83 protein-coding genes and 2 riboswitches (1 of these 85 cut by a window edge) are annotated in these 100,138 nt (G+C 68.8%); of the genes, 43 read left to right on the top strand and 40 right to left on the bottom strand.

Features of this window, described 5'->3' with window-relative positions:
- The coding region (locus tag H0523_RS05360) for a hydantoinase/carbamoylase family amidase (protein ID WP_180180032.1) at nt 1-780 on the bottom strand (780 nt) is incomplete at its 3' end.
- A gap of 5 nt (nt 781-785) precedes the next feature.
- Nucleotides 786-2,141: a hydantoin-5-propionate amidohydrolase gene (ertD, locus tag H0523_RS05355; protein ID WP_054429069.1), complete on the bottom strand. Its 1,356-nt coding sequence runs from the start codon at nt 2,139-2,141 to the stop codon at nt 786-788.
- 101 nt (nt 2,142-2,242) lie between these two features.
- On the opposite strand from ertD, the gene H0523_RS05350 reads away from it, so the two are divergent.
- From H0523_RS05350 to H0523_RS05290, 13 genes are all read left to right on the top strand, one after another.
- Nucleotides 2,243-3,139 carry a LysR family transcriptional regulator gene (locus H0523_RS05350; RefSeq protein WP_054429067.1) on the top strand — a complete coding sequence of 299 codons (897 nt, stop codon included), beginning with the start codon at nt 2,243-2,245 and terminating at the stop codon, nt 3,137-3,139.
- A 216-nt stretch (nt 3,140-3,355) separates the two neighbouring features.
- Nucleotides 3,356-4,447, top strand: coding sequence for a thiohydantoin desulfurase (ertC, locus tag H0523_RS05345; RefSeq protein WP_020926238.1), 1,092 nt, complete (start codon nt 3,356-3,358; stop codon nt 4,445-4,447).
- Between the two features lie 10 nt (nt 4,448-4,457).
- The gene (ertB, locus tag H0523_RS05340; RefSeq protein ID WP_054429065.1) at nt 4,458-6,113 is read left to right on the top strand and encodes a thiourocanate hydratase; all 1,656 of its coding nucleotides are present in this window, start codon (nt 4,458-4,460) and stop codon (nt 6,111-6,113) included.
- A 50-nt stretch (nt 6,114-6,163) separates the two neighbouring features.
- Nucleotides 6,164-7,504 (top strand): MFS transporter, encoded by a 1,341-nt coding sequence (locus tag H0523_RS05335; RefSeq protein WP_082404319.1) that lies wholly within the window; start codon nt 6,164-6,166, stop codon nt 7,502-7,504.
- Nucleotides 7,497-8,645: an MBL fold metallo-hydrolase gene (locus tag H0523_RS05330; protein WP_231689715.1), complete on the top strand. Its 1,149-nt coding sequence runs from the start codon at nt 7,497-7,499 to the stop codon at nt 8,643-8,645. The genes H0523_RS05335 and H0523_RS05330 overlap by 8 nt, the downstream gene beginning before the upstream one ends.
- A 71-nt stretch (nt 8,646-8,716) precedes the next feature.
- Nucleotides 8,717-10,390, top strand: coding sequence for an HAL/PAL/TAL family ammonia-lyase (locus H0523_RS05325; RefSeq protein WP_180180034.1), 1,674 nt, complete (start codon nt 8,717-8,719; stop codon nt 10,388-10,390).
- Between the two features lie 219 nt (nt 10,391-10,609).
- The gene (locus H0523_RS05320) at nt 10,610-11,308 is read left to right on the top strand and encodes a glutathione S-transferase N-terminal domain-containing protein (RefSeq protein WP_054429060.1); all 699 of its coding nucleotides are present in this window, start codon (nt 10,610-10,612) and stop codon (nt 11,306-11,308) included.
- Nucleotides 11,309-11,561: 253 nt separating this feature from the next.
- Nucleotides 11,562-12,914 (top strand): c-type cytochrome, encoded by a 1,353-nt coding sequence (locus H0523_RS05315; protein ID WP_054429059.1) that lies wholly within the window; start codon nt 11,562-11,564, stop codon nt 12,912-12,914.
- Complete coding sequence (locus tag H0523_RS05310) at nt 12,907-13,806, top strand: c-type cytochrome (protein ID WP_054429058.1); 900 nt, start codon at nt 12,907-12,909, stop codon at nt 13,804-13,806. Before H0523_RS05315 ends, H0523_RS05310 begins: the two co-directional genes overlap by 8 nt.
- 72 nt (nt 13,807-13,878) lie before the next feature.
- Nucleotides 13,879-14,856 carry a LysR family transcriptional regulator gene (locus H0523_RS05305; protein WP_054429056.1) on the top strand — a complete coding sequence of 326 codons (978 nt, stop codon included), beginning with the start codon at nt 13,879-13,881 and terminating at the stop codon, nt 14,854-14,856.
- A gap of 55 nt (nt 14,857-14,911) precedes the next feature.
- Nucleotides 14,912-16,327 carry an FAD-dependent tricarballylate dehydrogenase TcuA gene (gene tcuA, locus H0523_RS05300; RefSeq protein ID WP_054429052.1) on the top strand — a complete coding sequence of 472 codons (1,416 nt, stop codon included), beginning with the start codon at nt 14,912-14,914 and terminating at the stop codon, nt 16,325-16,327.
- Nucleotides 16,314-17,519 (top strand): tricarballylate utilization 4Fe-4S protein TcuB, encoded by a 1,206-nt coding sequence (gene tcuB / locus H0523_RS05295; protein ID WP_054429050.1) that lies wholly within the window; start codon nt 16,314-16,316, stop codon nt 17,517-17,519. Before tcuA ends, tcuB begins: the two co-directional genes overlap by 14 nt.
- Before the next feature lie 85 nt (nt 17,520-17,604).
- The gene (locus H0523_RS05290) at nt 17,605-18,582 is read left to right on the top strand and encodes a Bug family tripartite tricarboxylate transporter substrate binding protein (protein WP_054429049.1); all 978 of its coding nucleotides are present in this window, start codon (nt 17,605-17,607) and stop codon (nt 18,580-18,582) included.
- 60 nt (nt 18,583-18,642) lie between these two features.
- Here the strand turns inward: H0523_RS05290 and H0523_RS05285 are convergent, their stop codons facing one another.
- The 8 genes from H0523_RS05285 to H0523_RS05250 form a co-directional block, all read right to left on the bottom strand.
- The gene (locus H0523_RS05285) at nt 18,643-19,119 is read right to left on the bottom strand and encodes a hypothetical protein (protein WP_054429046.1); all 477 of its coding nucleotides are present in this window, start codon (nt 19,117-19,119) and stop codon (nt 18,643-18,645) included.
- A 54-nt stretch (nt 19,120-19,173) separates the two neighbouring features.
- A complete protein-coding gene (locus tag H0523_RS05280; protein WP_054429045.1) occupies nt 19,174-19,896 on the bottom strand; it encodes a hypothetical protein in 723 nt (240 codons plus the stop codon).
- 102 nt (nt 19,897-19,998) lie between these two features.
- Nucleotides 19,999-21,408, bottom strand: coding sequence for an aminotransferase-like domain-containing protein (locus H0523_RS05275; protein WP_054429043.1), 1,410 nt, complete (start codon nt 21,406-21,408; stop codon nt 19,999-20,001).
- A gap of 25 nt (nt 21,409-21,433) precedes the next feature.
- Nucleotides 21,434-21,574 carry a DUF2474 family protein gene (locus H0523_RS05270; RefSeq protein WP_082404317.1) on the bottom strand — a complete coding sequence of 47 codons (141 nt, stop codon included), beginning with the start codon at nt 21,572-21,574 and terminating at the stop codon, nt 21,434-21,436.
- Nucleotides 21,574-22,581 carry a cytochrome d ubiquinol oxidase subunit II gene (gene cydB, locus H0523_RS05265; RefSeq protein WP_054429041.1) on the bottom strand — a complete coding sequence of 336 codons (1,008 nt, stop codon included), beginning with the start codon at nt 22,579-22,581 and terminating at the stop codon, nt 21,574-21,576. Before cydB ends, H0523_RS05270 begins: the two co-directional genes overlap by 1 nt.
- Before the next feature lie 4 nt (nt 22,582-22,585).
- Complete coding sequence (locus H0523_RS05260; RefSeq protein ID WP_054429039.1) at nt 22,586-24,022, bottom strand: cytochrome ubiquinol oxidase subunit I; 1,437 nt, start codon at nt 24,020-24,022, stop codon at nt 22,586-22,588.
- A 305-nt stretch (nt 24,023-24,327) separates the two neighbouring features.
- Nucleotides 24,328-24,546, bottom strand: coding sequence for a tautomerase family protein (locus tag H0523_RS05255; protein WP_054429037.1), 219 nt, complete (start codon nt 24,544-24,546; stop codon nt 24,328-24,330).
- A 58-nt stretch (nt 24,547-24,604) separates the two neighbouring features.
- A complete protein-coding gene (locus tag H0523_RS05250; protein WP_054429034.1) occupies nt 24,605-25,342 on the bottom strand; it encodes an SDR family NAD(P)-dependent oxidoreductase in 738 nt (245 codons plus the stop codon).
- 113 nt (nt 25,343-25,455) lie between these two features.
- On the opposite strand from H0523_RS05250, the gene H0523_RS05245 reads away from it, so the two are divergent.
- A complete protein-coding gene (locus H0523_RS05245) occupies nt 25,456-26,367 on the top strand; it encodes a LysR family transcriptional regulator (RefSeq protein ID WP_054429032.1) in 912 nt (303 codons plus the stop codon).
- On the opposite strand, the gene H0523_RS05240 is transcribed toward H0523_RS05245, so the two are convergent.
- Nucleotides 26,282-27,220: an EamA family transporter gene (locus H0523_RS05240; RefSeq protein ID WP_054429031.1), complete on the bottom strand. Its 939-nt coding sequence runs from the start codon at nt 27,218-27,220 to the stop codon at nt 26,282-26,284. The two genes, H0523_RS05245 and H0523_RS05240, sit on opposite strands and share 86 nt — an antisense overlap.
- Before the next feature lie 146 nt (nt 27,221-27,366).
- Here H0523_RS05240 and H0523_RS05235 point away from each other — a divergent pair, with 146 nt between their 5' ends.
- Nucleotides 27,367-28,263 carry a LysR family transcriptional regulator gene (locus H0523_RS05235; RefSeq protein ID WP_054429030.1) on the top strand — a complete coding sequence of 299 codons (897 nt, stop codon included), beginning with the start codon at nt 27,367-27,369 and terminating at the stop codon, nt 28,261-28,263.
- Nucleotides 28,264-28,327: 64 nt separating this feature from the next.
- On the opposite strand, the gene phbB is transcribed toward H0523_RS05235, so the two are convergent.
- From phbB to H0523_RS05200, 7 genes are read right to left on the bottom strand one after another with little or no spacing between them, the layout of a single operon-like run.
- A complete protein-coding gene (gene phbB, locus H0523_RS05230; RefSeq protein ID WP_054429029.1) occupies nt 28,328-29,074 on the bottom strand; it encodes an acetoacetyl-CoA reductase in 747 nt (248 codons plus the stop codon).
- A complete protein-coding gene (locus H0523_RS05225) occupies nt 29,064-29,537 on the bottom strand; it encodes a hypothetical protein (protein ID WP_054429028.1) in 474 nt (157 codons plus the stop codon). The genes phbB and H0523_RS05225 overlap by 11 nt, the downstream gene beginning before the upstream one ends.
- A 44-nt stretch (nt 29,538-29,581) precedes the next feature.
- The gene (locus H0523_RS05220) at nt 29,582-30,709 is read right to left on the bottom strand and encodes an ABC transporter permease (RefSeq protein ID WP_054429027.1); all 1,128 of its coding nucleotides are present in this window, start codon (nt 30,707-30,709) and stop codon (nt 29,582-29,584) included.
- Between the two features lie 3 nt (nt 30,710-30,712).
- Nucleotides 30,713-33,472 (bottom strand): ribosome-associated ATPase/putative transporter RbbA, encoded by a 2,760-nt coding sequence (gene rbbA, locus H0523_RS05215; protein WP_054429026.1) that lies wholly within the window; start codon nt 33,470-33,472, stop codon nt 30,713-30,715.
- The gene (locus H0523_RS05210) at nt 33,472-34,539 is read right to left on the bottom strand and encodes an HlyD family secretion protein (RefSeq protein ID WP_054460401.1); all 1,068 of its coding nucleotides are present in this window, start codon (nt 34,537-34,539) and stop codon (nt 33,472-33,474) included. Before H0523_RS05210 ends, rbbA begins: the two co-directional genes overlap by 1 nt.
- 16 nt (nt 34,540-34,555) lie before the next feature.
- Nucleotides 34,556-36,025 (bottom strand): efflux transporter outer membrane subunit, encoded by a 1,470-nt coding sequence (locus tag H0523_RS05205; RefSeq protein WP_180180031.1) that lies wholly within the window; start codon nt 36,023-36,025, stop codon nt 34,556-34,558.
- 3 nt (nt 36,026-36,028) lie between these two features.
- Nucleotides 36,029-37,549 carry a PHA/PHB synthase family protein gene (locus tag H0523_RS05200; protein WP_054429023.1) on the bottom strand — a complete coding sequence of 507 codons (1,521 nt, stop codon included), beginning with the start codon at nt 37,547-37,549 and terminating at the stop codon, nt 36,029-36,031.
- A gap of 229 nt (nt 37,550-37,778) precedes the next feature.
- Here H0523_RS05200 and H0523_RS05195 point away from each other — a divergent pair, with 229 nt between their 5' ends.
- Together H0523_RS05195 and H0523_RS05190 are read left to right on the top strand one after the other, a co-directional pair.
- Nucleotides 37,779-38,381, top strand: a complete 603-nt coding sequence (locus H0523_RS05195) for a TetR/AcrR family transcriptional regulator (protein WP_054429022.1) — start codon at nt 37,779-37,781, stop codon at nt 38,379-38,381.
- 89 nt (nt 38,382-38,470) lie between these two features.
- Nucleotides 38,471-40,063 carry an EAL domain-containing protein gene (locus tag H0523_RS05190; RefSeq protein WP_306670187.1) on the top strand — a complete coding sequence of 531 codons (1,593 nt, stop codon included), beginning with the start codon at nt 38,471-38,473 and terminating at the stop codon, nt 40,061-40,063.
- Nucleotides 40,064-40,069: 6 nt separating this feature from the next.
- Here the strand turns inward: H0523_RS05190 and H0523_RS05185 are convergent, their stop codons facing one another.
- Nucleotides 40,070-40,303, bottom strand: coding sequence for a hypothetical protein (locus H0523_RS05185; RefSeq protein WP_054429020.1), 234 nt, complete (start codon nt 40,301-40,303; stop codon nt 40,070-40,072).
- Between the two features lie 95 nt (nt 40,304-40,398).
- Here H0523_RS05185 and H0523_RS05180 point away from each other — a divergent pair, with 95 nt between their 5' ends.
- The 3 genes from H0523_RS05180 (at nt 40,399) to H0523_RS05170 (ending at nt 41,760) form a co-directional block, all read left to right on the top strand.
- A complete protein-coding gene (locus H0523_RS05180; protein ID WP_054429019.1) occupies nt 40,399-41,058 on the top strand; it encodes a hypothetical protein in 660 nt (219 codons plus the stop codon).
- Nucleotides 41,058-41,291, top strand: coding sequence for a helix-turn-helix domain-containing protein (locus H0523_RS05175; RefSeq protein ID WP_054429018.1), 234 nt, complete (start codon nt 41,058-41,060; stop codon nt 41,289-41,291). The genes H0523_RS05180 and H0523_RS05175 overlap by 1 nt, the downstream gene beginning before the upstream one ends.
- A gap of 88 nt (nt 41,292-41,379) precedes the next feature.
- Nucleotides 41,380-41,760, top strand: coding sequence for a DUF4156 domain-containing protein (locus H0523_RS05170; RefSeq protein WP_054429017.1), 381 nt, complete (start codon nt 41,380-41,382; stop codon nt 41,758-41,760).
- 58 nt (nt 41,761-41,818) lie between these two features.
- Here H0523_RS05170 and kch read toward each other — a convergent pair whose 3' ends face one another.
- Together kch and H0523_RS05160 are read right to left on the bottom strand one after the other, a co-directional pair.
- A complete protein-coding gene (gene kch / locus H0523_RS05165) occupies nt 41,819-43,018 on the bottom strand; it encodes a voltage-gated potassium channel protein (RefSeq protein ID WP_369816804.1) in 1,200 nt (399 codons plus the stop codon).
- 441 nt (nt 43,019-43,459) lie between these two features.
- Nucleotides 43,460-44,275, bottom strand: a complete 816-nt coding sequence (locus H0523_RS05160; RefSeq protein WP_054429016.1) for a response regulator transcription factor — start codon at nt 44,273-44,275, stop codon at nt 43,460-43,462.
- Between the two features lie 676 nt (nt 44,276-44,951).
- On the opposite strand from H0523_RS05160, the gene H0523_RS05155 reads away from it, so the two are divergent.
- On the top strand, nt 44,952-45,347 hold the full coding sequence (locus tag H0523_RS05155) for a helix-turn-helix domain-containing protein (RefSeq protein WP_082380346.1): 396 nt from the start codon (nt 44,952-44,954) through the stop codon (nt 45,345-45,347).
- Here H0523_RS05155 and H0523_RS05150 read toward each other — a convergent pair.
- The gene (locus H0523_RS05150) at nt 45,328-46,494 is read right to left on the bottom strand and encodes an acyltransferase family protein (protein ID WP_338076710.1); all 1,167 of its coding nucleotides are present in this window, start codon (nt 46,492-46,494) and stop codon (nt 45,328-45,330) included. The genes H0523_RS05155 and H0523_RS05150 overlap by 20 nt on opposite strands.
- Nucleotides 46,495-46,754: 260 nt before the next feature.
- On the opposite strand from H0523_RS05150, the gene H0523_RS05145 reads away from it, so the two are divergent.
- The 3 genes from H0523_RS05145 (at nt 46,755) to H0523_RS05135 (ending at nt 49,004) form a co-directional block, all read left to right on the top strand.
- Nucleotides 46,755-47,285: an META domain-containing protein gene (locus H0523_RS05145; RefSeq protein ID WP_054429013.1), complete on the top strand. Its 531-nt coding sequence runs from the start codon at nt 46,755-46,757 to the stop codon at nt 47,283-47,285.
- A gap of 90 nt (nt 47,286-47,375) precedes the next feature.
- The gene (locus H0523_RS05140) at nt 47,376-48,170 is read left to right on the top strand and encodes an META and DUF4377 domain-containing protein (protein ID WP_054429012.1); all 795 of its coding nucleotides are present in this window, start codon (nt 47,376-47,378) and stop codon (nt 48,168-48,170) included.
- Nucleotides 48,171-48,266: 96 nt separating this feature from the next.
- A complete protein-coding gene (locus H0523_RS05135) occupies nt 48,267-49,004 on the top strand; it encodes a sulfurtransferase (protein ID WP_054429011.1) in 738 nt (245 codons plus the stop codon).
- Nucleotides 49,005-49,108: 104 nt separating this feature from the next.
- Here the strand turns inward: H0523_RS05135 and metG are convergent, their stop codons facing one another.
- Together metG and H0523_RS05125 are read right to left on the bottom strand one after the other, a co-directional pair.
- The gene (metG, locus tag H0523_RS05130; protein WP_054429010.1) at nt 49,109-51,175 is read right to left on the bottom strand and encodes a methionine--tRNA ligase; all 2,067 of its coding nucleotides are present in this window, start codon (nt 51,173-51,175) and stop codon (nt 49,109-49,111) included.
- 209 nt (nt 51,176-51,384) lie between these two features.
- Nucleotides 51,385-51,660, bottom strand: a complete 276-nt coding sequence (locus H0523_RS05125) for a hypothetical protein (RefSeq protein ID WP_006226181.1) — start codon at nt 51,658-51,660, stop codon at nt 51,385-51,387.
- A gap of 101 nt (nt 51,661-51,761) precedes the next feature.
- Between H0523_RS05125 and apbC the strand changes: the two genes are divergently transcribed.
- The 4 genes from apbC to dcd all read left to right on the top strand — a co-directional run bounded on the left by apbC (nt 51,762) and on the right by dcd (nt 59,139).
- Nucleotides 51,762-52,850 carry an iron-sulfur cluster carrier protein ApbC gene (gene apbC, locus H0523_RS05120; RefSeq protein WP_054429009.1) on the top strand — a complete coding sequence of 363 codons (1,089 nt, stop codon included), beginning with the start codon at nt 51,762-51,764 and terminating at the stop codon, nt 52,848-52,850.
- Between the two features lie 3 nt (nt 52,851-52,853).
- Nucleotides 52,854-54,746 carry an autotransporter assembly complex protein TamA gene (locus H0523_RS05115; protein ID WP_054429008.1) on the top strand — a complete coding sequence of 631 codons (1,893 nt, stop codon included), beginning with the start codon at nt 52,854-52,856 and terminating at the stop codon, nt 54,744-54,746.
- The gene (locus H0523_RS05110; protein ID WP_054429007.1) at nt 54,743-58,483 is read left to right on the top strand and encodes a translocation/assembly module TamB domain-containing protein; all 3,741 of its coding nucleotides are present in this window, start codon (nt 54,743-54,745) and stop codon (nt 58,481-58,483) included. Before H0523_RS05115 ends, H0523_RS05110 begins: the two co-directional genes overlap by 4 nt.
- A 92-nt stretch (nt 58,484-58,575) precedes the next feature.
- Nucleotides 58,576-59,139, top strand: coding sequence for a dCTP deaminase (dcd, locus tag H0523_RS05105; RefSeq protein ID WP_006385856.1), 564 nt, complete (start codon nt 58,576-58,578; stop codon nt 59,137-59,139).
- 51 nt (nt 59,140-59,190) lie between these two features.
- Here the strand turns inward: dcd and H0523_RS05100 are convergent, their stop codons facing one another.
- A complete protein-coding gene (locus H0523_RS05100; RefSeq protein ID WP_054429006.1) occupies nt 59,191-60,039 on the bottom strand; it encodes a VOC family protein in 849 nt (282 codons plus the stop codon).
- Between the two features lie 172 nt (nt 60,040-60,211).
- Here H0523_RS05100 and H0523_RS05095 point away from each other — a divergent pair, with 172 nt between their 5' ends.
- Entirely contained in the window at nt 60,212-61,450 is a 1,239-nt protein-coding gene (locus H0523_RS05095; protein ID WP_054429005.1) for a GGDEF domain-containing protein, read from the top strand.
- Nucleotides 61,451-61,490: 40 nt separating this feature from the next.
- On the opposite strand, the gene H0523_RS05090 is transcribed toward H0523_RS05095, so the two are convergent.
- On the bottom strand, nt 61,491-62,018 hold the full coding sequence (locus tag H0523_RS05090) for a GNAT family N-acetyltransferase (protein ID WP_353739093.1): 528 nt from the start codon (nt 62,016-62,018) through the stop codon (nt 61,491-61,493).
- 116 nt (nt 62,019-62,134) lie between these two features.
- Between H0523_RS05090 and H0523_RS05085 the strand changes: the two genes are divergently transcribed.
- The 8 genes from H0523_RS05085 (at nt 62,135) to gcvP (ending at nt 72,969) form a co-directional block, all read left to right on the top strand.
- Nucleotides 62,135-62,587 carry a hypothetical protein gene (locus H0523_RS05085; protein WP_054429003.1) on the top strand — a complete coding sequence of 151 codons (453 nt, stop codon included), beginning with the start codon at nt 62,135-62,137 and terminating at the stop codon, nt 62,585-62,587.
- A gap of 244 nt (nt 62,588-62,831) precedes the next feature.
- Nucleotides 62,832-65,093, top strand: coding sequence for an arginine/lysine/ornithine decarboxylase (locus tag H0523_RS05080; protein WP_054429002.1), 2,262 nt, complete (start codon nt 62,832-62,834; stop codon nt 65,091-65,093).
- Between the two features lie 17 nt (nt 65,094-65,110).
- Nucleotides 65,111-66,313: a BaiN/RdsA family NAD(P)/FAD-dependent oxidoreductase gene (locus H0523_RS05075; RefSeq protein ID WP_054429001.1), complete on the top strand. Its 1,203-nt coding sequence runs from the start codon at nt 65,111-65,113 to the stop codon at nt 66,311-66,313.
- A 154-nt stretch (nt 66,314-66,467) separates the two neighbouring features.
- On the top strand, nt 66,468-67,082 hold the full coding sequence (locus tag H0523_RS05070; protein ID WP_054429000.1) for a superoxide dismutase: 615 nt from the start codon (nt 66,468-66,470) through the stop codon (nt 67,080-67,082).
- Between the two features lie 28 nt (nt 67,083-67,110).
- Nucleotides 67,111-68,004: a ZIP family metal transporter gene (locus H0523_RS05065; protein ID WP_054428999.1), complete on the top strand. Its 894-nt coding sequence runs from the start codon at nt 67,111-67,113 to the stop codon at nt 68,002-68,004.
- A 93-nt stretch (nt 68,005-68,097) separates the two neighbouring features.
- A riboswitch (glycine riboswitch) is annotated at nt 68,098-68,190 on the top strand.
- Nucleotides 68,191-68,223: 33 nt separating this feature from the next.
- Nucleotides 68,224-68,346: riboswitch (glycine riboswitch) on the top strand.
- 83 nt (nt 68,347-68,429) lie between these two features.
- Nucleotides 68,430-69,530, top strand: a complete 1,101-nt coding sequence (gene gcvT, locus H0523_RS05060; RefSeq protein ID WP_054428998.1) for a glycine cleavage system aminomethyltransferase GcvT — start codon at nt 68,430-68,432, stop codon at nt 69,528-69,530.
- A gap of 96 nt (nt 69,531-69,626) precedes the next feature.
- Nucleotides 69,627-70,004 (top strand): glycine cleavage system protein GcvH, encoded by a 378-nt coding sequence (gene gcvH, locus H0523_RS05055; protein ID WP_006385867.1) that lies wholly within the window; start codon nt 69,627-69,629, stop codon nt 70,002-70,004.
- 91 nt (nt 70,005-70,095) lie between these two features.
- A complete protein-coding gene (gene gcvP, locus H0523_RS05050) occupies nt 70,096-72,969 on the top strand; it encodes an aminomethyl-transferring glycine dehydrogenase (RefSeq protein ID WP_054428997.1) in 2,874 nt (957 codons plus the stop codon).
- Between the two features lie 106 nt (nt 72,970-73,075).
- Here the strand turns inward: gcvP and H0523_RS05045 are convergent, their stop codons facing one another.
- From H0523_RS05045 to aptA, 10 genes are all read right to left on the bottom strand, one after another.
- A complete protein-coding gene (locus H0523_RS05045) occupies nt 73,076-75,046 on the bottom strand; it encodes a DUF945 family protein (protein WP_054428996.1) in 1,971 nt (656 codons plus the stop codon).
- A gap of 210 nt (nt 75,047-75,256) precedes the next feature.
- Nucleotides 75,257-76,732 carry a M81 family metallopeptidase gene (locus H0523_RS05040; RefSeq protein ID WP_054428995.1) on the bottom strand — a complete coding sequence of 492 codons (1,476 nt, stop codon included), beginning with the start codon at nt 76,730-76,732 and terminating at the stop codon, nt 75,257-75,259.
- A gap of 52 nt (nt 76,733-76,784) precedes the next feature.
- Nucleotides 76,785-78,194 (bottom strand): amidase, encoded by a 1,410-nt coding sequence (locus H0523_RS05035; RefSeq protein ID WP_054428994.1) that lies wholly within the window; start codon nt 78,192-78,194, stop codon nt 76,785-76,787.
- Between the two features lie 37 nt (nt 78,195-78,231).
- Nucleotides 78,232-79,917 carry an ABC transporter ATP-binding protein gene (locus tag H0523_RS05030; protein WP_054429262.1) on the bottom strand — a complete coding sequence of 562 codons (1,686 nt, stop codon included), beginning with the start codon at nt 79,915-79,917 and terminating at the stop codon, nt 78,232-78,234.
- Between the two features lie 5 nt (nt 79,918-79,922).
- Nucleotides 79,923-80,828: an ABC transporter permease gene (locus H0523_RS05025; protein WP_054428993.1), complete on the bottom strand. Its 906-nt coding sequence runs from the start codon at nt 80,826-80,828 to the stop codon at nt 79,923-79,925.
- A 9-nt stretch (nt 80,829-80,837) separates the two neighbouring features.
- Nucleotides 80,838-81,779 carry an ABC transporter permease gene (locus H0523_RS05020; RefSeq protein WP_006391414.1) on the bottom strand — a complete coding sequence of 314 codons (942 nt, stop codon included), beginning with the start codon at nt 81,777-81,779 and terminating at the stop codon, nt 80,838-80,840.
- 26 nt (nt 81,780-81,805) lie between these two features.
- A complete protein-coding gene (locus H0523_RS05015) occupies nt 81,806-83,371 on the bottom strand; it encodes an ABC transporter substrate-binding protein (protein ID WP_054428992.1) in 1,566 nt (521 codons plus the stop codon).
- An 83-nt stretch (nt 83,372-83,454) separates the two neighbouring features.
- Nucleotides 83,455-84,960: a M81 family metallopeptidase gene (locus H0523_RS05010; protein WP_054428991.1), complete on the bottom strand. Its 1,506-nt coding sequence runs from the start codon at nt 84,958-84,960 to the stop codon at nt 83,455-83,457.
- Between the two features lie 78 nt (nt 84,961-85,038).
- On the bottom strand, nt 85,039-86,535 hold the full coding sequence (locus H0523_RS05005; RefSeq protein WP_054428990.1) for a CoA-acylating methylmalonate-semialdehyde dehydrogenase: 1,497 nt from the start codon (nt 86,533-86,535) through the stop codon (nt 85,039-85,041).
- A 96-nt stretch (nt 86,536-86,631) separates the two neighbouring features.
- Nucleotides 86,632-87,957, bottom strand: a complete 1,326-nt coding sequence (aptA, locus tag H0523_RS05000) for an omega-aminotransferase AptA (RefSeq protein WP_054428989.1) — start codon at nt 87,955-87,957, stop codon at nt 86,632-86,634.
- Between the two features lie 172 nt (nt 87,958-88,129).
- Here aptA and H0523_RS04995 point away from each other — a divergent pair, with 172 nt between their 5' ends.
- Nucleotides 88,130-89,548: an aminotransferase-like domain-containing protein gene (locus H0523_RS04995; RefSeq protein ID WP_054428988.1), complete on the top strand. Its 1,419-nt coding sequence runs from the start codon at nt 88,130-88,132 to the stop codon at nt 89,546-89,548.
- A 72-nt stretch (nt 89,549-89,620) separates the two neighbouring features.
- On the opposite strand, the gene H0523_RS04990 is transcribed toward H0523_RS04995, so the two are convergent.
- From H0523_RS04990 to H0523_RS04975, 4 genes are all read right to left on the bottom strand, one after another.
- Entirely contained in the window at nt 89,621-90,106 is a 486-nt protein-coding gene (locus tag H0523_RS04990) for a dihydrofolate reductase (RefSeq protein ID WP_054428987.1), read from the bottom strand.
- 80 nt (nt 90,107-90,186) lie between these two features.
- Complete coding sequence (locus H0523_RS04985; protein WP_054428986.1) at nt 90,187-92,250, bottom strand: putative bifunctional diguanylate cyclase/phosphodiesterase; 2,064 nt, start codon at nt 92,248-92,250, stop codon at nt 90,187-90,189.
- 398 nt (nt 92,251-92,648) lie between these two features.
- Nucleotides 92,649-93,620, bottom strand: a complete 972-nt coding sequence (locus H0523_RS04980) for a thymidylate synthase (protein WP_054428985.1) — start codon at nt 93,618-93,620, stop codon at nt 92,649-92,651.
- A 47-nt stretch (nt 93,621-93,667) separates the two neighbouring features.
- Entirely contained in the window at nt 93,668-94,111 is a 444-nt protein-coding gene (locus H0523_RS04975) for an OsmC family protein (protein WP_006391405.1), read from the bottom strand.
- Nucleotides 94,112-94,225: 114 nt separating this feature from the next.
- Here H0523_RS04975 and coq7 point away from each other — a divergent pair, with 114 nt between their 5' ends.
- The 5 genes from coq7 to murJ form a co-directional block, all read left to right on the top strand.
- The gene (gene coq7 / locus H0523_RS04970; protein ID WP_054428984.1) at nt 94,226-94,903 is read left to right on the top strand and encodes a 2-polyprenyl-3-methyl-6-methoxy-1,4-benzoquinone monooxygenase; all 678 of its coding nucleotides are present in this window, start codon (nt 94,226-94,228) and stop codon (nt 94,901-94,903) included.
- Between the two features lie 847 nt (nt 94,904-95,750).
- The gene (locus tag H0523_RS04965; RefSeq protein WP_006391403.1) at nt 95,751-96,854 is read left to right on the top strand and encodes an MraY family glycosyltransferase; all 1,104 of its coding nucleotides are present in this window, start codon (nt 95,751-95,753) and stop codon (nt 96,852-96,854) included.
- Between the two features lie 96 nt (nt 96,855-96,950).
- Nucleotides 96,951-98,228, top strand: a complete 1,278-nt coding sequence (tviB, locus tag H0523_RS04960) for a Vi polysaccharide biosynthesis UDP-N-acetylglucosamine C-6 dehydrogenase TviB (RefSeq protein ID WP_082380456.1) — start codon at nt 96,951-96,953, stop codon at nt 98,226-98,228.
- 12 nt (nt 98,229-98,240) lie between these two features.
- A complete protein-coding gene (locus tag H0523_RS04955) occupies nt 98,241-99,266 on the top strand; it encodes an SDR family oxidoreductase (RefSeq protein ID WP_054428983.1) in 1,026 nt (341 codons plus the stop codon).
- 1 nt (nt 99,267) lies between these two features.
- Nucleotides 99,268-100,138, top strand: the 5' portion of a protein-coding gene (gene murJ / locus H0523_RS04950) for a murein biosynthesis integral membrane protein MurJ (RefSeq protein ID WP_054428982.1). 479 nt of this gene lie beyond the right edge of the window; only the first 871 of its 1,350 coding nucleotides appear in the window; the start codon lies at nt 99,268-99,270; the stop codon falls past the right edge of the window.

The following is a 100,138-nucleotide window of genomic DNA, read 5'->3' as shown; positions in this document are numbered from 1 at the left end:
GGCGGCGCTGGCCTGGCGGCTGGCGGCGTCGATGATGCGGGCCGCGCCCACCAGGGCGTCGCGGCGGATGTCCATGGGCGTGGTGCCGGCGTGGTCGGGCTGGCCTTCGACCGTGATCAGCACGCGGCGGATGCCGACGATGTTGGTGACCACGCCGATGGGCAGCTGGCGGCTTTCCAGCACCGGGCCTTGCTCGATGTGCAGCTCGACGAAGGCGGCGGTGCCGTCGGGGCCACGCAAGGGCCGGGCCAGCGCGACCGGATCGCCGCCGATGCGGGCGATGCCCTGCGCCAGCGTCTCGCCGTCGGCGTTGCGGGCGGCCAGCATGTCGGCGCTGAGCTGGCCGCTCAAAGCGCGGCTGCCGACGCAGGAGATGCCGTAGTCGCTGGGTTCTTCGGACAGGAAGTCGATGACCTCGAAGGGATGCTCCAATTCGATGCCATGTTCCCGCATCGTGTGGGCGACCTCGATGCCGGCCAGCACGCCGATGATGCCGTCGAAGCGGCCGCCGCTCATGACGGTGTCGCAGTGCGAGCCGGTGGCGATGGGCTTGAGCTGCGCGTTGCGGCCGGCGCGGGTGCCGATCAGGTTGCCGCCGGCGTCCAGGCGCGTGGCCAGGCCCGCGGCCTCGAATTCACCGCGCAGCCAGTCGCGCGCTTCGAGGAACAGCGGCGAAAAGGCGCGGCGGGTCCAGGGCTGGTCGGGCAGGGTGTAGCGCGACAGGGTCTCGACGCGCGACCACAGGCGTTCGGCGTTCAACGGAGGAAAGGACATGGCCATGCCGTTCATGCCTTGCGCGGACGCAGGAAGCGGCCGTCGCCCTTGTTGTTGACGATGCGGCGGCCATCATAGACCTGCTGGCCGCGGCACCAGGTGCCGGCCACGCGCACCGTGAACTCGCGGCCCTCGAACGAACTCCATTGCACCGCCGACAGGCTGGTGGACGGGTCGTAGGCGTAGCGCTCCGGCGTCAGGATGACGATGTCGGCATCCTTGCCGACTTCCAGCGTGCCCTTGCGGTCGTCCAGCAGGAAGTGGCGCGCGGGGTTGTCGCACAGCTGGCGCACCACCATCGACGGCGAGATGCCGTGTTCCTCGCAACCGGTCCAGAAGGCCGGCAGCAGCGTTTCCAGGCCCGGGCCGCCGGACGAGTTCTTGAAGACGTTGGGGTTTTGCTTGCGCTCCAGGCCCCAGCTGACGTGATCCGACGACACGAAGGTGCATTCGTCGTTGGCGATGTGGGTCCACAGCAGCTCGACCTCGGCCTTGGGGCGGATCGGCGGATAGTGCTTGGTCTTGGCGCCGAAGCGGCGGGTGTGTTCCTCGTGGTTCAGCATCAGGTATTGCACGCAGGTCTCGATGCTGGCGCGGTGGCCGTTGCGGCGGAACATGTTGCAGATCTCGAAGCCGCGCGAGGTCGATACGTGCACCGCGTGGGCGCGGGCGCCGGTCTCGGCGCCGATCTCGTAGATCAGCGCGGTGGCCAGGTTCTCGATCAGCGGCGTGTGGGCGCGCATGAAGGCGTCCCAGCCGGTGTCGTCGGCCTCGATCAGGCGCGCGATGTTCTTGCGCGTCATCTCCTGCATCTGGTTGTGCACGCCGCACACCAGGCCGGACGGCGCGATCAGGCGGAAGGCCTCGTACAGGTCGTCTTCCTCGATGCGCGGGAAGCGGCCGGGCGTGGCTTCGAAGGTGGAGAACTTGAAGGCACAGACGCCGCCCTCGATCAGGCCGGCGGCGGCGGCCAGGCCGTGTTCCTTGTTCAGGGTGCCGAACAGCCCCACGTCGACGTGGCAGTCGCGCTCGACCTCGGCGATCTTGGCGTCCAGGTGCGGGCGCGAGGCGACCGGCTCGGGATCGTCGTAGGGCATGTCGACCATGACCGTGACGCCGCCGGCGGCGGCGGCGCGCGAGGCCCAGCCCAGGCCTTCCTGGTTGGCCTGGCTGCCGGAGTGCACCTGGCCGTCGACCACGCCGGGGATGATCCACTGCCCGCTGGCGTCGACGCTGTCACGCGCCGCGGGGGCCGCGCCGGTGCCGCGCGCGGCGATCTTGCCGCCCTGCACGGCCAGCCAGCCGTTTTCCACGATGCCGTGCGGATCGACGATATTGCCGCGCACCACCCAATCGAAATCGCTCATGACCACTTCCATCCAATGAAGAACTGAAGGGCAGTGTAGTAAGCACGATTCAAAACGTCTTATGCTTATATGTGCATGGGAATTAACATCAGGTTAAGCATATGAAATTGAATCTGCGCCAGATCGAGGTCTTCCGCGCCATCATGTTGAGCGGCTCGATCAGCGGCGCCTCCAAGCTGCTGTTCGTGTCGCAACCCGCCGTCAGCCGGCTGATCGCCTACACCGAGCAGCGCCTGGGCCTGATGCTGTTCGAGCGCATCAAGGGGCGGCTCTACCCCACGCCGGAAGCGCGGCGGCTGTTCGTCGAAGTGACCGCGCTCTACCAGAACGTGCAGCGCGTCAACGAGGTGGCCGACAACCTGGCGGAGAACCGCGAGGGCCAGTTGCGCCTGTCCTGTAGCCCGAGCCTGGGCCAGTCGCTGCTGCCGCGCGCCATCGCCCGCTTTCGTCAACTACACCCGGAAATCCGCATCGTGCTGCAGACGCTGATCCCGGCGGTGATGGAGCAGTCGCTGCTGACCCAGCAGGTCGAACTGGGCGTGGCCTACATGCCGGTGAACCATCCCAGCCTGGCGACCCGGCCGCTGTACGAGAACCGCATCGTGGCGGTGCTGCCCGCCGGCCATCCGCTGGCCGGACGCCGCCAGGTCACCGCCGCCGAGCTGGCGCGCGAGCCGCTGATCGGCTACAGCGCCGACATTCCCTTCGGCATGCTGGTGCACAAGCTGTTCGGCGCCGAGGACGCGCAGCCCGAGCCGCGCATCGAGGTGCAGCAGGCGCACGTGGCCTGCGCCCTGGTGCAGGCCGGCGCCGGCGTGGCGCTGGTGGACGAGATCACCGTGGCCGGCCCGATCTGGTCGGACGTGGTGACGGTGCCGATCGCCGATACGGTCAACGCGCCGGTCAATGTGTTCCACCTGCAATTGCAGCCGCTGTCGCGCCTGGCGCAGGCCTTCATCGACGTGCTGGTGACGCTGGACCAGCCCGCCGGCGCCTGATCTTTTCCCCCCGCCGGCGCCTGGGGATATCCCTAGGTCCGTTCTGCCCCCGGATTGCCCCTCTCTCGGGGCGCACCCCGCTATTAACCCAATGTTATGAACAAGGCATAAAAGGTAATACGACATTAACGGGATTGGTTCCTATGATGCCCTCGTCTATCCAGCGCGCATGCCGTTGGAGCCGCTAAACGCAATCGGGAAAGGAAGGGCGCAGCAATGGGAAGAATCTTGACGATGCAGGATGTCGAGGCCGCGGTCAGGGGCGGTTCGGTGTTTGCCTGTGGCGGGGGCGGCTGGGCCGAGCATGGCCGCGAACTGGGATCGCTGGCCGTGACCATCGGCCGGCCCGAACTGGTGTCGATGGACGAAGTGCCCGATGACGCCTGGATCGCCACCGCCGCCGCCATCGGCGCGCCCGGCGGCCTGACCGACTGGCAGATGCTGGGCATCGACTACGTCAAGGCGGCCGAGCGCCTGCAGGATGCGCTGGGCGAGCGCCTGTATGGCCTCATCATCGGCCAGAACGGCATGTCCAGCACGCTCAACGGCTGGCTGCCGTCGGCGGTGCTGGGCACCAAGGTGGTGGACGCGGTGGGCGACATCCGCGCCCATCCCACCGGCGACATGGGCTCGCTGGGCCTGGCCGGCAGCCCCGAGCCGATGATCCAGTGCGCCGTGGGCGGCAACCGCGCCAACAACGCCTATATGGAACTGACCGTGCACGGCGCCACCGGCAAGGTATCGCCGGTGCTGCGCAAGGCCGCCGACATGGCCGGCGGCTTCATCGCCAGCTGCCGCAATCCGATCCGCGCCTCGTACGTGCGGCGCCACGCCGCGCTGGGCGGCATCAGCCGCGCGCTGGCGCTGGGCGAAGCCATCCTGGCGGCGCAGCCCAAGGGCGGCAGCGCCGTGATCGACGCCATCTGCAAGGCCACGCAGGGCGAGATCATCGGTTCCGGCAAAGTGGTGCGCAACACGCTCAAGTACACCGAGGAAGCCTTCGACATCGGCACGGTCGAGATCGGCGAGGGCGCGGGCAAGCGCGTCATCCACGTCATGAACGAGCACATGGCCGTGACCGACGCGCAGGGCGAGCGCATCGCCTGCTATCCGGACGTCATCACCACGCTGGACGCCGACGGCAATCCGGTCAGCGCCGGCAAGTTGCGCGAGGGCCTGCAGGTGTCCATCCTGCACGTGTCCAAGCAGCACATCCCGCTGTCCTCCAGCGTCACCGACGCCTCGGTCTATCCGATCGTCGAGAAGGCGCTGGGCATGGACTTCACCGGCTACGCGCTGGGTCGCTGAGGGGGCGCTGATGAAACGTGAATTCAAGGTGCCGGGCGGCACCACGCTGCGTTGCAAGGGCTGGCGCCAGGAAGCGCTGCTGCGCCTCCTGGAGAACGTGCTGGCGGTGGGCGAGGACCCCGCCAACCTGGTGGTCTACGCGGCGCTGGGCCGCGCCGCGCGCGACTGGCCGTCGCACGACGCCATCGTGCGCGCGCTGATGACGCTGGAAGAGGACCAGACCCTGATCGTGCAGTCCGGCAAGCCCATCGGCGTGCTGCGCACCCATCCGCAGGCGCCGATCGTGATCATGGCCAACTGCAACATGGTGGGGCAGTGGGCGCATGCCGAGAATTTCTACCGCATGCAGGACGACAACCTGATCTGCTGGGGCGGCCTGACCGCCGGCGACTGGCAGTACATCGGCTCGCAGGGCGTGATCCAGGGCACTTACGAGATCTTCTCGCGCATCGCCGAGCGCCATTTCGACAACGACCTGCGCGGCCGCTTCATCCTGACCGCGGGCATGGGCGGCATGGGCGGCGCCCAGCCGCTGGCGGGCCGCATGGCCAACGCCGCCATCCTGACGGTCGAGATCGATTCGGAACGCATCGAGAAACGCATCAAGGCCGGCTTCCTGGAATGCCGCGCCGACACGCTGGACGAGGCGCTGGCGCTGATCCGCGACGCGCAGGCGGCGCGCCGCCCGCTGTCGGTGGGCCTGCTCGGCAACGCCGCCGACGTGTATCCCGAGATCCTGGCGCGCGGCATCGTGCCCGACATCGTCACCGACCAGACCTCGGCGCATGACCTGGTCTACGGCTACGTGCCCGCCGGCCACACGCTGGAGCAGGTCGCGCGCATGCGCCGCGAGGACATGGCAGGCCTGATGGACGCCAGCCGCCGCTCGATCGTGCGCCACGTCACCGCGATGCTGGGTTTTAAGGACCGCGGCGCGGTGGTGTTCGACAACGGCAACCTGATCCGCACCCATGCGAAGCAAGGCGGCGTCGAGCGCGCCTTCGAGATCCCCGTCTTCACCGAGGCCTTCCTGCGCCCGTTGTTCGCGCGCGCCATCGGCCCGTTCCGCTGGATCGCGCTGTCCAACGATCCCGAGGACATCCGCAAGATCGACGACTTCCTGCTGCGGCGCTTCCCCGACAACCTGATCGTGTCCAACTGGATCCGGCTGGCGCGCGAGTCGGTGCCGTTCGAGGGCCTGCCCGCGCGCATCGCCTGGCTCGGCCACGGCGAGCGCACGGAACTGGCGCTGGAAGTGAACCGCATGGTGCGCGAGGGCATTCTGGCCGCGCCGGTGGCGTTCACCCGCGACCACCTGGACGCCGGCGCCATGGCGCATCCGAACATCATGACCGAGAACATGCGCGACGGCTCCGACGCCATCGCCGACTGGCCGCTGCTGAACGCGATGATCAACTGTTCGTCCAGCGCCGACCTGGTGGCGATCCATTCGGGCGGCGGCGGCTACAGCGGCTACATGACCAGCGCCGGCGTGACGGTGGTGGCGGACGGCACCGACGCGGCGGCGCAGCGCCTGTCGCTGTCGCTGACCAACGACACCGCCAGCGGCGTACTGCGCTATGCCGACGCCGGCTACGAAGAAGCGCTGGACGAAGTCGGAAAGAAGGGTATCGACCGCATCGACACGATGGCGGCGCGGGTTTGAACGGCAGGACATAACAGCCCCGGACACGGGGCGAATCAACGGGAACGTCAATGAAAAACATCGCAATCAACCCGGGCGCGGGGATGGTGGGGGGCAATGCCGCCCACGCAGGCGCCGATGAGCACAAGGGCGCCAAGAAGGCGGTCATCGCCGCTTCGATCGGCAACGCCCTGGAGTGGTACGACTTTTCGGTCTACGCGCTGTTCGCGGTGTATATCGGGCAGAACTTCTTCCACAACGAAGATCCGACGGTGCAGCTGATGGCCTCGTTCCTGGCCTTCGGGCTGGGCTTCGTGGTGCGGCCGCTGGGCGCGCTGATGCTGGGCGCGTATGGCGACCGCGCCGGCCGCAAGGCGGCGCTGACGCTGACCATCATGCTGATGGCGCTGGGCACGCTGCTCATCGCCATCGCGCCGCCGTACGCCGCCATCGGCGTGGGCGCGCCGCTGCTGATCGTGTGCGGCCGCATGCTGCAGGGCTTCTCGGCCGGCGGCGAAGTGGGCGGCGCCACCGCCTTCCTGGTCGAGCACGCGCCGGCCGGCAAGCGCGGCCAGTACGCCTCGTGGCTGCAGGCCAGCATGGGCATCTCCAACCTGCTGGGCGCGCTGGTCGCCACGCTGGTGACCACGCTGCTGACCGAAGACCAGGTGGGCGAATGGGGCTGGCGCATTCCGTTCATCGTCGGCCTGTCGATCGCGCCGGTGGGGCTGTGGATGCGCCGCGCGCTCGACGAGACGCCGCATTTCCGCGAGGAACAGCAGCGCCAGGCCGCCAGCGGCAAGCCCGCCAAGGCGCCGCTCTTGAGCGTGCTGCGCGACTATCCGCGCGAGCTGTTCACCGGTCTGTGCATGTCGGTGCTGTGGGCCATCGGGCCGTACGCGCTGATCATCTTCATGCCGATCTATGTGCAGAAGAGCATGGGCTTCACCAGCTCGCAGGCCTTCCTGGGCGCCTTGGTGGGCAACCTGTTCCTGATCGGCGGCTGCTTCTTCTCGGGCACGCTGTCCGACCGCTACGGCCGCCGCACCGTGCTGCGCGCGTCGGCGCTGCTGCTGCTGATCGCGGTGTATCCGCTGATGATGTGGCTGCAGGCCAACCACACGCAGTTCGCGCTGATCGTGGTGCAGTCGTCGTTCTGCCTGCTGGTGGCGCTGTACGTCGGCACCGCGCCGTCGGCGCTGTCGGAAGTGTTCCCGACGGCGGTGCGCTCGTCCGGCATGTCCCTGGCCTACAACACCGCGGTGACGGTGCTGGGCGGCTTCGCGCCGGCCATCCTGACCTGGATCACCTACACCACCGGCGTGGCCTTCGCGCCGGCGCTGTATGTGATGGGCGCCTGCGTGGTGGCCCTGGTGGCCTTGACCGTGCTGCCGCAGAAGAACCATGTCTGAGGCCGGCAAGCGGTTCGTGAACGTGGCGCATGCAGGCTTGCCGGCGCGCCGTTCGGCCGTCGGCGGCCTGCGCCGCTGGCTGGGTCGCGCCGCCGCGGCGCTGGGCGTGGCGGCGATGCTGGCCGCGCCAGCCGCGCAAGCGGGGCAGGGCGCCGAACTGGTGCTGCTGGGCGTGGCCGGCGGGCCGACCTGGTACGGCAACGACGCGCCCCACGGCATCTCGTCGGCGCTGGTGGTGGACGGCAAGGCCTACCTCGTCGACCTGGGCTCGGGCGCCTACCGGCAACTGCGCCGCGCCGGCATCAAGCCCGGCGCCGAGCAGGCCGTGTTCCTGACGCACCTGCACACCGACCACATCATCGACCTGGCCAGCCTGCTGATGTACGACCCCAGCGCGCGCCGCCGCGCCAAGGCGTCGTTGCAGATCTACGGGCCGGGACGCCGCGGCGCGCTGCCGCCGCTGGCGCCTGGCCTGGCGGGCGATCCGGTTATCCATGCCGAGAACCCGGGCGCGGGCACCGTGGACCTGGTGGACTCGGTGGTCGCCGGCATGGCCGCCGACCTCAACATCCGCGTGCGCAGCGAGGGCGTGCCGGACGTGCGCGGCTTTTTCCAGGCGCATGACATCGCCGTGCCGGCCGGTGTGGTGAAAGACCCGAACGCCAACCCGGCGCCGCCGATGGAACCCTTCGAGGTCTGGCGCGACGAGCGCGTGACGGTCAGCGCGATCCTGGTGCCGCACGGGCTGGTGTACCCCAACTTCGCCTACCGCTTCGACACCGCGTCGGGCTCGGTGGTGTTCTCGGGCGACACCGCGCTCAGCCCCAACCTGGTCAAGCTGGCGCGCGGCGCCGACATCCTGGTGCACGAGGCCATCGATCCCGCCTGGGTCGACCACATCGTCGGCCCCAAGCCCTGGGACGCGCGCCAGCAGGCGCTGGCGCGGCAACTGCTGGAGGCGCACACCACGCCGCAGCAGGCCGGCGAGGCGGCGACGCAGGCAGGCGTCCGCAAGCTGGTGCTGTCGCACCTGGTGCCGGGCGATGCGCCGGCCGACCATTGGCTGCATGCCCGCGAGACCTTCAAGGGTCCGGTGGTGCTGGGCCAGGATTTGATGCGTATTCCCTTGAAGCAACCATAAGCACCGCCGGAGGCAAGATGAAGTCTTTGCGTGTTGATACCCACCGACGCGCGGCGCGCGCGTGCGGCCGGATGGCGCTGCTGGCGACACTGTTGCTGGGCGCGGCCGCGCAGGCGGCCGGCGATTGCAGCGTCACGCTGGACGGCAAATCGCTGACGGCGGCGCAGGTGCTGGCGGTGGCGCGGCAGGATTGCGCCGTCGCCATCGCGCCGGCCGCGGCGCGGCGGGCGGCGCGCGCCTACGACTTGCTGCTGGCCTATGCGCGCCTGGACAAGCCGGTGTACGGCCTGAACCGTGGCGTGGGCCTGAACAAGGACCAGACCATCTTTCAGGGCGGCGAGATCTCGCCCGAGGTGCGGCGCCTGTCCGAACAGTTCAACCGCAACCTGCTGCATTCGCACAGCGCGGCCTACGGCGCCGAGGCGCCGCGCGACGTGACCCGCGCCGCCATGCTGATCCGCCTGAACACGGCGCTGTTTGGCGGCGCCGGCATGCAGCCGGCGGTGCTGGAGCAGTACGCCGCGTTTCTCAACCGCGACGTGACGCCGGTGATGCTGGGCGAAGGCTCGGTCGGCCAGGCCGACATCACCATCCTGCCGCAGATCGGCCTGGTGATGATGGGCGAGGGCGAGGCCTGGCACGGCGGCCATCGCATGAGCGCCGGGCAGGCCCTGCGCGAGGCCGGCCTGGTGGCGGTGCGTCCGTTCGGCAAGGACGCGCTGTCGATGGTCAGCTCGAACGCCTATGGCGCCGCGCTGGCGGTGCTGGCCGCGCACGATGCGCGCGCGCTGCTGGCACAGGCCGACGCGGTGGCGGCGCTGTCGCTCGAAGGCCTGGACGGCAACCTGGCGCCCTTGCTGGCGCCCGCGCAATCGCAACGGCCTTACGCCGGCCAGCGCCAGACCGCCGAGCGCATGCTGGGCCTGCTGCGCGGCAGCGCGTTGTGGAAGCGCGATCCGCAGCGGCCCTTGCAGGACCCGCTGAGTTTTCGCACGGTGAGCCAGGTGCACGGCGCGGCGCGCGACCTGCTGGCGCTGCTGGACCGGCAGCTGCAGGTGCAGATCAACAGTTCCGACGACAACCCGACGGTGGTGCTGGACGCCGCGCCGGCGGCCGGCGCGCCCGACTATGAAATCCAGTACTACGTGACCGAGGGTCCGGTGCGTGGCGCCGTCATGCCCAGCGCCGGGTTCGATCCCAGCGCCTGGGTGCTGCCGCTGCAAGGCGCCGGCGTGGCGCTGTCGCAGGTGGCGCAACTGTCGGCGCAACGCACCTTGCGTCTGACGGACCCGGCCTTCACGCGGTTGCCGCGCTTTCTCAGTCCGGGCAATGGCGCCATCGGCTACGGCCCGATCCAGAAGACGGTGTCGTCGCTGGCGGCGGACGTGCGCGCCCTGGCCGGGCCGGTCGTGACCGACGTGCAGCCGCAGGCCGGCAATATCGAGGACGTCGGCACCAATGCGCCGCTGACCGGGTTGCGCGTGACCGGCCAGATCGCGGCCCTGACCCGGCTGCTGGCGGTGGAACTGATGCACGGCGCCCAGGCGGTCGACCTGCGCTATCCGCAAGGCCCGGCGGCGGCGCTGGGGCAGGGCACCGCCAGCCTGTGGCGGGATTTCCGCCAGCAGGTGCCGGCCATGACCGAGGACCGCCGCAACGACGCCGACGTCATCACCGCCACCGCCTTCCTGCGGCAGGCGCGGGCGGACCTGCCGGCCTGGGCCCGGGCCGACGCGGCGCGCTGAGCGGCGGGCCGCCGCCGCCGGCCGGAATCCCCTGCCGACGGCGCGGTTTTCCCTGGAACAGACCGTTGCAGCGCGAGTGCCCGCGGCGCGGCCACAAGGCGCTTGCCGGTGGGTGATTTGCGCTACATTTGCCCGACGCGCCGCGGGGCGCCGGCCAGAGGCCGCACCCGCCACGATCGCCACCCCTCATCGCCACCGGATCTCCAGGAGCTCCCCCGCATGTCTTCCCTCGACTCGTTCGCCATCACCCGGAAATGGCCCGCCCAGCATCCCGACCGCATCCAGCTGTATTCGCTGCCCACGCCCAATGGCGTCAAGGTGTCGATCCTGCTGGAAGAGCTGGGCCTGCCGTATGAGCCGCACCGGGTCAGTTTCGATACGCAGGACCAGTTCTCGCCGGAATTCCTGTCGCTCAGCCCGAACAACAAGATCCCCGCCATCCTCGATCCCAATGGGCCGGACGGCAAGCCGCTGGCGCTGTTCGAGTCCGGCGCCATCCTGATCTACCTGGCCAGCAAGACCGGCCAGTTCATCCCCGCCGACACCGCCGGGCGCTACGAGACCCTGCAATGGGTGATGTTCCAGATGGGCGGCATCGGCCCGATGTTCGGCCAGTTGGGCTTTTTCCATAAGTTCGCCGGCAAGGACTACGAGGACAAGCGTCCGCGCGACCGCTACGTGGCCGAATCCAAGCGCCTGCTGGGCGTGCTGGACAAGCGCCTGGAAGGCCGCGACTGGGTCATGGGCGACCAGTACACCATCGCCGACATCGCCATCCTGCCGTGGGTGCGCAATCTGGTCGGTTTCTACGGCGCCGGCGAGCTGGTCGAGTTCTCGCAATTCAAGAACGTCGCGCGCGTGCTGGAGGCCTTCGTGGCGCGTCCGGCGGTGGCCAAGGGTCTGACGATTCCGGCCTGACGGGCGGTGTGCGCCGGGGACGGCCGGGGCCTGACGCCCCGCCGGTCCCGGCAAAATTGGCCCAACACCGGACTATTCTCGTGTTAACGAGTCTCCAAGATTCGGCCTGTTTGCGCCGGGTCAAACAACCCCGATACTTTCATGCTTTTCGGTAATATGTTTATTACTTAAAAGCGTAAGCTGCCTCCATAAGCTGGACGACGCAGTACGAACACCCGACGTGCGCGCTGCCCGGCACGCAACGGAGGGTCAAATGAAGCATTTCGGGATCAAGGCGGTGGCGCTGGTGGCGCTGCTGGGGATAGGCGGCGGCATCGGCGGCGCCCATCTGCTGACCGCCAGCCGCAAGACGGACACCACGGCCAGCGTCGATCCGCAGGACCGCCGGCTGGCCGAAGCCGGCGCCTATATCGCGCGCACCGCCGACTGTGTCGCCTGTCATAGCGTGCCGGGCGACAAGCCCTTCGCGGGCGGCCTGGCGATGCAGACGCCGGTCGGCACCATCTATTCGTCCAATATCACGCCCGACAAGGCCAGCGGCATCGGCGCCTACAGCTACGCCGATTTCAAGAACGCGGTGCAGTACGGCATCCGCAAGGACGGCGCGGCGCTCTATCCGGCCATGCCGTATCCGTCGTACGCCATCATGCCCGACCGCGACATCCAGGCGCTCTACGCCTACTTCATGGCCGACGTCGCGCCGGTCGCCAAGCCCAGCGCCGATTCGACTATCCCGTGGCCCCTGAACATGCGCTGGCCCATGGCCTGGTGGCAGCTGCTGTTCGCCGGCAAGCGCGACTTCGCCGCGCCGGCGGGCGCCGACGAGCAGGTCAAGCGCGGCGCCTACCTGGTGGAAGGCCCGGGCCACTGCGGCGCCTGCCACACGCCGCGCGGCCTGGCCTACCAGGAAAAGGCGCTGTCGATGGCCGACGGCGACGCCTTCCTGTCGGGCGCCGTGATCGACGGCTGGCGCGCCAAGAGCCTGCGTGGCGAGGCCCGCGGCCTGGCCTCCTGGAGCGCGGCCGATATCGCGCTGTTCCTGAAGACCGGCCGTACCGACCGGGTGGCGGTGTTCGGCGCCATGGCCGACGTGGTCGAGCACAGCACGCGTTATTTCACCGATGACGACCTGGCCAGCATCGCGGCCTACCTGAAGCAGCTGCCGCCGGTGCCGGGCAAGGTGCCGGTATTCCCCGCCAAGGCGGACAACACCACCGCGTCGCTGCTGGCCGGCCGCTACGACTCGCGCGGCGCGGTGATCTACATGGAGCATTGCGTCATCTGCCACCGGGCCGACGGCCAGGGCATGGCGCGCATTTTCCCGGCGCTGGCGGGCAACTCCGCGATCTTCGCGCAGAACCCGCAGTCGATCATCCAGATCACCCTGGAAGGCGGCAAGATGCCCGCCAACGACCATGACGCCATGGCCTTCGCGATGCCGCGCTTCAACCACCTGAGCGACCAGGACATCACCGACGTCATCAACTTCATCCGCACGGCCTGGACCAACCAGGCGCCGCCGATCGCCAGCGACGAGGTCGCTCACATCCGCGGCTTCCTGGCCAGCAAGAAGCCGAACATCGTGTCGGGAGGCAAGCATGAATAAGCTGTACAAGATCGCCGCCGCGGTGGCGCTGATGGCGGGCGGCGGCCTGGCCGCGCTGGCGGCTCCGCCCGCGCCGGCGGGCGAGCCCAAGACCTTCGCCGTGCTCGACAAGGACGGCAAGCGGCTGGCCGACTACACCATTCCGTCCGACACCCTGATCGACAAGGAGCCCAACGCCGAGCAGATCCGCTACGGCCAGCGCCTGCTCAACGAAACCCGCCGGCTGCTGCCGAACAACACCGGCGCCAGCCTCAACTGCAGCAGCTGCCACGTGCAGCAGGGCAAGAAGCCGTTGGGCGCGCCGTACATCAATTCGGTCAATTCGTTCCCGCAGTTCAACCCGCGCGCGGGCCGCGAAGTGACGCTGGCGGATCGCATCAACGGCTGTTTCCAACGCTCGATGAACGGCAAGCCGCTGGACAAGGCCTCGCCCGAAATGGCGGCGATGCTGGCCTACATGAAGTGGCTGGCGCAGGATGTGCCGCATGGCGCCCAGGTGCAGATCAAGAACGCCTGGCCCATCGACACCAAGCTGGTGCCTGACTCGGCGCGCGGCAAGACCCTGTACGCGGCGCAGTGCGCGGCCTGCCACGGCGCCAACGGCGAGGGCAAGCGCGACGGCGCCGGCAACATCGTGTTCCCGCCGCTGTGGGGCGACGAATCGTTCAACATCGGCGCCGGGCTGGCCCGCACCTACAAGGCGGCGGCCTTCATCCGCAACAGCATGCCGATGGGGGTCAACACCCATGGCAACTGGGGCGAGGGCGCGGTGCTGTCCGACCAGGACGCGGTCGACGTGGCCGAGTACTTCACCCACATGCCGCGGCCGGACTTCCCGCCCAAGGAGAAGGACTGGCCGGACGGCAAGAAGCCGAAGGACGCGCGCTACTGACGCGTGGCGGGGCGAGCGGCCGGCTTGCCCCGCGTCCTACAATCGGCGGGTCATCCTTAGTCCGGGCCCGCCATGGAACTGCGCCAGCTTCGTTATTTCGTCCGCGTCGTCGAAGCCGGCAGCATCGGCCGCGCGGCGATGTCGCTGGGCATGGTGACCTCCGCGCTCAGCCAGCAGATCAGCCGGCTCGAAGGCGAGCTGGCCACGCGGCTGCTGCAACGCAGCGCCAGCGGCGTGGTGCCGACCGACGCGGGGCTGGCGTTCTTCCGCCAGGCCCAGCTCGCGCTGCGCCATGCCGACGACGCCGTCCACGCCGCGCAGCAGGCGCGCCTGGCCGGCCATGTCAGCGTCGGCCTGTCGTCTACCACCGCGTCCATCCTGGGGGCGCCGTTCGTGCAGGCCATGAACCAGCGCTATCCGGATATCCGCCTGCATCTGGTCGAGGCGCTGTCGGGCCACCTGGCCGACATGCTCAACGGCCGCCAGCTCGACCTGGCCGTCGTGTTCCACGCCGAGGCGGCGCGCCGCTGGAGCGTGATGCCGCTGCTGGACGAGCCGCTGTACCTGTGCGCCGGGCGCGGCATGGCCGGCCTGCCCGCCGGCCCCACCACCCGCCTGGAGGCCATCGCCGGCCTGCCGCTGGTGCTGCCCAGCGGCCGCCACGGGCTGCGCGCCCTGGTCAGCCAGGCGTTCCAGCAACGCGGCCTGACGCCGCGCGTGGTGGCCGAGGTCGATGGCCTGGCGCTGCTGATGGACGTGGTGCAACTGGGCTATGCCGCCACCATCCAGCCCAGTTCGGCCACCGCGCGCATCGCGCCGGGGCAGCTGGCCATGGCGCGGATCGACGACGCCGACCTGTTCCGGCCCAACCTGCTGGCCAGCCTGTCGGATGACGAGCTGTCGCCCGCCGCGCTGGCCGCGCGCCTGGTGCTGGCGGACGTGTCGCGCACCCTGGCGCGCGACGGCAGGTGGGCGGTGACGACGTTGCACGCGGCCGGATCGGAGGCCGCACCCTTCACGAATCATGAAGACCCGTTGACGCCGCGCTGATATCGCGGCGCGCGGCGCCGGCCTACAGTCCGTTCCTTGATCCGGGAACGAAGACATGGTCGATGTATTGGTGGTGGGCGGGGGCAATGCGGCGCTGTGCGCGGCCCTGATGGCGCGCGAGGCCGGCGCCAGCGTGTTGCTGCTGGAGGCCGCGCCGCGCGAATGGCGCGGCGGCAATTCGCAGCACACGCGCAACCTGCGCTGCATGCACGACGCGCCGCAGGACGTGCTGGTGGACGCCTATCCGGAAGAGGAATACTGGCAGGACCTGCTCAAGGTCACCGGCGGCCAGACCGACGAAAAGCTGGCGCGGCTGGTGATCCGCGCGTCCGCCACCTGTCGCGACTGGATGCGGCGCCACGGCGTCCATTTCCAGCCGCCGCTGTCGGGCGCGCTGCACGTGGCCCGCACCAACGCCTTCTTCATGGGCGGCGGCAAGGCGCTGGTGAACGCCTATTACCGCAGCGCCGAGGCCCTGGGCGTGCGCATCCGCTACGGCGCGCCGGTGGACGCGCTGGAACTGGAGAACGGCCGCTTCAAGGCCGCCCGCATCGGCGCCGAGCGCATCGAGGCGCGCGCCTGTGTGCTGGCGGCCGGCGGTTTCGAGTCCAACCGCGACTGGCTGCGTGAGGCGTGGGGCCAGAACGAGCGCGGCGAATGGCCGGCCGACAACTTCCTCATCCGCGGCACCCGCTACAACCAGGGCGTGCTGCTCAAGTTCATGCTGGACGCGGGCGCCGACCGCATCGGCGATCCGTCGCAGTCGCACTGCGTGGCGATCGACGCGCGCGCGCCGCTGTACGACGGCGGCATCTGCACCCGCATCGACTGCGTCTCGCTGGGCGTGGTGGTCAACCGCGACGCGCAACGCTTCTACGACGAGGGCGAGGATTTCTGGCCCAAGCGCTACGCCATCTGGGGCCGCCTGACCGCCATGCAGCCGGGGCAGATCGCCTATTCCATCATCGACGCCAAGGCCGTCGGCCGCTTCATGCCACCGGTGTTTCCGGGCGTCACCGCCGATTCCGTGCCGGAACTGGGGCGGCGGCTGGGGCTGGACCCCGTGGCGTTCGCGCGCACCCTCCGCGAATACAACCAGGCCTGTAGAACCGGCACCTTCGACCACACGACGCTGGACGACTGCCGCACCGAGGGCCTGGCGCCCGCCAAGACGCACTGGGCCCGGCCCATCGACACCGCGCCGTTCTACGGCTACGCGCTGCGGCCCGGCATCACGTTCACCTATCTGGGCCTGAAGGTGGATGAGACCGCCGCGGTCCGTTTCAACGGCGTGCCCAGCGACAACCTGTTCGTGGCGGGCGAGATGATGGCAGGCAACGTGCTGGGCAAGGGCTACACGGCGGGGGTGGGCATGTCCATCGGCACCGCCTTCGGCCGCATCGCTGGCACCCGCGCCGCGGCCGCCGCGCGCCAATCGCATCACGCAGGAGCATCGCATGCGGCAGCTTGAGACCCTGGCCCGCGAGGCCCAATCGTTCGCGCAGCCGGCCCCGGCGATGATCGAACAGCCGGTGCGCTGGCATGGCCGTGGCGCCGCCGTGCTCAGCCCGGACGAAACCGAGGTGGCGCGCGTCATGCAGATCTGCAACGCCTGTCGCTACTGCGAAGGCTTCTGCGCCGTGTTTCCGGCCATGACGCGGCGGCTGGAGTTCGGCAAGGCCGACCTGAACTACCTGGCCAACCTGTGCCACAACTGCGGCGCCTGTCTGCACGCCTGCCAGTACGCGCCGCCGCACGAGTTCGCGGTGAACGTGCCGCAAGCCATGGCCAAGGTGCGATTGCAGACCTATACCGAATACGCGTTTCCGGCCGCGCTGGGCAAGCTGTACCAGCGCAACGGGCTGACGCTGTCGCTGGCCACGGCGGCGGGGCTGGCGTTGTTCCTGGCGTTGACGGTGATGCTGACGGGCGGCCTGTTCCACGCGCCGCTGGCGGGCAATTTCTACGCGGTGTTTCCGCACAACACGCTGGCGCTGATGTTCGGCGCGGTGTTCGGCTGCGCCATGCTGGCGCTGGGCATCGGCGCGGCGCGCTTCTGGCGCGATGTCAGCCCCGGCGCGGCCAGCGGCGCGGCGGTGGCCGAGGCCGCGCACGATGCGCTGCGCCTGCGCTACCTGGATGGCGGCCACGGCCAGGGTTGCAACAACGCCGATGACGCCTTCACGCCGTGGCGCAGGCGCTTTCACCACTTCACGTTCTACGGCTTCATGCTGTGCTTCGCCGCCACCTGCGTGGCCACGCTGTATCACTACCTGCTGGGGCAGCAGGCGCCGTATCCGTTCTGGAGCGCGCCGGTGCTGCTGGGCACGGCGGGCGGCATCGGCCTGTTGATCGGGCCGGCGGGCCTGCTGTGGCTGAACCTGAAACGCCATCCGCTGCAGGGCGACGCGGCGCAGAAGCCGATGGACCGGGGCTTCATCGCTTTGCTGTTCCTGACCAGCGCCACCGGCCTGGCGCTGCTGGCCGGCCGCGATACCGGCGCCATGGCGCTGCTGCTGGCGGTGCACCTGGGCGTGGTGATGGCGCTGTTCCTGACCCTGCCCTACGGCAAGTTCGCCCATGGCATCTATCGCTCGGCCGCGCTGTTGAAGTGGGCGATCGAAAAGCGGCAGCCCGACAAGTTGCGGTTGGGCGCCGATTGAGCCGCGCGGCGGCCACCGCCCGGCCGGCCCGTGCATGACGGCGTCCTCGAAGGCGCCGCGATTCCAATATCCTCAGGAGACTCGCATGTTCCCTTATCGCCTTGCCCATGCGGCATTCGCCGCCGCCTGTCTGCTGCCGGCCCTGCCGGCCGCGCACGCGCAGACCTATCCCGCCAAGCCCATCACGCTGGTCGTGCCGCATTCGGCCGGCGGCACCTCCGACATCCTGGCCCGCACGGTGGCGGCCGAGGCGGCGAAGACGCTGGGGCAGACCATCGTGATCGACAACAAGGGCGGCGCCAACGGCACCATCGCCGCCAAGCAGGTGGCATCGGCCGCGCCCGATGGCTATACGCTGCTGCTGGCGACCGCCAGCACGCATGGCATCAACCCGTCGCTGTACTCGCGCATTTCGTATGACGCCGTCAGGGACTTCACGCCGGTCACGCTGCTGGCCACCGTGCCCAACGTGCTGGTGGTCGGCCCTAACGTGAAGGCCGCCACCGTGTCCGAGCTGATCGCTTACGTCAAGGCGCGGGGCGATCGCAGCAACATGGGATCGGCCGGGGCCGGCACGCCGGGCCACCTGGCCGGCGAGATGTTCAAGCGCGCCGCCGGCCTGCAGTTCACGCATGTGCCGTACAAGGGCGGCAGCCCGGCCATCACCGATTTGATCGGCGGCCAGATCGACTTCATGTTCACGACGATTCCGGGCGTGCTGCCGCACGTGAAGGCAGGCACGCTGCGCGCGCTGGCGGTGACCTCGCCGCAGCGCTCGCCGGCGTTGCCCGAGATCCCGACCATGGCGGAATCAGGCCTGGCGGGCTTCCAGGCGCTGTCGTGGCATGGCGTGGTGGCGCCGGCGGGCACGCCGGACGCGGTGGTGGCGCGGTTGAATGAGGCCCTGGGCGGCGCGCTGGCGGCGCCGGCGGTCAGGCAGCGCCTGATGGAAGAGGGCGCGCAGGCGTCGAACTTGCATACCGCCGCGTTCACCGCGTTCATCGGCCAGGAGATCGCGGCGTGGGCGCAGGCGGTCAAGGACTCCGGCGCGACCGCCAATTGAGGCGCGAGGCGGACAAGCCCCCGTGGGCCTTTGTCCGCTAGAAGCGCGTCGGCTGGCCGTTCAGCGCGCCTGGTAGGCGTCGCACAAGGCCAGGTATTCGTCGCCGCTGATCTCCAGCGCCATCGCCTGGATCAGCACGCGCTTGCGGTCCGGCAGCGAGGTCTTCAACTGGATCTGGCGGGCGGTGGGGATGCCGACGTAGGTCTGGTTGACGTAGGTGTTCTCGTTGATCGCCTGCCACGGGATGACGGTGCCGTCCTTCACCCGCAAGCCTTCGCGGGTGAAGGTGAACACCGGCTGGGCCGGGCCGAAGGCGCGCATCAGGCAGCGGATCACCAGCCATACGCCGATGGCGGCGATGGCCGCGAAGAACGCCATGCCGCCGAGATTGCCGCGGGCGCGGGCGGCCAGGGCGCCGAACGCCACCGCGCCCACCGTCCAGATGACGGCGCCGGCGATGAGGCGGTTGCGCGAGTAGTACACCGGACGGTCGGCCAGCGTTTGGGCTTGGTGCGAGGCGGAGCTGTAGATTTCCATGTCGAGGCTGCGGAGGTGGGATGAGAGGCCGCCACGAAGGGCGGGAGTCGGGAGTCAGGCGGCGGGAAGGTAGCGCTGCAGACAGGCCAGCATCACGGGCTCGTTGTCGATGCGGGAGCGGTCGATCTTGTGGGTCTTGCCCTGCGCGACGATGATCAGCGTTTCGTCGGTCTCCATGCCCTCGCTGTCGGACTGCGTGCGGATCGTGTCGATCGCCGTCCACGGAATCTGCTGGCCCTTGTGCACCAGCCCGGCCGCGTTCATGCCGAGGGCGCCGAAGGCGACGGTGGCGCCGGCATCGATGCGGCGCCGGGCGTCGGCTTCGAGATCGCCGCCGACGCGCGCGTCCAGAAGCTCCAGCAGTTCGTCGGCGCCTTCCCAGATAGCCAGGCGCAAGCGCACGCGTTCGCCGTTGGCCAGCGTGAGCAGCAGATGATCGCGATTGTGTCGATGACGCAGCGATGCGATGTCGCTGAACGCCACCGTGCGTGCGCCCAGGTGCAGCGCGCGGTCATCCAGCGTCAGGGCGGCGGGCGCGCGCCACCAGGCGACCAGGTCCGAACCGCGCCACAGCAGGTAGCCCACGGTGGGCAGCGTCAGGAAGAAGACCAGCCACATGGCGCGATAGCGCAGCATCTCGACCAGCAGGCCGCGCGGCAGCAGCCAGATGTCAATGATGGCCAGCAGCTGCGCGCTGAACAGGTACAGCAGCGCGGCCGCGCCGAGGTAGCAACCCAGCGCATGGCGCGGTAGAACACGGGGAAAGGAAGCCGTCATGAGCAACGCGCCGCGACGCGGCACCGTCCTGATGTTGAAGGCTTCGCACTCTAAGGGATGGGCGCCGGGGCGGGGTTTCCATCTGTATCAATATGGCGGATTTCATGTCGCCATGAGCTTGCCGAGCGTCGCCATGCCTTGCTCCATCTCCGCGTTCCAGGGGTGGCCGCAATTCAATCGCAGGAAGTTGCCGAACGCGCCGGACGATGAAAACAGCGGCCCTGGCGCGATGCTGATGCCGTGGTCCAGCGCCGCGCGATGCAGGCGCAAGGTGTCGATGTGCGCGGGCAGTTCGACCCAGGTGAAGTAGCCGCCCAGCGGCCGCGTGGCGCGCGTGCCCTTGGGAAAGTAGCGCGCCACCGCCTGCAGCATCTCGCCTTGCTGCAAGGCCAGCGTCTGGCGGAACTGGCGCAGGTGGCGGTCGTAGCCGCCCTGGGCCAGGTAGGCGGCAATCGCCGCCTGTGTCGGCGCGGCGGTGGCCAGGCTGGTGGTGAGCTTGTTGCGCATGATGGCGCGGGTGTAGCGCCCGGCCGCGACCCAGCCGACGCGGTAGCCCGGCGCCAGCGTCTTCGAGAACGACGAGCAGTGCATCACCATGCCGTCGGCATCGAAGGCCTTGGCCGGCCGCGGCCGGTTGGCGCCGAAATACAGTTCGCCGTAGACGTCGTCCTCGATCAGCGCCACGCCGTGGCGCGTCAGCAGCCTGACCAGCGCTTCCTTCTTGGCCTCGGGCATGAGGCTGCCGAGCGGATTCTGGAAGGTCGTCATCAGCCAGCAGGCGCGCGGCTGGTGTTGCACGATGGCCTGTTCCAGCGCCCGCAGGTCGATGCCTTCGCGCGGATGCGTGGCCACCTCGATGGCGTGCAGCTGGTTGCGTTCGAGCGACTGCAGCGCGGCATAGAACGTGGGCGATTCCACGATCACCGCGTCGCCGGGCCGCGTGACCGCGCTCAGGCACAGGTTGAGCGCGTCGAGCGCGCCGTTGGTGATGATGATGTCGTCCACCGGCACCGTCAGGCCGTCGGCCAGGTAGCGCAGGGCGATGGCACGGCGCAGGGCCGGGTCGCCGGGGCTGAGATCGTCGATGGAGCCCCACGGGTCCAGCTGCTGCACCGTGGTCGCCATGTAGCGCGCCAGCCGGCCATAGGGCAGCAGCGACGGGCTGGGAAAGGCCGAGCCGAACGGCAGCATGTCGCGCCGCAAGGTGGCGTTGAGCACCTGCAGCACGTTGTCGCTGACATCGACGGGATGGCGGCCCGCGGCGGCGCTGGACAGGTCGTCGGGCTCGGGCAGCGTGGCCTGCGAGGCGCGCAGCACGTAGTAGCCCGAGCGGTCGCGCGCGCGGATCAGGCCGCGCGCTTCCAGCAGGTAGTAGGCCTTGAACACCGTCGACGGACTGACGCCGCGGCTGGCGCTGGTCTGGCGCACCGAGGGCAGCCGGTCGCCCGCCTGCAGCAGGCCGGACAGGATCGAGGCGGTGATTTCTTCGGTCAACCGTTCATAGCGCTTCATAAGGGGATCCGGGGAAGACGGCGGTTCAGGTCGACATGCCGATGGCGCGCATCACCAGCCGCAGCGCGCCCGCGGCCAGGCCCAGCGACGCCACGCCGCCGGCCCAGATCAACAGCAGCCACAGCAGCCGGCCGCGCCAGGAGGGCAGGGAGGTCGGCGCGGCCATCAGTGAAACGCCTCGCCGGTGCGCACCTTGCCGCGGAACACGTAGTAGGACCAGGCGGTGTACATCAGGATAATCGGAATGATGGCGAGCGCGCCGACCAGGGCGAAGCCCAGGCTCTGCGGCGGCGCGGCCGCGGTCCAGATCGACACGTCCGGCGGAATCACGGCGGGCCAGATGCTGATGCCCAGGCCGCTGTAGCCCAGGAACACCAGGCACAGCGCCAGCACGAACGGCCCCGCGGCCGGCGCGCCGCGCACGCGGCGCATCAGGTCGATGCCGGCGGCCGCCACCAGCAGCGGCACCGGCAGGAACCAGAACATGTTGGGCAGGCTGAACCAGCGCTGCGCGATATGCGGCTGCGCCAGCGGCGTCCACAGGCTGAGCGCGGCGATCACCGCCAGCAGCGCCAGCGTCAGCGGCCGCGCCAGCGCGCACATGTGGCGATGCAGGCGGCCCTCGGTCTTCATGATGAGCCAGGTGCAGCCCAGCAGCGCGTACGCCACCACCAGGCCCGCGCCGGTGAACAGCGAGAACGGGCTGATCCAGTCCCACGGCCCGCCCTGGTAGACGCGGTCGACCACCGGGATGCCTTCGATGTAGGCGCCCAGCGTCACGCCCTGGAAGAAGGTGGCGCAGAGCGAGCCCAGCACGAAGGCGCGGTCCCACAGCGCGCGGTGGCGCGGGTCGGCCTTGAAGCGGAACTCGAACGCCACGCCGCGGAAGATCAGCCCCAGCAGCATGAACACCAGCGGCAGGTGCAGCGCGCTCAGGATCACCGAGTACGCCAGCGGAAACGCGGCCAGCAGCCCCGCGCCGCCCAGCACCAGCCAGGTCTCGTTGCCGTCCCACACGGGGGCGACGGTGTTGACCATGGCGTCGCGCTCCTCGGCGTCGGCGATCAGCGGAAAGAGGATGCCGATGCCCAGGTCGAAGCCGTCCATCACCACGTACATCATCACGCCGAACAGGATGATGACGGCCCATATCAATGCAAGGTCGATGCCCATGGCGTCAGGCTCCTTTGAATCCAGGTTGCGCGGACGTGGCGTCCGCCGAGGTGGACGCGGCCGACAGCGGCCGCGACGGCTGGCGCGGTTCGCCCGGGCCGCCGGACAGCGGCGCGTGGCCGGGCGCCGGCGTCGGCCCCATGCGGATCAGGCGCAGCATGTACGACACGCCGGCGCCGAACACGAACAGGTACACCGCCACGAACAGCGCCAGCGTCAGCGTCAGTTCGCCCAGGCCGTGGCGGGTGGCGGCGTCGGCCGTGCGCATCACGCCATAGACGACCCAGGGCTGGCGGCCGATCTCGGTCACGTACCAGCCGGCCAGGATGGCCACCAGCCCGGACGGCCCCATCCACAGCGCGAAGCGCTGCAGCGCGCGCGACTGGTACAGCCGGCCGCGCCAGCGCGCCCACAGCGCCCAGGCCGCCAGCAGGATCATCAGCATGCCCAGCCCCGCCATCACGCGGAACGACCAGAACACCACGGTGGCGTTGGGCCGGTCCTCGCGCGGATACGACTTCAGGCCGGGGAACTGGCCGTCCCAGCTGTGCGTGAGGATCAGGCTGCCCAGGCGCGGCACGTTGAGCGCGTAGCGGGTCTCTTCGCGTTCCATGTCGGGAATGCCGAACAGCGTCAGCGGCACGCCCGCGCCCGGTTCGTTGTCCCAATGGCCCTCGATCGCGGCGATCTTGGCGGGCTGGTGCTTGAGCGTGTTCAGGCCGTGGAAGTCGCCCACCACCGCCTGCAGCGGCGCCGAGATCGCCAGCATGGCCATCGCCATCGCGAACATCTTTTTCACCGCCGGGCTGCGGTCGCCGCGCAGCAGGTGCCAGGCGCCGGACGCGCCCACCATCAGCGCGGTGGCCAGGAATGCGGCGATGCCCATGTGCGCCAGGCGATAGGGGAACGAGGGGTTGAAGATCACCGCCAGCCAGTCGGTCGGCACCACGCGGCCGTCCAGGATCTCGTAGCCCGCGGGGGTCTGCATCCAGCTGTTGGACGCCAGGATCCAGGTGGCCGACACCAGCGTGCCCAGCGCCACCATGATGGTCGAGAAGAAGTGCAGGCCCGGGCCCACGCGCGACCAGCCGAACAGCATCACGCCGAGAAAGCCGGCCTCCAGGAAAAACGCGGTCAGCACTTCGTAGGCCAGCAGGGGCCCGGTGACGCTGCCGGCGAAATCGGAAAAGAAGCTCCAATTGGTGCCGAACTGGTACGCCATCACCAGTCCGGACACCACGCCCATGCCGAAGTTGACGGCGAAGATCTTGGTCCAGAAGTGGTAGAGGTCGCGGTAGACGGTGTTGCGGGTGCGCAGCCAGCAGCCTTCGAGCACGGCCAGGTAGCTGGCCAGGCCGATGGTGATGGCCGGAAAGATGATGTGGAAGGAAATGGTGAATCCGAACTGTATTCGGGCAAGCAGTAACGCGTCGCTATCCATGGCGGGTGATTCCTGACTTCAAGGCCCGCGCGATCCTGCCGCCAACGGGCGGCGTGCGCGGACAGGCCGATGCCTGTAGCGCCAAGATAGGCCGGCGGCGCTGTGCAGTACAGATTCAGACGACGCTGAAAAAAGCGGATCAGTTTGGGGCGTGGGTGGATCCGGGACCGCATCGCCACAGGGGAAACCGCGTCAACGGCATGAAAGGGCCAGATCATGGCGTTACAAAAAAAGCGGCGCAGCAATGAAGCTGCGCCGCTTGATCCGGCCGGCTGGAGAGTGCACCCGGCGCCAGGTCGGACCGTTCAAGTCGATGGCGCGGCGCGTTGCCGTTGGCGCAGCGCCGTGACGGTTTCGCCACCGACGCCCCAACTGTCTGTGTCGACTTCCTCGATGACCACGAACGTGGCTTGCGGGTCCTTGCCGAGCACGCGCACCACCAGGTCGGTGGCGCCCTTGATCAGCTCGGCTTTCTGCTCGCGCGTGGCGCCTTCGCGGGTGATCTGGATGTTGATGTAAGGCATGCGGATTCCTCGATGCGGGATAGGCCGGCGCGCGCGCCGGCGGGGCGGGTCAACGGGCTTACCAGCGGCCGGCCGCGGCGCCACCGTCGACGGGGACGATGGCGCCGGACGTGAACGACGAGTCGGTCAGGTACAGCACCGCATCGACCACGTCGCTGGTGTGTCCGCGGCGGCCGGACGGCGACAGGCGGTCCAGGAAATCCGTGTCGCCGCCGTCATGCATGGGCGTTTCGATGATACCCGGGGCGACGGCGTTGACGCGGATATTGTGCGGCGCCAGTTCCAGCGCCAGCGCCTGCGTCGCCTGGTTCAGGCCGCCCTTGACCAGCACCGGCAGCAGCGCCGGCACCTGCTGCTGCGGCTGCAGCGCGATGCTGGCGGTGATGTTGACGATGTGCCCGCCGCCGTGGGCGGCCATGTGGGCGGCGGCTTGCTGCGACGGGTAGAAGAAGCCCTTGAGATTGGTGCCGAACAGCGCGTCGGCGTCGTCGGGGGTGTATTCACCCAGCGGCTTGGCGATGAAGATGCCGGCATTGTTGACGAGCACGTCGACCTTGCCAAAGGCCTGCGTGGCGCGGTCGAACAGGGCGCGCGCGGTGTCGGGGTGGCCGATGTCGCCGGCCACGCCCAGGAAACGCGGCGGATTGCCCAGCTGGCGGGCGGCCTGCGCCAGGCGCTCGGCGCTGCGGGCATTGCCCACGACGTTGTCGCCGCGCTCCAGATAGGCGCGGGCGATGGCCAGGCCGATGCCGCTGGAGGCGCCGGTCACGATGATGGTCTTGGGTTGCTTGGACATGTGTGGACTCCGAGATAAGAGGGGGTAGCGCCACTCTACTTATGACTCGAAACGTGATAAACACACCAAATATCAAATCAATGAATACACCGTGTAATGAATAGGGGCCTGCCATGCAACGCCGTTTCGAAGACCTGATGCTGGGCAGTGTCGAACTGTTCTGCCTGGCGGCCGAACTGCAGAGTTTCACCGCCGCCGCCAATGCCGCCGGGGTGACGCCGGCCGCGGTCAGCCGGTCGGTGTCGCGGCTCGAAGAACGGCTGGGCGTGCGCTTGTTCGTGCGCACCACGCGGCAGATCCGCCTGACCGCGGCGGGCCAGCGCTACATGGAGCAATGCCGTTCGGCCCTGGCCCTGCTGAACGAAGCAGAGCGCGAAGTGACCGGCCAGCAGGCCGAGCCGGCCGGCAAGCTGCGCATCAGCCTGCCCACGCCTTACGCGCATCATCGCGTGCTGCCGCTGCTGGGCGAGTTCCGCCAGCGCTACCCGCTGGTGCAGGTCGATGTCCACATCAGCAACCGCAACATTGACTTTGCCGAGGAAGGCTACGACCTGGCGATCCGGGGACGCCTGCCGCCCGATTCCAATTTGGTGGCGCGCAAGCTCGAGGACGCGGAGATGGTGCTGGTCGCCGCGCCCGGCTATTTGCGGCGGGCGGGCACGCCGCGCACCCTGGACGATCTGCGGGAGCACGACTGCATCCAGTTCGAACTGCCCAGCACCGGTCGCAACATTCCCTGGATCTTCATGCGCGATGGCCGACAGATCGAGGTGCCGACGGCAGGCGGCACCAGCTGTTCGGGCGACGTGCTGGGCGGGGTCAGCCTGGCGCGCCATGGCGCCGGATTGTTCCAGGCCTATCGCTTCTCGGTACGGGAAGACCTGCGGCGCGGCGATCTGGTTGAAGTCATGCAGGCATTCGGCGGCGCTTCGCGCGCGTTCACCCTGCTTTATCCCCATGTGCGCCACGTGTCGCTGCGGGTGCGGACGTTTGTGGATTTCCTGCTGGAGCGCCTGCGCCAGTGAGCGTCGCGCGGCGCTGCGCCCGCTGGCTCAACCACACGCTGCCCACCACGATCGCCATGCCGGCCATCTGCGCCGCGCTCAGGCGCTGGTCGAGCAGGGCCCAGCCCAGCAGCACCGCCGAGACCGGACTCAGGAAGCCCAGCGACGACACCACGGCGGGCTCCAGGCGCGCGATGCCGCGGAACCAGATCACGTAGGTCAGCGCCGCGCCGATCAGCCCCAGGTAGGCGATGCCCAGCACGTTGAGCGCGGTCACCGGCGGCAGCGCGGGTTCGGCCAGGAGCGCCACCGGCAGCAGCAGCACGCCGCCCGCCGTCAGCTGCCACGAAGTGAAGGTCAGCGCCGACACCGGCGGCTGCCAGCGGCGGCTCAGCACGGTGCCCAGCGCCATCGACGCGGCGCTGGCCAGCCCGGCGGCCACGCCCACCGGATCCAGCGCCGCCTTGGGGCCGAGCACCAGCAGCGCCACGCCGCCGATGCCGGCCAGCGCCGCCAGCACCGCCAGTCCGCGCACCGGCGTGCCCAGCAAGGCGCGCGCCAGCAGGATCACGACCAGCGGCTGGATCGCGCCCAGGGTCGCGGCCACGCCGCCCGGCAGGCGGTAGGCGGCCACGAACAGCAGCGCCCAGAACACGGAGAAGTTCAGCGCGCCCAGGATCGCGGTGCGCAGCCACCAGATGCCGTGCGGCAGCTGGCGCACGGCCAGCAACAGCAGCAGGCCGGCGGGCAGCGCCCGCAGCATCGCCACCGTCAGCGGATAGCCCTGCGGCAGCATCAGGGTAGTGACGACATAGGTGCTGCCCCAGATGGCGGGGGCGGCGGCGGTCAGGAGCAGGTCGGCGCTGCGGGACATGGCGGGATTCCTTCAGGCCGGCTGGCGCCAGGGAGGGCGGGCCGGCGGCTTCGATACCGACAGGCTAATTGAATCGCCATCGAACGATAATATCGATTCCGGTCGCGACATCATTCACTGGCAGTAAATAAAAAAAGGGCCGTCCCATGGATCATCTCACCGCGCTCAAGGTCTTTCGCCAGGTGGTCGAGCAGGGCGGGTTCGCCGCGGCCTCGCGCCAGTTGCGCCTGTCGCCCGCGGCCGTCAGCAAGAACATCGCCGAGCTCGAGGCGCACGTCGCGGCGCGGCTGCTGAACCGCACCACGCGCCGCATGAGCCTGACCGAGGCGGGGCGGCAGTACTACGAGCAGGTGGCCCGCATCCTCGACGATCTGCGCGACGCCGAGCAGGCGCTGGGTCCGCTGCAGCAGGAGCCCGGCGGCACGTTGCGGGTCAGCGCGCCGATGTCGCTGAGTCTGACGCTGCTGTCGGCCGCCATGCCCCGGTTCCTGGCGCGTTACCCGCGCCTGTCGCTCGACCTGCATCTGGAGGACCGCCGCATCGACCTGGTCAAGGAAGGCTTCGACGTGGCCATCCGCGGCAGCGACCGGCTGGAGGATTCGAGCCTGGTGGCGCGCAAGCTGATGGCGCTGGAACACGTGCTGTGCGGCGCGCCGGCGTACTTCGACCAGCATGGCGAGCCGGCGCAGCCCGCCGACCTGCGGCGCCTGGAGTGCGTGCGCTTCACGCTGTCGGGGCATGCGGACGAATGGACCTTCCGGCGCGGCGCGCAGGTCGAGCGCATCCCGGCGCGCGGCCGCTACAAGGTCAGTTCCAGCCTGGCGGTGTGCGATGCCTTGCGGGCCGGATTCGGCGTCAGTCTGGTGCCGCGGGTGTATGTGCGCGACGACCTGGAGCGCGGCACGTTGCGCGCCGTGCTGCCGGACTGGACGCCGGTGGAGACGGACGTGTACGCGGTGTACCCGTCGCGGCGTCACATGGTGGCCAAGGTGCGCGCGCTGGTGGACTTCCTGGTCGAGGAACTGGCGCCGCCGCCGGCGTGAGGCCGGCGGGGCGACAGGCCGGGCGACGGGCGGCATCGCGCCGCCGCCCGTCGCCCGGCGCGCGTCAATACATGTGCTGGCCGCCGTTCATGGCGACATTGCTGCCGGTCATGAACGCCGCCGCGTCGCTGCAGATGAACGCCACCAGCGCGGCGATCTCGTCGGGCTCGCCCAGCCGGCCCAGCGGAATCTGCGGCAGGATCTTCTCCTTGAGCACGTCCTCGGGCACGGCCTTGACCATGCGCGTGGCCAGGTAGCCGGGCGACACGGTGTTGACCGTGACGTTCTTCCTGGCCAGCTCCAGCGCCAGCGCCTTGGTGAAACCGTGGATGCCGGCTTTCGACGCGGCATAGTTGGTCTGCCCGAAGGCGCCCTTGGAGCCGTTCACCGACGAGATGTTGACGATGCGTCCCCAGCCGCGGTCGGCCATCGGCCCGCACAGGGGCTGCGTCATGTTGAACATCGAGTCCAGGTTGCTGCGCAGGACGTCGTTCCAGTTCTCGTAGCTCATCTTGCGCAGGCTGGCGTCGCGCGTGATGCCGGCGTTGTTGATCAGGATGTCGATCTCGCGGCCGTCGTCGGCCAGGCGCCGCGCCAGCGCCTGGCAGGCGTCGTAGTCGGCCACGTCGACCTTGACCATGTCGTAGCGGCGGCCGGCGGCCGCCTCTTCGTCGAGCCATTCGCGCGTGGCCGCTTCGCTGGAATGGCAGGTGACGATGACGTCGTGGCCGGCGTCGTGCAGGGCCCGGGCGATGGCGCGGCCCAGGCAGCCCGCGCCGCCTGTGATGAGCGCGGTGCGTTTAGTCGCCATGGCGGGCTCCGAACTGGCTGGCTTCGCGCATGGCCGAGCAGGCCGAGGTCATCTGGTCGCAATACGACGACCACATGCGTGTCAGCGGCGAGTCGGTCAGGCCGCCGCTGGCCGCGGCCGAGGCGTTGCGCAGCCAGCCGCTCACGGCTTCGCTGACGCCGGCGGCCAGCGCCGCCTGGTCTTCCAGCGCGGCGTGGGTGATGGCCTGGCTGGCCTCGAGCTGGCACTGCCATTGCTTGCGCGTGACCTCGCCCAGCGCGGGGGCGATGTTCTGCCAGTTGCCGTCGAGCTTGAGCGGCGCCAGGGTCGACAGGTACTGGCCGGTGCCGTCGCTGGCCAGGCGCTGGCCCAGCTGCAGCCAGCGCTGCTGGCTTTCGCGCGCCAGCTCGCCCAGTCGTTGGCAATAGGCGGCGTTGGCGCCGGCGAGGTCCTGGGGCGTGGGGGCGGTTGTCTTCTTCATCATGCGTCCTTTTAAGAGAGTGGTAAGGGGCAACGAATGCACAGGCCTCACGCCATCTGGCTGAGGGTCTTGCGGAATCGGGTCAACGAGAAGGCGAACAGGACGCTGCCGATCAGCGCCAGCGCCAGGAAGGGCTGCCACACGACGCTCAAGCCCGCGCCGCGGAAAAGAATGGCCTGGCCGAGTTCCACGAAATGGGTGGTGGGGGCGGCCAGCATGATGTTCTGCACGAAATCCGGCATGCTTTCGCGCGGCGTGGTGCCGCCCGACAGCATCTGCAGCGGCAGCAGCACCAGCACCAGCAGCATGCCGAATTGCGGCATGCTGCGTGCGAGGGTGGCCATGAAGATGCCCATGGAGGTGGTCGCGAACAAGTGCAGCGCCACCCCGGCCAGGAACAGCGCCACCGATCCCTCGACCGGCACCTGCAGCAGGCCACGCACGACGAATGTCAACGATAGCGCAGCCGACACCAGGACGACCAGCCCCATGGACCAGACTTTCGCCAGCATGATCTCGGTCGGTGTAACAGGCATGACCAGCAGGTGCTCGATGGTGCCGTGCTCGCGCTCGCGGATCAGGGCCGCGCCGGTCAGGATGATCGACAGCATCGTGACGTTGTTGATGATCTCCATCAGGCTGCCGAACCAGGCCTGCGTCAGATTGGGGTTGAAGCGCATGCGCACGGCCAGGTCCACCGGCAGCTCGGTCGGCTTGCGGTAGCGCTTGACGAATTCATTGATCTCGTCGGTGATGATCTGCTGGATGTAGCTGCTGCCGGTGAACGCCTGGCTCATGCGGGTGGCGTCCACGTTCAGCTGGATCTCGGCCGGCTTGCCGGCCAGCACGTCGCGCTGGAAGTTGGGCGGGATGTTGACGGCGAAGGTGTAGCGTCCGGCGTCCATGCCGGCGTCGGCCTCGGCCGAGGTGATCATTTCTGGCCGGGTGAAGTGCGGCGGGTAGAAGGCCGAGGTGATGCGCGCCGACAGCGGCGAGGCGTCCTCGTCCACCACCGCGATCGCGGCGTTGTGCAGCGACTCGGGCACGGCGGTGGCGGCCGTGTAGATCATCAGCGTGAACGACACGAAGATCAGGACCAGCATCATCGGGTCGCGCGCCAGGCTCCACAGTTCCTTCACGCCCAGCCGGAAGATATTGGCGGTATGTCGCGGCATGGTTCAGGTCTCCTGTTTCTTCAAGAGCAGCACCGAGGCGCCCAGGATCACGGGGATCGCGACGAGCAGGGGCCAGAACGAGCCCTGCAGGTTGGAGAAATCCAGCGCCTTGCTGAACACGCCGCGGCTAATCGTGAGCATGTGGGTGGCGGGGTAGACCTGGCCGATCAGCTTGCCGGCGCCTTCCAGCGACGACACCGGGTTGAGCAGGCCGGCGAACTGCACCGCCGGCACCAGGGTGCCGATCATGGTGAAGAACAGCGCCGCGATCTGGCTGCGCGTGAAGGTCGAGGCCAGCAGGCCGATGGCGGTGGCGACCACGTTGTAGATCAACGCGGCCGCCAGCAGCGTGAGGAAGCTGCCGGTGATCGGCACGCCGAACAGCGTCACCGCCAGCAGCGTCATCAGCAGGAAGTTGAGCATCGCCAGCGCCACGTAGGGCGCCTGCTTGCCCAGCAGGAATTCCAGCCGCGTCACCGGCGTGACGTACAGATTGATGATCGAGCCAAGCTCCTTCTCGCGCACCACCGCCAGCGCCGTCAGCATCGCCGGCATCATCAGCAACAGCAGCGGGATCACGGCCGGCACCATGGCCGGCAGGCTGCGCACGTCCGGGTTGTAGCGAAAGCGCGTCTCGATGCCGACCTGCTGCGTGGCGCCGGCCCCCAGCCGTTCGCGCGCCTGCTGCTGCAGCCAGCCCTGGTGCATGCCGAGCACGTAGCCGCGGATGGTCTCGGCGCGCTGCGGCATGGCGCCGTCGATCCAGACGCCGACCTGCGCGTTGCGGCCGCGCTCGGCGTCGCGCGCGAAGCCTTGCGGAATCTCGATCGCCAGCGACAGTTCACCGCTGCGCATGCGCGCGTCCATGTCCTGGTAACTGCTGATCGGCGGCTGTTCGATGAAATAGCGCGAGCCCGCCAGGTTCAGGCTGTAGTTCTGGCTCAGCGTGGTCTGGTCGCGGTCCATCACCGCGTAGCGCAGGTCTTCCACGTCCAGGCTGATGCCAAAGCCCATCACGAACATCAGCAGCAGCGAGCCGGCCAGCGCCAGCGTGGCGCGCACCGGGTCGCGGCGCAGTTCCAGCGCCTCGCGCCACATGTAGCTGAAGGTGCGCTGCAGGCTGACGCCGCGGGTCTCGTGCGCCGGTGGCTCCGGGGCGGCGGCCGGCGCGGGCGCTTCCGCCTCTGTCTGGGCCTGGCCCGGCTGGGTGCCGGCCCCGGCGTCGATCAGATAGGCGATGAAGGCCTCTTCCAGCGTCCTGGCGCCGCGCATCCGCGTGATCTCGTCGGGCGCGGCGCTGACCAGCACCTTGCCCGCGTGCATCAGCGACATGCGGTCGCAGCGCTGCGCCTCGTTCATGAAGTGGGTCGAGATGAAGATGGTGACCTGGTCGCGCCGCGCCAGCGCGATCAGCAGGCGCCAGAAATTGTCGCGCGCCACCGGGTCCACGCCCGAGGTCGGTTCGTCCAGGATCAGCAGCTCGGGCTTGTGCACCATCGCGACCGCCAGCGACAGGCGCTGGCGCACGCCCATCGGCAGTTTCTCGGGCAGTTCGTCCAGCACGTCGCCCAGGTCGAAGCGCGCCGCCATCTCGTCGACCCGGCCGGGAATCTCGGCCTCGGGAACGTGGAACAGCCGCGCATGCAGCACCAGGTTCTGCCGCACCGTCAGTTCGCCATACAGCGAGAACGCCTGCGACATGTAGCCGACGCGGCGGCGCGTGTCGATGTTGCGCGGGTCGACCTCGGCGCCGAACAGCCAGGCCTTGCCCTCGCTGGCCGGCAGCAGGCCGGTCAGCATCTTCATGGTGGTGGACTTGCCGCAGCCGTTCGAGCCCAGGAAACCGAAGATCTCGCCCTTGCGGATGCGGAAGTTGACGTGATCGACCGCGACGAAGTCGCCGAAGCGCATGGTCAGGTCGCGCGCCTCGATGGCGATGACGGCGTCGTCGTCCAGCGTCAGCGGCGGGATCTCGACGGGCTTGTGGCCGCGCCGCTTTTCCTCGGGCAGCAGCGCGATGAAGGCGGCTTCCAGCGTGTCGGTGTCGGTGCGCTGGCGCAACGCATCCGGCGTGCCGGTGGCCAGCACGCGGCCCGCGTCCATCGCGATCAGCCAGTCGAAGCGCTGGGCCTCGTCCATGTACGCGGTGGCGACGATCACGCTCATGCCGGGGCGGTCGCGGCGGATGTCGTTGATCAGGTCCCAGAACTGCGCCCGCGCCAGCGGGTCGACGCCGGTGGTGGGCTCGTCCAGGATCAGCAGGTCGGGGTCATGGATCAGCGCGCAGCACAGGCCCAGCTTCTGCTTCATGCCGCCGGACAGCTTGCCGGCCGGCCGCGACAGGAACGACGCCATGCCGGTGCTTTGCGTCAGGCTGTCGATGCGGCGGCGGCGCTCGGCCTCGCCGTGGCCGAACAGGCGGCCGAAGAATTGCAGGTTCTCTTCCACCGACAGGGTCGGGTAGAGGTTCTTGCCCAGGCCCTGCGGCATGTAGGCGATGCGCGGGCAGACCGCGTCGCGGTGCGCCTTGCTGGCCATGTCGCCGTCCAGCACCTCGACCGTGCCGGCCTGCACCGCGCGCGACCCGGCGGCCAGCGCCAGCAGGCTCGACTTGCCCACGCCGTCGGGGCCGATCAGGCCCACCATGCGGCCGGCGGGGATGTCCAGGGAGATGTCGTCCAGCGCCAGCGTCTTGCCATAGCGCAGCGTCACCCCCGACAGCTTGACCACCGGGGCGGGGGAGGCTGTCGTGGTCGCGGTCATCACGGCACCTTGACTTCAAGGTTGGCGGGCCATTGCGCGTCGCCGTCCAGCTTCAGCCAGGCCACGCCGGGCAGGCCGGTCTTGACCTGTTGCAGGTGCTGCCGCAGTAGTTCGGGATCGATCTGCGCCTTGACGCGGAACATCAGCTTCTGGCGCTCGGTGGCGGTTTCGACGGTCTTGGGCGTGAACTGCGCGGTGCTGGCCACGAACGACACCTTGGCCGGGATCACGTATTGCGGCGCGGCGTCCAGCACGATGCGCACGTCCTGTCCCAGCGCCACGCGGCCGGCGGCCTGCTCGGGCAGGAAGAAGGTCATGTAGACGTCGGCCAGGTCGACCATGTTCAGCACCTTGCCGCCCGCGCCCAGCACTTCGCCGGCCTGCGCCACGCGGTATTGCACGCGGCCGTCGCGCGGCGCGCGCAGTTCGCTGTCGGTGATGTCGGCCTCGATGCGGGCGATGGTGGCCAGCGCGGCGTTGACCGCGGACTGGGCGCCCACCTGGGCCGCCTTGGCCGCGTCGATGGCCGCCTGCGCCGCCTTGACCTGGGCGCGCGCGGCGTTGACGGCGGCCTGCGCGCTGCGCATGCGGGCGCGGTCGTCATCCAGTTCCTGGATCGACGAGGCGCCTTCCCTGGACAGCGTCTCGGAGCGCGCCAGGCGCCGGCGCGCGGCGTCCAGCTCGCTTTCGCGCTGCGCCACCACGGCCTCGGCGGCCAGCTTGTCGCTCTCGCGCTGCGCGATCTGGGCGCTGGCGCTGGCGGCGTTGTTGATGGCCTGCTGGTGCTGGGCGCGCGCTTCCTCGCGCTGCGCCTGCAGCGTGTCGATCTGCATGCGGGCCAGCGGCTGGCCGGCGGCGACGAAGTCGCCCTCGGCCACCAGCACGTCCTGCACGCGGCCGGCCAGCTTGGTGGCGACGTCGACCTCGGTGGCCTCGATGCGGCCATTGCCGCTGACGAAGCCGGCGCCGGGGCCGGTGTCGGACAGCATGCGCCAGCCGTAGTAGCCGGCGACGGCCAGGGCCAGGATCGCGAGGACGGGAATCAGTTTTCGGGTAGGCAGCTTCATGGTGCGGGTCCTGTGTTTATCGGCTCGGGGCGGCGGGGGCGGCAGCCTGGGGGGCGGGGGGCGCCTGCGTGCCGCCGCCCAGCGCGGCGTACAGGCCGACCCGGGCCGACAGCAGCGCGCGGCGCGTCTGCACCAGCGTTTGCTGGGCCGCCAGCAGGTCGCGTTGGGCGTCCAGCACTTCCAGGTAGGGCGAGGCGCCATGGTCGTAGCGCAGCTTGGCCAGGCGCGCGCGCTCGGCCTGCGCGGCGACGGTGGCGCGCAGCACCTGCACCTGTTCGGCCAGCCAGCGGCGCGCCGACAGCGCGTCGGCGACATCCTTGAACGCGCTCTGGATGGCGCGTTCGTAGCCGGCCACGGCCTGGTCGCGGCGCACTTCGGCCAGGTCCAGGTTGGCGCCGCGGCGGCCGGCGTCGAAGATCGGCAGGTCGATGCTGGGCGCGAAATTCCAGGCGCGGCTGCCGCTGCCGAACAGGCCGTCCAGTTCGGCGCTGGCGGTGCCGAAGGCGCCGGTCAGCGTGATGCGCGGGAAGAAGGCGGCGCGGGCCGCGCCGATGTTGGCATTGGCCGCGCGCAGCTGGTGTTCGGCCGCGACGATGTCGGGGCGGTTCGCCAGCAGGTCCGAGGGCAGGCCGGCGGGCAGGTCGCGCATCACGCTGTCGTCATCCAGGCCGGCTTGCGGCAGCGGCAGCGCCAGCGGCTTGCCGGTCAGCAGCTCCAGCGCGTGGGCCTGGGTGGCGCGTTCGCGCTCCAGATCGGCGCCGAGCGCCCGGGCCTGCTGCCACAGGGTCTCGACCTGGGTCAGGTCCAGCTTCGAGATCGAACCGACTTCGTAGCGGCGGCGGAAGATGCGCAGCGATTCCTCGCGCGAGGCGATGGTCTCGCGCGTCAGCGCCAGGCGTTCGTCCAGTTCGCGCAGCGACAGGTAGCCGTCGGCCACCTGCGCCACCAGGCTCAGCGTGGCGGCCTCGGCGGCGGCGTCGGACGCCAGGTAGTTTTCCAGCGCGGCGTCCTTCAGGCTGCGCACGCGGCCCCAGAAATCGAGTTCCCAGGTCGCCATGCCCAGGCCTACCTGGTATTGGCTGGCCACTTGCGGCTGGCCGGTCAGGTTCAGGTCGCCGGGGGGGCGGCCGCGGGTGCCGTCGGCCTGCGCGCCAAGGGTGGGGAACTGGTCGGCGCGCTGGATGCCGTAGAGCGCGCGCGCTTCCTCGACCCGCAAGAGCGCCGTGCGCAGGTCGCGGTTGTACGCCAGCGCGTCGGTGATGAGACCCTGCAGCGCCGGGTCGGCGAAGTAGTCGCGCCAACCGATGCGGGCCGCGTCGCGCGTGGCGGTGTCGGCGCCGGCCTGCTCCGGGTAGGCGGCGGCCACCGGCAGGTCGGGACGCGCATAGGGCGGGGCCATGGACACGCAACCCTGCGCCAGCAGCACGGCCAGGACGGCCGGCGCCAATCGGGCGGCGCGCCAGGGCGGAAGGGGACGGCGGGTCATGACTCATTTCTCCATTACGTAGACGCCGGGCGCTTCGCCCAGCGGGGGATAGCCCTTGCGCGCGGCGCCCAGTGCGGGCGGCCTGGCGGGCGGGCCGGACAGCGCATCGAGCCAGGCGCGCCAATGCGGCCACCAGGAGCCCGCGTGCGCGGTCGCCGCCGCCAGCCAGTCGTCGGGCGCGAGCGCCGCGTCGCCGGCCGGCCGCAGCAGGCTGCGGAAACGCCGGCGCGGATGGCCGGGTTCACTGACGATGCCGGCGTTGTGGCCGCCGCTGGTCAGCACGAAGGTCAGCGGCGCGGGCGACAGGTCGTGCAGCTTGTAGACCGAACGCCATGGCGCCACGTGGTCGGTCTCGGTGCCGACGCAGAACGTCGGCAGGGTCAGGTCGCGCAGCTGCACCGCGCGGCCCTCCACCGGGTAGCGGCCCGCGGCCAGGTCGTTGTCCAGGAACAGGCGGCGCAGGTATTCGCTATGCATGCGCGCCGGCATGCGGGTGGCGTCGGCGTTCCAGGCCTGCAGGTCGGTCATGGGGCGGCGCTGGCCCAGCAGGTATTCCGAAGTCATGCGCGACCACACCAGCTGCTGCGAGCGCAGCAGCTGGAACGCGCCGCTCATCTGCTGCGCCGGGAAGTAGCCCAGCGCCGCCATCTGCGCTTCCAGCAGCGCGACCTGGAACGGGTCGATGAACAGCCCCAGTTCGCCGGGTTCGCTGAAATCGGTCTGCGCCGCCAGCAGCGTCAGGCTGGCCAGGCGCCGGTCGCCGTCGCGCGCCATGGCGCTGGCGGCCATCGCCAGCAGCGTGCCGCCCAGGCAGTAGCCCATCGCATGCACGGCCGCGCCGGGGACGATCGCCTCGATCGCCGCCAGCGGCTCGCGCACGCCCAGGCGCAGATAGTCGTCCATGCCCAGGTCGCGCTCGGCCGCCGTGGGGTTCTTCCAGGACACGCAGAACACCGTGTAGCCCTGGCCGACCAGATAGGCGATCAGCGAATTGTGGGGCGACAGGTCCAAGATGTAGTACTTCATGATCCAGGCCGGCACGATGAAGATCGGCTCGGGCCGGGTCCGGGCGGTCGTGGGGCGGTACTGGATCAGCTCGGCCAGCGGGTTGCGCAGCACCACCTGGCCGGGCGTCGTCGCCACTTCGCGGCCGGGGCGGAAATGTTCGGCGCCGGCCGGCGGCAGGCCGCCCAGCTGGCGCAGGCCGTCTTCCCAGGCATGGCGCGCGCCGCGCAGCAGGTTGGCGCCGCCTTCGCGGACGGTCTGGCGCAGCACCAGCGGATTGGCGCAGGGAATATTGTCGGGGGCCAGCGGCTCCAGCCACTGGCGCGCCGCGAAGGCCGCCAGCGCGCGTTGATGGTCATCGGCCAGGGGCAGAGCGCGGGCAAACGCGTCCCAGCCGCGCTGGGCCTGCAGAAAGCCCTGCGACCACAGCGCATAGGGCCACTGCCGCCAGGCGTCGTCATCGAACCGGCCTGCGTGCGCCGCAACCTGCTGGGGGACTGGCGGGGGCTTGTTCGGCATGATGGCTCCGAGGCGCACGGGCGGCGGGAGTGCCGCGGGTGGGGGGCGGATCGTCGCGCAACCGGGCTTGTGGCTCGGCGTCGGACAGATCCGACCTCGTAACCATTGTGCCGCCGCCGTCCTGCGCAATCCTTGATCAAAATCAAGTTAGCGACTGACTGGTCGGTTTTTAATGGATGCGTTGGCCGGTGGCGACACCGCGCGCCAATTCGCACAGGGAGCAGTGGTGATGAGCACGCAACGTCAGCGTCTCCCCCCAACCGTGCGCGTCGGGCAGATCCTCGACGCCGCGCTACAGGAATTCTCGGCCGCCGGCTATGCCGGCGCCCGGATGGACGACATCGCCGCCCGCGCCGGCCTGTCCAAGGGCGGCCTGTACGCGCATTTCGCCAGCAAGGAAGAGGTGTTCGAGGCGCTGCTGGCGCGCTACCTGAGTCCGCCCCGGCTGGACGCCCGCGCCCTGGTCGAGGGCTCGGCCACGCCCCGGCACCTGGCCGAACGCCTCGTCAACCACCTGCACGCCAGCCTGGCCAATCCGGCCATGATCACCGCCATGCGCCTGCTGCTGGCCGAAAGCGGCCGCGTGCCGCACCTGGCGCGGCGCTGGCGCCAGGACACCGCCGACGCCCACCAGGCCGATATCGCCCACCTGCTGCAACTGGCGCGCGAGCGCGGCCTGTGCGGCGACGGCGCCGCGCTGCGCCATCCGTGGCTGCTGCTGTCGCCGGTGGTCCACGCCATCTTCATGGCGATCCTGCTGGGGCCGGACGAGCGCCTGAACCTGCCGGAACGGCGCGAGGCCCACGTGGCGTTGATCTGTGGGTTGCTGTAGTGGCGGTCCGGGTGACCGGCCGGATGCGCGGCGCCGCGCCGCCCTGTATCCTTGCGTAACTCCCCAACGACTGAAGCTGCGAGGACCATGTGCCTACCTCCGGAATGACGGTTCGCGTGCCGTCCTGGCGCTATTTCCCCGTGGCCCTGGCCCTGGTGTTGCCCGTGCTCGCCTGCGTCGCCTGGACCTGGCTGCACGCGCAGCGCAGCGAACGCGCCGACGCGGCCACGGCGGCCCAGATCGTGCGGGTCCAGACCGAGCAGATACTGGCGCGCGCGCTGGACATCCTGCCGCGGGTCACCGACCTGGCGGCCAGATCCTGCGAGGAGGCGCGTCCCGACTTGTACCGCTGGGGCACGCTCAATCCCTATTTCCGTTCCCTGCTGCTGGTCGAGCGCACGCACATCTACTGTTCGTCCGCGCTGGGCGAGGTGGACTACGACTCCGGCGTGTTCCATCGCTGGCCCGTCGGCACGCCGCCGACGCAATGGTTCACCAGCGTGGCCGGCACGCCGCTGGCGCCGGACCGGCCGGCCCTGTTGCTGGGCATGGCCGGCGGCGACGGCCGCGGCGGCGTGGTGGTGGTGGACGGCCGCTATGTGCAGGACGTGCTCAACGCGGTCTCGTCGCTGGGCGCTTATCAAGTGGAGGTCAGGCTGGGCAATGGCGCGCCGATCCACAACGATGGCTGGTCGGCGGCGGGGCTCGAGCAGATGGCCGGATCGACGCATTCGGTCGCCGGGCGCGGCGATCTCGCCATCCGCGTGATGGCGCCGCCCGAGGCGGTGGTGCGCGCCTGGCAGCAATTGCTGGTGGGATATCTGCCGGTGGCCCTGCTGTGCGGCGCGTTGCTGGCGTTCGGCGCCTATCGCCTGCAGGTGAGCCGGCAATCGTTCAAGGAACAACTGCGCCGCGCGATGGCGGCCGACGAATTCCACGTCGAATACCAGCCGGTGTACGGCAACCGCACCGGCCGCTGCGAAGGCGTCGAGGCGTTGATGCGCTGGACCCGGCCGGGCGTGGGCCCGGTGCGGCCGGACATCTTCATCGCGGCGGCCGAGGCCGACAACATGATCGTGCCGCTGACGCAGCACCTGCTCAAGCTGATCCAGCGCGACATGCAGGGCTGGGCCACGCCGCCGGATTTCCACATCGCCGTGAACGTGGCACCGGAACACCTGTCCTGCCCCGCGCTGGTGGAGGACGTGCAGGCCTTCCGGAGCGCCATCCGGCCGTCGCTGATGGTGCTGGAGATCACCGAGCGCAGCCTGATCTCGGACAGCGGCCAGGCCCGCAGGAACATCGACACGCTGCGCGAACAGGGCGTGTTCGTGGCCATCGACGATTTCGGCACGGGGCATTGTTCGCTGTCGTACCTGCAGAAATTCCCGGTCGACTATCTCAAGATCGACAAGGGGTTCGTGCAGGCCATCGAGCCCGGCGGCGAGGAAACGCCCGTGCTCGACGTGATCATCACGCTGTCGCACCGGCTGGGCCTGGCCGTGGTGGCCGAGGGCGTCGAGATGCCGGAGCAGTTCACCTACCTGACGGCGCGCGGCGTGGCCTTCATCCAGGGCTACCTGTTCGCGCGGCCGATGCGTTCGGCCGACTTTGTCCGCTGGTATGCCGAGAACGCGGCGCGGCCGCCGGTGGCGGATGCGGGCGCGCCGGAACCCGCGTGACGCGCGCTAGCTCCAGCAGATGCGGGGCGCCTCGCGCGGCGACGGGAACGACAGGCGCGGCAGGTTCAACAGCGAAAAGCGATGGCTCAGCGACCAGACGGCGGCGACGCGCGGCGACTGCGCGTCGTCGTCGCCGCGGCAGGCCGACGCCGGCGCACAGTCGCCGCAGGCATCCGGCAGGGCCAGCGAGACAAGCAGCAGCGCGACGAGTAGCGAGGCGAGCGCGAGGGCAAGCCGCATGATTTACCTCTTAGGATAAAAAATTATTGTTTTACGATAATTTGTTGCTACACTACAGCAACTTTATGACCCTCGCAACGTGTTCTGGAGACCCCGTGGCTGCAGCGCTGACACCCCCTACCGCCCGGCAGAAGGCCCCCGCCAGGCAGGCCCGCAACCGGCTTGAACGCATTCGCGGCCTGTCCCGCTGGATGCGCGGCCTGCTCATCGCCGCGGCGGTGCTGCTGGTCGCCGCGATGATCGGCATGTGGTTCTTCACGTCCGAGGCGGTGCTGGCTCGCGGCATCTATTCGTTCCTGGGCGTGACGCCGTCGCCCACGCCGACCGATGGCGAGGCCCTGCGCATCAGCCTGTCGCCGACGTTGAACGCGCCGCGCCTGCAATTGGGCTTCGGCTACCGCGTGCTGGGCTTCGCGCTGTTCGGCGTGCTCGCCGGCCTGGCGCTGCGGGGCATCGCGCATGCCTACGCCATGTTCACCGACTTCGGTCGCGGCGACGTGCTCACCGTCGCCACCGCGCGCCGCCTGCGCGGCATCGCCGCGCTGGTCACGGCCTTCAGCGTGGCGGTGCCGGTGTTGAAGACCGTGCTGGTGCTGGCCCTGACGCTGGCCAACGGGCCGGGCGGGCGGCACATGCTGATCGACATCGACGTCAGCGACATCCTGCTGGCCCTGCTGGGCGGCCTGCTGTTCTCGCTGGCCTGGGCCATGGAAGAGGCGGCCCATGTCGCCGAAGAGAACCGGGGATTCATCTGATGGCCATCGTCGTAAGGCTGGATGTGATGCTGGCGCAGCGCAAGATGAAGGCGCGCCAGCTGGCCCAGGAGATCGGCATCACCGAGCCGAACCTGTCGTTGCTCAAGTCGGGCAAGGTCAAGGGCATGCGCTTCGACACGCTGGAACGCATCTGCGAAGTGCTGCAATGCCAGCCTGGCGACCTGCTCGAGTACCAGCCCGGCGCGCCGCCGGACGACGCCGGCGCCGACTGACCGGACCCTCCCGATTTTTCACCGCCCTGCGCGCGGGGGCCACCCGCGCGCAGGATTCCCCACGTCCCTTTGATGGATGCCTGTCGTCATGCCTGTCCTGTTTGCGATTGCCCGCGCCGCGCCGCGCGTCGTTTCCCTGCTGGCCTGCGCCGTGCCATTGGCCGCCTGCGCGCCCACCGCGCTGGCGCCCGGCGCCGCCGCCAACGTGCGCATCACCCATAACGAGCCCGGCAAGGACTGTGCGTTCCTGGGCGATGTCACCGGCAGCCAGGGCAACTTCCTGGCGGGAGCGATCACCTCCAACGCCGACCTGGAGACGGGCGCGCGCAACGACCTGAAGAACCGCGCCGCGGCGCTGGGGGGGAATGTGGTCTACCTGCTGACGCAGCGCGCCGGGCAGACGGGCGGCAAGGACCACCAGGAACAGACCAACGTCACGCTGTCGGGCAACGTCTATCGTTGCGGCTAGCGCGTAGGGGAAGGGACTGGCGCGGCCAGCAACCGCGCCATCGCCGCGGCGGGCGGCCTCAGCCGGCCTTGGTCTGCGGCGTGGCCTTGGCGAAGAACAGCTCGGTGATCGACTGGCTGTCCAGCGGCTCGCCGTTGATGGCGCGGGTCAGCAGTTCGGCGCCGAGCAATTGCACCGAGAACACCAGGTCCGGCTGCACCCGGCGGATCTTCTCCAGGTGCTTGCTGGTGTTGACCAGCGCCACCGTCTTGGCGCCGTCGTCGCCGGTGGCCTCCTTGGCGGCCAGCACGATGAAGGCGTTCTCGGCGTCGTCCTCGCGCAGCGCCAGCACGTAGCGCGCGCGGGCCACGCCCGCGCTGCGCAGCACCTCGACGCTGGACGGATCGCCCTCGATCAGGTCGGTGGCGGCCGGGTATTCCTGCGGCACGCCGGCCGGCACGATGACCGTGACCTCGTCGCCCCGGCGGCGCAGGCCGTCGTAGACGCTCATGGCCAGGGGCGTGGCGCCGGCGATGATGATGTGGTTCTTTCTCATGGCGTTGGAAAACCGGCCCTTGACCAGCCGTTTCAGGTTGCCGCCGATCACCGGGCCGGCGATCGCGCTGATGGAGGTGGCGAAGACGGTGATGCCAAGGATGATAATCGACGCGGTGAACAGCCGCGCCGCGTTGCTGTGCGGCGTGATGTCGCCATAGCCCACCGTCGACATCGAGACGATCGAGAAATACAGCGCGGTCGCCGCGTCCTTGATCGGCGGATTGAATTCATCGCCCAGGTAGAGCGTGCCGAAGACCGCGTAGATCAGCAGCGATACGATGCTGACCAGCGCGAACAGCGAGCCCGCGGTGACGCTGGCGCGGTCGAAGCGGCGCCAGTACGCGATCAGCGCGACCACCAGCACCAGGGTATAGATGCCCAGCCCGGCGCGTCCGCCGTCGCCCAGGATGGCGAAGGTGCCGATACCGATCAGCAGCACCAGCGAGAAGGCCCAGGCGATGCGCGCCTTCAGGATCAGCCCGAGCGCGATGATCTGCAGGCCCACGCCCAGCACCAGCCGCGGGATCTCCAGCAGGCCGACCACCTGCATCACGTCATGCCAGTTGTCGAGCGCGAGCCAGAAGGAATACTCGCGGGCGCGCACTTCGCGCAGCACCGGATGCATGAAGGCATACCCATCCAGCGCCACCAGGATGGCGAGGCACCAGTTGGGCGGAACGAGGGCGATGGTGCGGCGCAATCGGCGCGCGGCGCGGGTCAGCAGAGAGGGCATGGCGGGGGCGTCCTTTGGCAGCATTCTATCGGCCCCCATGCATGGCTTGCTATATCCAATATGTATAGAAGGCTATCAACAAAGAATTACTTGAATTGCGGCCGACGTCCTAAACTTCCTTCATCACGCGGCTATCCGAAAGGAACGCCGCTGATACGGGCGACAAGCCCGCCAGCTGCTAGGGCGGACGAAATCCCCGGGCGTTAATCACGCTGCAGCTTGGGCGGGGACTAGAGACCCCAACCGGGCTCACGGCTAGCCCGTGCGTGAGTTGTACGAGGCACGAATGTTGGAATCGCGTGATCTAGGTAGAAGGCATCAGTGCCGGCTGATGACTCCAGGCTCACGTGTTGTTTTAGCGCGGCGTCTTACCTTCGGGGCAGCGCCGCGTTTTTTTCGCCTGGCGCCAGCCTCCTGGCCCGTAGCGTATCAGTAAGAGGGCGCGTTCGCATCCAGCGTATAGCGGCGCCAGTCTCCCTGTCCTTCCGGACGACCTTCCTCTCCCCCCTCCCGCGGTTCCAGTTCCAGCGTGATGTCCGCCGCGAACATATAGCCCCAGCCATGCACGGCGCGGATCGGCAGCGTCATGTGATGGGCGGCTGCCTTGCGCCGCAGCCGGCTGATCATCACGTCGACGAAGCGGCGCCGCGTGATGGCGCCGTCGGCGTCCTCGGCGCCGTCCGGGTAGAACGCATCGCGGCTGACCTTGCGGTCCGGCGCGTTCACCAGCCGGGTCAGGAAATCGCGCTCTCCCGTGGTCAGGCCGAGGCTGTAGCCCCTCGGGCTGATCAGCGTCCAGCCCTTGTTGACCAGCCGCCAGGCTTCCTGCTGCGGCTCGTCGGCCGCGCCGTCGGCCATCTGGTCGGACATGTCCAGGCCCACCGCGCGCCGCACCAGCGCCTGCAGCACGGCCGCCAGCTCCAGCCCGGTGACATCGGGCGGCAGGCAGGCATCGGCGCCACAGAGCAGGGTGCGGATGCGGTTCTCTTCATTGCCGAAAGGCGCGATGGCGACGATGCCCAGGCCGCGATCGATGGCGCGCAGCCGCACCGCGGCATTGTGGATGTCGGGCAGCGGCGCTTCCAGGATGACCAACGGGCTGGGGCGGCGGGAATAGCGGTCGTAGACGTCGGCCAGGTCATGGCAGCGGCGCACGCTGAATCCGAGGTGGGACAGGGCTTCGACCAGCCGGGCGTGCCTGGCGTCCTCCAGGCCGAGAAAGATGACATCCAGCGTATTGTTCATGGATGCCCGCCTGCGCCTGCGTTGCGTGTCATGCCCCTCTCCCTCTGCTGCGCCATGATGTGGCGGCATCTGGCGATGTTGTCTGGTGGCGGGCGAAGGTCTGAACTGTTGATCCGTGCCGGGGCCACGGCCCGCTGAGGCTACGGTCGGGGTCTGGGACGGCGCCTGGCGCAAGCGCGTTGCGCTCTGGCCGCCGATGATCCGATTCCGCATGGAAGTCACGCCCGTGTTTCATTTAAACACGGGCGTGTTTTTTTGTGAAGATACGTTTCTGTAGTTTCTGCTGGTAACACGGGCTTCGCCGCATATCCGTCCGAAGCGCTTGAAACACTGTTTGTTTATGCAGTTGCGACAATAAAATATTAAGTATTACCGATACATTATTTTCTATTTTTAATCGCTGAATGCCCATAAACTCGGGCCGGCCTTAATGCCCGGCCTGGCGCTTGCGGACCTTGGAGGAGGGAGGCGGGGCCGGCCCAGGCGCATGGACGCAAGCCGATGATAGCAAGGGGTTTTTTCGATTCCCCGCGGCTCCCGGCGCTGGCCGGGGACGGCGTGCCGACACGGGCCGGAGCGGGCCCGCGATTTACGGATTAGCCCCGGAATTGGGGTGTAATCCGTTTATTTGGCGGCAGTATTGAGATGTTTTAATCAAATAAATAAATTCATATTAATGTCTCAGGTTGATCGATTGGACACGTTTAGCCATCGTCTGCGCAATGCAAGAATGCTTCAGGGATGGACACAGAAAGACTTGGCAGTCGCGAGCAACCTGTCGCAAAGCGCTATCGGCAACTATGAGAGCGGCCAACGTCTGCAGCCTTCCAGCGACGCGCTCATCAAGCTGACCCGGGCACTGCGGGTCAATCCCATGTGGCTCAGCACCGGCGAAGGGCCGATGCTCAACCCCGCTTATGCCGAGCCTGCCACGAACGCGAGCGACCGTCCCGAGCAGCCGCCCTGGCCGTTCGAAACGGTGTCGTACGCCACCTATGCGCGCCTGAGCCAACAGGAAAAGCGCCAGATCGAACAGGTGCTGGCGGCCTACATCAAGGCGCGCGGCGAATAGTCCCCACGGCGGCGGATGCGGCGGCTCGTTGCCGCGGCGCCTTCCTGCGCGACGCATCGGGCGCGGCCGCCGTGCCCGTGTCCGCCGGCGGCGGGGCCGCGCGCAGGCGCCGGCGCAGGCGTTCCACCGGATCGGCGATCAGGCTGTTGAGCAACGCGGCAAAGCCGATACAGCCCGCCACCACCAGGGCCGTGAACATGGCCGGCTGGCGCAGCTGGGTGCCGTCGAGCAGCCAGCCGAAGAACAGGATGACCAGCGCGTGGCAGATGTAGATCGGGTAGCTCAGCTCGCCGATGATCTTGTCCAGCCGGTGGCGCGACTGGAACAGGAAGGCCAGCGGCAGCAGCGCCGCGAACAGCAGCACCGCCAGGCCGTCGCGCAGCGTGTGCGGCAGGCCGATGGAAAAATGGACCAGCACGTACAGCGCCAGCAGGCCGGTGCCCAGTTCGGGCAGCCAGGCGGCGCGCCGGCTCCATGCCTGCCAACGCGGCAGCAGCACCTGGTGCGACAGGGATCCCGCCAGGAACAGCGCCAGTTCGGTGGGGAAGAAGCGGTAGGTCCAGGGATCGCTCAGGCCGATGCCGCTGGCGATCAGCGCCGCGCGCAGCGCCAGCGATGCCGCCAGCAGGACCAGCAGGCGCCGCGGCGAATGCAGCACGAAGGGGGCGATCAGGTAGAAACTCATTTCGACGCCCAGCGTCCAGGCCTGCGGCACCAGCAGGCCCTGGTACAGCGGCACGTCGCTGCGCGCGAAGCTGCCAGTGAAGGCCAGCGCGCCCTGGTCGATGCCGAAGAACATCAGCCAGTCCTGCCCCAGGATCAGCAGGTTCGACAGCGCCAGGAACAGCGTGGCGGCCAGCGGCAGGCCGTCGTAGACGCGCCAGAACGCGGCGCCGCCGCCGATGTAGGCCAGCAGCGTCAGCGCGGCCACGGCCAGGTAGACCGGGTACAGGCGCAGCGCGCGGTTGGCGTAGAACCTGCCGGGCGCGCCGCGGTAGTGGTCGGTGGCCGTCAGCACATAGGAGATCAGGAAACCCGAGATCACGTAGAAAAGCTGCACCGCCAGGCGTCCGCCCACCAGCCAGTCGGTCGTGCCGCCGCCCAGGTGATCCAGCACGACGGACAGCGCCAGCAAAGTTCTCAGCATGCCCATCGCCGTGTCTCCGGAAAGGATGGATCTGCCCGGTTCCACGGCCGGTCTGCGCCGGCGGGGCGGAAGGGGTCAGTCGATTCTGCGCGTGGCGCGGGCGCGCCGCCATGCGGCATTCGATGCAGGCCCCCCTGCGCCCGGCGTAACGCATACGGGGCGGCGTGCAGCTTTCGGATTCGGCTGTCGGGGGGAGGCACGGGACGTGCGGGTCCCATGGCGGTTACAGTCGGGGGTGTGTCTTTTCAGGAGTGCTGTCCATGTTTACTTCCCTGTCTTCGCGTTGCCGCCTGCTTGGCATCGGGGTGCTGGCCGTGGCGCTGGCCGGCTGCGCCGGGTCGACCGGGGGCGCGCGCGCCCAGGGCGCCGCGGCCGCCAACGCCGCCAGCAGCGCCGACTCGCTGGCCCAGACCAGCTGGGAACTGGTGCGCTGGACACGCGCTGGCGGCGCCTTGCGCGACATTCCGCATGGCGACAACGGCGAGCCGATCCGCCTGACCTTCCTGGCGCAGGGCAAGCTGTACCGCGCCGAGGGCTTTTCCGGCTGCAATGAATACAAGGGCACGTACAAATTGCAGGCCGGCAAGCTGTCCATCGACGCGCCCGCCTCCACCCGCATGGCCTGCGTGCCGGCCCCGCGCGCCGAGCTGGAAGACGACTATCTGCGCGGCCTGACCGCGATCGACACGTTCACGCTGGACAGCGGTGGCGCGCCGCGCCACCTGACCTTCAACCTGCGCGGCGGCGACGTGCTGGAGTTCGAGCGCCGCCAGGATCCGCCCACGCCCTGAGCGTCGCGCCGCGCTTACAATGGGCGCTGCCCGAGCCCCCCGGCAAGCGTGCCGGCGGCGGGCCGTCTTTGTTTCTTGCGGGAGAGTTCCATGGCCTTGTCCACTTCCTGGCGCTGGATCGCGCCGTGCGCCCTGGCGTTGACGTTGGCGGCCTGCGCATCCCCGCCGCGCACCGCGGACGGGCGCGATCCCCGCTTCCAGCCGGCCGCGGCGTCGGACGTGCTGGCGCAGACCAGCTGGGACCTGGCGCGCTGGACCCGTCCGGGCGGCGCGCTGCGCTCGATCCCGCACCCGTCCTCGGGGTCGCGCCCGCTCACCATCGGCTTCATCCATGACCAGGGCGCCACGCGCGCCACGGGCTTCGCCGGCTGCAACACCTACAGCGCGCCCTACACGGTGGCCAACGGCCAGCTGATCATCCAGTCCAACCCGGTGGCGACGATGATGGCCTGCGCGCCCGTGAGCATGCAGCTCGAACAGGAATTCCTGGCCGGGCTGACGCGCATCACGGCCACCTCGTTCGACAACACCAACAATCCGCAGCGCATGACCTGGGCGCTGAGCAACGGCGATACGCTCGATTTCGGCCGCCGCACCGACCCCGTCGCGGGCGGGCAGGTGGGGCCGACCAAGCTGGTCTACGTCAATGCCGAACGCGTGCCGTGCAATGCCGGCGCCGGCCGCGCCATGTGCTACCAGGTGCGCGACAGCGCGGCGCAGCCGTGGCAGCTCTGGTATGGCGAGATCACCGGCTTCAATTTCCAGCCGGGCATCCGCTACCGCCTGCGGGTGGTCGAGGTCCGGGATCCCAATCCGCCCGCCGACGCCTCGGGGCTGCGCTGGGTGCTGGATACGGTGGTGGAACAGGAAATCGTGCGGCGCTGAGCCGTCGCGTCCACGGCCGCGCTTGACCTGCGGCAAGCGGGCGGCGCGGCCCAGCGATTACTATTACGGGCTTCGCCGTTCCATCCCCGCTTTGCCATGTCTTCCGTCGTCAATATCGCTGCCTACAAATTCGTCTCGCTGGAGGCGCTGCCCGAGCTGCGCGCCCAGCTGCTGGCCGAGGCCGGGGCGGCCGGCCTGAAGGGCACCATCCTGCTGGCCGAGGAAGGCATCAACCTGTTCCTGGCGGGCACGGCAGACGGTATCGACGCCTTCCTGCGGGATCTGCGTGGCGACGCCCGCTTCGCCGACCTGGAAGTGAAGTTCAGCCACAGCGCGCAGGTGCCGTTCCGCAAGCTGCTGGTGAAGATCAAGCGCGAGATCATCCGCATGGACCACCCGACGATCCGGCCCGAGGCCGGCCGCGCGCCGGGTGTGGACGCGAAGACGCTGGCGCGCTGGCTGGCGCAGGGCGCCGACGACAATGGCCGTCCGGTGGTCATGCTTGACACGCGCAACGCCTTCGAAGTCGACGAAGGCACGTTCCGCGACGCCATCGACTGGCGCATCGACCGCTTCACGCAGTTCCCGGCGGCGGTGCAGGCGCACCGCGCCGAGCTGGAAGGCAAGACCGTGGTCAGTTTCTGCACCGGCGGCATCCGCTGCGAGAAGGCCGCGATCTACATGAACGAGGCCGGCATCGACAACGTCTATCAGCTCGACGGCGGCATCCTCAAGTACTTCGAGGAAACCGGCGGGCCGGGGTTCGACGGCAAGTGCTTCGTGTTCGACGAACGCATCTCGCTCGATCCGGCGCTGGCGCCGAGCCAGGACTGATCGCGGGCCCCGGCAGGCGCGCCCGGCGCGATACCGCCGTCAAGGTCTGCCTCAATGAAAAAGCCCGCCGATCGGCGGGCTTTTTCATGGCGCGATTGTGAGGATCAGCGCACGCGCATGCCGGGCTTGGCGCCGGGGAACGGCTCCAGCACGTAGATGCCGGCGTCGACCGCCTCGTCGGCGTGGCTGGCGGCCAGCACCATGCCTTCGGAGACGCCGAACTTCATCTTGCGCGGCGCCAGGTTGGCGACCATGACGGTCAGCTTGCCGATCAGGTCCTCGGGCTGGTAGGCCGACTTGATGCCCGAGAAGACGTTGCGGTGGCGTCCCTCGCCCACGTCCAGCGTCAGGCGCAGCAGCTTGGTCGAGCCTTCGACGTGCTCGCAGTTGACGATCTGCGCGATGCGCAGGTCGACGCGGGCGAAGTCGTCGATCGAGATGGTCTCGGCCAGCGGCTCGCCGCCGGGGATCACGGCGGGGGCGGCGGGCGGCTCGAACAGGTCTTCCAGCATCTGCGGCTCGACGCGCTGCATCAGGTGCTTGAACGGCGCCACGCGCTGCGGCAGCACCGCGGCGTCGGCCCAGGTGAAGTCGGCGTCGGCGGCGAACAGTTCGCGCGCGACGCGCTCGGCCAGGGCCGGCAGCACCGGCGCCAGCATCACCGACAGGGCCTTGAAGCCGGCCAGCGAACGCGAGCAGATGTCCTGCAGCGCGGCCTTCTGCGCGTCGTCGGCGGTGGCGATGCCCTTGGCCAGCACCCACGGCTGGGCCGTGTCGAACGCCTGGTTGATGCGGTCGGCGTAGGCCATGATCTCGCGGATGGCGCGGTTGTACTCGCGCGCCTCGAAGGCGGCGCGGATCGACTCGGCCTGCGCGGCGTATTCGGCCGCCAGCGCGGCGGTGTCGCCCGAATAGGCCAGGGCGCCGTCGAAATGCTTGGTGATGAAACTGGCGGCGCGGCTGGCGATGTTGACGTACTTGCCGACCAGGTCGCTGTTGACGCGGGCGATGAAGTCCTCGGGGTTGAAGTCCATGTCTTCGACCCGGGCGTTCAGCTTGGCGGCAATGTAGTAGCGCATCCATTCGGCGTTCATGCCGAGTTCCAGGTAGCGCAGCGGCGAGATGCCGGTGCCGCGGCTTTTGGACATCTTTTCGCCGCTGACGGTGATGAAGCCGTGCACGTTGACCGCGTCCGGCGTCTTGCGGCCGGCGAACTTCAGCATCGCGGGCCAGAACAGCGCGTGGAAATAGACGATGTCCTTGCCGATGAAGTGGACCTGCTCGGTGCTGCCGGCCGGGTCGAGCAGGGCGTCGAAGTCCAGCCCTTTGACGGCGCAGTACGACTTGAGCGAGGCCAGGTAGCCCACCGGCGCGTCCAGCCAGACGTAGAAGTACTTGCCCGGCGCGTCCGGGATCTCGATGCCGAAATAGGGCGCATCGCGCGAGATGTCCCAGTCGCCGAGCTTGGCCTCGCCGTCCTCGGCGCCCAGCCATTCGCGGGTCTTGGCCAGCATTTCGGGCTGCAGGTGCTTGCCGCCGTTGGCGTTGCTGCCGGTGGTCCATTGCTGCAGGAATTCGACGCAGCGCGGGTCGGACAGCTTGAAGAAGAAGTGGTCCGACGACTTCAGCACCGGCGTGGCGCCGGTCAGGGCCGAATACGGATTGATCAGCTCGGTGGGCGCGTAGACCGCGCCGCAGACCTCGCAGGAATCGCCGTACTGGTCCTTGGCGTGGCACTTGGGGCATTCGCCCTTGATGTAGCGGTCGGCCAGGAACATGCCCTTGACCGGATCGTAAAACTGCTCGATGGAGCGGGTCTCGATCAGGCCCTGGGCCTTGAGCGCGCGATAGATGTCATGCGACAGCGCCACGTTCTCGGGCGAGTCGGTGGTGTGCCAGTGGTCGAAGCGGATGTGGAAGCCGTTCAGGTATTGCGGGCGCTCGGCGGCGTAGCGCGCCACCAGGGCCTGCGGCGTGATGCCTTCCTTCTCGGCCTTCAGCATGATCGGCGCGCCGTGCGCGTCGTCCGCACCCACGAAGTGCACCGTGTGGCCCGCCATTCGCATCGAACGAACCCAGATATCGGCCTGGATGTACTCCATGATGTGGCCGATGTGGAAAGATCCGTTGGCGTAGGGCAGCGCAGTGGTGACAAAAAGGGTGCGAGACATGGTTGTCGATAGAGGTTGAGGGGAAAAAGGGGTTGGCCGGCCATTTTAGGGCAATGGCGCGCAGGGGGCGGACGCGGCCCCCTGAAACGACGCAACCCGCCGGTCGCGCGCGCGGCGCCAGGCGGGTTGGGGGACAGCGTGCCGGTGAACCGGCCGAGCAGGTGCGGCGCGGCCGCCGCGAGGCGCGGCGGGCGCCGGCGATGCCGCGCTCAGCGGATCTCGCGGGCCTCGACGTCGATCACGTCGCCGCGCGGCTGCGTGGCGAACGGGGCGGTGGCGGACTGGAACGGACCCGGACGGGCGCCCTGGCGCTGGCTCCAGTAGGCGCGCACGCCGAAAGGCTTGCCGCGCACCTTGGCGACCACGTACAGGATCGCCACGGCGATCGCCGTGGACAGCATGAAGACCAGCGCCATCGCCATGCCGATCAAGGCCAGGGCGGCGAATAAGACGGCTCGGAAGAAGCGGATAAGAGTATTGGTCATGAAGGTCGGATGCAAAACGCAGCGAAAGGTTCCCGTGTATCCGCTATCCTTTAGGGGATGGCGGCCCGCAGAAGCCGCGCTGCCTACGGAACCATAGTGACATGAGTATAACGATAGAACACATCCGCGCCGCCCTGCGCGCCGCGCACGACCCCAATACCGGCCTGGATCTGGGTGTATCTGTAAAAGATCGTGACATCCAGATCGACGGCGGCCGCGTCGCCGTGGCGCTGGAACTGGGCTATCCGGCCGATGCCGTCCGCGATCAGGTAAGCGAGATCGCCGTGGCGGCGCTGGCCGCCGCTGGCGCGCCCGGGGCCCAGGTGAGCGTGTCCTGGAAGGTGGCGGCGCATGCGGTGCAGAAGGGCCTGAAGCCGCTGCCCAATGTGCGCAACATTATTGCAGTGGCCTCCGGCAAGGGCGGCGTGGGCAAGAGCACCACGGCCGTGAACCTGGCGCTGGCCCTGGCCGCCGAGGGCGCCAAGGTCGGCCTGCTGGACGCCGACATCTACGGCCCCAGCGTGCCGACCATGCTGGGCGTCTCGGGTCGTCCCGAGAGCCTCGACAACAAGAGCATGGAGCCGCTCACCGGCCACGGCCTGCAGGCCAATTCCATCGGTTTCCTGATCGACGCCGATTCGCCCGCCATCTGGCGCGGCCCGATGGTCACCCAGGCGCTCGAACAACTGCTGCGCCAGACCAATTGGCGCGACCTCGACTACCTGATCGTCGACATGCCGCCGGGCACCGGCGACGTCGCCCTGACCCTGGCGCAGAAGGTGCCGGTGGTGGGCGCGGTCATCGTCACCACGCCGCAGGACGTGGCGCTGCTGGACGCCCGCAAGGGCCTGCGCATGTTCCAGAAGGTCGAGGTGCCGATCCTCGGCGTGGTCGAGAACATGGCCATCCACATCTGCTCGCAATGCGGCCATGCCGAACACATCTTCGGCGAGGGCGGCGGCCAGCGCATGGCCCAGCAATATGAAACCCCGTGGCTCGGCAGCCTGCCGCTGACGCTGGCGATCCGCGAGCAGACCGACGCGGGCACGCCCACCGTGGTGGCGGATCCGGGCAGCGAAGCCGCGGGGCTGTACCGCGCCATCGCCAGGAAGCTGGCGGCCGGCGTCGCGGCATTGCCCCGGGACATGGCCGGGAAATTCCCGTCCATCGTCGTGCAGCAGCCGACCTGACGCATGCGGTGGACAGCCCGGGCCTTCTTGGCAGGACTTTGCGTAGTAGCGGGCGAGGCCGTGGCCAAGCGTCCGGAAATCATCGTGGATCCCGGCGGCGTGCCGCCGGCGGCGCTGCAGGCGATCACCGAGGCGGTGGGCGCCATCGCGCGCCTGGCTGAAGACCAGGACGGCGGTGAAATCAACCGCCTGCGCCGCCGCGCGCGCGACGCCACGCTGGCGGCGCTGGCCACCCAGGGCTATTTCTCCCCCACCGTCACGCTCGAGGCCGGCACCGATATCGGCGGCGAAACCTGGGACATCGGCATCGTGCCGGGCAAGCGCACCACGGTGTCGTCGGTCGACCTGACCTTCACCGGCCGCATCACGCGGCCGGAATACGCGCAGCGCGTGCAGAAGCTGCGCGACGACTGGCTGCTCAAGCCCGGCCAGCCGTTCATCAACGCCGACTGGAACAAGGCCAAGTCCGCCCTGCTGGACGAGACCTCGGTGCGCGACTTCATGCTGGCCCGCATGACGGCGTCCGAAGCCGATGTGCAGGCCGACACGGCCTCGGCCGCGTTGCGCGTCACCATCGACAGCGGACCGCAGGTGCGCATGGGCGAACTCAGCACCGATGGCCTGGAGCGAGTGCCGCCCAAGCTCATCACCCGCTACGTGCGCTATTCGCCGGGCTCGCCCTACGACCAGAACCGCCTGGACGAATGGCAGCAGGACCTGCAATCCACGGCTTTCTTCCGCGGCGCCTTCGTGGCCCTGCGGCAGCCGGGCAGCGACGCGCAGGCGACCGAGCCGTTGTCGGACCGGGCCCGCGCCCCGGGCGCGGCCAACCCGGCCGAGGCCGCGCCGGCCGGCGACCCGGTGGTGTCCGGCGCCATGCCGCCGCCGCCGCCCGCCTACGATTCCGACGGCGAGGTGACGCTGCCGGTGCAGGTGCGGGTGGTGGAAGCGCCGCCCAAGCGTTTCTCGGCGTCGCTGGGCGTCGATGACGAGGCGGGCGTGCGGCTGGAATCGCTCTACCGCCAGAACGTGGTGTTCGGCCAGCCGGTGACGATGGAGTCGGGTTTCAGCGTGGACCGGCTGCAGCAGCGCGTCTACACCGATATCCTGCTGCCGCCGACCGAGCGCGGCTACAAGGATTCCGTCGGGGTGCTGGCGCAGCATTCCGACATCCAGGGCCTGGCGGTGACCCGCTACGCCCTGGGCGCCACGCGCAGCCAGGAACGCAAGGGCGCCGGCGACAGCCGCGTCACCTACGAGACCCGCTGGGGCCTGCTGCTGGCGCACGATGACGTCAAGATCGACGGCGGCGACGAATATTCGCTGCCCACGCTGACCGCCACCGGCGAGTGGCTGCGGCGCGACGTGGACAACAAGTACGACCCGCGCGAAGGCAACCTGATCGCGCTGGGCGGCGGCGTGGGCGTGACGCTGGATACCGGCGAGCCCTACACCCGCGCCCGTTTCCGCGCCCAGAAGTGGTGGCCGATCGGCAAGCTGGACGTGCTGACCGTGCGCGGCGAGGTCGGCCGCGTCTGGGCCAACGGCAACGTGCAGGTGCCGGACGATTTCGGCTTCCGCACCGGCGGCGCGCGCTCGATCCGCGGCTACAAGTACCAGAGCATCGGCCTGCAGCGAGACAAGGCCACCGTGGGCGCGCCCACGCTGGTGGTCGGCAGCATCGAGTACGACCACTACTTCAATGAACGCTGGGGCATGGGCGTGTTCGTCGACGCGGGCGACGCGGCACAATCGTTCGGCGACATGTCGCTGGCGGTCGGCTACGGCGTCGGCGCGCGGGTGCGCACGCCGGCCGGTCCGCTGTTCCTGGACGTGGCCTATGGCCAGCGCGAGCGCGACCTGCGCCTGCACTTCTCGCTGGGGATCGCGTTTTGACGGGGCTGCGCCGCTTCCTGCGCCACGTGCTGGTCTGGTGGTTGCCCGGGCTGGCGATGCTGGCCGTGCTGGCGTGCAGCTTCGTGTTCTGGCTGCTGGCCTCGCAGACCGGGTCGCGCCTGCTGCTGACCACCGCCGCCGAGCAACTGGACGGCCAGGCGCTGGCGGTGCGTGGCTCGGTCCTGCGCGGGCTGGAGGTCGGCCGGCTCGACCTGAATGTCAGCGGCACCCGCATCGGCATCAGCGACCTGCGCCTGAACGTGAATTGGCGCGCGCTGGGCAACCGGCTGCTGCACGTGCGCGAACTCTCGGCCAGCAACGTCGAGATCGGCCTGACCGCCGGCGAGGATGCGCCGGCCGATGACAAGCCTGAAGAACCCTTCAGCCTGCCGGCGCTGCCGGTGGACATTGCCGTGGACCGGCTGGCGCTGGGCGAATTCCATCTGCTGCAGGACGGCCAGCCGCTGCCGGTCGAACTGGGCGACCTGAGCGCCACGTTCGCCGCCGGCCAGCAGGGCGCGCAGTTGCGCATCGCCAATCTGCGCGTGGGCCACGAGATCGGCCAGGCCCAACTGAGCGGGCAGGCCGAACTGCTGGGGCTGGCCGACCCCTGGCCGTTCGCCGCGCGGCTGGACGTGACCGCGCGCGGGTCCGGTCCGGAATCGCCGCTGTGCCAGGCCGATCAACTGAGCGGCAGGTTCGCGCCGCCGGCGAAAGCGCCGTCCGAGACGCCCAAGGCGTCGGGCGCGCCCAAGCCCCGCGCCGGCGCGGCCAAGCCGGACGCCGCCAGGGGCAAGGCCGACGCCGCCAAGGCCGCCGCCAGCGGCAAAGCGCCCGCCGGCACTTCGCCGCAGGCCGCCAAGGAAACGGCCGCCAACGTATTCGTCGGCCCGCCCGCGCCCGTCTGCCAGGTGATCCTGCGCGCGGACGCGGCCGGCTCGCTCGAGAGCATCCAGGCCAAGCTGGATGGCGCCGGGGCCGGCCTGGTCGTGGACGTGGCGGCCGACCTGGCGCCGCGCACGCCGCTGGTGCTGCGCAGCGCGCGGGCCGACGCGCGGCTGCCGGACCAGTCGACGCTGTCGGCGCGCCTGGACCTGCAGGCGGTGGATGGCCAGCCGGGCCGCGACCGCATCGTCGGCACGCTCGGGGCGCAGCGCCTGGATCTGGCGCCCTGGCTCGGCGACGCGCTGCCGCCGGCCGTGGTCAGCGCCAATGCGCAATTGAGCGCCGAATTCGAGAACCTCAGCCAGTTGCGCCAGGCCGCGATCGACCTGCGCTTCGACGACGGCGCGCGCTGGAACAGGCAGGTGCTGGCCGGCACGGTCAAGGCGCAGGTGGATATCGCCGCGCCCGCCGCCAACCCGGCCACTCCGGCCGCCGCCGATCTGTTGGCCGGCCTGCGCATCCACGGCCTGGACGTGGACCTGAAGCTGGGCCCGAACCGGGTCCGCGCGCAGGGCGAGATCGGCGGCGCCGACGGCGCGCTGACGCTGGACGCGCAGGCGCCGCAGCTGGACGCGTTCTGGCCCGGCATCCCGGGCGGCGCCGACCTCAAGGGCAAGCTCGGCGGCACCGTCGCCGCCCACAAGGGCGAAATCACCGCCGGCTACAACCCGGCCAGGCCGCGTCCCGGCGTGCTGGGCGAATCGCGCGCCCAGGCCGCCATCGCCTTCACCGGCGGCTGGGGCCAGGGCGCGGCGGGCGAGCCCGATGCCGCCCTGACCGGCTGGCGCGGCACGGTCTCGCGCCTGAGCGCCGACAGCGCCGGCTTCACCGTGTCGGTCGACCGGCCGGTGACGCTGTCATACCTGCCGGCGGCGGTGGCGCCGCAATGGCAGTGGCAAGTGGGCCAGACGGTGATCGGCGTGGCCCTGCCGGGCAAGGAAAAACTGGCGATCGCCCACAAGGGTTCGCGCGGCGACGCCAAGCGCTGGGAAACCGCCGGGCAGGCCGACAACCTGGTGATCACGGCCGCCATGGCGCGCCAGGTGATCGCCGCCGTCGACCCCGAGGCCGCGGCGAAGATGGGCAAGGGCCCGAAGCGCGTCAACGCCACCGTGGCCGAGAGCCAGCGCCGCATCGCGCTGGATGCGTCCTGGGACCTGAAATTCGACGGCCGGCTGGCCGGCCGCGCCCGCATCGCGCGCCGCGACGGCGATCTGCTGATTCCGGGCGATCCGCCCGTGCCGCTGGGGGTGAAGGCGCTGGTGCTGGACCTGACGGCCACGCCGACCTCGGCCAACGCCAGCCGCCTGGACGCCAGGCTGGACCTGGCCACCGACAAGATGGGCAAGATCGCCGGCAACGGCACGGCGGTGCTGGCGATCGACGCCAAGGGCGGCATGGCGCTGGACCCGCGCCAGCCGATCCGCGCCAAGCTGGACGCGGACATCACCGACCTGGCCTGGGTCGGCCTGTTCGTCGGCGATTCGATGGAAATCGGCGGCCAGGTCAAGGCCAACCTCGAGGCCCAGGGCACGCTCAATGGCAAATGGAGCGCCAGCGGCGCGATCCAGGGCGACAAGCTGCGGGTGGTGCGCATCGACGACGGCGTGCGCCTGATCGAGGGCAAGCTGTCGGCGCGCCTGGATGGCGACAGGCTGGTGCTGGACAGCCTGCGCTTCCCGGCCTCGCTGCGGGTCATGCCGGCCGAATGGCGCACCAAGGAATGGATCACCACCAATCCCGAGGCCAAGGACGGCTATGCCGAGGCCAAAGGCCAGTGGAACCTGATCGACGGCGGCGGCAACGTGCGCCTGACGCTGTACCGCTTCCCGGCGCTGCAGCGCTCGGACCGCTACGCCATGGTGTCCGGCACCGTCGACCTGACCGCCGCGATGCCGCGCATCGACATCGTCGGCGACCTGAAGGCGGACGCCGGCTGGTTCAGCCTGGAGATCCTGCAGGGCGTGCCCTCGCTGGACGATGACGTCAAGGTGCGGCGCGCCGGCGACGATCCCGGCGCCGTGTCGACCCCGTTGCAGACCAGCATGAACCTGAAGTTCGACATGGGGCCGCGCTTCTACATCACCGGCATGGGGCTGGACGCCGGCCTGCTGGGGTCGATCCAGATCCTGCTGAACGACGGCCGCCTGACCGGCGTGGGCGCGCTGCGCACCCGCGGCGGCGGCATCGAGGCCTATGGGCAGAAGCTGCGGCTGCGGCGCGGCACGCTGACCTTCCAGGGCCGCCTGGACAATCCGCTGCTGGACATCGAGGCCCTGCGCACCGGCGAACAGGTCGAGGCGGGTGTGAAGGTCGTTGGCACCGCCCAGCGCCCGCGCATCGACCTGGTGTCGTACCCGGATGTCAGCGACGTCGAGAAACTGTCGTGGCTGCTGCTGGGCCGGGGGCCGGACGAAAGCGGCAGCGACGCGGCGCTGCTGCTGTCGGTGGGCACCGCGCTGCTGGGCGGCGGCCAGCCGTTCTACAAGCAGTTCGGGCTGGATGACGTCAGCGTGCGCACCGGCAACCTGGGCAGCTCGGGCAGCATCCTGCCGGACCGCACCGTGGCCGGCGACGTCAACCGCGACAGCGACAGCCAGCTGGCGACGCAGTTCCTGGTGGCCAGCAAGTCGTTCGCCAATGGCATCACCCTCAGCGTCGAGCAGGCGCTGGCGGGCAGCGACACGGTCGGCCGGGCCAGCTACCGGCTGGCGCGCGGCCTGTCGCTGGACCTGAAGGGCGGCTCGGTCAATGGCATCGCGCTGGTCTACCGGACCTTCTTCGGCGATTGACGCCCGTGGCCGTTCCGTCCCCGTTCGGGGACGGGGCGGCGCGCTCGGGATAAAATGACGCCCATTCCATTTCCCCAAGCACTCTCGCCACCATGAGCATCAAAAGCGACCGCTGGATCCGCCGCCAGGCCGAAGCCGGCATGATCGAACCCTTCGAAGCGGGTCAGGTCCGCACGGCCAATGGCGGGCGCATCGTCAGCTACGGCACCAGCAGCTACGGCTACGACGTGCGCTGCGCCGACGAATTCAAGATCTTCACGAACATCAATTCCACCATCGTCGACCCCAAGAATTTCGACGAAGGCTCGTTCGTGGACTTCAAGGGCGATGTCTGCATCATCCCGCCCAACTCGTTCGCGCTGGCCCGCACGGTGGAATACTTCCGCATTCCGCGCAGCGTGCTGACGATCTGCCTGGGCAAGAGCACCTACGCGCGCTGCGGCATCATCGTCAACGTGACGCCGCTGGAACCCGAATGGGAAGGCCACGTCACGCTGGAATTCTCGAACACCACGCCGCTGCCGGCCAAGATCTATGCCGGCGAAGGCTGCGCCCAGATGCTGTTCCTGGAAAGCGACGAGATCTGCGAGACCTCGTACGCCGACCGTGGCGGCAAGTACCAGGGCCAGCGCGGCGTCACGCTGCCGCGCACCTGATAGCCAGCCGCGGGGCGCCGGCCGGCGCGCCCCGCCTTGCCTCGATGCCTGTCAGGGGCGCCCCGGCGCCGGGCGCAGGTATTCGATGTCCCACTCGCTTTCCGACACCTGCGCGAAGCCGTGGCGGCGATAGAAGCGGTTCGAGTCGCTGCCGCGCAGCGCGCCGACGCTGACCGGCAGGCCGCGCCGGTCGGCATCCCCCAGCAGGCGGCCCAGCACCTGGCCGCCCACCCCCAGCCCTTGTGCCGCGGGCACCACGTACAGATGATCCAGCCGCAGGCCGTTGCCGTCGGGACGCAGCGCGTAGAAACCGACGCGCGCGCCGTCGCGCTCGATGATCCAGGTGTGATCCGGCCGGAAGGTGTCGCGCAGGCGGGCGCGGGCCCGCTCGGGATCGAAGCGGCCCAGGCGTTCCAGGCTGTCGCGCATGGCCTCGATGCGCATGGCCAGCAGGGCCTCGAAATCGGCCGGGGTGGCCGGGACGTCGCGTAGCGCGCCGGCCGTCAGCGCGTCGTAGCCCTGGCCCAGGAACCGCAGCAGGCAGATGCCGTGGCCGAACGGATCGCTCAGGTGGGCGATGCGGCCCCAGTCATGCGAAACGGGGGGATCCTCCAGCGTGGCGCCCGCCGCCACCGCCCGTTCGACAGCGCTGTCGACGTCGTCGACCACCACATCCAGATGCACCGGCGTCCAATGGCGGGCGTAGTCGCGCGGTTGCCGCGCGGCGCTCGCGGCGGGCGTGCCGGCGGCCTTTTCCAGCAGGTAGATCGGCGCCGACGCGCCCAGCATTTCCGCGGCCCCGGGACCGAGGCGGCGATGCAGCGCCAGGCCGAAGGCGCGGCTGTAGAAGTCGATGGCCGCCTCGAGATCGGGCACGTCGATGTTGACCAGGATGCGCATGAGGTCTTTCCACAAGAGGGGGATCGCAGAACATAGCATGGCGCGCACGCCGCGTTGCGATTGCGCCAGCGGCTTGCGCGGCGCTAAAGAACCTGGGGGCGCGACCGTAAAATGACATATGTGTTTGCCGATTTGGCGACGTCATCTCAGCAAGCGTGAGCAAGGCCTATCCGTGCGTTACCCCCATATCCCCTGGCTGCCCCTGTTGTTCTATCCCGCGCTGCCGGTGATTGCGGCGGTGGGGCTGTTGTTGTGGCGCCAGTGGCCGCCGGCGCTGACGCTGATCGTGCCGTTCGTGCCGTGGGTCATGGCGCTGGTCGGCGCGGCGATCTGCCTGATGTACCAGCGCTCGCAGACGCTGGCGTTGATGCTCGGCGTGCTTACGGCCGTGGCTATCTGGCCGATGCTGGCCAGCGAGGCGCCGTGGGCGTTGGGGCCGGCGCTGGTGTGGTGGTCGCTGGCCTACACCATCAACGCGCTCTGGCCGGAACGCGCCGGCATGCTGTGGGACCTGGCCGCGCGCATCGGCCTGATGGCGGTGGGCGCCGCGGCCATCACGCTGGCCGGCAAGGACGGCGTGGGCCAGTGGTTCGGCACGCTGGCGGTGCAGGGCATGCTCGGCCGGCTCGGCATTCCGGCCGAGGCGCTGGCGGCGCTGCTGGTGACCGGGCTGACCCTGACCCTGCTGCTGTTGCGCTACGGCCGCCCGCAGCAGGCCGGCCAATGGCTGGGTTTCGTCTGCATGGCCTGGGCGCTGCCGCGCGGCGGCGCCCATCCCATCGAGCTGGCCGTGATGGCCTCCGCCGCGCTGACCTCGCTGTCTATTTCGCTGGCGCACGAGGGCTATCACATGGCCTTCCGCGACGAACTGACCGGCCTGCCGGGCCGCCGCGCGCTCAACGAGCGGCTGCAGCGCATGGGCCGCGTCTATACGTTGGCGATGGCCGACGTCGATCACTTCAAGGCATTCAACGACACCCACGGCCATGACGTCGGCGACCAGGTGCTGCGCATGGTGGCGGCGCAACTGCGGCGGGTGTCGGGCGGCGGCTATGCCTACCGCTACGGCGGCGAGGAATTCACGCTGGTGTTCCCGGGCAAGACCGCGATCGAGGCCATGCCGCACCTGGAAACCGTGCGGCGCGCGATCGAGGCCTACCAGATGCGGCTGCGCGACAAGCCGGCGCGGCCCAAGGCGGACCAGGTCGGCCTGCGCCGCCGGGGCGGCCGCGGGCGCAACGCGCGGCCGCTGCGGGTCACGGTCAGCATCGGGGTGGCCGAGCGCGGCGAGACGCTGCGCGCGCCGGACGCGGTCATCAAGGCGGCCGACCAGGCGCTCTACAAGGCCAAGGACGGCGGCCGCAACCAGGTCTGGGCCTACGGCTCGCGGCGCCGCGCCGGCGCCGCCTGACGCTGGCGGCCTGTGCGAGGCGCCTTGCCGTGAGCAGGCCCTAGCGGCCCGGCAGCGCCAGCGCCATCAATACCTCGTCGTACAGCTCGCCGTTGACGCACAGCGCTTCGCGTTCGAGGCCGTATTCCTCGAAGCCGAGGCTGGCGTACAACTGGCGCGCCGCCGCGTTGTTGGCGGTGACGCTCAGCTGCACGGTGCGCACGCCGCGCATGGCGCCGGCATGGTCGATGGCCGCCCGCATCAGCTGCCGCGCCAGGTCCCGGCCGCGCCAGCCGGGCGCCACGTAGACGCTCCAGATGTGCGCCTTGTGGCGCATCTTCAGCTTGCGTTGGCGGGTGACGCCGATGATGCCGGCCAGCGCCGCCTCCGAGAACACGCCGAACATCGCGCTGTCGTCCGCGGGGGCGATCCAGCCGCGTATGTCGTCCAGTGTCAGCGTGTGTTCCTCTTCGTAACTCGATCCGAACGCTTCCGGGGTCTCGCGCAGGGCGTCCAGGCGCAAGTGGCGCAGCGCCTGGGCATCCAGGGGGATCAGACGTCGGACAAGCGGCTCGGCTGCGGAATTCACGGGACGGGGCAGTGTTGGGAATAGGGTACGGTCGGGGCCGCGTTGGGCCAGTATAGGCGCGGGGGCTGCCTATAATGGGAGCAACGCCGCTTGCGGTTTTCACAAAGGAGCCAATGATGTTCGGTTTCCTCAAGATAAACCATGAGGCCGAGCGCGACGAGGTCCAGGAAGAGTTCGTGGCCCGCGTGGCTCACGCCGCCGAGGATTTCGTCCAGGCCGCCGGTTCCGCCGGAGCCGGGCTCGACTACACGCCGTCGAGCGTCCATGCGCTAGACGATGCGCTCGAAGCCGCGCATGTGGGCACCTTGCCCCTGACCCCCATGCAGACCGTCGGCGCCGCCGCCTACCTCTACGAGGTGGCCCGGCGCGCCCATGGCGGCCTGTACGAGGTCTGCGACGACGAGGACCCGGTGGTGCTGGTCTGCGGCGAGCCCGAGGCCGAGGTCTGCTTCGGCGCCATCGCCAAGGTCGAACGGCGCATCCGCTATGGCGCCGCCGAGGCCATCCCGCCGTACTTCGACCGCTTCATCGCGGCCCTGGACGCGGGCGAGGCCCGCACCCTGCGGTAGGTCCGCGCGCCTCGCGCGGGGGCCTGGCCGGCGTCCTGCCGGCCGCCCCGCGGGGGCCGCTCGCGGACTCGTTGCAACGGTCTTCGGGAAAACCATAGGGTCTGGAGAAAAACGGCCCTACAATTCGGCCATTCCCGCCGCCGGCGGGGACCTCGCGCCCGCCTGTCATCAGACGGTTTTTCACTAGAAGTACACTCGCGTCCGCCAACACGGTCCGATTCGCCTTGCCCCCAGGAGCGCCTGCATGAAATTCCGCTTCCCCATCTTCATCATCGACGAGGACTACCGTTCCGAGAACGCGTCCGGTCTGGGTATCCGTGCTTTGTCTTCGGCGATCGAGGCCGAGGGCGTCGAGGTGATCGGGGTGACCAGTTACGGCGACCTGAGTTCGTTCGCCCAGCAGCAGAGCCGTGCCAGCGCCTTCATCCTGTCGATCGACGATGAAGAATTCGACGTGGATTCGCCCGAGGACGTGGCCAGCGCGATCAAGAACCTGCGCACCTTCATCGGCGAACTGCGTTTCCGCAACGCCGACATCCCCATCTACCTGTACGGCGAGACGCGCACCTCGGAACACATTCCGAACGACATCCTGCGCGAACTGCACGGCTTCATCCACATGTTCGAGGACACCCCCGAATTCGTGGCGCGCCACATCATCCGCGAAGCCCGCAGCTACGTCGACAGCCTGCCGCCGCCGTTCTTCCGCGAGCTGGTCAAGTACGCGCAGGATGGCTCCTATTCCTGGCACTGCCCCGGCCACTCGGGCGGCGTGGCGTTCCTGAAGAGCCCGGTGGGCCAGATGTTCCACCAGTTCTTCGGCGAGAACATGCTGCGCGCCGACGTCTGCAACGCCGTCGACGAACTGGGCCAGCTGCTGGACCACACCGGCCCGGTGGCCGAGTCCGAACTGAACGCGGCGCGCATCTTCCACGCCGACCACTGTTTCTTCGTGACCAACGGCACCTCGACCTCGAACAAGGTGGTGTGGCACGCCAACGTCGCCGCCGGCGACGTGGTGGTGGTGGATCGCAACTGCCACAAGTCGATCCTGCACGCCATCACCATGACGGGCGCGATCCCGGTGTTCCTGCGCCCGACGCGCAACCACCTGGGCATCATCGGCCCGATCCCGCTGGAAGAGTTCCACCCGGACAACATCCGCAAGAAGATCGAGGCCAACCCGTTCGCGCGCGAAGCGGTGAACAAGAACCCGCGCATCCTGACGCTGACGCAGAGCACCTACGACGGCGTGATCTACAACGTCGAGATGATCAAGAAGGAACTGGGCAGCTACGTCGACACGCTGCACTTCGACGAAGCCTGGCTGCCGCACGCCTCGTTCCACGAGTTCTACCAGGACATGCACGCGATCGGCCAGGACCGTCCGCGCAGCCAGGACGCGATGGTGTTCGCCACGCACTCCACGCACAAGCTGCTGGCCGGCATCTCGCAGGCCTCGCAGATCATCGTGCAGGAATCCGAGACCCGCAAGCTGGACCGCAACGTCTTCAACGAAGCCTACCTGATGCACACGTCGACCTCGCCGCAGTACGCGATCATCGCGTCGTGCGACGTGGCCGCGGCCATGATGGAACCCCCGGGCGGCACCGCGCTGGTCGAGGAGAGCATCCGCGAAGCCATGGACTTCCGCCGCGCCATGCGCAAGGTGGAATCCGAGTTCGGCAAGAACGACTGGTGGTTCAAGGTCTGGGGCCCGAACCGCCTGGTGTCCGAAGGCATCGGCAACCGCGACGAATGGATCCTGGAGTCCAACGAGCACTGGCACGGCTTCGGCGACCTGGCCGAAGGCTTCAACATGCTGGACCCGATCAAGGCCACGGTCATCACGCCGGGGCTGGACATGTCGGGCAGCTTCGGCGAAACCGGCATCCCCGCCGCGCTGGTCTCCAAGTACCTGACCGAGCACGGCGTGGTGGTCGAGAAGACCGGCCTGTATTCGTTCTTCATCCTGTTCACCATCGGCATCACCAAGGGCCGCTGGAACACGCTGCTGACCGCGCTGCAGCAGTTCAAGGACGACTACGACCGCAACCAGCCGCTGTGGCGCATCCTGCCGGACTTCTGCCGTGGCCATCGCCGCTACGAGCGCATGGGCCTGCGCGACCTGTGCCAGCAGATCCACGAGGCCTACCGCGAGCGCGACGTGGCCCGCCTGACCACCGAGATGTACCTGAGCGACATGGTGCCGGCGCTCAAGCCGTCCGACGCCTTCGCCCGCATGGCGCACCGCGAGGTCGAGCGTGTCGACATCGACCAGCTGGAAGGCCGCGTCACCGGCGTGCTGCTGACGCCGTATCCGCCGGGCATCCCGCTGCTGATTCCGGGCGAGCGCTTCAACCGCACCATCGTCCAGTATCTGCAGTTCGCGCGCGAATTCAACGAGCGCTTCCCGGGCTTCGAAACCTACATCCACGGCCTGGCCGACGAAGTGGGTCCGGACGGCGAGAAGCGCTACTACGTTGACTGCCTGATCGAAGACTGATCGGGTCCGGAGTCTTGATGTTCGATGTCGCCGTTCTCGGCGCCGGCGCCGCTGGCATGATGTGTGCCGCGGTCGCCGGTCAGCGCGGCCTGCGCGTGGTGTTGGTGGATCACGCCGAACGGCTGGCCGAGAAGATCCGCATCTCCGGCGGCGGCCGCTGCAACTTCACCAACCTCGGCGCCGGCCCCGCCAACTTCCTGTCCGACAATCCGCATTTCTGCCGGTCGGCGTTGGCGGGCTACACGCCGCAGGACTTCCTGGCGCTGCTCAAGCGCCACCGCATCGCCTGGCACGAGAAGCACCGCGGCCAGCTGTTCTGCGACGATTCCAGCGAGTCCATCATCGAGATGCTGCGCGCCGAATGCGACGCCGGCGGCGTGCAGTGGCGCATGGGCTGCCAGGTGGCCGAAGTGGCCCATGGCGAGGCCGGCTTCGAGCTGCGCACCAGCCAGGGCGCGATCCGCGCGGCCAAGCTGGTGGTGGCCACCGGCGGCATGGCGATCCCGCAGCTGGGCGCCACCGACTTCGGCCTGAAACTGGCGCGCCAGTTCGGCCTGAAGGTGGTCGAGCCGCGGCCGGCGCTGGTGCCGCTGACCTTCGACGCCGCGCACTGGCAGCCGCTGGCCGAACTGTCCGGCGTGGCGCTGGAGGTCAACCTGGCCACGGGGCAGGGCAAGGCGCGTGGCGAGTTCCTCGAGGACCTGCTGTTCACCCATCGCGGCCTGTCGGGCCCGGCCATCCTGCAGATCTCCAGCTTCTGGAAGCCGGGCGAGCCCATCGTGATCGACCTGGCGCCGGGGCGCGACCTGGCCGCCGAACTGCTGGCGGCCAAGTCGGGCAACCGGCAGCAGTTGCACACGGTGCTGGCCGGCCTGTGGCCCAAGCGCCTGGCCGACCGCTGGCTGCAGCTGGCGGAGCAGGGCGGCAAGCCGGGCCTGGCGGCGCTGCGCCTGGCCGACGCGCCGGACAAGACCCTGCGCGCGCTGGCGCAGGACATTCACCAGTGGACGCTGGTGCCCAGCGGCACCGCCGGCTACAAGAAGGCCGAGGTCATGCGCGGCGGCGTCGACACCCGCGGCCTGGACCAGAAGTCGATGCAGGCCAGGACCACCCCCGGCCTGTACTTCATCGGCGAGACCGTGGACGTCACCGGCTGGCTCGGCGGCTACAACTTCCAGTGGGCCTGGGCCTCGGGCGTGGCCTGCGGCAACGCACTCTAGGCGGGTACGACGCTTGCTGCGCGGGCGATAGCCTGTCTGCATGACAGGCATTGCAACGTTATCGTTGTGATATCAAATAAAAATACCTATCATTTGTATTTTCAAAAAATCGGACGCTGATCGTCACCGGCAGCGTCGCCCGAAGGAGACCGCCTTGGCCTACACCCTGCCGCCCCTGCCTTACGCCTACGACGCGCTCGAGCCGCACATCGACGCCCTGACGATGGAGATCCACCACAGCAAGCACCACCAGACCTACGTCAACAACCTGAACGCCGCGCTGGAAGGCGCCGGCATCGCCACCGATGAACCGATCGACGCCCTGGTGGCGCGCATCGACCAGCTGCCCGAGGCCATCCGCGGCGCGGTGCGCAACAACGGCGGCGGCCACGCCAACCACAGCCTGTTCTGGTCGGTCATGTCGCCGCAGGGCGGCGGCGAGCCCGATGGCGCGCTGGCCCGCGCCATCGATGCCGAACTGGGCGGCCAAGCCGCCTTCCGCGAAGCCTTCACCAAGGCGGCGCTGACGCGCTTCGGCAGCGGCTGGGCCTGGCTCAGCGTGACGCCGGCCGGCAAGCTGGTGGTGGAAAGCAGCGCCAACCAGGACAGCCCGCTGATGCATGGCAACACCCCGATCCTGGGCCTGGACGTGTGGGAGCACGCCTACTATCTGAAGTACCAGAACCGCCGGCCGGAATACATCGGCGCCTTCTACAACGTGATCGATTGGTCCGAGGTGGCGCGCCGTTACGCCGCCGCCGTGGGCTGATCCCGGTTCGCGCGGGAGGCAGCGGTCCATGAACACCTTCAGCCGTCATCGCGTCCGGCCCGCGGCCACCAGCGTCAGCGTCTGGACGCTGGCGGTGCTGGTGGCCTGCCTGGGCCTGCACCAGGCCTGGGTCTATTTCGGCGCCCACGCGCCGCACGTGGCGGACGCGCTGCTGGGCGGCATGGTCGCGGCCGGCGCCACGGCTGCCGGCACCGTGCCGGTGCTGTTCGCGCGCACCATCCCGCAGAAGATGCAGGACAGCATGTTCGGCTTCGGCGCGGGCGTGATGCTGGCGGCCAGCGCCTTTTCGCTGGTGGCGCCGGGCATCGCGGCGGCCGAGGCCGGCGGCGCCGGCCCGTGGGGCGCGGGCCTGACGGTGGGCGCGGCGATCCTGCTGGGCGCGGCGGTGCTGCTGCTGATGGACCGGCTGCTGCCGCACGAGCATTTCATCAAGGGCCGCGAAGGCATCGAGGCGCACCGCCTGCGCCGCACCTGGCTGTTCGTCTTCGCCATCACGCTGCACAACCTGCCCGAGGGCCTGGCCATCGGCGTGGGCTACGCCGGCAACGATCCGGTGCGCGGCACGGCGCTGGCCACGGGCATCGCCATCCAGGACATTCCCGAAGGGCTGGTGGTGGCGGTGGCGTTGATCGCCGCCGGCTACAAGCGCGCCTTCGCGGTGGCGCTGGGCATGCTGTCAGGCCTGGTCGAGCCGGTCGGCGCGGTGCTGGGCGCGGCGGTGGTGGGCTGGTCGGCGGCGTTGCTGCCGTGGGGGCTGGGGTTCGCCGCCGGGGCCATGCTGTTCGTGATCAGCCACGAGATCATCCCCGAATCGCACCGCAAGGGGCACGAGGTCTACGCCACCTGCGGACTGATGCTGGGCTTCGTGCTGATGATGCTGCTGGACACCGCGCTGGGCTGAGCGGGCGTTGCGTGGGGGGGCGGCCCACGGCCGCGGATCTAGGCCGTGGATCAACAACGCAGCGGCGTTTCGCGGTATGCTTTCGGCGCTGTCACGCATGTTGCGGGAGAGAGCGGCCGCCCGCGGTCGCCGCCGAAGGCGCAATTCGCCCAGAATCGCTCAGGTATCCCATACCGCGCATGTTTGCCCTGTCCCGGTTTTTACCGCGCGGACGCGGCAAAGCAGCACTCTGGAGAGACCTGGCGCCGCTGCCCAAACAGGGACATAGCGCGCAGCCCAGGCGCCGAAGGTGCAAACCCGCCACGCGGGGCAACTCTCAGGCAAAAGGACAGAGGGGCGGAAAATTCAGCCGTTGCGCGGGCGTTTCCTGTCCGTCAGCGGCATTCCGTAACCCTGGCACCGCTGCCGCTCCGGAGTATCCGCGCATGTCCGCAACCCTCAAACGCACCCCGCTGGCCGACGAACACATCGCCTCCGGCGCCCGCATGGTCGATTTCGGCGGCTGGGACATGCCCCTGGCCTACGGCTCGCAACTGGAAGAGCACCACGCGGTGCGCCAGGACGCCGGCATGTTCGACGTCTCGCACATGCTCAACGCCGATATCGCCGGCCCCGACGCCTTCGCCTTCCTGCAGCGCCTGGTGGCCAACGACGTGGCCAAGCTGACTGTGCCCGGCAAGGCGCTCTACACCTGCATGCTGAACCCGCAGGGCGGCGTCATCGACGACCTGATCGTGTACTTCTTCGCCGCCGATGAATGGCGCGTGGTGGTCAATGCCGGCACCGCCGACAAGGACATGGCCTGGATGCAGCGCGTCAAGCAGGCCGGCAAGTTCGACGTCACCATCACGCCGCGCCGCGACCTGGCCATGATCGCCGTGCAGGGCCCCAATGCCCGCGCCAAGGTCTGGGCCGCGCGTCCGGCCTGGCAGACCGCCAGCGAGCCGCTGACTCCGTTCGTGGCCGCCCGCGTCGGCGACGACACCCTGGTGGCCCGCACCGGCTACACCGGCGAAGACGGCTTCGAGATCGTGCTGCCCGCCACCGAGGCGGTGCAACTGTGGCGCGACCTGGCGGCCCAGGGCGTGCGCCCGGCCGGCCTGGGCGCGCGCGACACGCTGCGCCTGGAAGCCGGCATGAACCTGTACGGCCAGGACATGGACGAACTGACCCAGCCCGGCGAAGCCGCGCTGACCTGGACGGTGTCCCTGAAAAACCCCGAGCGCCGCTTCATCGGCCGCGACGCGCTGGAGCAGTTCGCCACGCCCGCCGCCTTCATCGGCCTGAAGCTGCAGGAACGCGGCGTGATGCGTGCCCACATGGCGGTGCGCACCAAAAACGGCGTGGGCGAGCTCACCAGCGGCACGATGTCGCCGACGCTGGGCGTCTCGATCGGCTTTGCCCGTCTGCCGCAAGGCGTGGTCGCGGGCGACACGGTCGAGGTCGACATCCGCGGCAAGTGGGTGCCCGCCCTGGTCTGCAAACTGCCGTTTGTCCGTAACGGCAAAGCCGTCGAACACTCGTAAACTCGAAGCTTCGCGCCGCTGGTCGGGCCCTCGGGGCAGGCCGCCGGCGCGAGGCGCGCAACACCATTTCCTTATCCGAATCCCCCAGGAGTCCCCATGAGTCTGCCCACCGATCGCAAATACACCGAGTCCCATGAATGGGTCAAAGCCGAAGGCGACGTATTCGTCGTCGGCATCACCGATACCGCCCAGGACCAGCTGGGTGACCTGGTCTTCGTCGGCGACGTCAAGGTCGGCGCCAAGCTGAACGCGGGCGAGACCGCCGGCGTGGTCGAGTCGGTCAAGGCCGCCTCCGACATCTACGCGCCCGTGGCCGGCGAAATCGTCGCGTTCAACGACGAGCTGGAAAGCAACCCCAACCTGATCAACGAATCGGCCTTCACCGCCTGGATCTTCAAGATCAAGCCGGTCAACGCCGCCGATGCCGACAAGCTGCTGGACGCCGCCGGCTACGAAGCCGTCGCCAACGGCTAAGCCCGTCAGGGCGGGCGCGGCGCTGGCGCCGCCGCCCGTCCATGCATCACCGTCCGTCCTTCCGACGACACCGCCATCTCGAGATCCCCCCATGTCGCGCGCCCTAGACACCCACACCGACTTCATTCCCCGCCACATCGGCCCCTCCGACGCCGACCAGGCCGCCATGCTCGCCGCGATCGGCAGCCCCAGCCTGGACGCCCTGATCGAAGAAGTCGTGCCGCCCAAGATCCGCAGCCAGGCGCCGCTGGCGCTGCCGCCGTCGCGCAGCGAAGCCGACGTGCTGGCCGAACTGAAGCAGATCGCCGGCCGCAACAAGGTCTTCCGCAACTACATCGGCCAGGGGTACTACGGCACGCAGACGCCCAACGTGGTGTTGCGCAACATTCTCGAGAATCCCGCCTGGTACACGGCCTACACGCCCTACCAGCCCGAGATCTCGCAGGGCCGCCTGGAGGCCCTGCTGAACTACCAGACCATGGTCGCCGACCTGACCGGGCTGGACATCTCCAACGCCTCGCTGCTCGATGAAAGCACCGCCGCCGCCGAAGCCATGACGCTGGCGCGCCGCGGCGCCAAGTCGCAGAGCCCGGTGTTCTTCATCTCGCGCCACGTGCATCCGCAGACCATCGAAGTCGTGCGCACCCGCGCCGAGGGCCTGGACATCGAGATCGCCATCGGCGACGAGGCCGACGGCCTGCCGGAATGCTTCGGCGTGCTGCTGCAGTACCCGCACAGCACCGGCTCGGTGGCCGATTACCGCAAGCTGGCCGAGGCCGCCCACGCGCAAGGCGCGGTGGTGGCCGTGGCCACCGACCTGCTGGCGCTGGCCCTGCTGGCCGCGCCGGGCGAATGGGGCGCGGACATCGCCATCGGTTCGGCCCAGCGCTTCGGCGTGCCGTTCGGTTTCGGCGGCCCGCACGCCGGCTTCATGGCCTGCAAGGACGCCTTCAAGCGCAACATGGCCGGCCGCCTGGTCGGCGTGTCCAAGGACGCCCAGGGCAACCCGGCGATGCGCCTGGCGCTGCAGACGCGCGAACAGCACATCCGCCGCGAGAAGGCCACCTCGAACATCTGCACCGCGCAGGTGCTGCTGGCCGTGATGGCCGGCATGTACGCCGTCTGGCACGGCCCGGCCGGCATCCGCCGCATCGCCGAGCGCGTGCAGCGCTACACCGCCATCCTGCGCGCCGAACTCGGCAAGCTGGGCATCAAGGTCGCCAACGACACCTTCTTCGACACGCTGCTGCTGGAAACCGGCCCGGCCACCCCGGCCATCCTGACGGCCGCCGAGTGCGAGCACGTCAACCTGCGCCGCGTCGACGGCGCCCGCCTGGCCGTGTCGCTGGACGAGACCGTCACCGCCGCCGACCTGCAGGCGCTGGTGAACGTGTTCGCCGCCGGCCTGGAGCGCGATGACGTCGAACTGGACATCGACGCGCTCGACGCCGCCGCCGCCAGCGGCATCCCCGCCGCCGTGGCCCGCGAAAGCGCCATCCTCAAGCACCCGGTGTTCTCCAGCGTGCAATCGGAAACCGACATGCTGCGCTACCTGCGCAAGCTGGCCGACAAGGACCTGGCGCTGGACCGCACCATGATCCCGCTGGGCTCGTGCACCATGAAGCTGAACGCCACGGCCGAGATGATCCCCATCACCTGGCCCGAGTTCGCGCTGGTGCACCCGTTCGCGCCCGCCTCGCAGAGCAAGGGCTACGACGAACTGATCACGCGCCTGTCGGCCGCGCTGTGCGAAATCACCGGCTACGACAACATCAGCCTGCAGCCCAACTCGGGCGCGCAGGGCGAATACGCCGGCCTGCTGGCGATCCGCGGCTACCACCAGGCCAACGGCCAGCACCAGCGCAACGTCTGCCTGATCCCGTCGTCGGCCCACGGCACCAACCCCGCGTCGGCGCAGCTGGCCGGCATGGAAGTGGTGGTGGTGGCGTCCGACGCCAACGGCAACGTCGACCTGGGCGACCTGCGCGCCAAGATCGAACAGGTCGGCGACAAGCTGGCCGCGCTGATGATCACCTACCCGTCCACGCATGGCGTGTTCGAGGAAGCCGTGACCGAGATCTGCGACCTGGTGCACCAGGCCGGCGGCCAGGTGTACCTGGACGGCGCCAACATGAACGCCATGGTCGGCGTGGCCAAGCCGGGCAAGTTCGGCTCGGACGTGTCGCACCTGAACCTGCACAAGACCTTCTGCATCCCGCACGGCGGCGGCGGCCCGGGCGTCGGTCCGGTCGCGGTGCGCGCGCACCTGGCGCCGTACCTGCCGGGCGTGGTGAACGAGCAGGGCAAGCTGCCGGGCGAAGCCAAGGTCGGCCCGGTCTCGGCCGCGCCCTTCGGCTCGGCCGGCATCCTGCCGATCCCGTTCGTGTACATCGCGCTGATGGGCGCCGACGGCCTGCGCCGCGCCACCGAAGTCGCGATCCTGAACGCCAACTACATCGCCACCCGCCTGCGCGGCCACTACCCGGTGCTGTACGCGGGCCGTAACGGCCGCGTGGCGCACGAGTGCATCCTGGACGTGCGTCCGCTGAAGGAAACCAGCGGCATCAGCGCCGAGGACATCGCCAAGCGCCTGATGGACTACGGCTTCCATGCCCCCACCATGAGCTTCCCGGTGGCCGGCACGCTGATGGTCGAGCCGACCGAATCCGAAGGCGTGGCCGAACTGGACCGCTTCATCGACGCGATGATCTCGATCCGCGAGGAAATCGCCCAGGTCGAGCGCGGCGAACGCGATCGCGAGGACAACGTCCTGAAGAACGCGCCGCACACCGCGCAGATGCTGCTGGCCGAGGAATGGCTGCACGACTACCCGCGCCAGCAGGCCGCCTATCCGGTGGCCTCGCTGCGCGACGCCAAGTACTGGCCGCCGGTGGCGCGCGTGGACAACGCCTATGGCGACCGCAACCTGGTGTGCGCCTGCCTGCCGATCGAAGCCTACGCCTGATGCCGCATGATGGTTCGCCCCGCGGGGCGAACCATCGGGGCCCGCCTGGCGACAGGCAAAAAAAACCCCCATCGCAAGATGGGGGTTTTGTTTTTGTGCGGCCGCCTTACTTCCTGGCCGGCGCCGCCGTGATGGCGGTGGCGAATTCCTCGGTGATGCTGAAGTAGGTGTTCAGCAGGATCTGCAGGTTCTTCTTGCCGATGCCGCCTTCGGCGTTCATGTCCATCTGCAGCACGGCCTGGTTCTTGTCGTCCAGGTAGGCGCGGGTCCAGCGGTATTCCTGGTTCCAGGCGTTGATGGCCTTGAGCGTGGCCGGCTTCTTGCTGGCGTAGGTCGCGGTGGCCACCAGGTCGTAGCACTTCTCGGAGAAGTCGTTGCACAGGAATTCCAGGCGCAGGTCGGTGGCGCCGGAATTGCTGGCGTCCAGGATCAGCACCGGGCCTTCGTCGCCGTCGGTCTTGCGGGTGGTGTAGCCCATGTCTTCCAGCATGTGGACGACCATGTCGACGTCGAATTCGTTCACCACGTCGGCGTTGCTGGTCGCGGCCATGTCGTTGTCCATGGCGGTGGCGCCAGCGGCCGGCTCGGCTTCCTCTTCATCGTCGTCCATCGCGCTGTTCATGCCGGTCGCGCCCAGCAGGCCCGAGAACAGTTCGTCGGCCGGGATCTTCTTGCCGTTCAGGTCGCCCATGCCGTCGGCGAAGTGGAACTTGCCGACGATGTTGTCGCCATCGTTCTTGCCGACATTGAACATCTCGGCCATGCCGGACATGCTGCGCACGTTGTCGGCGGCCTCGGCTTCGGCCTTGTCGGCCGCCATGCCGTCCTTCTTGATGGCGTACTGCACCATCAGGTCCTGCACCATCGGCTTGGAGATCACCAGGGTGGCGTCGATCTGCTTGATCGCCTTGACCACGATTTCCTGCGGCGTCAGGTCCTTGACGTTGGGCGGGTTGGCCAGATCGAGGGTGACGTTCAGCTTGCTTTCGCCCTTGGCGGTCTTCCAGCTGATCGGGTCGATGCTGAACGAGGGGTTGCCGGCCAGCAGCTTGCCGGCGTTGTCCAGCAGCACCTGGAACTGCTCGTCGTTCAGGCCTTCGTCGCGGGTGTCGGCCATGTACTGGCGCATCAGCTGGTTGTAGGTGTCCGACAGCTGCTTGACCGCGGCGCCGTCCAGCCTGGCCAGCTTGATGACGGCCTGGCCGTTGCCGAGGGCCACGTCGTTCACGTTCAGTTCACCGGTCTGGTAGGCGGCCTGGATGTTGATGTTCTTGTCGTCTTCGGAGAGCTTGACGGTGTAGCCGAAGTTGTCGAGCGCGACCTTGACGTCGACGTCCGGCTTGGTGACATCGATGCGCTTGATCTTGATGGCCGAGTCGCCGACCGACAGGCCGAACTTGCCCATGCGGCTGTCGACGTCCATGGACAGGCCCGTCATCTGCATCTTGATCGGGTCGCTGCTCTTGGAGCCGTCGACGGCGAGCGTGTCCGTCTTGGCGTTGGCGGTGATCGCCTGCAGGCCGCGGTCGAAGGTGCCGGTGATTTCCATGCCGCTGAAATCGACCGAATTGCCTTCATGCGTCACTTTCACCGGCGCGATGCGGGCGGTCGAGGCGGTGTTGCCGCCAAAGCTGACCACGGCATCGGTGATGAGGGGCGAGACGTCCTTGGTCAGCTCGAACACCGGCTTGACGTTGTCCGTCTTGGCCATTTCGGTGTGGACGAAGGCCAGCTTCGGGGCGATGGCGCCGCGCGCCAGCGCGCTCTTGGGGAACGGGCCGTGTTCGATGCGGGCGTCGAATTCCAGCATGCCGTCGGGCAGCTCGCTCAGGCTCTTGTCGCTCTTGACGAACGACACGCCGTAGCGCGCCTGGGTCGAGAACAGGCCGCGTTCGTACTTGATCTGGTCGATGCGCAGGCCGAACAAAGGCGTGATCTTGGCCAGCTTCTCGTTGGCCTCGGCCAGGCGGTGCTGCGCGCCTTCCTCGATGCGCTTGCCGGTGTACCACGTGGCACCCACCCAGCTTCCCGCTCCCACTATGACCACGGCTAAGGTGATCGCTACGCTCTTTTTCATGTTTTGCTTTGTCGTTGATTGTCGAGTCTTGTCCGTGCGGCGCGGCGCCGTTGGGCGGTGCGGGCAATTGGGACATATTCATCGGCCTGTCAGGACCCGCGGCGAGTATACCGAGGCGAGATGGCCTGTTGCAGTGCGCGCCGTTACCGAAGATTTCAAAATGAAAGCCGGCGCCCTCGGGCGCCGGCCATATTGTCGACAAAACCGGTTTTACAGCGGGTCGAGGGGGTAGATCGGCCGCCGTACGTGCTGGAAGTCGAGCTGACTGTAATCGGAGGTGGTGACGCCCACGCCGGAGCATTCGATGATCTCGGTGGCCATGGCGGAGAAGCCCGCGCGCCAGTGGACGCGGCTCTTGAGCACCACATAGCGTTTCTGCAGCGGGTCGATTCCGGCTGACAGCAGGCAATTGATGTCGAAGGGCTCCTGGTGGCGCGACACCACCACGATCTCGACCCGCCCGGTGTCGATCACCACGGTCAGGCCGGTGTCGTTGCGCACGCCGCGGTACATGGGGCCGCGGTTCAGGTACACGCCGTCGAACACCAGCTTGACCCGCCCGGTCACGGTCAGCGGCTCGCCGGCGCGCTGGATGGCCGGCATGTCGACCTTGCCGCCCAGCGGCAGGGTGATGGTGCTGCCGACGCCGGCCGTGGCGGCCTCGCGCGCCGCCTGCGGATCACAGATGGCGTAGAACACCACGTTGTCCAGTTCCTGGCGCAGCACTTCGGCCAGCACCGCGGTGGTGTCCATGGTGCCGCCGGAGCCGGTGTTGTCGAAGTGGTCCAGCAGCACCACCGGGCCTTGCTCGATGGCCTTGGCGCGGGCGATGGTGGGGGCCAGCGGTTCCGGATGGAACACCCACTTGGCGCGGTCGTTCCAGGCGCGCTCCAGCAGTTCGTCGCGGTATTGCTCGGCCTGCGCCAGGTTGGCGTCCGTACAGACCACCGCGCTCAGGCCGGCCTCGCGGATGTCGGCATGCGGGAAGCCCACGAACACCGACGCCGCCAGCACGCCGTCGGCCTCCAGCTGGCGGCAGCGTTCCTGCAGCGATTTGTTGGGCTCGGCGTGGGTGCCCTGGCACATGACGTGCGGCAGCATGGGCTTGCCGGCCCAGGTCATGACCGGCTTGATCTCGCCCCGCAGCGTGCGCACGATGACGTTGGCGGCGCGCACGCCGGCCTCGCGGATGTCCACGTGCGGATAGGTGTGGAAGCCGCTGATGACGGTGGCGTTCTCGACGATGTCGGCATAGATGTTGGCGTGCATGTCGAGCGTCACGGCCACCGGGGTCTTGGGGTCGAGCTCGCGCAGGCGCCGCAGCAGGTCGCCCTCGGCGTCTTCCACGCCCTCGGCCACCATGGCGCCGTGCAGGTCCAGCAGGATGGCGTCGTAGCCGCCCTTGGCGACCTCGTCCAGCACCAGCTTGCACAGCAGTTCATGGGTCTCGGCGCTGGTCGGGCCGCTGGGCCAGGACTCGGCCGCCACCGGCACCACGATCTCGGCGCCGACCCGGCGCGCCACCTCGATGTAGCCGCCCAGGCCGCTGTCGGTGTTCTCGTAGGCCCGGATGGCGCGTTCGCCAGCCAGGATTTCAGGGTTGCCGCGGAAGAAACGCGCGAGCGGGGTGGGCACGGGCGAGAAGGTGTTCGTCTCGTGCTTGATCATTGCCAGAAGCCAACGCATGGAAATTCCTGTGGGTTGCCAAAGGGAAGGGGATCGGGCCTGCCAGCGAACGTCAGGCGGCCTGGGGCGGCCGCGGCCAGGGATGCTGGGCCGGGCGCATGCGCTCCCAGGCGCGGGCCACGCGCAGCACGCCGAGGTCATCGAAGCGCGCGCCGGCGATCTGCAGGCCGATCGGCAGGCCGGCCCGGGTGTAGCCGCAATTGACCGAGGCGGCCGGCTGCTCGCTCATGTTGTAGGGCAGCGTGTAGCCGATGTGGTGCATGGTCGTGGCGACCTCGTTGGTGGGCGCGGCCCACTCGGCGTTGTAGGCGACCACCGGCGCCACCGGCGACAGGACGTAGTCGAAGGGAGCGGTGGCGGCGACCGTCCTGGCGCGCACGTTGAGCGTTTCGTAGTAGCTGCGGAACACGGCTTCGCCGGACTGGCCGCCGCCGCTTTCGGCCCAGGTGCGGATGAACGGCAGGATCTTGGCGCGGCGTTCTTGCGGCAGGCCGCCCAGGTCGATGGCCGAACGGGTGCGCCAGAAGCGGTCGACGCCGTCCAGCATGTCGGGCGTCATCCACGGCTTGAGCGGCGTGACGATGGCGCCGGCGGCCTCGAACAGGCGGGCCGCGGCCTCGACCGCCGCGCGGATCTCGGGATCCAGCGGCAGGCCGCAGCCGGCGTCCAGCTGCAGGCCGATGCGCAGGCCGCGCACGTCCAGCTCCAGGTTGAGCCAGTCGAAGTCCTGGAACGGCAGGCTCATGTGGTCGCGCGCGTCGGGCTGCGACAGCACGCCCATCATCAGCGCGGCGTCGGCGATGTCGCGCGTCATGGGGCCGGCGCAGCGGCCCATGAAGGGCGGGTCGATGGGGATGCGGCCCAGGCTGGGCTTGAGCGTGGCGATGCCGCACCAGGCGGCCGGCAGGCGCACCGAGCCGCCGATGTCGGTGCCGATGTGCAGCGGGCCGTAGCCCGCGGCGGCGGCCGCGCCGGCGCCGGCGCTGGAGCCGCCCGGGTTCTTGGTGAGGTCCCAGGGATTGCGCGTCAGCGCATGGAAGCTCGACAGCCCCGAGGACAGCATGCCGTAGTCGGGCATGGTGGTCTTGCCCAGCACCACCGCGCCGGCCTCGCGCATGCGCGCCGCCGGCGGCGCGTCGGCCGCGGCCGGCGTCAGGTCGGTGGCGGCCGTGCCCAGCGGCACCGGCACGCCGCGGGTGGCGATGTTCTCCTTGATGGTGGCGGGCACGCCGTCCAGCGAGTAGCCGCCGCAGGCCTGCGGCTCACCCTTCATCCAGCGCGCTTCGGAGGCGCGTGCCTGGGCCAGCGCCTGGTCGGGGTCGAGCGCGTAGGTGGCGTGGATGTGCGGTTCCCAGCGGGCGATGTGATCGAGCACCGACCGGGTCGCCTCGACCGGCGAGAGGGTCTTGTTGCGATAGGCGGCCAGCAGTTCCTGGGCCGAGAGTTCATGCGGTTGCGACATGGCGGGTTCCAATGGAAGGTGGGGGGCCTGGAGGCCGCTACGCGGCGGGGGACGCGAGGCCGGCCGCCACGGGCCGGAAGTTGCGGAAGTCCCAGTCGCGTCCAGGCGCCGCGTCGATCAGGGCGCGGGTGTACTCGTGGCGGGGATCGGTCAGCACGGCCTGGGCGGCGCCGGTCTCGACGACCTTGCCGCGCTGCATGACCATGATGGTGTCGCAGATCTGCGCGGCCACGCGCAGGTCATGCGTGATGAACAGCACGCCCACGCCGGTGCGTTGGCGCACCTGCTCGAGCAGTTCCAGCACCTGCGCCTGCACCGACACGTCCAGCGCCGACACGGCCTCGTCGGCCACCAGGATCTCGGGGTCCATCACCAGCGCGCGGGCGATGCAGATGCGCTGGCGCTGGCCGCCGGAGAACTGGTGCGGATAGCGCCGCATGGCGTCGGGGCTGAGCCCGACCACCGACAGCGTCTCGCCGGCGCGCTGCTCGGCCTTGTCGCGGGGCACGCCGAAGTTGAGCAGGCCTTCGATGATCGATTCGCCCACGGTGCGGCGGGGGTTGAGCGAGCGGTACGGATCCTGGAACACGATCTGGATGCGGCGGCGCACCGGGCGCAGGGCCGCGCCGGACAGCGTGCTGAGGTCTTCGCCGCCCATCATCATGTGGCCGGCGGTGGGCTCGATCAGGCGCACGATGCAGCGCGCCACCGTCGATTTGCCCGAGCCGGATTCGCCCACGATGCCGAGGATCTCGCCCTTGCGCAGCGTCAGGTTGACATCGGCCGCGGCGATCACGTTCTGCGGCGCGCGGCGCGAGAGCAGCGCGCGCTTGCCGCCGTAGGTGCGGCCCAGGCCCTTGACGTGCAGCACCGGCTGGCCGGACGGCGCCTCGCGGTGCGAGGGCACCAGGCTGGGCACCGACGACACCAGCCGCCGCGTGTACGACTGCTTGGGCTCGGCCAGGATCTCGTGGCGCGTGCCGCTTTCGATCAGGTCGCCGCGGTTCATCACCACGATGCGGTCGGCGATCTCGGCGACCACGCCGAAGTCGTGCGTGATGAACAGCACGGCGGTCTGGTGCTTGACCTGCAGTTCCTTGATGAGCAGCAGGATCTGCTTCTGCGTGGTGACGTCCAGCGCCGTGGTCGGCTCGTCGGCGATCAGCAGCTTGGGTTCGAGGATCAGCGCCATGGCGATCACGATGCGCTGGCGCTGGCCGCCCGAGAGCTGGTGCGGATAGGCATCGTAGATGCGTTCGACGTCGGGCAGATGCACCGAGCGGAACATCTCCAGCACCTTGGCGCGGCGCTCGGCGGCCGACATGCGGCGATGCAGCCGCAGCACTTCGTCGACCTGCTTGCCGACGGTGTGCACCGGGTTCAGCGCGGTCATGGGTTCCTGGAACACCATCGCCATGCGGGTGGCGCGCAGCTCGCGCAGGCGGCGCGGCGTGGCGCTGGCCACATCCTCGCCTTCGACCCGGATCGAGCCCGCGCTGATGCGCAGCACGCCGGGCGGCAGCAGGCCCATGACGGCCAGCGAGGTGACCGATTTGCCCGAGCCGGATTCGCCGACCACGCACACGGTCTCGCCGGCATGCACGTCCAGGCTCAGGTTGCGCACCACGCGGTTGCCGGCGCCGCCGACTTCCACCGACAAGTTGCGGATCGCCAGCACGGCGGACGAGGTATCGCCCGCGGGGGGAGTGGGATAGTAGGTCATCGGCATCAGATCCTGCGCACCATTTTCGGATCGAGGGCGTCGCGCAGCGCGTCGCCCAGGATGTTCACGCTGAGCACGGTCAGCGACAGGAACAGCCCCGGGAACAGGATCAGGCCGGGCAGCATGCGGAAATACATGCGGCCCTCGGACATGATGTTGCCCCAGGAGGCGATCTCGGGCGGGATGCCCGCGCCCAGGAAGCTCAGGATGGCCTCGGTCAGCATGGCCGAGGCGAACACATAGGTGCCCTGCACCGTCAGCGGCGCGATCGTGCTGGGCACCATGTGGCGCCACAGCAGCAGCGGCAGCGGCGTGCCCAGCGCCAGCGCGGCCTCGACATAGGGCTCGCCGCGCACGGTCAGGATCTGGCCGCGCACCAGCCGCACCACCCGCGGGATCTCCGGAATGGTGATGGCCACCAGCACCGTGGTCAGGCTGGCGCCGGTCACCGACACCAGCGCGATCGCCAGCAGGATGCCGGGGATCGCCATGATGGCGTCCATGGTGCGCATGATGATGCCGTCGAGCGAGCGGAACCAGCCGGCGATGACGCCGACCACCAGTCCGATGGCGACGCTGACGACCGCGGCCCCCAGGCCCGCGATCAGCGAGACGCGCGCGCCATAGGCCACGCGCGACCAGACGTCGCGGCCGAAGGCGTCGGTGCCGAACAGGTAGTCGGTGAACGGCTGCTTCAGGCGCGCGCCGGGATTGATGAACGTCGGATCGACCGTGCCCAGCAGCGGCGCGAACAGGGCGATGGCGACGATGATGAGCAGCACCACCAGGGCCAGCATGACCGGCCAGCTCCTGAGGCCCTGGCGGATCTGGCGCCAGGCGGTGACGTGGGGCGTGCCGCCGCCGGGAAGATCGGCGGCCGCTTGCGCGGCGGCGTCGGTGGGCGTTTGCATGGCGTGGCCTCAGTATCGGATACGGGGGTCGAACACCGTGTAGGCGCAATCGACAACCAGATTGATGAACACGTAGACGAAGGCGAAGAACAACGTCAGGCCCTGGATCACGGGGTAGTCGCGCGCCAGCACGGCTTCGACCACCAGCCGGCCCAGGCCGGGGATGTTGAACACCGATTCGGTCACCACCACGCCGCTGATCAGCAGCGCGATGCCCAGGCCCACCACCGTGGCGATGGGCACGGCGGCATTGCGCAGCGCGTGGCCCAGCAGCACGCCGGTCTCGGTCAGGCCCTTGGAGCGCGCGGTGCGGATGAAGTCCTCGCCCATCACCTCGATGACGCTGGTGCGCGTGATGCGCGCGATCAGGGCGATGTACACCGTGGACAGCGCCAGCGACGGCAGGATCAGCCGGTGCAGGAACAGCCAGAAGCCATTGGCCAGCGGCGTGTAGCCCTGCACGTTGAACCAGCCCAGCTTGATGGCGAAGGCCCAGATCAGCAGGTAGCCGGTGACGAACACCGGCACCGAGAAGCCCAGCACCGAGAAGCCCATCACCGCCCGATCCAGCAGCCGGCCCTGGCGCCAGGCCGCCAGCACGCCCAGCGGAATCGCCACGATCAGCGTGAAGACCAGCGTCAGCACCGCCAGGCTGAGCGAAGGCTCGAGGCGCTGGCCGATGAGCTGGGTCACGGGCACGCCGGACATCAGCGAGGTGCCGAGGTCGCCCTGCAGCAGCTTGCCGCCCCAGATGACGAATTGTTTGACGACCGGTTTATCCAGGCCCATCGTCTGGCGTATCTGTTCGATACGCTCGGGCGTGGCGCCATCGCCCGCCATGATGATGGCCGGATCCCCCGGGCTCAGACGCAATATCGCGAAGACCACCACCGCGACCATCACCAGAACGGGGATGGTCGCGAGGAGCCGGCGTGAGACGAATGCCAGCATGTATTTCCCCCTGAACTACCTGCCCATCAAGGGGCTTTCTTGACGTTCCAGAACGCGAACACCGGCGCGTGCACCAGGCCCGAGAGCTTGGTCGTGTAGACGGTGGGCACGGACATCTGGCCCAGCGGCACGTACAGGCCTTCGTCGATGCCGATGCGCTGCAGCTCGTCGGCGATCTTCTTCTGCTCGGCCGGATCGGAGGTCAGCGCGAACTTGGTGCGCAGTTCCTCGACTTGCGGGAAGTCGGGCCAGCCGAACCAGGCGTTGTCGCCGTTGGCCGCGGCCGGGGCCGAGCGCACCGGGTCCATCACGTCGGTGGCGTACCAGTTGGTGTTGTGGATGTTCCAGCCGCCTTCGGCCGGCGCCGCCTTCGAGGCGCGGCGGGTGGCCACGCTCTGCCAGTCCATCGCCGCCAGGTTGACGTTGAAGCCGGCCTTGCGCAGGGCCTGGGCCATCACCACCGGCTGCGCCGACAGCGTGCCGACGTCGGTGGCGTGCATCACCAGGATCGGGGTGTTGTCATAGCCGGCTTCCTTCAGCAGGGCCTTGGCCTTCTCGATGTTCGAGGGCACCACCACGTCCTTGCCGATGTCCGATTCCAGCGGCGTGCCGCAGCCCCACAGCGAGGCGCAGGTCTTCCAGTACTTGGGATTGCCGACCAGCGCCTTCATCACGTCTTCCTGGCCGATGGCGTACATCGCGGCCTGGCGGATCTTCTTGTTGTTGAAGGGCGGGTACTTGAAGTTGAAGCGGTACATCGTGAAGTAGCCGACCGGGCTGAGCGACTCTTCCTTCAGGTCCTTGTTGCCCTCGACCATCGGCAGCAGGTCGTAGGGGAACTGCTCGACGAAGTCGATCTCGCCGCCCAGCAGCGCGTTGGCGGTGGTCAGGGCGTCGGGCATCACGTCCCATTCGACCTTGTCCACGTTCACCACCTTGCCGCCGGCCAGGCCGCTGGCGGGCTCTTTGCGCGGCACGTAGTCGGCGTTCTTGGCGTAGACGGTCTTCACGCCCGGCTTGAACTCGATGACCTTGAACGGACCCGAACCGGTCATGTCGGTGATCGGCTGGCCGATGGGCAGGTCGGCGATGCGCTTGGGCATCATGAACGGCGCGGTGCCGGTCGGCTTGGACAGGGCGCGCAGCGCCAGGTCCGTGGGTTCCTTCATGACGATGCGGAAGCTGTTGTCGTCGATGACCTCGATCTTGTCGGTGAATTTCAGCAGCGTGCGGCCCATGCCGTCGCCCGCGGCCCAGCGCTTGATCGACGCGACGCAGTCCTCGGCCGTGACGGGCTTGCCGTCATGCCATTTCTGGCCCGGGCGCAGCGTCATGGTGTAGGTCTTGCCGTCGGCCGAGACATCCCACTTGTCCAGCATCTGCGGCTGGATCTTGTTGTCGGCGTCGGTGGCCAGCAAGGTGTCGTAGATCATGTAGCCGTGCCACGTCGTGATGTACGCGGTGGTGGCGTGCGGATCGGTCAGGCGCAGCGGCGAGTGCATCACCGCCTTGATGACGGTGTCGGCGTAGGCGCCATGGGCCATCAGCAGGGTGGCGCCGGCGAACGCGGCCGCGCGGACGAACTTGAGCATGAAATTCCCCTTTTATGCGTAGTGAGCGGCGCGGATTGCCGCTACGTCGTTGACGCGCCGCGCCTTGGCGCGGCGTGCGAGGGTCAATCGGTTGCGGCGCCGGCAAAGACCGGGCCGCAAGGCGCCATTCTGATGCCCGGACGCAACCGTGTCCATGGTTGTTTTGCCGCATCCATCAGCATCGAGCCGGGCGCGGCGCAAACCAGGATCGTGTGCGCGATCGGCGTGAAATCCGCGCGGAAATGCGCCGAGCTTTTCACCGCCAGAATGGCCGCGCGGCGCGGCTCGACGCCGGCGAAGCGGAACATCTCCTGGTCGGCCATCTGCACCTTGTTGGACGCCACCACGATGCGCACGCCGCCGATGCGCAGACAGGCGCTGGGACCCAGGTCCATATGGAAGCCGCGGTAGAACGCGCCATGCGTATCGAAGCGCCCATCCGAAGTTTTCTCCACGATGAACTCCGCGTCCAGCGGTTCGTCGTCGGGAATACCCGAATGTCCACCTAGTGCAATGCGGACCGTTTTACCAACGCCTGCGCGATGTGCGGCCAGCGCCGCTTCCGGATCGACGATCAGTCCGATGGCGGCGTCGCGCACCTGGTGGCGGATCAAAGCCCGCAGCAGGCCGGTGGTGTCCGAACTGCCGCCCGCGCCGGGGTTGTCCTGCGCGTCGGCGATGACGACCGGGGCATTGGCCTCGCGCGCCAGGCGCAAGGCGGTGGTGACGGCGTCATCCGGTGTGTGGAGCGTGCCGCCGAAGTCGCGTTCGGCATCGAGCACCGCGCGCGCCAGCGTGTCGGCGGCCGCATCGGCCTCGGCCTGGGTGGCGCCATAGGCCCACACCGCTGGCAGGCAATCGGGGAAATCCGCCGCCGGAAAACCGGTGGCCAGCGACACGCTCTGGGCGCCGCGCGCCTCGATCTCGCCCACCATCCGGTACAGGCTGCGCGCCGGTTCGATGTCGGTCGATTGCCAGCACAGCGGAATCAGGTAGGGCAGTTGCCGCAGCGCCACGCAGGGCCGCGGCGCGCCGGCCAGGCGCCGCGCCAGCAGCGCGGCGGCGCGCTGGCCGGTCTCGGCCATGTCGATATGCGGATAGGTGCGATAGCAGACCAGCGCATCGGCGTAGCGCACCATCGCCGGTGTCATGTTGGCGTGCAGGTCGAGGCTGGCCACCACCGGCACGTCGGCGCCGACCAGCGCGCGCACGCGCTTGAGCAGTTCGCCCTCGCCGTCGTCCAGGTGCTCGGTGACCATGGCGCCGTGCAGGTCGAGGTACACGCCGTCCAGCGGCATGGCCGCCTTCAGGCCCTGCAGGATCAGCGCGCTGATGCGCTCGAACGCATCCTCGGTGACCGGGCCGGACGGGCTGGCCGCGGCCCACGTGGCCGGCAGCAGCGTGTGCTGCCGCATGGCCTCGATAAAGCCGGCCACGGGAATGTTAGCCCCCGCCACGGCCTGGAACATCGCCGGGCCGCTGACCAGTCTTGGCCAGCCGCCGCCCTTGTCGGCGAAGTCTTCCCAGGCCGCGCGCGAAGGCGCGAAGGTATTGGTTTCATGCTGAAAGCCGCCGATCCCGATGCGCATCAGGATTCCCCTTGTTGTGTGTCTTTCGGCAAAACCCCGGCCGCTTTGCGGCTCGGGGCGGTGAGAGCGTCTACATGATTACTTGGCCACCGGCATGGTGAATTCCGCGCCCTTGGCGATGCTGTCCGGCCAGCGCTGCATCACGCTCTTGTAGCGCGAGTAGAAGCGGATGCCTTCCTCGCCGTAGGCGTGGTGATCGCCGAACAGCGAGCGCTTCCAGCCGCCGAACGAGTGCCAGGCCATCGGCACCGGAATCGGCACGTTGATGCCGACCATGCCCACCTTGATCTGGCGGGCGAAGGCGCGCGCCACGCCGCCGTCGGACGTGAAGCAGGCCACGCCGTTGCCGAATTCATGGGCGTTGATCAGTTCGACCGCGGCGGCGAAGTCGGGCACGCGCACCACGCACAGCACCGGTCCGAAGATCTCTTCGCGGTAGATGTTCATCGTGGGCTTGACCTTGTCGAACAGCGTGCCGCCCAGGAAGAAGCCCTTTTCCGCGCCCGGCACCTTCAGGCCGCGGCCGTCGACCACCATCTCGGCGCCGGCGGCGACGCCGTCCTCGATGTAGCCAATGACCTTGTTGCGGTGCTGCGCGGTGACCAGCGGGCCCATTTCGGCATCGCCCTGCATGCCGTCCTTGACCACCAGCGCCTTGACGCGCGGGACCAGGCGTTCGATCACCTTGTCGGCCACGTCGCCCACCGCCACGGCCACCGAGATTGCCATGCAGCGCTCGCCGGCCGAGCCGTAGGCCGCGCCCATCAGCGCGTCGGTGACCTGGTCGAGGTCGGCGTCGGGCATCACCACCAGGTGGTTCTTGGCGCCGCCCAGGGCCTGCACGCGCTTGCCGCGGCGCGTGCCTTCGGCGTAGATGTATTCGGCGATCGGGGTCGAGCCGACGAAGGACAGGGCCTCGACGTCGGGGTGCGCGATCAGCGCGTCCACGGCCTGCTTGTCGCCGTGCACCACGTTGAACACGCCCGGCGGCAGGCCGGCTTCGGTCAGCAGCTCGGCCAGGCGCAGCGAGGCCGAGGGATCGCGCTCGGACGGCTTGAGCACGAAGGTGTTGCCGCAGGCGATGGCCACCGGGAACATCCAGCACGGCACCATCATCGGGAAGTTGAACGGCGTGATGCCGGCCACCACGCCCAGGGCCTGGCGCATGCTCCAGTTGTCGATGCCGCCGCCGATCTGGTCGGAATACTGGCCCTTGAACAGATGCGGAATGCCGCAGGCGAATTCGACGATCTCGATGCCGCGCATCACTTCGCCCTTGGCGTCCGAGAACACCTTGCCGTGCTCGCGCGTGATCAGCTCGGCCAGTTCGTCCTGGTGCTTGTCCAGCAGCGCCTTGAAGTTGAACAGCACGCGGGCGCGCTTGAGCGCGGGCGTTTCGGACCAGGCCGGAAAGGCGGCCTTGGCCGAGGCCACGGCCAGCGCCACCTCATCGGTGGAGGCCAGCGGCACGGACGTGATGATCTCGCCCGTGGCCGGATTGAAACCGTCGGCGTAACGGTTGCTGCGGCCATCGTAGGGCTGGCCGTTGATGTAGTGGGAGAGGTTCTTCTTCATGGGAAAGCTCGGAGCGGGGTTCTTTGAAAATGCCGGAGGGCGGCCCGGGGCCGCCCGCCATTGCGTGCGATGCGCGGCGCCTGCGCCGCGCGGGAGTTACGCGACTTCCTTGAGCACCTTGCCGATCTGCTCGAAGATCTGGCCGATCTGGGCCTCGTCGATGATCAGCGGGGGCGAGACGGCGATGATGTCGCCGGTGTAGCGCACCATCAGGCCGCTGTCGAAGCACTTCTGGAACACTTCGGCGGCGCGCGCGCCCGGCGCGCCGGCGCGCGGCGCCAGCTCGACGCCGGCCACCAGGCCCAGGTTGCGCACGTCGATCACGTGCGGCGCGCCCTTCAGGCTGTGGGCCGCCTGCTCGAAGGCGCCGGACAGCTTGCGGGCGCGGCCGAACAGGTCTTCGCGGCGGTAGATGTCCAGCGTCGCCAGGATGGCGGCGGCCGCCAGCGGGTGGGCCGAATAGGTGTAGCCATGGAAGAATTCGATGCCGCCGGCCGGGCCGTTGACGATGGCGTCATGCACTTCGCGGCGCACCGCGACCGCGCCCGCGGGCACGGCGGCGTTGCTGACGCCCTTGGCCATCGCGATCAGGTCCGGCGTCACGCCGAAGAATTCCGACGCGGTGGCCGCGCCGAGGCGGCCGTAGGCGGTGATGACTTCGTCGAAGATCAGCAGGATGCCGTGCTTGGAGGTGATCTCGCGCAGCTTTTCCAGGTAGCCCTTGGGCGGGATCAGCACGCCGGTCGAGCCGGCCATCGGTTCGACGATCACCGCCGCAATGGTCGAGGCGTCGTGCAGCGCGACGATGCGTTCGAGTTCATCGGCCAGTTGCGCGCCCCAGGCCGGCTGGCCCTTGGAATAGGCGTTCTGCTCCAGGTTGTGGGTGTGGGGCAGGTGGTCGACGGCGGGCAGCAGCGCGCCGGAGAAGGTCTTGCGGTTGGTCGAGATGCCGCCGACCGAGATGCCGCCGAAGCCCACGCCGTGGTAGCCGCGCTCGCGGCCGATCAGGCGGGTGCGTTGGCCTTCGCCGCGGGCGCGGTGGTAGGCCAGGGCGATCTTCAGGGCGGTGTCGACCGACTCCGAACCCGAGTTGGTGAAGAACACGCGGTCCAGGCCCTGCGGCATGAAGCTGGCGACCGCGGTGGCGGCCTCGAAGGCCAGCGGATGGCCGAGCTGGAAGCCGGGGGCGTAGTCCATGATGCCGGCCTGGCGCGAGATCGCCTCGACGATCTCCTGGCGGCCGTGGCCGGCGTTCACGCACCACAGGCCGGCGGTGCCGTCCAGCACCTGGCGGCCGTCGGCCGAGGTGTAGTACATGCCCTTGGCCGACGCCAGCATGCGGGGATGCGCCTTGAACTGCTTGTTGGCGGTGAAGGGCATCCAGAGATGGGACAGGTCGGGCAACTCGGCGGGGGCGTTCATGGCGGCTCCAGGGGTAGGACAGACGCCGGAGCCCTGCGCGCGTGTCGGGCGGGCGGCCGGCGGGATGCGATTGATTCTGGTACGTCCGGCGAGGAATGAAAATATACAATCCGCGCAAACCGGGCTAACTGTATAGTTGCAAGCATGACAACTGTACAGTTAGCGTAGCGCCGTGATCGACTTCAAGCCCGTGCGTGCCCGCGGCCAGGCGCCGACCCTGGTGGACCAGGTGGTGGCGGCCGTGTTGCGCGCCATCGAGGCGCAGGAGCTGCGTCCGGGTATGTCCCTACCCTCGGTGCGCGACTTCGCGCGCCAGCACCAGGTCAGCACCTTTACCGTGGCCAGCGCCTACAGCCGCCTGGTTTCGCTGGGCTGGCTGGCCGCGCGCCCGGGCGCCGGCTACCGCGTGGCCTCGCCCGACGCGCCGCCGCGCCGGGGCGAGCCGCAGTCCTGGGAGCCGCCGCGGCTGAACGCCGCCTGGCTGCTGTCGGACATCTTCGCGGACCACTCCATCCCCATCAAGTCGGGCTGCGGCTGGCTGCCGGGCGAATGGCTCAATGAAGAAGGGCTGCACATGGCGCTGCGCCACATGGGCCGGGTGCCGGCCATGCGCATCGCCAACTACGGCCATCCCTATGGTTACGCGCCGCTGCGCGAGACCATCGCCGCCACGCTCAGCGCCCAGGGCATGGAAGTGGAGGTGTCGCAGGTGCTGCTGACCCAGGGCGTGACGCACGGGCTCGACATGGTGATCCGCACGCTGCTGCGTCCGGGCGATACCGTGCTGGTCGAGCAGCCGGCCTACGCCAACCTGCTGCAGATGCTGCGCCTGGCCGGGCTGCGGGTGGTGCCGGTGGCGCGCACGCTGGACGGGCTGGATTGCGAGGCGCTGGAGCAGGCCGCGTCGCAGCACCGGCCGCGCGCGCTGTTCGTCAACACCGCCCTGCAGAACCCGTCGGGCGCCAGCATCAGCATGGCCAACGCCTTCCGTATCCTGCAACTGGCCGAGCGCCACGGGCTGTGGGTGGTCGAGGACGACATCTCGCGCGAACTGGCGCCCGGCGTCACGCCCATGCTGGCGGCGCTCGATGGCGGCCGCCGGGTGGTCTACCTGGGCGGCTATTCCAAGGTCATCAGTCCCTCGGTGCGGGTGGGCTACGTGGTGGCGCACCGCGACCTGGCGCGCGACATCGCCCGCACCAAGATGGCGGTGGGCCTGACCTCGCCGGAGATCATGGAGCGCATCGTGCACCAGGTCATCCGCGAAGGCCGCTATCGGGCGCACATCGAACGCACCCGCGAACGGCTGGCCCAGGCCCACGCGACGGTGGCGGGGCTGATGGCGCAGCATGGGTTCGAGATCTATGCGCGGCCGCAGGCGGGCCTGTTCCTTTGGGCCAAGGTGGCCGGCCAGTGGCGCGCGCGCGGCGCCAACGGCCTGGCCGGGCTGGCGCTGAAGGATGGCATCTGGCTGGCGCCGGGGTCGTACTTCGAGGCCGACGAGGCCGATACGCCGTGGGTGCGTTTCAACGTGGCGTATTCGGAAGCCCCGGCGTTGTGGCGCTTCATGCGCAACGAGGGCGCGGCGTAGTCGTTCCGGCGGGACGTCCCGGCGCGGCCGGGAGCGGCGGCAACCCGGCCGCCGTCATCGCCAGGGTGGGGTTCAGGCGCGTTCGTACGTCACGAAGTCGTAGCGGTAGCCGTTTTCCTCGGGCTGCGCCTCGCGCGCGGTTTCGCGCCACTGGAAGCCGGGCAGCAGCGGGAAGAAGGCGTCGCCCTCGACTTCGGCATGGACTTCGGTGGCCAGGATGCGGCTGGCCAGCGCCAGGGCCTGCGTGTAGATCTGCGCGCCGCCGATGACGAAGGCTTCGGCGCTGTCGCCGCAGGCGGCGATGGCGGCCTCCAGCGTCGGCACCACGGTGGCGCCCGCGGCCTCGAAGGCGGGGTTGCGGCTGATGACGATATTGGCGCGGCCGGGCAGGGGGCGGCCCAGCGAGTCCCAGGTCTTGCGGCCCATGACGATGGGATGGCCCAGGGTGCTGCGCTTGAAGTGCGCCAGGTCGCCCGGCAGTTTCCAGGGCAGGGCGTTGTCGCGGCCGATGGCGCGGTTGGTGGAATAGGCGACGATCAGGGTCAGGCGGGCGGACATGCGGGCGGGGCGCTCAGGCAAGGGGAGCCGGCATGGCCGGCGGAAAGACCCCAAGCGTAGCAAATCTGGCCGGCGCCGTTTCAGCTGGAGGCGTGTTCCAGGAATTCGTCGGCCGGCATCGGCTTGCCCAGCAGGAAGCCCTGCAGCGAATCGCAGCCCAGGCCGGTCAGGAATTTCTGCTGCGCGGTGGTTTCCACGCCCTCGGCCACGATGCGCAGGTTCAACTGCTGCGCCAGCGCGACGATCGCCGAGATGATGGCGGCGTCCTCGTTGTCGTTGTCCAGCTGGTTGACGAAGCCGCGGTCGATCTTCAGCTCGGTCGCGGGCAGGCGCTTCAGGTACAGCAGGCTGGAGTAGCCGGTGCCGAAATCGTCGATCGAGATGGTCACCCCCAGTCCCGACAGGCGCTTGAGCACCGTCAGGCTGGCCTCGGCGTCGCGCATCGCGGTCGATTCGGTCACTTCCAGCGTCAGGCAGGCGGGCGGCACGTCGTGGCGCGCCAGCGCGCTGCGCACGGTCTCGACCAGGCCGGAATGGGCGAACTGCAGCGCCGAGATGTTGACGGCGATGGTCCAGTGGCCCTGTCCGGCGTTGATCCACTCGCGCATCTGGCGGCAGGCCTCGTTGATGACCCATTCGCCGATCGACAGGATCAGTCCGGTCTTTTCCGCCGTCGGAATGAACTGGTCGGGGCCCACCAGGCCGCGGGTCGGGTGGTTCCAGCGCAGCAGCGCCTCGGCGCCCATGATGGGGCCGGCGGGCGCTTCGTACTTGGGCTGGTAGTGCAGCACGAACTGGTCGCGCTCCTGCGCCAGGCGCAGGTCGTGCAGCAACTCGATCTGCTCGTGCGCGTCGGCGTTCATCGACGGCTCGAAGAAGCTGTAGCCGGTGCCGCCCAGGCGCTTGGCGTGGTACATCGCGGCGTCGGCGTTGGTCAGCAGGGCGTGGGTGTCCTCGCCGTCGTTGGGGTAGATGGCGATGCCGACGCTGGAGGTCACCAGCACTTCGTGGCCGTACACCATGACGGGGCGGGCGATCGCCTCGATCAGGCGGTCCGCCACGTTGGCGGCGTCGGTCGGTTCCACCACTTCGCTGAGCACGATGAATTCGTCGCCGCCGAGCCGCGCCACGGTGTCGTGGGTGCGCAGCGTCTGGCGGATGCGCTGGGCCAGGTCGATCAGCAGGGCGTCGCCGGTATGGTGGCCGTAGGCGTCGTTGACCGCCTTGAAACCGTCCAGGTCGAAGAACAGCACCGCGAAATAGCCCTTGCGGCGGCTGGCGCTCTCGATCGCCTGCTCCAGCCGGTCTTCCAGCAGGATGCGGTTGGGCAGCTTGGTCAGGGTGTCATGCAGCGCCAGCTGCACCAGTTCCTCGTTGGCCTCGGCCAGCGACGAGGCCAACGCCGAGGTGCGGGCTTCCAGGCGGTTGTCCAGCACCGCCACCACCAACGCGATGGCCAGCACGCTCAGGGTCACGGCGGTGACGGCGATGGCCAGCCAGCCGGCCGAGATGCCGGTGTTCGCCGCCATGCAGATGCTGTCGGCGGGGAAGCCGGCGGCCTTCATGCCCGTGTAGTGCATGCCGACGATCGCCAGCCCCATCACCACGGCCGCCAGCGGCCGCGACAGCGCCACCCGCGGGCCGTCGTGGCGCAGGCGGTAGGTGATCCAGAGGGCGGCGCCCGAGGCCGCCACCGCGATGGCGATGGACAGCGCGAACCAGGTCGGGTCATAGATGATGCCCGGCATCATCCGCATGGCGGCCATGCCGATATAGTGCATGGCGGCGATGCCCGCGCCCATCAGCAGGGCGCCCATGATCAGCCGGCGCCAGGGCAGGTCGTCCTTGCAGACGATCCACAGCGCGAAGGCGGAGCAGCCGATGGCGATGGCCAGCGACAGCAGCGTCAGCGGCAGGTCGTAGCCCATCGGGATGGGCAGGTTGAACGCCAGCATGCCGACGAAGTGCATGGACCAGATGCCGATGCCCATGGCGAGCGCGCCGCCGGCCAGCCAGTAACGCGCCGCCGGCAGTCCGTTCGCCGCCCTGACGCGGTTGGCCATACCCAGCGCCGTGTATGACGCCAGGATGGCGACCCCTAGGGATACGAGGACGAGCGAAGGGTTATATGTTCCAACGAGCATTTTTGGGGTCCTGTCCTGAGCGCATACAGCCGCCGCGCCGGCCTCAATTCAAATCAATTAGTAGTCAACAGTTGCAAACGAGCCGCAAGAGGATCCTGCTGTCGACGCTGGCGATTTACGTACTCACTAGTCTGGATGGGGGGTGCGGCGCTGCACTGCAGGCGGTCGGCGAGGTCGGGCGGCTTGCCCGGCTACGCGGCGAGTGGCAGGCACGGCGCGACATGGGCCGTTCAGAAACCAAGGCGCGCAGGGCTTGATGGCCGCGCGTCCGAGGCTAAGGGATGGGTTATACCGAAAACGCGCCTCCAGAAGCTCACCAATCTTCACCTGCGCGAGAGGGGCGCTCCCGGCGCCTGGGCGGCCGGCCCGTGGCCGGTGTGCAATGCCGCTCGCCGGCCTCAGACCGCCATGGGCGCCGTCAGCGGGGCGTGGTGAGTGTAGCCCTCCAGCGAGAAATCGCCCGGCTCGACCTTTTCCAGCCATTCCGGCTCGTAGCGGCCGGTCTGGGCGAAATCGGGAATGCGGTCGGACAGCACCAGCCGCGGCGCCGCGTGCGGCGTGCGGGTCAGTTGCTCGCGCAGCATCGGCAGGTGATTCTCGTAGATATGCGCGTCGCCGATGAAGTAGGTGAACCAGCGCGGCGTGTAACCGGTCAGCCGGCCCACCAGGTGCAGCAGCGCCGCGCCCTCGGTCAGGTTGAACGGCGTGCCCAGCCCGACATCGTTGGACCGGATGTACAGGCACAGCGAGATCTCGCGGGTGGTCGCATTCGGCAGGAACTGATAGAGCAGGTGGCAGGGCGGCAGCGCCATTTCCTCGATCTGCGCCCAGTTCCAGCCGTGGAACAGGATGCGGCGGTCGCCCGGACGCTCGTGGATGGTATCCAGGCACTGGCGCAACTGGTCGACCGCTTTATAGAGCAGCACCTTGGACACGCCGCCGTCCTGCAGATCGGCCACCTTGGTGTAGCCGCGCGCCAGGGCGTCATCGACCTGGCCGGCGCGGTCGGCGTCCAGCACCTTGTACGCCGGCCACTGGCGCCACTGCACGCCGTAGACCGGGCCCAGGTCGTCCGGGCCCTCGCGGTAGGGGTTGGCCAGCCACTGGGCGTTCTCGTTGGCGTTCTGGTCCCAGACCTTGCAACCCAGTTCGCGGAATTGCGCCGCGCTGCGCACGCCGCGCAGGAAGCCGACCATCTCGCCGATGGCCGACTTGAAGGCCAGCTTCTTGGTGGTCACGGCCGGAAAGCCCTGCTGCAGGTCGAAGCGCAGCGAGGCGCCCGGCATGCTCAGCGTGCGTATTCCCGTCCGATTTTCCTGCCACGCGCCGGTGTCCAGGATGGATTGAACGAGGTCCAGGTATTGTTTCATGGGTACAGAATCTGAAAAGGCTGAGGTGGCGTGCGCGGCGGGCCGCGTCAGGCCGCCGCGGGGGCTTCCTGGGTGTCGACGATATCCACCGAGAAGGTCAGTTCGGCGGTCTTTTCGAGCATGGCGGACGCCGAGCAGTATTTCTCATGCGACAGCTGCACCGCGCGCTCGACCGCGGCGCGCGGCAGGTTGCGGCCGGTGACCGTGAAGGCGAAGTGGATACGCGTGAACACCTTGGGGTCGACATCGGCGCGGTCGGCCTGCAGCTTGACGCTGCAGCCGGTCACGGCATGGCGGCCGCGCTTGAGGATCAGCACGACGTCATAGGCGGTGCAGCCGCCGGTGCCGGCCAGCAGCATTTCCATGGGGCGGGGCGCCAGGTTGTGGCCGCCGCCGTCCACCGCGCCGTCCATCACGGCCACGTGGCCGCTGCCGGTGCTGGCGGTGAAGAGCATGCCGTTGGGGCCGCCCCAGTCGATCGTGCATTCCATTTGTCAGGTCCTTGTGCTTGAGCGCAGTCAATGGCTGATGATACCCGTTGCGTACAATTCCGCTTGAGAGCCCCGCCCCGCATCAGGGGTGTGCGGCCAATCCAGGAGCCGTCCATGTCCCCCACCTTGTCCCAATCCGGTCCCGCCGCCTTCCTGCGCCGCTCGAATCCGCTGGATGCACTGTTGGCGGAAGCCGACCGCGCGCTGCGCGTGCTGTCCGGCAGCGCCAGCGCCGGCCGGCCCAATCCGGCCACGGCCGAAGAGGCGCCGGACACCTTGTCGGCGCAGGAAAAGCGCCACGCGGCCGGGCTGATGCGGGTCAACCACGTGGGCGAAGTCTGCGCCCAGGCGCTGTACCGCGGGCAGGCCGCGGTGTGCCGCGAACCCGGCCCGCGCGCCCTGTTGCTCGAGGCCGCCGGCGAGGAAGTCGACCACTTGGTGTGGTGCAACCAGCGCCTGACCGAGCTGGGCAGCCGCCCCAGCCTGCTCAATCCGGTCTGGTACGCGGGCTCGTTCGCGCTGGGCCTGCTGGCCGGTTATGCGGGCGCGCCGCGCAACCTGGGCTTCATGGCCGAAACCGAAAAACAGGTCGAGGCGCACCTGGAAGGGCATCTGCGCACCCTGCCCGAGCAGGATGCCCGCTCGCGCCAGATCGTGCAGAAGATGAAGGAAGACGAGGCCCAGCACCGCGCCAGCGCCGAAGCCGCGGGCGGCGTGCCGCTGCCCGGTCCGGTCAAGGCCGCCATGCGGGCGATGTCCAAGGTCATGACGACGACCGCCTACCGCATCTGAGGCGGCCGGCCTGCGGGCATGCCTGCCCGTGGGGCATGAAAATGTTGCAATGCGCAAAAATTGCAGCATATTGGTGCCGCATGCACCTTTCCGGTGCAAGGAATAGGGCGGGAATACCCGGAATCAGCTAGGGTAAGTCCGCAAGGGGTTTACCCCTTCGGCAATAACCCTCCGTTTTCGAAGGTCATTGCTGCATGCGGCTTTCCGGGCGACGGTCAGGCGAATTGCGGCAAAAATGCAACGCGGAATGGTGCGGTGCGTTGGGCTTAAAAAAAATCTTGCATCGCACAAAAAAACCCGATACTATGCATCTCATCGGATGTTGAAACGCAGTCGGCGCGGTTCAAAAGCAAAGTCCAAGCAGGACAAGCACCACAGAACCCCGACAGCGCAGTGAGCGAAAGCGGCTCCCAGCATGCCAAGGTTGTCTCCTCCACCCTCCTCCTTTGGTGGATTTAGCCCGAGATCTCACGATCTCGGGCTTTTTTTTAGGCCAAATCAATGCGTCCCTATTTATGCCGGATGTCCGGTCTTTCGCGCCGGGCGAGACAGGGGCGAAAGGGCCGTGGTCCTACCTTGGCGCGCTCCGCGTTTTCCCTTGGATATTTCGCATCGACAGAGGCGGAAAGCTCTACAATTAATGCATGAAATCCGCATTTCCGCGCGCCGCCGGCCGCGTTGCAGCATCTCCCGCCAAACGGGGGTCCCCGCACGTGTCCTGGCCGGGGTTGCGGACGTTACGTTCTGTCCCGGTGATTTGCACTTCCTTATCCCTCCCATATATGGGCGTTACACCTGCCGCCGATAATGGCCGGCCTGTCTCGATAGACCAACCAGAGGTGACCTTGTGACCTGGCTGTACATATGCGTGGTCGCGTTCATGGTGGGGGGACTCATCGTGGCGTCGGAGCGCTGGCATGGCGCCTTCACCGGCGACAGCGATCTCAACAAACCGCAAGCGAACCATTCGCGCGCCACGCCTCGCGTGGGCGGACTGGCCGTGCTGGCGGGCACGCTCATGGGCCTGCTGGTGCTCGGGCCCGAAAACATGACCCTGACCTGGCTGTGGCCCGCGCTGTTCGTGTCGGCGCTGCCCGTGTTCGTGGCCGGGTTGCTCGAAGACATCACCAAGGACATCGGCGCCAGCAAGCGCCTGCTGGCGGCGTTCGCGTCGGCCGCGATCGCCTGGTGGCTGCTGGGCGGCGTCAGCCGCGTCGGCATGGCCCCGGTGGATTATGTCCTGTCCTATTGGCCCGTTTCCCTGATTTTCACGATGTTCGCGGTGGGTGGCTGTACCCATGCCCTGAACATCGTCGACGGCATGAACGGCCTGGCCGGCATGGTCGCGACGCTGATGGCGGTGTCCATCAGCCTGGTCGCGCTGCAGGTCGGCGATGTGCCGATCTTCCTGGTGGCGGCGGCGCTGGCTTCGGCCACGCTCGGCTTCCTGGTCTGGAATTTCCCGTTCGGCCGCGTCTTCCTGGGCGATGGCGGCGCGTACTTCCTGGGTTTCATGCTGGCCGAGCTGGCCGTGCTGCTGGTGGTGCGCAACCCGTCGGTGTCGCCGTTCTACGCGCTGGCGGTGCTGTTCTACCCCGTATTCGAAACCGGCTTTTCCATCTGGCGCCGCCGCTTCAAGCGCGGCGTGCCGGTGGACCAGCCGGATGCCTTGCACCTGCATCAGCTGGTGTTCCGCCGCCTGGTGCGCGTGACCTTCAGCCGCGGCCGCCGCCATGCGGTGCCGGCGCTGTGCAATGCCCTGGCATCGCCCTACATGTGGGTGCTGGCCCTGATCGGCCTGGTGCCCGCCACCATCTGGTGGGACAACGCCTGGGCGCTCAGCGCCAGCCTGGTGGTGTTCGCCAGCGTCTATATCTGGCTGTATGCGCGACTGGTGTCGTGGCGCCGTCCGGGGTGGCTGCTGTTGCCCTCCGTCCTGCGAGCCGATTAAGTGTTGGGCGCCCCGGTGATTGCCGCCGGGGGCCCGGTTATCCATCACCCCGACCATATTTAAAATGCCGTAATCGTTTTACGGTGAGGGAGAGTTATGTTGCGTATTCAGGATGTGAAACTCGCGGTCGTCGGCCTGGGCTATGTCGGCCTGCCGCTGGCAGTGGAATTCGGCAAGAAGCGCTCGGTCATCGGCTTCGATATCAACACGCGCCGGATCGACGCCCTGAAGGCCGGTCACGACCACACGCTGGAAGTCAGCGACATCGAACTGGCTGAAGCCAAGCAACTGTCCTACACCGCCGACCGCGCCGAACTCGGCCAGGCCAATGTGTTCATCGTCACCGTGCCCACGCCGATCGACGAGTACAAGCAGCCCGACCTGACCCCGCTGGTCAAGGCCAGCGAGACCATCGGCTCGGTGCTCAAGCGCGGCGACATCGTCATCTACGAATCGACCGTCTATCCCGGCGCCACCGAGGAAGACTGCGTGCCGGTGCTGGAACGCGTGTCGGGCCTGAAGTTCAATGTCGACTTCTACGCCGGCTACAGCCCCGAGCGCATCAACCCGGGCGACAAGGAACACCGCGTCAGCACCATCAAGAAGGTCACCTCGGGCTCGACGCCCGAAGTGGCCGAGCTGGTGGACCAGCTGTACAAGCAGATCATCACCGCCGGCACCCACAAGGCTTCCAGCATCCGCGTGGCCGAGGCCGCCAAGGTGATCGAGAACACCCAGCGCGACGTCAACATCGCGCTGATCAACGAGCTGGCGCTGATCTTCAACAAGATGGGCATCGACACCGAAGCCGTGCTGCAGGCCGCCGGCACCAAGTGGAACTTCCTGCCGTTCCGTCCGGGCCTGGTGGGCGGCCACTGCATCGGCGTGGACCCGTACTACCTGACGCACAAGGCGCAGTCGATCGGCTACCACCCCGAGATCATCCTGGCGGGCCGCCGCCTGAACGATTCGATGGGCGGCTACGTGGTGTCGCAGTTGGTCAAGGCCATGACCAAGCGCCGCATCCACGTGCAGGGCGCGCGCGTGCTGGTGATGGGCCTGACCTTCAAGGAAAACTGCCCCGACCTGCGCAACACCCGCATCGTCGACATCGTCAAGGAACTGGGCGATTACAACGTCGACGTCGACGTGTACGACCCGTGGGTCGAGGCCGAGGAAGCCGTGCACGAATATGGCATCACGCCGGTCGCCAAGCCCGACGAGGGCAAGTACGACGCCGTGATCCTGGCGGTGGCGCACCACCAGTTCAAGGATCTGGGCGCCGAAGGCATCCGCAAGCTGGGCAAGCCGGAACACATTCTTTATGACCTGAAGTACGTGTTGTCGCCCGCCGAATCCGATCTGCGCCTGTAAGGAGGACGTCGCATGACCACACGCTTTGAATCCGTCACTCAGGAACTCGCCGCCACGCCGCGCAAGTGGCTGGTGACCGGCTGCGCCGGCTTCATCGGCTCCAATCTGCTGGAGACCCTGCTGAAGCTGAACCAGACCGTCACCGGCCTGGACAACTTCGCCACCGGCCACCAGCGTAACCTGGACGAGGTGCAGGCCTCCGTCACGCCCGAGCAATGGGCGCGGCTGACCTTCATCGAGGGTGATATCCGCGACCTCGAGGCTTGCCGCCGCGCGGTTCAGGGCGTGGACTTCGTGCTGCACCAGGCGGCGCTGGGTTCGGTGCCGCGTTCGCTGAAAGACCCGATCACCACCAACGAGGTGAACATCGGCGGTTTCCTGAACATGCTGGTGGCGGCGCGTGACGCCGGCGTGAAGTCGTTCGTGTACGCGGCCTCCAGCTCGACCTACGGCGACCATCCGGCCCTGCCCAAGGTCGAGGAAAACATCGGCAAGCCGCTGTCTCCCTACGCCGTCACCAAGTTCGTCAACGAGCTGTACGCCGACGTGTTCGCGCGTTCCTACGGCTTCGAGACCGTAGGCCTGCGTTACTTCAACGTGTTCGGCAAGCGTCAGGATCCCAACGGCGCCTACGCCGCGGTCATCCCCAAGTGGACCGCCGCGATGATCCAGGGCGAAGACGTCACCATCAACGGCGACGGCGAGACCAGCCGCGACTTCTGCTTCGTCGACAACGCGGTGCAGGCCAATATCCTGGCCGCGACGGCGCCGGCCGAAGGCCGCAACCAGGTCTACAACGTGGCCGTCAGCGGCCGCAGCACCTTGAACCAGCTGTTCGGTTTCCTGGTGCAGGCGCTGGGCAACCAGGGCGTGAAGTACGGCAAGCAGCCGGTCTACGCCGATTTCCGCGCGGGCGATGTGCGCCATTCGCAGGCGGACGTCAGCAAGGCCGGCCGCCTGCTGGGCTACCAGCCCACGCATACCGTGCTGCAGGGCCTGGAAGTGGCGATGCCCTGGTACACGCAATTCCTGCGTTGATTTGAAAGCACTCATCCGCAAACTCGGCAGCATCCACCCGGACCACCAACGCATTTTCAAAGGTGCGTTCCGGGTGGCGGTGTTTCTGCTGCTGGGCAAGGCCGCCGGCGCCATCAAGGAGATGGCGGTGGCGTACCGCTACGGCGTCAGCGACGCCGTCGACGCCTACCAGTTCACGATGACCATGGCCACCTGGCTGCCGGTCACGATCGTGGGCGTGCTGTCGGTGGTGCTGATTCCGGTGCTGGTGCGGCTGCGCCGCGCCGAGGACGCCGAACGCGAACAATTCATCCGTGAACTGCAGGGCTGGGTGGCGGCCGCGGGCATCGCGCTGGCCGCGCTGACCTGGTTCGCCTGGCCCAAGGTGCTGGGCGCATTGGGCCAGGGGCTGTCCGCCCGGGTCGGCGAGATGACGGGCGAACTGCTGCTGGCCTTCGCGCCGGTCGCGGCCCTGTTGCTGGTTGCCGGCATCAGCGCCGCGCGGCTGCGCTCGCACGAGCGCCACGTCAATACGCTGCTGGACAGCGTGCCGGCGGTGGCGACGCTGGCGTGGGTCATGCTGGCGGCCAGCGCCGAGAGCGTCGGTCCGCTGCTGTGGGGCACGCTGGTGGGCTACGCGATCCAGACCGTGTGGCTGGCCTGGCTGGCCGCGCGCGCCGATGGCGGTTTCTGGGGCGCGCCAAAACTGACCCTGCGATCGCCGCACTGGCCCGAGCTGATGAGCGCCGCGGGCGTGATGCTGATCGGCCAGGTGGCCATGAGCTTCGTCGGCCCGCTGGACCAATACGCCGCCGCCAACCTGGGCGCCAATGCCAATGCCACGCTGGGCTACGCCAGCCGGCTGCTGTCGCTGCTGCTGGGCATCGGCGCGG

This window comes from Achromobacter insuavis, from assembly GCF_902859645.1.
Classification (GTDB): Bacteria; Pseudomonadota; Gammaproteobacteria; order Burkholderiales; family Burkholderiaceae_B; genus Achromobacter; species Achromobacter insuavis.
This window is presented reverse-complemented; position numbering and strand designations above follow the sequence as displayed.

Coding starts and splice junctions, on each gene's coding strand:
- H0523_RS05275 (WP_054429043.1), bottom strand. CDS start 21,408: ATGAAGCGCTATGAACGGTTGACCGAAGAAATCACCGCCTCGATCCTG.
- H0523_RS05025 (WP_054428993.1), bottom strand. CDS start 80,828: ATGCAAACGCCCACCGACGCCGCCGCGCAAGCGGCCGCCGATCTTCCC.
- coq7 (WP_054428984.1), top strand. CDS start 94,226: ATGTCCCCCACCTTGTCCCAATCCGGTCCCGCCGCCTTCCTGCGCCGC.
- H0523_RS05075 (WP_054429001.1), top strand. CDS start 65,111: ATGTTCGATGTCGCCGTTCTCGGCGCCGGCGCCGCTGGCATGATGTGT.
- H0523_RS05045 (WP_054428996.1), bottom strand. CDS start 75,046: ATGAAAAAGAGCGTAGCGATCACCTTAGCCGTGGTCATAGTGGGAGCG.
- H0523_RS05200 (WP_054429023.1), bottom strand. CDS start 37,549: ATGCCGAACAAGCCCCCGCCAGTCCCCCAGCAGGTTGCGGCGCACGCA.
- gcvH (WP_006385867.1), top strand. CDS start 69,627: ATGAGTCTGCCCACCGATCGCAAATACACCGAGTCCCATGAATGGGTC.
- H0523_RS05125 (WP_006226181.1), bottom strand. CDS start 51,660: ATGACCAATACTCTTATCCGCTTCTTCCGAGCCGTCTTATTCGCCGCC.
- H0523_RS05100 (WP_054429006.1), bottom strand. CDS start 60,039: ATGCGCATCCTGGTCAACATCGACGTGCCCGATCTCGAGGCGGCCATC.
- H0523_RS05220 (WP_054429027.1), bottom strand. CDS start 30,709: ATGCCGCGACATACCGCCAATATCTTCCGGCTGGGCGTGAAGGAACTG.
- tviB (WP_082380456.1), top strand. CDS start 96,951: ATGTTGCGTATTCAGGATGTGAAACTCGCGGTCGTCGGCCTGGGCTAT.
- H0523_RS05280 (WP_054429045.1), bottom strand. CDS start 19,896: ATGACGGCTTCCTTTCCCCGTGTTCTACCGCGCCATGCGCTGGGTTGC.
- H0523_RS04975 (WP_006391405.1), bottom strand. CDS start 94,111: ATGGAATGCACGATCGACTGGGGCGGCCCCAACGGCATGCTCTTCACC.
- H0523_RS05205 (WP_180180031.1), bottom strand. CDS start 36,025: ATGACCCGCCGTCCCCTTCCGCCCTGGCGCGCCGCCCGATTGGCGCCG.
- apbC (WP_054429009.1), top strand. CDS start 51,762: ATGAGTATAACGATAGAACACATCCGCGCCGCCCTGCGCGCCGCGCAC.
- H0523_RS05285 (WP_054429046.1), bottom strand. CDS start 19,119: ATGGAAATCTACAGCTCCGCCTCGCACCAAGCCCAAACGCTGGCCGAC.
- H0523_RS05260 (WP_054429039.1), bottom strand. CDS start 24,022: ATGGATAGCGACGCGTTACTGCTTGCCCGAATACAGTTCGGATTCACC.
- H0523_RS05040 (WP_054428995.1), bottom strand. CDS start 76,732: ATGCGTTGGCTTCTGGCAATGATCAAGCACGAGACGAACACCTTCTCG.
- cydB (WP_054429041.1), bottom strand. CDS start 22,581: ATGGGCATCGACCTTGCATTGATATGGGCCGTCATCATCCTGTTCGGC.
- H0523_RS05175 (WP_054429018.1), top strand. CDS start 41,058: ATGGCCATCGTCGTAAGGCTGGATGTGATGCTGGCGCAGCGCAAGATG.
- H0523_RS05150 (WP_338076710.1), bottom strand. CDS start 46,494: ATGCTGAGAACTTTGCTGGCGCTGTCCGTCGTGCTGGATCACCTGGGC.
- H0523_RS05005 (WP_054428990.1), bottom strand. CDS start 86,535: ATGAAGAAGAACCTCTCCCACTACATCAACGGCCAGCCCTACGATGGC.
- H0523_RS05085 (WP_054429003.1), top strand. CDS start 62,135: ATGTTCGGTTTCCTCAAGATAAACCATGAGGCCGAGCGCGACGAGGTC.
- H0523_RS05015 (WP_054428992.1), bottom strand. CDS start 83,371: ATGCTCAAGTTCGTCCGCGCGGCCGCGTTCGCCGGCGCCACCCTGCTG.
- dcd (WP_006385856.1), top strand. CDS start 58,576: ATGAGCATCAAAAGCGACCGCTGGATCCGCCGCCAGGCCGAAGCCGGC.
- H0523_RS05210 (WP_054460401.1), bottom strand. CDS start 34,539: ATGAAGCTGCCTACCCGAAAACTGATTCCCGTCCTCGCGATCCTGGCC.
- metG (WP_054429010.1), bottom strand. CDS start 51,175: ATGTCTCGCACCCTTTTTGTCACCACTGCGCTGCCCTACGCCAACGGA.
- H0523_RS05155 (WP_082380346.1), top strand. CDS start 44,952: ATGTCTCAGGTTGATCGATTGGACACGTTTAGCCATCGTCTGCGCAAT.
- H0523_RS05240 (WP_054429031.1), bottom strand. CDS start 27,220: ATGTCCCGCAGCGCCGACCTGCTCCTGACCGCCGCCGCCCCCGCCATC.
- H0523_RS05010 (WP_054428991.1), bottom strand. CDS start 84,960: ATGCGCATCGGGATCGGCGGCTTTCAGCATGAAACCAATACCTTCGCG.
- H0523_RS05140 (WP_054429012.1), top strand. CDS start 47,376: ATGGCCTTGTCCACTTCCTGGCGCTGGATCGCGCCGTGCGCCCTGGCG.
- H0523_RS05320 (WP_054429060.1), top strand. CDS start 10,610: ATGTCTTCCCTCGACTCGTTCGCCATCACCCGGAAATGGCCCGCCCAG.
- H0523_RS05325 (WP_180180034.1), top strand. CDS start 8,717: ATGGCGCTGCTGGCGACACTGTTGCTGGGCGCGGCCGCGCAGGCGGCC.
- H0523_RS05185 (WP_054429020.1), bottom strand. CDS start 40,303: ATGCGGCTTGCCCTCGCGCTCGCCTCGCTACTCGTCGCGCTGCTGCTT.
- H0523_RS05315 (WP_054429059.1), top strand. CDS start 11,562: ATGAAGCATTTCGGGATCAAGGCGGTGGCGCTGGTGGCGCTGCTGGGG.
- H0523_RS05255 (WP_054429037.1), bottom strand. CDS start 24,546: ATGCCTTACATCAACATCCAGATCACCCGCGAAGGCGCCACGCGCGAG.
- H0523_RS05115 (WP_054429008.1), top strand. CDS start 52,854: ATGCGGTGGACAGCCCGGGCCTTCTTGGCAGGACTTTGCGTAGTAGCG.
- H0523_RS04990 (WP_054428987.1), bottom strand. CDS start 90,106: ATGTCCGCCCGCCTGACCCTGATCGTCGCCTATTCCACCAACCGCGCC.
- tcuA (WP_054429052.1), top strand. CDS start 14,912: ATGGTCGATGTATTGGTGGTGGGCGGGGGCAATGCGGCGCTGTGCGCG.
- phbB (WP_054429029.1), bottom strand. CDS start 29,074: ATGGCGACTAAACGCACCGCGCTCATCACAGGCGGCGCGGGCTGCCTG.
- H0523_RS05160 (WP_054429016.1), bottom strand. CDS start 44,275: ATGAACAATACGCTGGATGTCATCTTTCTCGGCCTGGAGGACGCCAGG.
- H0523_RS05035 (WP_054428994.1), bottom strand. CDS start 78,194: ATGTCGCAACCGCATGAACTCTCGGCCCAGGAACTGCTGGCCGCCTAT.
- gcvT (WP_054428998.1), top strand. CDS start 68,430: ATGTCCGCAACCCTCAAACGCACCCCGCTGGCCGACGAACACATCGCC.
- H0523_RS05330 (WP_231689715.1), top strand. CDS start 7,497: ATGTCTGAGGCCGGCAAGCGGTTCGTGAACGTGGCGCATGCAGGCTTG.
- H0523_RS05020 (WP_006391414.1), bottom strand. CDS start 81,779: ATGCTGGCATTCGTCTCACGCCGGCTCCTCGCGACCATCCCCGTTCTG.
- H0523_RS05080 (WP_054429002.1), top strand. CDS start 62,832: ATGAAATTCCGCTTCCCCATCTTCATCATCGACGAGGACTACCGTTCC.
- H0523_RS04955 (WP_054428983.1), top strand. CDS start 98,241: ATGACCACACGCTTTGAATCCGTCACTCAGGAACTCGCCGCCACGCCG.
- H0523_RS05065 (WP_054428999.1), top strand. CDS start 67,111: ATGAACACCTTCAGCCGTCATCGCGTCCGGCCCGCGGCCACCAGCGTC.
- ertD (WP_054429069.1), bottom strand. CDS start 2,141: ATGAGCGATTTCGATTGGGTGGTGCGCGGCAATATCGTCGATCCGCAC.
- H0523_RS05250 (WP_054429034.1), bottom strand. CDS start 25,342: ATGTCCAAGCAACCCAAGACCATCATCGTGACCGGCGCCTCCAGCGGC.
- H0523_RS05310 (WP_054429058.1), top strand. CDS start 12,907: ATGAATAAGCTGTACAAGATCGCCGCCGCGGTGGCGCTGATGGCGGGC.
- H0523_RS05135 (WP_054429011.1), top strand. CDS start 48,267: ATGTCTTCCGTCGTCAATATCGCTGCCTACAAATTCGTCTCGCTGGAG.
- H0523_RS05225 (WP_054429028.1), bottom strand. CDS start 29,537: ATGATGAAGAAGACAACCGCCCCCACGCCCCAGGACCTCGCCGGCGCC.
- ertB (WP_054429065.1), top strand. CDS start 4,458: ATGAAACGTGAATTCAAGGTGCCGGGCGGCACCACGCTGCGTTGCAAG.
- H0523_RS05290 (WP_054429049.1), top strand. CDS start 17,605: ATGTTCCCTTATCGCCTTGCCCATGCGGCATTCGCCGCCGCCTGTCTG.
- aptA (WP_054428989.1), bottom strand. CDS start 87,957: ATGAACGCCCCCGCCGAGTTGCCCGACCTGTCCCATCTCTGGATGCCC.
- H0523_RS05195 (WP_054429022.1), top strand. CDS start 37,779: ATGAGCACGCAACGTCAGCGTCTCCCCCCAACCGTGCGCGTCGGGCAG.
- H0523_RS05305 (WP_054429056.1), top strand. CDS start 13,879: ATGGAACTGCGCCAGCTTCGTTATTTCGTCCGCGTCGTCGAAGCCGGC.
- H0523_RS04980 (WP_054428985.1), bottom strand. CDS start 93,620: ATGAAACAATACCTGGACCTCGTTCAATCCATCCTGGACACCGGCGCG.
- H0523_RS05145 (WP_054429013.1), top strand. CDS start 46,755: ATGTTTACTTCCCTGTCTTCGCGTTGCCGCCTGCTTGGCATCGGGGTG.
- H0523_RS05335 (WP_082404319.1), top strand. CDS start 6,164: ATGAAAAACATCGCAATCAACCCGGGCGCGGGGATGGTGGGGGGCAAT.
- ertC (WP_020926238.1), top strand. CDS start 3,356: ATGGGAAGAATCTTGACGATGCAGGATGTCGAGGCCGCGGTCAGGGGC.
- H0523_RS05170 (WP_054429017.1), top strand. CDS start 41,380: ATGCCTGTCCTGTTTGCGATTGCCCGCGCCGCGCCGCGCGTCGTTTCC.
- tcuB (WP_054429050.1), top strand. CDS start 16,314: ATGCGGCAGCTTGAGACCCTGGCCCGCGAGGCCCAATCGTTCGCGCAG.
- gcvP (WP_054428997.1), top strand. CDS start 70,096: ATGTCGCGCGCCCTAGACACCCACACCGACTTCATTCCCCGCCACATC.
- H0523_RS05235 (WP_054429030.1), top strand. CDS start 27,367: ATGGATCATCTCACCGCGCTCAAGGTCTTTCGCCAGGTGGTCGAGCAG.
- H0523_RS05030 (WP_054429262.1), bottom strand. CDS start 79,917: ATGACCTACTATCCCACTCCCCCCGCGGGCGATACCTCGTCCGCCGTG.
- H0523_RS05270 (WP_082404317.1), bottom strand. CDS start 21,574: ATGGCCGCGCCGACCTCCCTGCCCTCCTGGCGCGGCCGGCTGCTGTGG.
- rbbA (WP_054429026.1), bottom strand. CDS start 33,472: ATGACCGCGACCACGACAGCCTCCCCCGCCCCGGTGGTCAAGCTGTCG.
- H0523_RS05350 (WP_054429067.1), top strand. CDS start 2,243: ATGAAATTGAATCTGCGCCAGATCGAGGTCTTCCGCGCCATCATGTTG.
- H0523_RS05245 (WP_054429032.1), top strand. CDS start 25,456: ATGCAACGCCGTTTCGAAGACCTGATGCTGGGCAGTGTCGAACTGTTC.
- H0523_RS04985 (WP_054428986.1), bottom strand. CDS start 92,250: ATGCTCGTTGGAACATATAACCCTTCGCTCGTCCTCGTATCCCTAGGG.